This is a genomic window from Haloactinomyces albus (assembly GCF_031458135.1).
GTDB lineage: Bacteria > Actinomycetota > Actinomycetes > Mycobacteriales > Pseudonocardiaceae > Haloactinomyces > Haloactinomyces albus.
On record NZ_JAVDXW010000001.1, the window covers coordinates 686,605 to 801,947 of the forward strand.

Annotated in this window: 109 protein-coding genes and 2 riboswitches (2 of these 111 only partly in view); of the genes, 33 read left to right on the forward strand and 76 right to left on the reverse strand. The window is 67.4% G+C overall.

Annotation, left to right across the window (positions count from 1 at the left end; genetic code table 11):
* The 5 genes from JOF55_RS03180 to JOF55_RS03200 all read right to left on the reverse strand — a co-directional run.
* On the reverse strand, nt 1-37 hold the 5' end (the start) of the coding sequence (locus JOF55_RS03180; protein WP_310269282.1) for a glycosyltransferase family 2 protein. The gene continues 2,273 nt to the left of window position 1, outside the view; the window shows 37 of its 2,310 coding nt (coding positions 1-37); the start codon lies at nt 35-37; its stop codon lies off the left edge, out of view.
* Nucleotides 34-1,011 (reverse strand): NAD-dependent epimerase/dehydratase family protein, encoded by a 978-nt coding sequence (locus JOF55_RS03185; RefSeq protein ID WP_374727372.1) that lies wholly within the window; start codon nt 1,009-1,011, stop codon nt 34-36. Before JOF55_RS03185 ends, JOF55_RS03180 begins: the two co-directional genes overlap by 4 nt.
* A gap of 93 nt (nt 1,012-1,104) precedes the next feature.
* Nucleotides 1,105-1,542, reverse strand: coding sequence for an SRPBCC family protein (locus JOF55_RS03190; RefSeq protein WP_310269288.1), 438 nt, complete (start codon nt 1,540-1,542; stop codon nt 1,105-1,107).
* A gap of 57 nt (nt 1,543-1,599) precedes the next feature.
* Nucleotides 1,600-2,472 (reverse strand): phosphoenolpyruvate hydrolase family protein, encoded by an 873-nt coding sequence (locus JOF55_RS03195; protein ID WP_310269291.1) that lies wholly within the window; start codon nt 2,470-2,472, stop codon nt 1,600-1,602.
* The gene (locus JOF55_RS03200; RefSeq protein ID WP_310269293.1) at nt 2,469-3,698 is read right to left on the reverse strand and encodes a Tm-1-like ATP-binding domain-containing protein; all 1,230 of its coding nucleotides are present in this window, start codon (nt 3,696-3,698) and stop codon (nt 2,469-2,471) included. The genes JOF55_RS03195 and JOF55_RS03200 overlap by 4 nt, the downstream gene beginning before the upstream one ends.
* Before the next feature lie 245 nt (nt 3,699-3,943).
* On the opposite strand from JOF55_RS03200, the gene JOF55_RS03205 reads away from it, so the two are divergent.
* A complete protein-coding gene (locus tag JOF55_RS03205; RefSeq protein ID WP_310269296.1) occupies nt 3,944-4,660 on the forward strand; it encodes a class I SAM-dependent methyltransferase in 717 nt (238 codons plus the stop codon).
* Nucleotides 4,661-4,735: 75 nt separating this feature from the next.
* On the opposite strand, the gene JOF55_RS03210 is transcribed toward JOF55_RS03205, so the two are convergent.
* The 4 genes from JOF55_RS03210 to JOF55_RS03225 all read right to left on the reverse strand — a co-directional run bounded on the left by JOF55_RS03210 (nt 4,736) and on the right by JOF55_RS03225 (nt 8,747).
* Complete coding sequence (locus JOF55_RS03210; RefSeq protein ID WP_310269300.1) at nt 4,736-4,888, reverse strand: hypothetical protein; 153 nt, start codon at nt 4,886-4,888, stop codon at nt 4,736-4,738.
* A 171-nt stretch (nt 4,889-5,059) separates the two neighbouring features.
* On the reverse strand, nt 5,060-6,235 hold the full coding sequence (locus JOF55_RS03215; protein WP_374727373.1) for an acyl-CoA dehydrogenase family protein: 1,176 nt from the start codon (nt 6,233-6,235) through the stop codon (nt 5,060-5,062).
* Between the two features lie 43 nt (nt 6,236-6,278).
* Nucleotides 6,279-7,046 (reverse strand): 3-oxoacyl-ACP reductase FabG, encoded by a 768-nt coding sequence (gene fabG / locus JOF55_RS03220; RefSeq protein WP_310269305.1) that lies wholly within the window; start codon nt 7,044-7,046, stop codon nt 6,279-6,281.
* A 99-nt stretch (nt 7,047-7,145) separates the two neighbouring features.
* Nucleotides 7,146-8,747, reverse strand: coding sequence for a long-chain-fatty-acid--CoA ligase (locus JOF55_RS03225; protein WP_310269307.1), 1,602 nt, complete (start codon nt 8,745-8,747; stop codon nt 7,146-7,148).
* Nucleotides 8,748-8,918: 171 nt separating this feature from the next.
* On the opposite strand from JOF55_RS03225, the gene JOF55_RS03230 reads away from it, so the two are divergent.
* The 6 genes from JOF55_RS03230 (at nt 8,919) to JOF55_RS03255 (ending at nt 15,127) form a co-directional block, all read left to right on the forward strand.
* A complete protein-coding gene (locus tag JOF55_RS03230) occupies nt 8,919-9,572 on the forward strand; it encodes a TetR/AcrR family transcriptional regulator (protein WP_310269309.1) in 654 nt (217 codons plus the stop codon).
* 42 nt (nt 9,573-9,614) lie between these two features.
* A complete protein-coding gene (locus JOF55_RS03235; RefSeq protein ID WP_310278259.1) occupies nt 9,615-9,944 on the forward strand; it encodes a type II toxin-antitoxin system PemK/MazF family toxin in 330 nt (109 codons plus the stop codon).
* A 124-nt stretch (nt 9,945-10,068) separates the two neighbouring features.
* Nucleotides 10,069-10,182: riboswitch (glycine riboswitch) on the forward strand.
* A riboswitch (glycine riboswitch) is annotated at nt 10,183-10,280 on the forward strand.
* Between the two features lie 43 nt (nt 10,281-10,323).
* A complete protein-coding gene (gene gcvT / locus JOF55_RS03240) occupies nt 10,324-11,427 on the forward strand; it encodes a glycine cleavage system aminomethyltransferase GcvT (RefSeq protein ID WP_310269313.1) in 1,104 nt (367 codons plus the stop codon).
* A 47-nt stretch (nt 11,428-11,474) separates the two neighbouring features.
* Entirely contained in the window at nt 11,475-12,755 is a 1,281-nt protein-coding gene (gene glyA, locus JOF55_RS03245; RefSeq protein WP_310269316.1) for a serine hydroxymethyltransferase, read from the forward strand.
* Between the two features lie 157 nt (nt 12,756-12,912).
* Entirely contained in the window at nt 12,913-13,983 is a 1,071-nt protein-coding gene (gene bioB / locus JOF55_RS03250) for a biotin synthase BioB (RefSeq protein WP_310269318.1), read from the forward strand.
* Nucleotides 13,984-14,578: 595 nt separating this feature from the next.
* Nucleotides 14,579-15,127, forward strand: coding sequence for a hypothetical protein (locus tag JOF55_RS03255; RefSeq protein WP_310269320.1), 549 nt, complete (start codon nt 14,579-14,581; stop codon nt 15,125-15,127).
* A gap of 8 nt (nt 15,128-15,135) precedes the next feature.
* Here the strand turns inward: JOF55_RS03255 and JOF55_RS03260 are convergent, their stop codons facing one another.
* Nucleotides 15,136-15,813, reverse strand: coding sequence for a DedA family protein (locus JOF55_RS03260; protein WP_310269323.1), 678 nt, complete (start codon nt 15,811-15,813; stop codon nt 15,136-15,138).
* A gap of 91 nt (nt 15,814-15,904) precedes the next feature.
* Complete coding sequence (locus JOF55_RS03265) at nt 15,905-16,516, reverse strand: LysE family translocator (RefSeq protein ID WP_310269326.1); 612 nt, start codon at nt 16,514-16,516, stop codon at nt 15,905-15,907.
* Nucleotides 16,517-16,616: 100 nt separating this feature from the next.
* Here JOF55_RS03265 and JOF55_RS03270 point away from each other — a divergent pair, with 100 nt between their 5' ends.
* Nucleotides 16,617-17,120: an Lrp/AsnC family transcriptional regulator gene (locus JOF55_RS03270; protein WP_310269329.1), complete on the forward strand. Its 504-nt coding sequence runs from the start codon at nt 16,617-16,619 to the stop codon at nt 17,118-17,120.
* 100 nt (nt 17,121-17,220) lie between these two features.
* On the opposite strand, the gene tesB is transcribed toward JOF55_RS03270, so the two are convergent.
* Entirely contained in the window at nt 17,221-18,159 is a 939-nt protein-coding gene (tesB, locus tag JOF55_RS03275) for an acyl-CoA thioesterase II (RefSeq protein ID WP_310269332.1), read from the reverse strand.
* Between the two features lie 123 nt (nt 18,160-18,282).
* Entirely contained in the window at nt 18,283-19,704 is a 1,422-nt protein-coding gene (pyk, locus tag JOF55_RS03280) for a pyruvate kinase (RefSeq protein ID WP_310269333.1), read from the reverse strand.
* Nucleotides 19,705-19,779: 75 nt separating this feature from the next.
* Here pyk and JOF55_RS03285 point away from each other — a divergent pair, with 75 nt between their 5' ends.
* From JOF55_RS03285 to JOF55_RS03300, 4 genes are all read left to right on the forward strand, one after another.
* A complete protein-coding gene (locus tag JOF55_RS03285; protein ID WP_310269336.1) occupies nt 19,780-20,130 on the forward strand; it encodes a VanZ family protein in 351 nt (116 codons plus the stop codon).
* 110 nt (nt 20,131-20,240) lie between these two features.
* Nucleotides 20,241-20,672, forward strand: a complete 432-nt coding sequence (locus JOF55_RS03290) for an ester cyclase (RefSeq protein ID WP_310269339.1) — start codon at nt 20,241-20,243, stop codon at nt 20,670-20,672.
* A 66-nt stretch (nt 20,673-20,738) separates the two neighbouring features.
* Nucleotides 20,739-23,087, forward strand: a complete 2,349-nt coding sequence (locus JOF55_RS03295; protein WP_310269342.1) for an ATP-binding protein — start codon at nt 20,739-20,741, stop codon at nt 23,085-23,087.
* A 253-nt stretch (nt 23,088-23,340) separates the two neighbouring features.
* Nucleotides 23,341-25,635 carry a HelD family protein gene (locus JOF55_RS03300; RefSeq protein ID WP_310269345.1) on the forward strand — a complete coding sequence of 765 codons (2,295 nt, stop codon included), beginning with the start codon at nt 23,341-23,343 and terminating at the stop codon, nt 25,633-25,635.
* Nucleotides 25,636-25,695: 60 nt separating this feature from the next.
* Here JOF55_RS03300 and JOF55_RS03305 read toward each other — a convergent pair whose 3' ends face one another.
* Nucleotides 25,696-27,180 carry an NCS2 family permease gene (locus JOF55_RS03305; RefSeq protein ID WP_310269348.1) on the reverse strand — a complete coding sequence of 495 codons (1,485 nt, stop codon included), beginning with the start codon at nt 27,178-27,180 and terminating at the stop codon, nt 25,696-25,698.
* Between the two features lie 696 nt (nt 27,181-27,876).
* Here JOF55_RS03305 and JOF55_RS03310 point away from each other — a divergent pair.
* From JOF55_RS03310 to JOF55_RS03320, 3 genes are read left to right on the forward strand one after another with little or no spacing between them, the layout of a single operon-like run.
* Nucleotides 27,877-28,953 carry an ABC transporter substrate-binding protein gene (locus JOF55_RS03310; RefSeq protein ID WP_310269351.1) on the forward strand — a complete coding sequence of 359 codons (1,077 nt, stop codon included), beginning with the start codon at nt 27,877-27,879 and terminating at the stop codon, nt 28,951-28,953.
* 9 nt (nt 28,954-28,962) lie between these two features.
* Entirely contained in the window at nt 28,963-30,075 is a 1,113-nt protein-coding gene (locus JOF55_RS03315; protein WP_310269354.1) for a FecCD family ABC transporter permease, read from the forward strand.
* Nucleotides 30,076-30,106: 31 nt separating this feature from the next.
* Nucleotides 30,107-30,886, forward strand: a complete 780-nt coding sequence (locus tag JOF55_RS03320) for an ABC transporter ATP-binding protein (protein WP_310269357.1) — start codon at nt 30,107-30,109, stop codon at nt 30,884-30,886.
* 27 nt (nt 30,887-30,913) lie between these two features.
* Here the strand turns inward: JOF55_RS03320 and JOF55_RS24350 are convergent, their stop codons facing one another.
* From JOF55_RS24350 to JOF55_RS03355, 7 genes are all read right to left on the reverse strand, one after another.
* The gene (locus JOF55_RS24350; RefSeq protein ID WP_374727213.1) at nt 30,914-31,432 is read right to left on the reverse strand and encodes a PIN domain-containing protein; all 519 of its coding nucleotides are present in this window, start codon (nt 31,430-31,432) and stop codon (nt 30,914-30,916) included.
* The gene (gene lgt / locus JOF55_RS03330) at nt 31,338-32,393 is read right to left on the reverse strand and encodes a prolipoprotein diacylglyceryl transferase (protein ID WP_310269363.1); all 1,056 of its coding nucleotides are present in this window, start codon (nt 32,391-32,393) and stop codon (nt 31,338-31,340) included. The genes JOF55_RS24350 and lgt overlap by 95 nt, the downstream gene beginning before the upstream one ends.
* A gap of 61 nt (nt 32,394-32,454) precedes the next feature.
* Nucleotides 32,455-33,249: a tryptophan synthase subunit alpha gene (gene trpA / locus JOF55_RS03335; protein WP_310269366.1), complete on the reverse strand. Its 795-nt coding sequence runs from the start codon at nt 33,247-33,249 to the stop codon at nt 32,455-32,457.
* A complete protein-coding gene (gene trpB / locus JOF55_RS03340; protein ID WP_310269369.1) occupies nt 33,246-34,535 on the reverse strand; it encodes a tryptophan synthase subunit beta in 1,290 nt (429 codons plus the stop codon). Before trpB ends, trpA begins: the two co-directional genes overlap by 4 nt.
* A 10-nt stretch (nt 34,536-34,545) precedes the next feature.
* Nucleotides 34,546-35,358, reverse strand: coding sequence for an indole-3-glycerol phosphate synthase TrpC (trpC, locus tag JOF55_RS03345; protein ID WP_310269371.1), 813 nt, complete (start codon nt 35,356-35,358; stop codon nt 34,546-34,548).
* Nucleotides 35,359-35,612: 254 nt separating this feature from the next.
* Entirely contained in the window at nt 35,613-36,239 is a 627-nt protein-coding gene (locus JOF55_RS03350; RefSeq protein WP_310269373.1) for a Trp biosynthesis-associated membrane protein, read from the reverse strand.
* Entirely contained in the window at nt 36,236-37,873 is a 1,638-nt protein-coding gene (locus JOF55_RS03355) for an anthranilate synthase component I (RefSeq protein ID WP_310269376.1), read from the reverse strand. Before JOF55_RS03355 ends, JOF55_RS03350 begins: the two co-directional genes overlap by 4 nt.
* 95 nt (nt 37,874-37,968) lie before the next feature.
* Between JOF55_RS03355 and JOF55_RS03360 the strand changes: the two genes are divergently transcribed.
* On the forward strand, nt 37,969-38,622 hold the full coding sequence (locus JOF55_RS03360) for a TetR/AcrR family transcriptional regulator (protein ID WP_310269378.1): 654 nt from the start codon (nt 37,969-37,971) through the stop codon (nt 38,620-38,622).
* 44 nt (nt 38,623-38,666) lie between these two features.
* Here the strand turns inward: JOF55_RS03360 and hisI are convergent, their stop codons facing one another.
* Genes hisI through JOF55_RS03375 form a run of 3 tightly spaced genes read right to left on the reverse strand, consistent with a single transcriptional unit; the run spans nt 38,667 to nt 40,574 of the window.
* The gene (gene hisI / locus JOF55_RS03365; protein ID WP_310269381.1) at nt 38,667-39,053 is read right to left on the reverse strand and encodes a phosphoribosyl-AMP cyclohydrolase; all 387 of its coding nucleotides are present in this window, start codon (nt 39,051-39,053) and stop codon (nt 38,667-38,669) included.
* The gene (gene hisF / locus JOF55_RS03370; RefSeq protein ID WP_310269383.1) at nt 39,050-39,823 is read right to left on the reverse strand and encodes an imidazole glycerol phosphate synthase subunit HisF; all 774 of its coding nucleotides are present in this window, start codon (nt 39,821-39,823) and stop codon (nt 39,050-39,052) included. The genes hisI and hisF overlap by 4 nt, the downstream gene beginning before the upstream one ends.
* 34 nt (nt 39,824-39,857) lie before the next feature.
* Nucleotides 39,858-40,574, reverse strand: a complete 717-nt coding sequence (locus JOF55_RS03375; RefSeq protein WP_310269387.1) for a TetR/AcrR family transcriptional regulator — start codon at nt 40,572-40,574, stop codon at nt 39,858-39,860.
* A gap of 119 nt (nt 40,575-40,693) precedes the next feature.
* Between JOF55_RS03375 and JOF55_RS03380 the strand changes: the two genes are divergently transcribed.
* Nucleotides 40,694-41,581: an alpha/beta fold hydrolase gene (locus tag JOF55_RS03380; RefSeq protein ID WP_310269390.1), complete on the forward strand. Its 888-nt coding sequence runs from the start codon at nt 40,694-40,696 to the stop codon at nt 41,579-41,581.
* Nucleotides 41,582-41,586: 5 nt separating this feature from the next.
* On the opposite strand, the gene priA is transcribed toward JOF55_RS03380, so the two are convergent.
* The 6 genes from priA to JOF55_RS03410 form a co-directional block, all read right to left on the reverse strand.
* Nucleotides 41,587-42,318 (reverse strand): bifunctional 1-(5-phosphoribosyl)-5-((5-phosphoribosylamino)methylideneamino)imidazole-4-carboxamide isomerase/phosphoribosylanthranilate isomerase PriA, encoded by a 732-nt coding sequence (gene priA / locus JOF55_RS03385; protein ID WP_310269393.1) that lies wholly within the window; start codon nt 42,316-42,318, stop codon nt 41,587-41,589.
* Between the two features lie 25 nt (nt 42,319-42,343).
* Nucleotides 42,344-42,538: a hypothetical protein gene (locus tag JOF55_RS03390; protein ID WP_310269396.1), complete on the reverse strand. Its 195-nt coding sequence runs from the start codon at nt 42,536-42,538 to the stop codon at nt 42,344-42,346.
* 20 nt (nt 42,539-42,558) lie between these two features.
* Nucleotides 42,559-43,188 (reverse strand): imidazole glycerol phosphate synthase subunit HisH, encoded by a 630-nt coding sequence (gene hisH / locus JOF55_RS03395; protein ID WP_310278262.1) that lies wholly within the window; start codon nt 43,186-43,188, stop codon nt 42,559-42,561.
* A gap of 71 nt (nt 43,189-43,259) precedes the next feature.
* Nucleotides 43,260-43,655, reverse strand: a complete 396-nt coding sequence (locus tag JOF55_RS03400; RefSeq protein ID WP_310269399.1) for a PPOX class F420-dependent oxidoreductase — start codon at nt 43,653-43,655, stop codon at nt 43,260-43,262.
* 99 nt (nt 43,656-43,754) lie between these two features.
* Nucleotides 43,755-44,705, reverse strand: a complete 951-nt coding sequence (locus JOF55_RS03405; protein ID WP_310269403.1) for a transketolase family protein — start codon at nt 44,703-44,705, stop codon at nt 43,755-43,757.
* On the reverse strand, nt 44,702-45,415 hold the full coding sequence (locus tag JOF55_RS03410) for a thiamine pyrophosphate-binding protein (RefSeq protein ID WP_310269408.1): 714 nt from the start codon (nt 45,413-45,415) through the stop codon (nt 44,702-44,704). Before JOF55_RS03410 ends, JOF55_RS03405 begins: the two co-directional genes overlap by 4 nt.
* A gap of 53 nt (nt 45,416-45,468) precedes the next feature.
* Here JOF55_RS03410 and soxR point away from each other — a divergent pair, with 53 nt between their 5' ends.
* The 3 genes from soxR to fmdA all read left to right on the forward strand — a co-directional run bounded on the left by soxR (nt 45,469) and on the right by fmdA (nt 47,650).
* Complete coding sequence (gene soxR, locus JOF55_RS03415) at nt 45,469-45,930, forward strand: redox-sensitive transcriptional activator SoxR (protein WP_310269412.1); 462 nt, start codon at nt 45,469-45,471, stop codon at nt 45,928-45,930.
* 176 nt (nt 45,931-46,106) lie between these two features.
* The gene (locus JOF55_RS03420; protein ID WP_310269415.1) at nt 46,107-46,385 is read left to right on the forward strand and encodes an FmdB family zinc ribbon protein; all 279 of its coding nucleotides are present in this window, start codon (nt 46,107-46,109) and stop codon (nt 46,383-46,385) included.
* Between the two features lie 23 nt (nt 46,386-46,408).
* The gene (fmdA, locus tag JOF55_RS03425; RefSeq protein ID WP_310269418.1) at nt 46,409-47,650 is read left to right on the forward strand and encodes a formamidase; all 1,242 of its coding nucleotides are present in this window, start codon (nt 46,409-46,411) and stop codon (nt 47,648-47,650) included.
* Nucleotides 47,651-47,662: 12 nt separating this feature from the next.
* Here fmdA and JOF55_RS03430 read toward each other — a convergent pair whose 3' ends face one another.
* Together JOF55_RS03430 and JOF55_RS03435 are read right to left on the reverse strand one after the other, a co-directional pair.
* Nucleotides 47,663-48,340 carry a response regulator gene (locus JOF55_RS03430; RefSeq protein WP_310269422.1) on the reverse strand — a complete coding sequence of 226 codons (678 nt, stop codon included), beginning with the start codon at nt 48,338-48,340 and terminating at the stop codon, nt 47,663-47,665.
* Nucleotides 48,337-49,974: a sensor histidine kinase gene (locus JOF55_RS03435; RefSeq protein ID WP_310269425.1), complete on the reverse strand. Its 1,638-nt coding sequence runs from the start codon at nt 49,972-49,974 to the stop codon at nt 48,337-48,339. Before JOF55_RS03435 ends, JOF55_RS03430 begins: the two co-directional genes overlap by 4 nt.
* Before the next feature lie 225 nt (nt 49,975-50,199).
* Here JOF55_RS03435 and JOF55_RS03440 point away from each other — a divergent pair, with 225 nt between their 5' ends.
* Nucleotides 50,200-51,543, forward strand: coding sequence for a GntP family permease (locus JOF55_RS03440; protein ID WP_310269428.1), 1,344 nt, complete (start codon nt 50,200-50,202; stop codon nt 51,541-51,543).
* A 22-nt stretch (nt 51,544-51,565) separates the two neighbouring features.
* On the opposite strand, the gene JOF55_RS03445 is transcribed toward JOF55_RS03440, so the two are convergent.
* The gene (locus JOF55_RS03445) at nt 51,566-51,718 is read right to left on the reverse strand and encodes a CG2302 family histidine operon protein (RefSeq protein ID WP_310269431.1); all 153 of its coding nucleotides are present in this window, start codon (nt 51,716-51,718) and stop codon (nt 51,566-51,568) included.
* A gap of 305 nt (nt 51,719-52,023) precedes the next feature.
* Between JOF55_RS03445 and JOF55_RS03450 the strand changes: the two genes are divergently transcribed.
* Entirely contained in the window at nt 52,024-54,330 is a 2,307-nt protein-coding gene (locus JOF55_RS03450) for an MMPL family transporter (protein WP_310269434.1), read from the forward strand.
* 57 nt (nt 54,331-54,387) lie between these two features.
* Here JOF55_RS03450 and JOF55_RS03455 read toward each other — a convergent pair whose 3' ends face one another.
* The 8 genes from JOF55_RS03455 to hisD form a co-directional block, all read right to left on the reverse strand.
* Nucleotides 54,388-55,290 (reverse strand): DMT family transporter, encoded by a 903-nt coding sequence (locus tag JOF55_RS03455; RefSeq protein ID WP_310269439.1) that lies wholly within the window; start codon nt 55,288-55,290, stop codon nt 54,388-54,390.
* A gap of 73 nt (nt 55,291-55,363) precedes the next feature.
* Nucleotides 55,364-56,116 carry an MIP/aquaporin family protein gene (locus tag JOF55_RS03460; protein WP_310269444.1) on the reverse strand — a complete coding sequence of 251 codons (753 nt, stop codon included), beginning with the start codon at nt 56,114-56,116 and terminating at the stop codon, nt 55,364-55,366.
* Between the two features lie 33 nt (nt 56,117-56,149).
* The gene (locus tag JOF55_RS03465) at nt 56,150-57,244 is read right to left on the reverse strand and encodes a S1C family serine protease (protein WP_310269447.1); all 1,095 of its coding nucleotides are present in this window, start codon (nt 57,242-57,244) and stop codon (nt 56,150-56,152) included.
* A 135-nt stretch (nt 57,245-57,379) separates the two neighbouring features.
* Nucleotides 57,380-58,006, reverse strand: a complete 627-nt coding sequence (locus JOF55_RS03470; protein WP_310269449.1) for a hypothetical protein — start codon at nt 58,004-58,006, stop codon at nt 57,380-57,382.
* Between the two features lie 85 nt (nt 58,007-58,091).
* Nucleotides 58,092-59,033 (reverse strand): PLP-dependent cysteine synthase family protein, encoded by a 942-nt coding sequence (locus JOF55_RS03475; RefSeq protein WP_310269453.1) that lies wholly within the window; start codon nt 59,031-59,033, stop codon nt 58,092-58,094.
* 116 nt (nt 59,034-59,149) lie between these two features.
* Entirely contained in the window at nt 59,150-59,773 is a 624-nt protein-coding gene (gene hisB / locus JOF55_RS03480; protein WP_374727374.1) for an imidazoleglycerol-phosphate dehydratase HisB, read from the reverse strand.
* An 8-nt stretch (nt 59,774-59,781) separates the two neighbouring features.
* Nucleotides 59,782-60,900, reverse strand: coding sequence for a histidinol-phosphate transaminase (locus tag JOF55_RS03485; RefSeq protein ID WP_310269459.1), 1,119 nt, complete (start codon nt 60,898-60,900; stop codon nt 59,782-59,784).
* Nucleotides 60,901-61,011: 111 nt separating this feature from the next.
* The gene (gene hisD / locus JOF55_RS03490; protein ID WP_310269463.1) at nt 61,012-62,328 is read right to left on the reverse strand and encodes a histidinol dehydrogenase; all 1,317 of its coding nucleotides are present in this window, start codon (nt 62,326-62,328) and stop codon (nt 61,012-61,014) included.
* Between the two features lie 261 nt (nt 62,329-62,589).
* Here hisD and JOF55_RS03495 point away from each other — a divergent pair, with 261 nt between their 5' ends.
* On the forward strand, nt 62,590-65,007 hold the full coding sequence (locus tag JOF55_RS03495) for an ATP-binding cassette domain-containing protein (protein WP_310269465.1): 2,418 nt from the start codon (nt 62,590-62,592) through the stop codon (nt 65,005-65,007).
* Nucleotides 65,008-65,324: 317 nt separating this feature from the next.
* Nucleotides 65,325-66,614: a M14 family metallopeptidase gene (locus JOF55_RS03500; RefSeq protein ID WP_310269468.1), complete on the forward strand. Its 1,290-nt coding sequence runs from the start codon at nt 65,325-65,327 to the stop codon at nt 66,612-66,614.
* A 64-nt stretch (nt 66,615-66,678) separates the two neighbouring features.
* Here JOF55_RS03500 and JOF55_RS03505 read toward each other — a convergent pair whose 3' ends face one another.
* From JOF55_RS03505 to JOF55_RS03530, 6 genes are read right to left on the reverse strand one after another with little or no spacing between them, the layout of a single operon-like run.
* Complete coding sequence (locus tag JOF55_RS03505; RefSeq protein WP_310269471.1) at nt 66,679-66,831, reverse strand: hypothetical protein; 153 nt, start codon at nt 66,829-66,831, stop codon at nt 66,679-66,681.
* Nucleotides 66,832-66,850: 19 nt separating this feature from the next.
* Nucleotides 66,851-67,570 (reverse strand): ABC transporter ATP-binding protein, encoded by a 720-nt coding sequence (locus JOF55_RS03510; RefSeq protein ID WP_310269474.1) that lies wholly within the window; start codon nt 67,568-67,570, stop codon nt 66,851-66,853.
* Complete coding sequence (locus JOF55_RS03515; protein ID WP_310269477.1) at nt 67,564-68,583, reverse strand: ABC transporter ATP-binding protein; 1,020 nt, start codon at nt 68,581-68,583, stop codon at nt 67,564-67,566. The genes JOF55_RS03510 and JOF55_RS03515 overlap by 7 nt, the downstream gene beginning before the upstream one ends.
* 20 nt (nt 68,584-68,603) lie before the next feature.
* A complete protein-coding gene (locus JOF55_RS03520; protein WP_310269480.1) occupies nt 68,604-69,533 on the reverse strand; it encodes an ABC transporter permease in 930 nt (309 codons plus the stop codon).
* On the reverse strand, nt 69,526-70,539 hold the full coding sequence (locus JOF55_RS03525) for an ABC transporter permease (RefSeq protein WP_310269484.1): 1,014 nt from the start codon (nt 70,537-70,539) through the stop codon (nt 69,526-69,528). The genes JOF55_RS03520 and JOF55_RS03525 overlap by 8 nt, the downstream gene beginning before the upstream one ends.
* On the reverse strand, nt 70,536-72,098 hold the full coding sequence (locus tag JOF55_RS03530) for an ABC transporter substrate-binding protein (RefSeq protein ID WP_374727375.1): 1,563 nt from the start codon (nt 72,096-72,098) through the stop codon (nt 70,536-70,538). The genes JOF55_RS03525 and JOF55_RS03530 overlap by 4 nt, the downstream gene beginning before the upstream one ends.
* Nucleotides 72,099-72,284: 186 nt before the next feature.
* Here JOF55_RS03530 and JOF55_RS03535 point away from each other — a divergent pair, with 186 nt between their 5' ends.
* The gene (locus JOF55_RS03535) at nt 72,285-73,076 is read left to right on the forward strand and encodes a carbon-nitrogen hydrolase family protein (RefSeq protein WP_310269490.1); all 792 of its coding nucleotides are present in this window, start codon (nt 72,285-72,287) and stop codon (nt 73,074-73,076) included.
* A gap of 122 nt (nt 73,077-73,198) precedes the next feature.
* On the opposite strand, the gene nadC is transcribed toward JOF55_RS03535, so the two are convergent.
* Genes nadC through nadA form a run of 3 tightly spaced genes read right to left on the reverse strand, consistent with a single transcriptional unit; the run spans nt 73,199 to nt 76,793 of the window.
* Nucleotides 73,199-74,056 (reverse strand): carboxylating nicotinate-nucleotide diphosphorylase, encoded by an 858-nt coding sequence (nadC, locus tag JOF55_RS03540; RefSeq protein WP_374727376.1) that lies wholly within the window; start codon nt 74,054-74,056, stop codon nt 73,199-73,201.
* Nucleotides 74,057-74,082: 26 nt separating this feature from the next.
* Nucleotides 74,083-75,708, reverse strand: a complete 1,626-nt coding sequence (locus tag JOF55_RS03545; protein WP_310269496.1) for an L-aspartate oxidase — start codon at nt 75,706-75,708, stop codon at nt 74,083-74,085.
* On the reverse strand, nt 75,705-76,793 hold the full coding sequence (gene nadA, locus JOF55_RS03550; protein ID WP_310269499.1) for a quinolinate synthase NadA: 1,089 nt from the start codon (nt 76,791-76,793) through the stop codon (nt 75,705-75,707). The genes JOF55_RS03545 and nadA overlap by 4 nt, the downstream gene beginning before the upstream one ends.
* A gap of 154 nt (nt 76,794-76,947) precedes the next feature.
* Between nadA and JOF55_RS03555 the strand changes: the two genes are divergently transcribed.
* The 3 genes from JOF55_RS03555 to JOF55_RS03565 all read left to right on the forward strand — a co-directional run bounded on the left by JOF55_RS03555 (nt 76,948) and on the right by JOF55_RS03565 (nt 79,545).
* Nucleotides 76,948-77,655 (forward strand): NUDIX hydrolase, encoded by a 708-nt coding sequence (locus tag JOF55_RS03555; RefSeq protein WP_310269502.1) that lies wholly within the window; start codon nt 76,948-76,950, stop codon nt 77,653-77,655.
* A 45-nt stretch (nt 77,656-77,700) separates the two neighbouring features.
* A complete protein-coding gene (locus tag JOF55_RS03560; protein ID WP_310269504.1) occupies nt 77,701-78,378 on the forward strand; it encodes an LON peptidase substrate-binding domain-containing protein in 678 nt (225 codons plus the stop codon).
* Nucleotides 78,379-78,480: 102 nt separating this feature from the next.
* A complete protein-coding gene (locus JOF55_RS03565; RefSeq protein ID WP_310269507.1) occupies nt 78,481-79,545 on the forward strand; it encodes a DUF8017 domain-containing protein in 1,065 nt (354 codons plus the stop codon).
* A gap of 129 nt (nt 79,546-79,674) precedes the next feature.
* Here the strand turns inward: JOF55_RS03565 and JOF55_RS03570 are convergent, their stop codons facing one another.
* Nucleotides 79,675-80,292: a DUF2567 domain-containing protein gene (locus tag JOF55_RS03570; protein WP_310269510.1), complete on the reverse strand. Its 618-nt coding sequence runs from the start codon at nt 80,290-80,292 to the stop codon at nt 79,675-79,677.
* 208 nt (nt 80,293-80,500) lie between these two features.
* Between JOF55_RS03570 and JOF55_RS03575 the strand changes: the two genes are divergently transcribed.
* Nucleotides 80,501-82,507, forward strand: coding sequence for an arabinofuranosyltransferase (locus JOF55_RS03575; protein WP_310269512.1), 2,007 nt, complete (start codon nt 80,501-80,503; stop codon nt 82,505-82,507).
* A 60-nt stretch (nt 82,508-82,567) separates the two neighbouring features.
* Here the strand turns inward: JOF55_RS03575 and JOF55_RS03580 are convergent, their stop codons facing one another.
* Nucleotides 82,568-83,791 (reverse strand): cytochrome P450 family protein, encoded by a 1,224-nt coding sequence (locus tag JOF55_RS03580; protein WP_310269515.1) that lies wholly within the window; start codon nt 83,789-83,791, stop codon nt 82,568-82,570.
* Nucleotides 83,792-83,915: 124 nt separating this feature from the next.
* The gene (dnaE, locus tag JOF55_RS03585) at nt 83,916-87,515 is read right to left on the reverse strand and encodes a DNA polymerase III subunit alpha (protein ID WP_310269518.1); all 3,600 of its coding nucleotides are present in this window, start codon (nt 87,513-87,515) and stop codon (nt 83,916-83,918) included.
* 315 nt (nt 87,516-87,830) lie between these two features.
* On the opposite strand from dnaE, the gene JOF55_RS03590 reads away from it, so the two are divergent.
* Together JOF55_RS03590 and JOF55_RS03595 are read left to right on the forward strand one after the other, a co-directional pair.
* On the forward strand, nt 87,831-88,901 hold the full coding sequence (locus JOF55_RS03590; RefSeq protein WP_310269521.1) for an Lrp/AsnC family transcriptional regulator: 1,071 nt from the start codon (nt 87,831-87,833) through the stop codon (nt 88,899-88,901).
* 107 nt (nt 88,902-89,008) lie between these two features.
* Nucleotides 89,009-89,674, forward strand: a complete 666-nt coding sequence (locus JOF55_RS03595; protein WP_310269526.1) for a DedA family protein — start codon at nt 89,009-89,011, stop codon at nt 89,672-89,674.
* 70 nt (nt 89,675-89,744) lie between these two features.
* Here JOF55_RS03595 and JOF55_RS03600 read toward each other — a convergent pair whose 3' ends face one another.
* Nucleotides 89,745-90,677, reverse strand: a complete 933-nt coding sequence (locus tag JOF55_RS03600) for an RluA family pseudouridine synthase (RefSeq protein ID WP_310269529.1) — start codon at nt 90,675-90,677, stop codon at nt 89,745-89,747.
* On the reverse strand, nt 90,674-91,372 hold the full coding sequence (gene lspA, locus JOF55_RS03605) for a signal peptidase II (protein ID WP_374727214.1): 699 nt from the start codon (nt 91,370-91,372) through the stop codon (nt 90,674-90,676). The genes JOF55_RS03600 and lspA overlap by 4 nt, the downstream gene beginning before the upstream one ends.
* Nucleotides 91,373-91,549: 177 nt before the next feature.
* On the opposite strand from lspA, the gene gnd reads away from it, so the two are divergent.
* The gene (gene gnd, locus JOF55_RS03610) at nt 91,550-92,986 is read left to right on the forward strand and encodes an NADP-dependent phosphogluconate dehydrogenase (RefSeq protein ID WP_310269535.1); all 1,437 of its coding nucleotides are present in this window, start codon (nt 91,550-91,552) and stop codon (nt 92,984-92,986) included.
* Between the two features lie 70 nt (nt 92,987-93,056).
* Here gnd and ileS read toward each other — a convergent pair whose 3' ends face one another.
* From ileS to JOF55_RS24355, 14 genes are all read right to left on the reverse strand, one after another.
* A complete protein-coding gene (gene ileS, locus JOF55_RS03615) occupies nt 93,057-96,263 on the reverse strand; it encodes an isoleucine--tRNA ligase (RefSeq protein WP_310269538.1) in 3,207 nt (1,068 codons plus the stop codon).
* Between the two features lie 468 nt (nt 96,264-96,731).
* The gene (locus JOF55_RS03620; protein ID WP_310269540.1) at nt 96,732-97,331 is read right to left on the reverse strand and encodes a hypothetical protein; all 600 of its coding nucleotides are present in this window, start codon (nt 97,329-97,331) and stop codon (nt 96,732-96,734) included.
* A 153-nt stretch (nt 97,332-97,484) separates the two neighbouring features.
* Nucleotides 97,485-98,357: a DivIVA-like cell division protein Wag31 gene (wag31, locus tag JOF55_RS03625; RefSeq protein WP_310269543.1), complete on the reverse strand. Its 873-nt coding sequence runs from the start codon at nt 98,355-98,357 to the stop codon at nt 97,485-97,487.
* A gap of 47 nt (nt 98,358-98,404) precedes the next feature.
* On the reverse strand, nt 98,405-98,689 hold the full coding sequence (locus tag JOF55_RS03630) for a YggT family protein (RefSeq protein ID WP_310269546.1): 285 nt from the start codon (nt 98,687-98,689) through the stop codon (nt 98,405-98,407).
* 18 nt (nt 98,690-98,707) lie between these two features.
* Nucleotides 98,708-99,343, reverse strand: coding sequence for a cell division protein SepF (locus tag JOF55_RS03635; RefSeq protein ID WP_310269549.1), 636 nt, complete (start codon nt 99,341-99,343; stop codon nt 98,708-98,710).
* Between the two features lie 73 nt (nt 99,344-99,416).
* Entirely contained in the window at nt 99,417-100,172 is a 756-nt protein-coding gene (locus JOF55_RS03640) for a YggS family pyridoxal phosphate-dependent enzyme (protein ID WP_310269553.1), read from the reverse strand.
* Nucleotides 100,169-100,873: a peptidoglycan editing factor PgeF gene (gene pgeF, locus JOF55_RS03645; RefSeq protein ID WP_310269556.1), complete on the reverse strand. Its 705-nt coding sequence runs from the start codon at nt 100,871-100,873 to the stop codon at nt 100,169-100,171. Before pgeF ends, JOF55_RS03640 begins: the two co-directional genes overlap by 4 nt.
* Nucleotides 100,874-101,030: 157 nt before the next feature.
* Entirely contained in the window at nt 101,031-102,596 is a 1,566-nt protein-coding gene (gene ftsZ / locus JOF55_RS03650; protein WP_374727377.1) for a cell division protein FtsZ, read from the reverse strand.
* A 513-nt stretch (nt 102,597-103,109) separates the two neighbouring features.
* Nucleotides 103,110-103,931: an ESX secretion-associated protein EspG gene (locus JOF55_RS03655; protein WP_310278265.1), complete on the reverse strand. Its 822-nt coding sequence runs from the start codon at nt 103,929-103,931 to the stop codon at nt 103,110-103,112.
* Nucleotides 103,932-103,990: 59 nt separating this feature from the next.
* Entirely contained in the window at nt 103,991-105,439 is a 1,449-nt protein-coding gene (locus tag JOF55_RS03660) for a PPE domain-containing protein (protein ID WP_310269561.1), read from the reverse strand.
* A 12-nt stretch (nt 105,440-105,451) separates the two neighbouring features.
* Nucleotides 105,452-105,997 carry a DUF3558 family protein gene (locus JOF55_RS03665; protein ID WP_310269565.1) on the reverse strand — a complete coding sequence of 182 codons (546 nt, stop codon included), beginning with the start codon at nt 105,995-105,997 and terminating at the stop codon, nt 105,452-105,454.
* Nucleotides 105,994-106,404 carry a hypothetical protein gene (locus JOF55_RS03670; RefSeq protein ID WP_310269568.1) on the reverse strand — a complete coding sequence of 137 codons (411 nt, stop codon included), beginning with the start codon at nt 106,402-106,404 and terminating at the stop codon, nt 105,994-105,996. Before JOF55_RS03670 ends, JOF55_RS03665 begins: the two co-directional genes overlap by 4 nt.
* A 125-nt stretch (nt 106,405-106,529) precedes the next feature.
* Entirely contained in the window at nt 106,530-106,706 is a 177-nt protein-coding gene (locus JOF55_RS03675; protein ID WP_310278268.1) for a DUF397 domain-containing protein, read from the reverse strand.
* A gap of 89 nt (nt 106,707-106,795) precedes the next feature.
* Nucleotides 106,796-107,014, reverse strand: coding sequence for a Scr1 family TA system antitoxin-like transcriptional regulator (locus tag JOF55_RS24355; RefSeq protein ID WP_374727215.1), 219 nt, complete (start codon nt 107,012-107,014; stop codon nt 106,796-106,798).
* Between the two features lie 176 nt (nt 107,015-107,190).
* Here JOF55_RS24355 and JOF55_RS03685 point away from each other — a divergent pair, with 176 nt between their 5' ends.
* Nucleotides 107,191-107,589 (forward strand): hypothetical protein, encoded by a 399-nt coding sequence (locus JOF55_RS03685; RefSeq protein WP_310269574.1) that lies wholly within the window; start codon nt 107,191-107,193, stop codon nt 107,587-107,589.
* An 81-nt stretch (nt 107,590-107,670) separates the two neighbouring features.
* Here JOF55_RS03685 and JOF55_RS03690 read toward each other — a convergent pair whose 3' ends face one another.
* The 7 genes from JOF55_RS03690 to JOF55_RS03720 form a co-directional block, all read right to left on the reverse strand.
* Nucleotides 107,671-108,300 (reverse strand): cell division protein FtsQ/DivIB, encoded by a 630-nt coding sequence (locus tag JOF55_RS03690; RefSeq protein WP_310269578.1) that lies wholly within the window; start codon nt 108,298-108,300, stop codon nt 107,671-107,673.
* 227 nt (nt 108,301-108,527) lie between these two features.
* Nucleotides 108,528-109,949, reverse strand: coding sequence for a UDP-N-acetylmuramate--L-alanine ligase (murC, locus tag JOF55_RS03695; protein ID WP_374727378.1), 1,422 nt, complete (start codon nt 109,947-109,949; stop codon nt 108,528-108,530).
* Between the two features lie 110 nt (nt 109,950-110,059).
* Nucleotides 110,060-111,151 (reverse strand): undecaprenyldiphospho-muramoylpentapeptide beta-N-acetylglucosaminyltransferase, encoded by a 1,092-nt coding sequence (gene murG / locus JOF55_RS03700; protein WP_374727379.1) that lies wholly within the window; start codon nt 111,149-111,151, stop codon nt 110,060-110,062.
* A 92-nt stretch (nt 111,152-111,243) separates the two neighbouring features.
* Nucleotides 111,244-112,728 (reverse strand): putative lipid II flippase FtsW, encoded by a 1,485-nt coding sequence (gene ftsW / locus JOF55_RS03705; RefSeq protein WP_374727216.1) that lies wholly within the window; start codon nt 112,726-112,728, stop codon nt 111,244-111,246.
* Nucleotides 112,728-114,149: a UDP-N-acetylmuramoyl-L-alanine--D-glutamate ligase gene (gene murD, locus JOF55_RS03710; protein ID WP_310269589.1), complete on the reverse strand. Its 1,422-nt coding sequence runs from the start codon at nt 114,147-114,149 to the stop codon at nt 112,728-112,730. Before murD ends, ftsW begins: the two co-directional genes overlap by 1 nt.
* A 15-nt stretch (nt 114,150-114,164) precedes the next feature.
* On the reverse strand, nt 114,165-115,250 hold the full coding sequence (mraY, locus tag JOF55_RS03715) for a phospho-N-acetylmuramoyl-pentapeptide-transferase (protein ID WP_310269592.1): 1,086 nt from the start codon (nt 115,248-115,250) through the stop codon (nt 114,165-114,167).
* On the reverse strand, nt 115,247-115,343 hold the 3' end of the coding sequence (locus tag JOF55_RS03720) for a UDP-N-acetylmuramoyl-tripeptide--D-alanyl-D-alanine ligase (protein ID WP_310269595.1). 1,412 nt of this gene lie beyond the right edge of the window; 97 of the gene's 1,509 nt are visible here — the last part of the coding sequence; its start codon lies off the right edge, out of view; its stop codon occupies nt 115,247-115,249. Before JOF55_RS03720 ends, mraY begins: the two co-directional genes overlap by 4 nt.

Genomic DNA, 115,343 nt, shown 5'->3' on the forward strand with positions numbered 1-115,343 from the left:
AGTGATGGCGCAGCCCTCGTGTCAGCGTGGGGGTCATGTCGCTCCAGCGGGCGCAAGTGCCGCCGCCGCACGAAAGTCCTGCCATACCGTGTGCAAACCGTCGGTCAATTCCACCGTCGGGGTGTAGTCGAGTTCGGCGCGGGCCTTGTCGACATCGACGATCACCGCGGGCATCTCACCGTTCTTGGCGGGCACATGCGTGATCGGCAGGGGCTCTCCCGTCGCGGCACGGACCGCGTCGATCAGTTCCAGTACCGAGATCGAACGGCCGGACCCGATGATCACATTACCGCTGTGCTGCTTGTCGAAGGCGGCCACGATCGCCTGCACCACGTCGTCGACGTGGACGAAATCGCGGCTTTGTGCACCGTCGCCGTAGACCTCGACACCCTCACCGGACAACGCCGCCCGCATCAGCCGTGGGATGAAGCTGTCCTTGTGTCCCATGCCCGGGCCATAGATGTTGGTGAATCGCAGCGCGGACGTGGCCATCCCGTAAGCCCCCGCATAGCCGGACAGCAGCATCTCGCAGGCCGCCTTGGTCGATCCGTACGGCGTCAGCGGGCGCAACGGCAGCGCCTCGGAGATCGTGCCGTGGCCGATGTCGCCGACCACCGCATTGGTCGAAGCCAGGACGAACCGGCCCACACTCCGCCTGCGCGCCAGTTCCAACAGCCCCTGGGTGACCTCGACATTGGCCGTGTAGGTCTCGACGGGATTGTCGACCGAGCGCAGAACCGACGTGATCGCCGCCAGGTGAATGATGCCTGCGGTGTCCTCCGGGACGGCGGCATCGCGCACGGCGGGATCGACCAGATCGCCGGCGACGTGGGTCACCAGTCCCGCATGGTCGGGGTCGATTCGAGGGGGGCGGTGATCGACCACGGTCACCGGCGTTCCACGCTCGGCGAACGAGCGAACGACGGCACGGCCGACGAATCCGGAGCCGCCGGTGACGACAACACGATCAGTGCTCGACCGAACAGTGGAATGCTGGGCGACATCTGTCACGGACGGTGTATTGCTGGTTGGCACACGCGTGACTCTATCGACCGTGTTGTCTGGTCTGCGTCAAGACCACCCTTACCGGACCGCCATACCGCCTCATCCGTTCATCGAGCGGCTCAAACCCGTCAAACCGGTGGCGAACACACCGGCGGAGAAGGTCTTGTCCAAATCCGGCTCGTCGGCGCCCTCGGCGTCGTAGTGCGCATACCACTCCACGAAGGCCTGGTCGGTCTCGGTGATCGCGAAGACCCGGACCGTGGCGAGGTAGCCACGCACCGGAAAGGGGCCTTCGAGCATCTCGTAGGTATAGCTCTTGTCCAGGTCATCGAGCACGGTCAGTCGCTCGCGCACCGATCCACCGTCGCGCATCGTCAGGTAACGCACACAGCCGACCTCGGCGCTCGGCCTGTTGTCCTCGATCACGCTCGATGCGATCGCGGGGTGCCATCCCGGCAACCCGTTGAAGTCCCGCACGACCTGCCACACTCGCTCGGCCGTGGCCGCTACCACCGCACTCGCATACGACTTCGCCATGGTTCCTCCTCAGCGAAAGATGCCTTCCGTTCCTCTCGCAGGCGGTCGAGCAGGTCCTCAGCCGCTCCCCGGCCGGAGTTTCGTGAAAGCTCTGGTCTGCTCGGTCATGGCCTGTTCCGTGGGCAGGCGTTCCATGCTGCTCGCTCCGTAGAAACCGTGACAGCGCCGGGTTCGGGACAGCACGTGGGCCGCATCCTCGGGACTCGATATCGGACCACCGTGGCAGAGCACGATGATGTCGTCGCGGACGCGTGCCGCGGCCTGCGCCCACTCGTCGATCAGAGCAACACAGTCATCCAGGCTCTTGGCGGTATCCGCGCCGATCGCGCCGCCGGTGGTCAGCCCCATGTGGCAGACGATGATGTCGGCTCCGGCCTCGGTCATCGCGCGTGCGTTCTCGCTGGAGAACACGTACGGCGTGGTGAGCAGGTCCGCCTGTCGCGCGGCGGCGATCATCTCCACTTCGAGGTCGTAGCTCATGCCCGTCTCTTCCAGGTTGGCCCGGAAGGTCCCGTCGATGAGCCCGACGGTCGGAAAGTTCTGCACCCCGACAAACCCGAGGTCGCGGAGTTCGACGAGAAAGCGCTCGCGCATCATGAACGGGTCGGTACCGTTGACTCCGGCCAGGACCGGGGTGTGCTCCACCACGGGCAGTACTTCCCCGGCCATGTCGACGACGATGTCGTTGGCGTTGCCGTAAGCCAACAACCCCGCCAGCGAGCCACGCCCGGCCATCCGATACCGGCCCGAGTTGTAGAGGACGATCAGGTCGATACCACCGGCTTCCTCGCACTTGGCCGACAATCCGGTGCCCGCACCCCCGCCGACTATCGGCTCGCCACGGGCCACCTTGTCCTGGAGGCGCTCCACGAGTTCGGCTCTGTCCGGGGTTGCGTGGCCGCCACGCCCAAAACCGCCGTCGGTACTCATGGCCCCACCACCTCGTGGAAGGCCGCCAGTAGTTCCGCGACGAATTCGGGATCGTTGACGTTGTACCGTGACCGGCTGATCAGCCGGTTACCGTTCTGCTGCACCTCACGCTCCAATGTCTCGAACAGTGCCGCGTCGGCTTCGGGATCGTGAAACGGCTGCCCGGGGGCGTCCAGCAGGGACACGCCGCCTTCGGGAAGCAGGAACCGCACGGGCCCTGCACACGCGTTGAGTTTCGCCGCGAGGAACTCGCCGATACGCCTGCACTCCTCCGGGGTCGTACGCATCAGTGTGACCTGGGGGTTGTGCACGTACAGGTTCCGTTCGCGGTACCGGTCCGGCACGGTCTCCCGGCTTCCGAAGTTCACCATGTCCAAAGCACCGCACGAACCGACATAGGGAACCCCGCTCCAGGCGATCGCATCGAGTCGTTGCGGACCCGCGCTCATCACACCGCCTGCGATGAGATCGCATACCTCGGTGGTGGTGATGTCCAGGACGGCGGTAACGAGCCCATCGTCGACGAGCTTGTCCATCGCTCGGCCGCCGGTCCCGGTCGCGTGGAACACCAAGGGATCGTAGTCCGCCGCGAGCTGCTCGGCCACGGACGTCACACACGGTGTCGTCACGCCGAACATGGACAGCGTGACCGCGGGCTTGCTCTCGTCCTCCGGGACCGGGTGCGCCATTGCCCCCGCGAGCGCGTGTGCGGCATTGGCCAGCACGCGGCGAGAGATCCGGTTCAGTCCGGCGACATCGGTGACCGACGGGAACATCGCGATGTCGGCGGCGTCGACGTAGGTCGATACGTCACCGGAAGCCACCGTGGACACGAGGAACTTGGGGATTCCGACGGGCAGTGCCCGCATGGCGGGTGCGACCAGTGCCGTGCCGCCCGAACCGCCGAGTCCGAGGATGCCGTCCACGTCGGTACGGGAGGCCAGGAATCGTTCGAAAGCTTCGGTCATCGCGGTGACGGCCGAGCCACGCTCGCCGGTGAACACCGCCGCCACACCTTCCGGATGGTGGGTCGCTACCTCGGCGGCCGTGATGCTCGGGTCGGTGGACGTACCCGTGGTGGCGGGGCTGTCCGGGGCGTCGGGATTCTCCCCGGTACTGAGGTCCACGGCCACGACGGAGTGCCCGGTGGAACGGACGAGCTCCGCGACATGGCGCAGTTCCGTGCCCTTGGTGTCGAAGGTTCCGACGACGTACGCACTGCCCATCGCATCTCCACGGCCGGTTCCGCCATGATCGTCTCGTACCACCGGAGCCTACCGCCGATGTCGCGCACGCACATCCTTCGGCCACTACGGCATTCGGCGTATCACGTCGGTGCCCGTTCGGCCGTGGGCTGTGACCGTCACACTTCGGCAGGGCACCGAGCACGCCGAAAGAGCAAGTGGTGATAGCCTCCGAGTCATTTCCGAAAAAATCACTCTTTTCACGTCCATTCTCAGAGGAGAGACGAGTGGCGGACCAGGGCGCATTCGAGCGCGCGACCGGACGGGGTTTGGAGGACGACAGCGGCAAACCCCGCTACCTGCGCTACCAGCGCAATCTGATGCTTCCGCACTGCGGGAGCAGCGTGCTCGAAGTGGGTGCGGGCACGGGTGAGTTCGCCGCACACGTGACGGGGCTGCAACGGCATGTGCTCACCGATGTGGACCCGGATGCCGCGCAATACATGAAACAGCGCTTCGCCGACCGCCCCGAAGTCGAAGTGCGCACCCTGGACCTGGCCGAACAGCCGGAGCTCGAGCAGCCGGTCGAGACCGCCATGGCCATCAACGTGCTGGAGCACATCGACGACGACGCCACCGCATTGCGCTCGCTGTCCCGGCTCGTGGCTCCGGGCGGGACCATCGTGCTGTGGGTTCCCGGATACCAGCAGCTGTACGGGGAGTTCGACCGGCTCGTCGGGCACGTCCGCCGCTACACGCCGGAAACCATGCGTTCGGCCATCCGCCGCGCGGGCCTGACCGTGCGGGTGGCCAAACCGGTCAACTTCCTCGGTGCTCTCGCCTGGTGGGCAGCCGTTCGCAAGGGGGGCAGCAATGCTCCGAACAAGCGGCTGGTCCGGATCTACGACCGGTTCGTGGTGCCTGTGACCGAGGCGACCGAGAAGGTCGTTCCCGCACCGTTCGGCCAGTCGATCCTCGGCGTGGCGCAGGTACCCGCCGGCTGAGCAAGCCGCCGGAATCCGGAACGCCGGTGGGCCCCGAGCACGTCACCCGGGGCCCGCCGGTGGGCGAGGCGACTGTCAGTGCCCCTTGCCCTTGCCGGTGATCCTGTTCTTGACCCGGTCGATCTTTTCCTTGTTCTTCGGGTCCTGGGCGTACTTCTTGGCCTGCTCCATCGCGCGTTTGCCCTGCGGGCTCTTCGCGAAGTCGGAGACCTTCTTGAACAGGGACATGGCAGCTCCTTGGTTCTGCTCGGTGAGGGTCTGCCTGCTGAAACCGGCCGGCCGGGACCTGCCTACCGGAATCCGCCGGGGGAACCCGCTGGCCGGAATCCTCATGGTCGAGTCACTTCCAGCCTACCGACAACTCGGGAGCAATGGGCAAGGTCAGCACCTACCGGTCGCTCAACCGAGTACACCGCCGACGGAAGCATGGCCCTTGATCAGGTTCCGTGCGATGGTCCGTCGCTGGATCTCGTCGGTGCCTTCGAAGATGCGCAGCAGTCGCAGGTCGCGGTACCAGCGCTCGATGGGCAGTTCCCTGGTGTAGCCCATGCCGCCGTGGATCTGCATCACCCGGTCGACGATCTCGTTGGCCCGCACCCCGCCGTGAAGCTTGGCCATCGACTGTGCGTGCCGCGAGTCCATACCGGAGTCGACCTGCCAGGCAGCCTGCAGGACCAGCCACCGCAGTGCTTCGATCTCCACTGCGGAGTCCGCGATCATCCACTGGATCGCCTGACGGTCGGCGATGGGCTCACCGAAGGTCTCCCGCTCCTTGGAGTACTGCACCGCCATCTCGAGCAGGTGCTCGCAGCCCCCCAGTGCCCGCGCGGGCAGCAGGTAGCGCCCCCGGCCGATCCACTGCATCGCCAGCGCGAAGCCCTGGCCCACCTCGCCGAGCACGTTCTCCTCGGGCACCCGGACCCCGTCGAACACCAGGGAGGCGGGCATCCGGTCCCACTCGCCCATGATGTCGATCGGCTCCGACTTCCAACCCATGTCGCGGTCGGCCAGGAAGCAGGTGACGCCGCCATCGGCGCCCTTGTCCTTGTCGGTCACCGCGAACACCATCGCGAAGTCGGCATCGATGCCGCCGGTGATGAACGTCTTCTCACCGTCGATGACCCACTCGGAGCCCTCCTTGCGGGCCGTGGTCCGGATGTTCTTGGCATCCGATCCGGCGCCGGGCTCGGTGATCGCGAAGCACGACTTGCGCTGCCCTTCGATGGTCGGAAGCAGGTAGCGCTGCTTCTGCTCCTCGTTGGCGTGGTAGAGGATGTTGTCGGCGTAGCCGCCGAAGCTGAACGGCACGAAGGTGCGCCCGAGTTCCACCTCGATCAGCGCGGTCATGACCGCGGACAGATCCATCCCGCCGTACTCCTCGGGGGTCTGCACCCCCCAGAATCCGGCTTGGCGTGCCTTGTTGCGCAACTCGGCGAGCTCGTCCTTGCCGAGGCCACGCTCTCCCGCGCGTTCCCTGCGCAACACCTCGGGCTCCAGCGGCGTCAGCTCGCGCTGGACGAAGTTGCGCACCCAGTCGCGGATATCGCGCTCGGTGTCCGACAGCGAAAAGTCCACCATGGTGAAGAGTTCCTTACGGTTGTTGGGACGTCGAAGCAGGTCAGCCGAGCTTGCGTCCGCCGTCGACGTAGAAGGTCTGACCGGTGATGAACGAGGACTTCTCGCTGGTCAGGAATGCCACCGTGTTCGCGATATCGTCCGGCGTACCGACTCTCCGTACGGGCGTCACCTCGGCCGTCCGGGCCTGTAGGTCCTCGAAATCCATGCCGATCCGCTCGGCGGTGGCCGCCGTCATGTCGGAAACGATGAATCCGGGAGCGATGGCGTTGACGTTCACTCCGAACGGTCCCAGTTCGAGCGCCAGCGTCCTGGTGAATCCCTGGATGCCCGCCTTGGCGGTGGAGTAGTTCGCCTGTCCCTTGTTGCCGAGCGCGGAAACGCTGGACAGGTTGACGATCTTGCCCCAACGCTGCTGCACCATCTGCTTCTGCGCCGCCCGACTGCACAGGAAGGCGCCACGCAGGTGCACGCCCATCACCATGTCCCAGTCCTGTTCGGACATCTTGTGCAGGGTGTTGTCCCTGGTGACACCGGCGTTGTTGACCAGCACTCCGACCGGACCGAGCTCGGCGGCCACCCGTGCGAACGCCTGCTCGACCGAGTCGGCGTCGGTCACGTCGGCACCCACCGCGATCGCCGTGCCGCCCTCGGTGGTAATCCGCTCGACGGTGGAAGCGCAGGCCTCCTCGTCGAGGTCGACCACGGCCACCGCGGCACCGGACGAGGCCAGGCTCTCGGCGATCCCCGCACCGATTCCTCTGGCGGCACCGGTCACCACTGCCACCCGGCCGTTCGATTCCTCATGCACTGTCGTTGCCTCGCTTTCCTCTCCGGATCTTCCTCGGCCGCACTGTCGAAAAGCGACCGAACCCTCCGTGCTCGCATGCCCACCGGCATGTCGGGTGTCCTATTGCCATTGCTGCGCGCTGATGCGGACGCGCAGTTCCCGCTTGAGTACCTTGTGGCTCGGTCCCAGCGGCAACTCGTCCACGAACACCACCCGGCGCGGATACTTGTGCTGCGCGGTCCGCTCGGCAGCCCATCCGATGAGCGCATCGGCCAAGCCGTCGTCGGTCTCGTCGGCTCCGCCTTTCCCCGGCACCACGACGGCGCAGACCTCCTCTCCCCGATGGCTGTCCGGGATTCCGATGACGGCGGCCTGAGCGACGGAGGGATGGCGAACCAGCAACTCCTCCACCTCGCGCGGATAGATGTTGTAGCCGTTGCGGATGATCAGGTCCTTCTTGCGGTCCACGATCGACAGGAAACCTTCGGCGTCCTTTCGTCCGATGTCTCCGGTACGGAACCAGCCGTCGACCAGGGCAGCCGCGGTCGCCTCCGGAGCGCCGAGGTAACCGGCGAAGACGTTGTGGCCACGCACGACCACCTCGCCGTCCTCACCCGGACCGAGCAACTCGACACGGTCGTCGATGGCGGAATCGGCGATCTCGACCTCGATTCCCCACAGCGGATGCCCCACGGTCCCCGCACGCGCACCGTGCACCGGCTGGTTCACCGTCGCCGTCGGCGAGGTCTCGGACAATCCGTAGCCCTCCAGAATCTGCGTACCGAATCGCTCGTTGAAGCGTTCCAGCACGGCCACCGGCAGGGCCGCACCGCCGGAGATGCACAGCCGCAGGCTCGGCACTTCGAGATCGTCCGGCGCGGCTTCCAGCATCCGGATGTACATCGTGGGAACACCGTTGAACTGGGTGATCTCGTGCTTGCGGATCAATTCCAATGCCTCGACCGGATCGAACTCCGGTTGCAGCACCAGGGTCGCCGCGGCGCGAAACGTCGTGTTCAGCGACACCGTCTGCCCGAACACGTGAAACAGCGGCAGGCACCCCAGAATCCGGTCCTCGGCACGGGTGTCGTTGGCGTCGAACGCGTTCACCGTCGCGTTCATCACCATGTTGAGGTGGGTGAGAATGGCCCCCTTCGGCTGTCCCGTGGTACCGCTGGTGTAGAAGATCACCGCCGGGTCGTCGGCACTGCGGGCAGCAAAGCTCGACACCGGCTCGACCGACGTGGCGAGTTCCGTCAGGGACGGTTCCTCGCCCTCGGCGGTTTCCCCCACCGTGATCACCGGGACCTCGGCGCGATGTGCGCAGCCACGTCCCAGCTCAAGTCTGCTGGTGTGCGAGATCACCAGTTTCGCCGCGGAGTTGGTGACCAGATACGCCGCTTCCTCGGGCACCAGGAGCAGGGGGACCGGCACGACGACCGCTCCCAGGGTTTGCACGGCGTAGTAGGAACGCACGAAGTCGATGACGTTCGGGGCGACGATCGCGACGGTGTCCCCCGGGCCCACCCCGCGCTCGGCCAGAACCGCGGCGTATCTGCGCACCTGCTCCCAGAGAGCACGGTAGGTCACCTGGTGCTCCTGCTCGATCACCGCAATCCCGTCGGGATGACGACGGGCGGGTTCGGCGAGCACGGATGCCAGCGACAGTGTCGAGCGCTGCGGGGTGCTCTGCCCGTGGTGCTGCTCTCCTCGAGACATCATCGACCTCCGTGGCTGTGCACCGGGATCCTGGCAGGAGAGCAGGACGCCGGTAACTAACGACGTTAGTTTTGTGCGACCCTAAGGCTGCCACGGCGGCATTGACAAGACCGACCCACGGCGGCAACGAGTGCGGCTCCGGTCCGCCGGAGCCACCACGGGAGGAGGCCTGCGGTGCCGAGACCGAGCAGTCCCCTGCTGTCACCCGACCGGATTCACCGGAGCGCACTGGAGATCATCGACGCCCACGGGCTCGAGGCACTGTCCATGCGTCGCCTCGCCGAGCATCTCGGCGTGCGTGCCGCGTCGCTCTACAACCACGTGAGCACCAAGGAGGAACTGCTCCACGAGATCTCCAACGCCGTGATGGACCAGGTCGACATCTCCGGTTTCGATCACGACTGGGCCACCGGTCTGGTGACGTGGGCTCGTTCCTACCGCGCCGCCCTCGCCGCACATCCCAATCTGGTTCCGTTCATCGCCTACGGCCCGGCACGCCGCGAGGCCGCGCTGCGGCGCGCCGACGCCGTCCACGGCGGTCTCACGCGCGCAGGCTGGCCACAGCGCTACGCCACCATGATCGGAGCCTCCACCAAGTACCTCGTGGTCGGCGGGGCGATGGGGTCGTTTTCCCAGGGGTTCGTCGACGAGGCGGAGCTCTACGGGGAACGCTTCCCCAACCTCACGCAGGCCCACTTGCTGCGGCAGTACGCGTCCGAGATCGACAACGACAGCTTCGAGCTGGCACTGGCCGCCCTCGTCGAAGGCCTGCGGCAGCTCTACAGTGAGCTACCCGCATTCGGGGCAACGAGCGCACCGGATCAGTAACCGAATTCGGTTCGTCGATCAAACCGTCATCAGTTAGAATGACTGCATGTCCACCAGTTTCACTGTCCGTCTCGACGACGAGGCGGAACACAAGCTCGCGGACACGAGCAGCAGGGACATCGATACTCGGTAGTAGTGCAATCGGACGCACTGCTGACCTCGACACTCATCGCGGTACCGACTTCGGCGAGTGCGCAGCAGGCAGCGCATCGCCCCGAGATTCGCATCGGCAAGCAGCGAACCCGTGTACTCGTGGAGCAGGTCCAGGCGGTCGATCCGGAAAAGCGCTTCGGCCCACGAGTGGGACGCTTGTCCCCCCAGGAAGAAGACGAACTCGCGGAAGCGCTGCGACGCGCTCCGGGTCTCTTCTGAACCGGTGGGTACCGCTCCTACCGGTATCACCGCGACCCATTCGGGCATGGATCACTCCCGCGTGCGGTTGACTCCGCCAACCGGCCTACGTAGCGTCCAACAGAACAACGGAATACCGCGCCGATGACGCTGCGCGGGAGAGACTCCATGCCGGCCAACAGGCCGACCAGCAGGCACGGAGCGCCGAAGGAGCAATACTCCCCGTCAAACTCTCAGGCCCAGTCACCGCACGGCACCAGGCGATCACGGAGAAAAGCAGGGACGTTCGCGTCTCTCGCCCACGGTGCAAGCCGCCCCGCGCGGTGAAACTCTCAGGCCAATGACTCCGGGGAGACGCTTGGACCAGCGCTCACACCCCGATCCAGAGGAGTTTCACCCGATGCCGCCAATCCGCCGGACTCCCTTGCACGAGATCCACGAAGAGCTCGGAGCGAGCTTCACCGACTTCGCGGGCTGGAACATGCCGCTGCGCTACACCGGGGAGACCGCCGAGCACAACGCCGTCCGCAATGCTGCGGCCCTGTTCGACCTCACCCACATGGGCGAGATCCGCATCAGCGGCAGGCAGGCTGCCGAGGCGCTCGATTACGCGCTGCTCGCCAACGCGTCCGCGATCAAGGTGGGTCGTGCCCGCTACACGATGATCTGCAACGCCCAGGGCGGAGTGCTGGACGATCTCATCGTCTACCGCACCGCCGAGCACGAGTTCATGATCGTCGCCAACGCCGCGAACGCCGCAGTGGTCTCCACCGAGCTCGCCGAGCGCGTCCGCGGTTTCGATGCGATGCACAACGACGTCTCGGACTCGTACGCGCTCATCGCGGTGCAAGGACCGCAGGCTGCGGCCATCCTGGCCCCGTTGACCAGCATGGATCTGACCGAGGTGCGTTACTTCGCCGGCTACGAAGGCAAGGTCGCGGGCTGTGAGGTGCTTCTCGCGCGCACCGGCTACACCGGCGAGGACGGCTTCGAACTGTTCACCGCCCCCGAGGACGCTCCGACCGTATGGCGGGCGCTGAGCGACTCCGGCGCCGAGTACGACCTCAAACCCGCCGGACTGGCCTGCCGCGACACGCTGCGGCTGGAAGCCGGGATGCCGCTGTACGGCAACGAGCTGTCCGCGGAGTTGACCCCCTTCCACGCGAACCTGGGCCGGGTCGTGCGGCTGGACAAGTCGGTCGACTTCGTCGGGAAGGAAGCGCTGGCCCCCGTGGCCGAGAAGCCGACGGAGCGCACTCTGGTCGGCCTGCGCAGCGAGGGGCGTCGCGCTCCCCGGCACGACTATCGTGTACTGGATGCCGACGGCACCGAAGTCGGCGTCGTGACCAGCGGTGCACCCTCCCCCACCCTCGGACATCCGATCGCGATGGCCTACGTCGATCGGTCGGTCAGCGAGCCGGGGACCGCACTGCAGGTCGACATCCGCGGTAAAGCCGCCGACGTCGAGGTCGTCGAGCTGCCCTTCTACAACCGCAATCGCTGAGGCGACGCGAGTACGCGTCAAGAGATCCCGAGGAAAGGCACATCATCATGTCGACACACGATCTGTTCAACAGCCGTCTTGCCGAGGTGGATCCGGAGGTGGCTGATGCGGTGGGGGCCGAGTTGCATCGGCAGCAGTCCACGTTGGAGATGATCGCGTCGGAGAACTTCGCGCCGCAGTCGGTGATCGAGGCTCAGGGCACGGTGCTGACGAACAAGTATGCCGAGGGCTATCCGGGCAAGCGCTACTACGGCGGCTGTGAGCACGTCGACGTGATCGAGCGGTTGGCGCTGGATCGCATCAAGCAGGTCTTCGGGGCGGCCTATGCCAACGTGCAGCCGCACTCGGGCGCGCAGGCCAACGCGGCGGCGATGTTCGCGCTGCTCAAGCCGGGAGACACCATCATGGGCCTGGACCTGGCCCACGGTGGGCATCTCACCCACGGGATGCGGATCAACTTCTCCGGCAAGCTCTACAACGTCGTGCCGTACCAGGTCCGCGACGACAACCACCTCGTCGACATGGACGAGGTCGCCCGCCTGGCCCGGGAGAACCGGCCGCAGATGATCGTGGCCGGCTGGTCGGCCTATCCGCGCCAGCTGGACTTCGCCCGGTTCCGGGCCATCGCCGACGAGGTCGGGGCGTATTTGATGGTCGATATGGCCCACTTCGCCGGGCTGGTGGCCGCCGGGCTGCACCCCAACCCGATCGAGCACGCCCACGTGGTCACCACCACCACGCACAAGACCCTCGGGGGCCCGCGCGGCGGGGTGATCCTCTCCGGTGACGAGGCCCTGGGCAAGAAGTTCAACTCGGCGGTGTTTCCGGGTCAGCAGGGCGGGCCGCTGGAACACGTCATCGCCGGTAAGGCCACCGCGTTCAAAATCGCCGCCTCGGCGGAGTTCGCCGACCGGCAGCGCCGCACCCTGGAGGGCGCCCGGATCCTGGCCCAGCGGCTGCAGACGCCCGAGATGACCAATGCCGGGGTGCAGCTGGTCTCCGGGGGCACCGATGTGCATCTGGTGCTGGTCGATCTGCGCCACTCGCAGCTGGACGGGCAGCAGGCCGAGGACCGGCTGCACGAGGTCGGCATCACCGTCAACCGCAACGCGGTGCCCAACGACCCGCGCCCGCCGATGGTGACCTCGGGGTTGCGCATCGGCACGCCCGCGTTGGCCACCCGCGGCTTCGGCGCCGAGGAATTCACCGAAGTCGCCGACATCATCGCCGAAGCCCTGCAACCCAACTTCGACGAAACCACCAGCACCCGCCTGCGCTCCCGCGTGGAAACCCTGGCCACCAAACACCCCCTCTACCCCAACCTCTGACATCGGTGAAGTGAGTGAACGGAACTTTCGTCCCGTCCATGCGGGCGAAAGTTCCGTTCACTCTTATCGCTGTCGAGCAGTACGACAAAATGGCGGCGGGGATTCTGTAGATCGTTGATCTTGTTCTCCGCCTGCCCGCTAGACCAGGCTGATCCACATGGCGAACCTGCTGGAAGAACTGGTCACCAAGGCATTGGACGGACGGGCACCGACCCGGGACGAGGCACTGGCGCTGCTGGACGAAGATCCCCACAGTCCCGATGTCCTCGACGTGGTCGCGGCAGGCAGCCGGGTGCGCCGCCACTTCTTCGGCCGCCGGGTCAAGCTCAACACGATCATCAACATGAAAAGCGGCCTGTGCCCGGAAGACTGCGGGTACTGCTCGCAGCGACTGGGGGCGAGCTCGGACATCCTGAAGTACTCGTGGATCAAGCCGGAAGAGGCCGCCGAAACCGCCGACAGGGCCGCCGAGGCAGGGGCGAAGCGGATCTGTCTGGTGGCCAGCGGCCGCGGGCCGGGTCAGCGCGACATCGGACGCATCGCCGAAACCATCGCTGCGATCAAGCAGAAGCAACCCGGAGTGGAAATCTGCGCCTGTCTCGGACTGCTCTCCGAAGGACAGGGTGAACAGCTCGCCGAGGCCGGGACATACGCCTACAACCACAATCTCAACACCAACGAGGCCCGCTACGCCGACATCTGTTCCACGCACACCTTCACCGACCGCGTCGACACGGTGCGGCAGGCAACCGGTGCGGGCCTGTCACCCTGTTCGGGCGCCCTGTTCGGGATGGGTGAGTCCGACGAGGACATCGTCGACCTCGCTTTCGAGTTGCGTGCGCTGGATCCGGACTCGGTCCCGATCAACTTCCTCATCCCGTTCGAGGGCACGCCGCTGAGCGAGCGGTGGGATCTCACGCCGCAGCGGTGCTTGCGGATCGTGGCGCTGTTTCGCTTCTGCTTCCCCGATGTCGAAGTGCGCCTGGCCGGAGGGCGGGAGATCCACCTGCGCGGCATGCAGCCGATGGCGCTGCACCTGGCAAACTCGATCTTCCTCGGCGACTACCTCACCAGCGAGGGTGAGGACGGCGAGCAGGACCGGCGGATGATCGCCGATGCCGGTTTCACCATCGAGGGCGCCGACGAGCGGACACTGCCCGAGTCCCGCCGCGATCTGGTCACCATCCGGCGACGCGGTACGGGTACGGAACTCCCCGCCAACGCCTGAGCACGCGGGCGGGTGCGTGGGCGTTGGGAGTGAACGGAATGTTCGTCCCGTCCACGCGGGCGAAAGTTCCGTTCACTCCGAAGGATCGAGGGAATCAGCGCAGCGAGCGCAGGAACTCCGACCAGCTGCGGGGCGGGAAAGATCAGCGCGCGGCACTCGCGGTTCTTGGTGTCGCGCACTCCACGGCCGGGCCGCTGAAGGCGACCTCGACACAGGCCGCCGTGTCACTACTGCGGCTGCTCTCGCGCCAGCTCGCGGCAACCCGGCCCGACGCTGCCACCAGCCCTTCTCATCGGCACGCTCGAGCAGGACGAGCGACTCCTGACGCTTGCTCGAGGAGACCTTGTGGAGTCCCAGCTCTGCTGCATGGGCTGAACATGAGTGCGGAGATCGAGCGTGGGCGTGCGGAATTCGAGCGTCGATTCATGACCGAAGCACCCGTGGAAAAATCCTGGCAGGTTCCGGCGCACGCCGACAAAGGCACCGTCACCATCTCGCTGCGCGTGCCGGAGGTGACCGTCACCGACTCGGCCAGGCAGGCACATCGTGGTCTCGCCGGAGCAGGCCGATCGGGAGCGTGCGAGATGATCCATGCATGCAACCGGCCACGGCGTTCGTCATCGACAGAAGTCCGATACAAGAGCGGCAATCCCGGCGGGGAACGATCACGCTCTGCACCACGCAAGGCGTCAATGCGCTGCTTTTCGCCACGCTCGCGAGCTACACGCTCGCGACGTCGGACGGGTCCTTCAGCAACTGGATCGCAGGACTGCAGTTCATCGTCGTCGTGTGCGCGGCCACGGCGATCGCTACTCAACTCTGGACACGCAGCGTCCTCCGCACCATGCGAGGGCTCCGACTCGTCATGACACCGCAGGGCGTCACCTACACCTCCGCGGCGGGAACGTTCTCCGCACCCTGGTCCGCCGTGAAGAAGGTCAAGGTCGGCGGCCGTCCGAACGGCTTCGGAGCCTTCACGCCGCGTCTGACCGTGCATGTTCCCAACTGGGGTGGGCCGGTCGGCAGGTTCATCATGTTCGATCGCCTGACGATCCATCTGACGGGCACCGGCATCGACGCGAACCAGGTCGCCCACGCCATCCACGTGCTCAGCAACGGAACCCGCCGAGTAACCGGCTCCTGAGCCCCGCTCTACGCCGCGCGCTCGATGTCGCCGTCGGTCTCGGCGGCATCGAGCACCAACTGCCGATCCGCCGCGCGCTTCTCCCGCAGGTGCCGCCGGAGCCAGATCGCGGCTCCGATGAGGACCAGGACGGCCGTCAGGAGCCATCCCACTCTGCCGAGCATGTCCTCGACGTATTTCGCCGAGGCACCGGCGAGCCAGCCGACCCCCACGTGCAGGGTCGACCAGAGCGTGGCGCCGAGCAGCGAGGCAGGCAGGAAGCGCGAATAGCCGAGGCCGCTGGCCCCTGCGGCGGCGGGCGTGAGAGTGCGTACGACAGGCAGGAAGCGGGCGACGAGGACCGCACCGATCCCGTATCGACGCAGCAGCAGGCAGGCTCGATCCCAGTGCGTGTGCCCCACCTTCCGAATCATCGCGCTCTCCCGCATCCGCCACCCGTAGCGGCGGCCGAACCAGAAGCCGATCGTGTCACCGACAGCGGCGGCAGCGGCCACGCACAGCGACAACCCGAGGAAGAAGCCGATGTCGGTCACCGAGGCCGAAGCGATCAGCAAGCCGCTTTCTCCGGGCACCAGGAACCCCAGGCCAACCGTGCACTCCCCCAGCACCAGCGCACCGACCACCAGAATCAGAAGCGGCCGTGGCAGGCTCGCGATCGCCGCCAGTATTTCGCTGATCACGGACACTCGAAAACCCCCACCGGCTGACACTCTCGACTCGGAAAGAACGCTCGCTACCTTACCGATCGAGTGAACCCCGATGGTGGGAAAACCCATATCAGGACAATGCGATCGAACCGGCCATCGTCAGCAGTGCACCACCGCAGCACCGCTCGAACACGCGGCGCCTGCGGGGCGCTGCCAGGAATGCCGACAACCACCGCACCGAGGGCACGACAAGCAGCCACCACGCACCGAAGGAGCCGACCGCCACCGCACTGAGCAGCAGTGCCTGCGTCACCGGGTTTGCGGACGGGTCCATCGCCTGCGGCAGCAACGTCAAAAACGTCAGCAGAACCTTGGGGTTGAGCACATCGGTGAGCAGGCCGCGCAGAAATACCGACCCCGCCGAGTGCGGAGTCTCGGCGTCCTGCTGCCCGGTGCCCGTGGAACCCGCTCGGCGCAGTATCTGCACCCCCATGAACACGAGGTAGCCCACGCCGACCACCTTGACCACGGTCAATGCTGTCGGCACCGTCATGAGCAACGCCGACAGCCCCAGTGTCGCCGCCGTGGCATGCAGCAGCAGCCCGCACGTCACGCCCGCGGCGGCGAGCCAACCCCAGCGGGCACTGCTCGCGGCATTGCGGGTCACAACGACGAAGTCCGGACCCGGCACCAGAACGATCACCATCAGAGCGAGCAGAAACGGCCCCCACGCGATGTGCATGACGACATCCTCCGTGATTCGGCATATCGGGTTCGTTGATCGCCGATATCATCCTTCGGATATTCGTCTTCGTTCCAGTTCGAGCATAGAATGTTCGACTATGGCCGACTATGCAGAACTTGATTCGGTTGACTGGCGGATCCTGGAGGAGCTGCAGAACGATGCGACGTTGGCGAACCGGACACTGGCCGAACGAGTGGGACTCGCCGCGTCGAGTTGCCTGCAGCGAGTGCGGCGGTTGCGGGAACACGGCGTCATCACGGGGTCACACATCGATGTCGACCCGGCCGCTACGGGACTCACCCTGGAAGCCGTCGTGTCGGTCAACGTCCGACCCCACACTCGTGCCGTGGTCGACTCGTTCCGCGAGTTCGTCATGGCCGAACCGGAGACACGTTCGCTGTTGCACGTAAGCGGTCAGGCGGACTTCCTCCTGCACGTGGCGGTCTCCGACAGCGCGCACCTGCAGAGCTTTCTGGTGGACAAGCTGTCCGCACGCACCGAGGTCCGGCACTTCACGAGTTCGATCGTGCTCGAACAGGTGCACACCCGAGCGCTGACACCCCCGCAGCACCTGCGCCCCACCCGGCGCCGGGGCCAATAAGGGCTGCCTGGTTGATCAGTGCGGTGGCGCGGGTGGGTTTGGTCAATTTCTCGAGAAATTGACCAAACCCACCCAGCGGCAAGGTCAGCCGAACACCGCCTCAGTCCAGGACGCGGAGCAGTCCCTCCTGGACAACGGTGGCGACGAGGCTGCCGTCGCGGCTGAAGAACCGCCCGGTGGCCAGTCCGCGCGCCCCCGAAGCGCTCGGTGAGGAACAGTCGTAGAGAAACCAGTCATCGGCCCGGAACGGGCGATGGAACCACATCGCGTGATCCAGGCTCGCGCCGTTCACATTGTCCAGACCCCAGTACAGGCCGTGGCGCGCCAGCACCGCATCCAGCAGCGTGAGATCGGAGGCATAGGCCAACAGGCACACGTGCAGCAGGTCGTCATCGGGCAGCGTGCCATCCGCGCGCATCCAGACCTGATTGTGCGCATCCTGCGGACCGCTGTACCGGCGCACCCACGGCGGTTCGGTGACATACCGGATATCGATCGGTTGCGACACGCTGACGACCGAACCGAACTGTTCGCGCAGTTCGCCGAGCCGTTCGTTGTAGGTCGGCAACGATTCGGGAGCGGCGACCTCGGGCATTGCCTCGGCGTGGTCCATCCCGCCCTCGTCGATCTGGAACGACGCCGACAACGTGAAGATGGTTTTGCCGTGCTGCACGGCAACGACCCTGCGAGTCGTGAACGACCGGCCGTCACGGGTGCGATCCACCTCGTAGACGATGGGAACGCTCGGGTCGCCGGGCCGGAGGAAGTAGGCGTGCAGCGAGTGCACCCGGCGGTCGGTGGGCACGGTGCGGCCTGCAGCCACCAGCGCCTGGCCCGCGACCTGACCTCCGAACACCCGCACCGGCGACTCGGCGGGGCTGACACCCCGGAAGATGTTCTCCTCGATCGGCTCCAGATCGAGCAGCGCCACCAGGCGGTCGAGCACGGGTTGCCCGTGCGGCACTCCGTGCTCGTCCACCGGGGCGGAACTGTCGGTACCGGCCGGATCGGCGGCCGCGGCTCGTGCCGCTTCGGTCACTGCTGACTCCTCGTGTCTTTCACCATGGCCCCTCGCAAGGGACCATTCGAGAGGGGACCACTCGCGGGAGGACACTCCCGGTAGTGACCGTATGCGCCGGAACCCGACCGGCACCACACAAGCTCAGACGTGATCTTCCTCGCCCAGTCGATGCACACGGATCAGGTTGGTCGACCCGACGGTCCCCGGGGGTGAACCGGCGACGATCACGACCATGTCCCCACTTTGCGAACGCCCGATCGACAGCATCGCATGATCCACCTGGCGAACCATCTGATCGGTGGTATCCACACTAGATACCAGGAAGGTCTCCGTCCCCCAAGTGAGAGCAAGCTGACTCCGCACCGACTCCTCGGGGGTGAATGCCAGCAAGGGCAGCCGCGTGTGCAGGCGCGCCAGGCGGCGCACCGTATCACCGGACTGGGTGAACGCCACCAGGGCCTTGGCGTTCAGCCGCTCGCCGATGTCGCGAGCTGCGTAGGAGATCACACCACGCTTGGTTCGCGGCACATGGCTGAGTTCCTGCGGAGCCGCCGCCCCGGACTCGACCGCTTCGACGATGCGCGACATGGTCTGCACGGTGTTGATCGGGTACCGCCCGATACTGGTCTCCCCGGAAAGCATCACCGCATCGGTGCCATCGAGCACCGCATTGGCCACATCGGAGGTCTCGGCCCTGGTCGGACTCGAGTTGCTGATCATCGAGTCGAGCATCTGGGTGGCGACGATGACCGGCTTGGCATTTTCCCGTGCGATCCGAATCGCCCTCTTCTGGACCAACGGAACGTGCTCCAGCGGTAGTTCGACCCCCAGGTCGCCACGAGCGACCATGATGCCGTCGAAGGCCAGCACGATGGCCTCCAGATTGTCCACCGCTTCGGGCTTTTCCAGCTTGGCGATGACCGGAAGACGCTTACCGACCCGGTCCATGACCTGATGCACGAGGTCGATGTCGGCAGGGGTACGCACGAACGACAACGCGATGAAGTCCACACCCAACTGCAGTGCGAACTCCAGGTCCTGCACGTCCTTGTCCGACAACGCGGGAACGGACAGGTCCATCCCCGGCATGGACAATCCCTTGTGATCGGAGACCGGTCCGCCTTCGGTCACCTCGCACACCACGTCATTGCCCTCGATGGCGGTGACGATCATGACCACCTTGCCGTCATCGACCAGCAGTCGATCACCGACCTTGGCATCGGCGACAAGGCCGGCATAGGTGGTGGACACTCGGTCATGGTCGCCCTCGACATCATCGACCGTGATGCGCACGACATCCCCGGTATGCCACTCCACCGGCCCGGAAGCGAACGTACTGAGCCGGATCTTCGGTCCCTGTAGATCGGCAAGGATGCCGATGGCGCGGCCGGACTCCTTGGCAGCCGCTCGGACCATGTCGTAAACCTGCTGGTGATCGGCGTGGCTACCGTGACTGAAGTTCATCCGGGCCACGTTCATTCCACCGTTGACGAGCTCGGCCACCTTCTCCGGCGTGTCGGTGGCAGGGCCCATAGTACAAACGATCTTGGCTCGTCGACTCACGGTGTATCAGCCTAGTCGCTCACCCCACCCACGCAGTACTCAGCCGTCCACACGGCGGACGTTCGGAGAACATTGTTGCTGGATCCTTACAGAGCTCACCTGACACGCCTTCCGTTCGCCCTCACGATCACGGCGAGCGCCGTGATCCTTTTCACGCCTGCTTCCGGCGTCCCCACGGCACCACCCGGCACGGACAAGATCGTGCATCTCGTGCTGTTCGCGACCTTGGCGATCACCGGCCACCTGGCACGGGTCCGCTGCACGGCACTACTGATCGGGCTTTCGTGCTACGCGGCTGCCTCGGAACTGCTGCAGGCGGTGCTGCCGCTGGGACGCACCGGTGATCTCGCCGATGCGGCGGTGGATCTGGTCGGAATCGGGGTGGGCGTGCTGATCACCGCCGGACTGCGGAGATATCGGCGATAATCCGGCCGGGAGCCGCATCGTCAGTCGCCGCAGCGGTCCGTCCCATACGCCCCCGATCCATGCGATCCGCCCGCCGCGACGGTGGCACGAACACGAAAGGAGGAGTGCTCATGCCCGACGACGAGCTACGCACGCTCTACCGCAAGTGGCTCCCGGACCTGTGGAACGCCGAGCCGGACTCGATGAGCGGGCTGGCCGCGGACATCTTCGCTCCGGATGCCGTGGCGCACTGGCGCGAGGGTGACGATCATCACGGACCCGCCGAAATAGCGGCGCAGGTCCGCCAGGGCGTACTCCTGTTCGACGACGTCGTCGTCACCCTGGACCACGGCCCCATCGTCGACGGTGAGCTCGTGGCGGCCCAGTGGACCTTCCGGGGCCGGGTCAAGCCCGGATGGGAAGACGTGCCCGCCGCCCCGGGAACTCCCGTCCGGTACCGCGGTATGGATCTCCTGCGGGCCTCCGGGGGACGGTTCGTCGAATACTGGCCCTTCGGCGACAACCTGAACCTCATGACACAACTCGGCGCGCTCGGCACCTGACCCGAAAACATCGTTTCAGTGATCGCGAAACCGCAGGTCACCCCGAATACGGTTTAGCATCGTGTCGTGGAATCCACCGCGCGAACCCGTGCCCGGGAGACCGGGGGCAACCTTCCGGTCGATGTCACGAGTTTCGTCGGCAGGCGCCGCGAGATCACGCTGACCAAGCGGCTGCTCGCGGAGTCACGCGTGGTCACCCTCACCGGTCCCGGCGGGATCGGCAAGAGCAGACTCGCGCTGCGCGTGGCGACCAGCATGCGCCGCGTCTTCCGCGACAAGTCGTGGCGCGTGGAGCTGGGCGAACTCACGGATGCCGCGTTGCTCGCCGACACGATCAGCGAACAGTTGTCTCTCGGCAACACCACGTCCGGCAACGACGTGCACACCCTGATCGAATATCTCCGGCACCGGGAGATGCTGCTGGTGCTGGACAACTGTGAGCACCTCGTGGAGGCGTGCGCCCTGCTCGTCGATGCCCTGGTGCAAGCGTGCCCGGGGGTGCGCGTCCTGGCCACCAGCAGGCAGTCGCTCGGTGTCGCCGGGGAAAGCACCATGGTCGTACCTCCGCTCCAGGTGCCCGACCCCGAGCATCTCCCCCCGGCGGAGGCGTACGAGCAGTACGCCTCCGTCCGGCTGTTCGTGGAACGCGCCAAGGCCGTTCTCCCGGAATTCGAGCCGAGCGCGGACAACGGCGCAGTGCTGATGCGGCTGTGCCATCACCTGGATGGTAATCCGCTGGCGATCGAACTGGCTGTCGTACGCCTGCGGTCGCTGACCCTGCATCAGCTCGAGGAGCGCCTCACCGAACGGTACGAGCTCCTGACCGAGGGGCGCCGAGGAGCACCGGCACGACAGCAGAGCCTGCGTGCGTTGATCGACTGGAGCTGGGACCTGTGCTCCGAACAGGATCGGCGAGCCTGGGCCTATGTCTCCGTCTTCTCCGGAAGTTTCGACCTGGACGCCGCCGAACACGTGATCGACGACTCCGTGGGACACGCGGGAGCAGTCGGCATCGTGCATTCCCTGGTGGACAAGTCGGTCCTGATGTACGAGCAGGAAGACGGTGAGGGCCGTTACCGGCTGCCGCACGCCCTGCGCGAGTACGGGCAGGAGAAACTCGATGCGGCCGGGGAGCGGGAGAGCATCGAGTGCAGGCATCGAGACTGGTACGGGGCTCTGGTCGAACGCTTCGCCACCGAATGGATCGGACCCGATCAGGTCGCGTGGGTGAACCGACTCAGGAAGGAACAGGCGAACCTGCGAGCGGCCCTGCACTCGGCGCTGGCCGATGCCGACCCACATCAAGCGACCGTGGCATTGCGGATGGCAACTCGGCTGGGCCAGTACTGGGGTATCCGCAGCCTGCACGGGGAGGCCCGCCACTGGCTCGACCAGGCGCTGGTGGTGGCTGCGGCCTCCCCGTTGGAGCGTGCCGCGGCACTGCGCGCCAACGGCTGGTTCACGCTGCTACAGGGGGACATCATCACGGCCACCCCCCTGCTGAACGAGGCGACCTCGTTGACGGAACGGGAAGACGACGAGATCGAGCACGCCTACGTGACGCACACTCGGGGCATGGCAGCGCTGTTCCAGGGGCACCTGGCCACGGCCGACGACCTGATCGAAACCGCGCTGGCGAGTTTCCGGCACCATGCTGCCCCGCACGGCGAACTGTTCGCGCTGTTCGGACTGGGGCTGGTTCGGGGACTCGACGGCCGTTCGGAGGCAGGTCTTGCGTTGCTCGGTGAGTGTCTCGACACCACCACACGACTCGGCGAGGTGTTCTGGCGTTCCTACGCGCTCTGGGCGGTTTCCCACATCGAGTTCTCCCGCGATGCGCTCGGGCACGCCGAGACGGCAGCCAAGGATGCGCTGCGGCTCCAGCGTCGGATGGACAACAGACTCGCCACCACCTTCAGTGTCGACACGCTCGCCTGGATCGCCCACCGGCAGGAGCGCAACAAGCGGGCAGCCGAACTCTTCGGAGCCGCGGCAAGCATGTGGGAAGTCACCAGAACCGCTCCCGCCTTCTACGCTCCCTTCGCCACCGACCACGGCAGGCACGAGTCCCGCACCCGCGCAGCCCTCGGCGAGGAGGAGTACCGCAAGCACTTCGACCGTGGCTACCAGCTCACCACCGGTGCCGCGATCGACTACGCACTCGAGGTCAAGCAGCACACTCGCGCGGCTCCTCGGGAGAACGTGCATCCGATGCCGCTGACCCGCCGCGAGCGGGAGATCGCCGACCTGGTCGCCCAGGGCCGTACCAACAAGGAGATCGCCGAGAAGCTCGTGATCGCACAGCGCACCGTCGAGGGACACGTCCAGCACATCCTGACCAAGCTCGACTTCACCTCGCGCGCCCAGATCGCCGGATGGATAGCCGGACGGAAACCGCCCGACTCGTCGCACTGAGAGCCTGCTCGGTGAACCGGCTTTTCCCACTCGAATGAGCGCCCACCCGACCCGGCCCGGCTCGGTGCTCGAGCACGTGTGGATACGTCCCCGCGGGAAAACGGTATAGTGGTGGGTCGGGCTCACTGCGGGAACCGCCCGCCAGGCGGCTTTCACCAGGTGAAAACCCGGCAGGTGAAAGCACTGCATCGGCGCCGGATTCCCACACCCGCGCAGCCCTTCCCGTACGCGTGTAACAGCACGAGGTGGAGCATTGTCCAACTCCCGAGGTGATCGGGAATCCGACCGCACCGATGGCATCGCCGCCGAGCAGCAGTACGTGTCGATGCTGTACGACAAGCTCGACGAGCTGCGCCGGTACACGAGCGAGCGGCTCGCCGAGACGCTGGCCCAGACCGGCGGCACTCCTCAGGCGCGCACCGAGCGCGACATCTCCACCAAGATGCACACCGAGAAGCTCACCCAGCTCAGTGCGGTGGAGAACGGTCTGTGCTTCGGCAGGCTGGATCTCGACAGCCAGGAGCGGTTCCACATCGGCAGGCTCGGATTGTTCGACGAGGACAACGAGTACGAGCCGTTGCTGATGGACTGGCGCGCCCCGGCCGCCCGACCGTTCTACCTGGCCACAGCCGCGTCCCGCGACGGCGTTGTGCGCCGCAGGCACATCCGCACCCGGCGGCGCACCGTGACCGGTTTCGAAGACGAGATCCTCGATCTCGACTCCGCCGAGCAGGGCAGCCATCTCGGGCTCGCCGGTGAGGCCACGCTGCTGGCCGCGCTCGATGCGCGCCGCACCGGTCAGATGACCGACATCGTGGCAACCATCCAGGCCGAGCAGGACCGCATCATCCGCAGCGGGATGAACGGCGTGCTCGTGGTGCAGGGCGGACCGGGCACCGGCAAGACCGCAGTCGCACTGCATCGGGCCGCCTACCTCCTCTACACCTATCGCCAGCAGCTCACCAAACGCGGGGTCCTCGTGGTGGGCCCCAATGCGACCTTCCTGCGCTACATCGGTCAGGTGCTGCCCTCGCTCGGTGAGACCGGGGTACTGCTGTCGACCGTCGGCGAGCTCTATCCCGGGGTTACCGCCACCGGCACCGAGTCCGCCGAGGCAGCCGAGATCAAGGGGCGGTCGAGCATGGTCAAGGTGCTCACCGCCGCGGTGCGGGATCGTCAGCAGGTGCCCAAGGACTACATCGAGGTCACCTTCGATCGCGAAGCACTGCGAGTGGATCGCCGCACGTGCACCCAGGCACGTACGAAGGCGCGCCGGTCTCGCAAGCCGCACAACGAGGCACGGAAGGTCTTCCTCCGCGAGGTGTTTTCGGCGCTGGCTCTGCAGGTCGCCGACCGGCTGGGTCGTGACCTGCTCGATCAGCGCGACATCGACGACATCGAGTCCGAACTGCGCCAGGACCCGGGCGTCTGCAAGGTACTGGACGGCCTGTGGCCGGAACTGACCGCGCCACAACTGCTCGACGAGCTGTTGTCCTCGTCGACACGCCTGAACACGGCGGCGCGCAAGCAGCTCGACGCCGACGAGCGGGCGGCGCTGCTTCGGGAACCGGGCGCCGAGTGGACCCCTTCCGATGCACCGCTGCTCGACGAACTCGCCGAACTTCTGGGCGAGGACGATGCGCAGACACGCGAAGCGCAGGCGCAGCAGGAACGCGAAGAGCTCGCCTACGCGCAGGGCGTGCTGCACATCATGGAACAGGACGACGAGATCATCGACCCGGAACGACTCCGGGTCTCGGACGTGCTCGATGCCGAACTCCTGGCGGAGCGGCACCGTACGCACAGCGATCTGACCGCCGCCGAGCGAGCCGCCGGGGACCGCACCTGGACGTTCGGCCACGTCATCGTCGACGAGGCCCAGGAACTCTCGGCGATGGCCTGGCGCGTGCTGATGCGGCGCTGCCCGAGCCGGTCGATGACGCTGGTCGGGGACGTCGCCCAGACGGGGGCGCCCGGTGGGGCGCAGTCGTGGCACGAGATCCTGCACCCCTATGTCGCCGATCGCTGGCGGCTCGAGCAACTGACCATCAACTACCGCACTCCGGCCGAGATCATGTCGGTCGCCGCTCCCGTACTCTCCGAAATGGACACCGACCTCGAGGTGCCCACCTCCGTGCGCACGTCCGGTGTCCAGCCGTGGAAACGCCATGTATCCGGCGATGAACTGGGCGAGCGGCTGCCCGCGCTGGTGGCCGGGGAGCTGGAGGCCGTCGAGGACGGCCGGCTGGCGGTGCTGCTGCCCCCCGAGCGGCTCGAGGCGATCGGCGCGCTCATCGCGGAGGCGGTGCCGGGTGCGGTCATCGGCACACAACCCGAGGGACTCGATTCGCCGGTGGTGTTGCTCACCGTCGAGCAGGTCAAGGGGCTGGAGTTCGACTCGGTGCTCGTGGTCGACCCGGACGGTGTTCTCACCGAGTCCGAGCGCGGTCTCAACGACCTCTACGTCGCTCTCACCCGTGCCACGCAGCGCCTCGGTGTCGTGCACACCGGTGAGCTCCCGGATGTGCTGGGCGAGCTGGAAGATTGAACGGAACTTTCGTCCCGTCTCCGGGAGAGAAAGTTCCGTTCACCCGCTTCCGCTCGGCTCTCAGCCGATACCGAACAGTGCCTCCAGCGGCCCGATCGCGAAGTACACCACGAACAGTGCCGAAACCACCCACATGAGCGGATGGATCTCGCGCGCACGCCCCTGGCAGGCACGGATCACCACGTAGCTGACGAAACCCGCACCGATCCCGTTGGTGATCGAGTAGGTGAACGGCATGAGCACCATGGTCAGAAAAGCCGGGATCGCGAGACCGAAGTCACCGAAGTTGATTCTCCGGATCTGGGTCAGCATCAGGAACCCGACCACCACCAGTGCCGGACTCGCCGCCTCGAACGGCACCATCGACACCAGCGGTGTGAAAAACATCGCCACCAGGAAGAGAGCACCGGTCACGACACTGGCCAGGCCGGTCCGCGCGCCCTCACCGACACCGGCGGCCGATTCGACATAGGTGGTGTTCGACGAGGTCGAGGCGACACCGCCTGCGATGGCGGCCAGCGAGTCGACGAAGAAGACCCTGCCGATTCCGGGGAGTTTCCCCTGCTTGTCCAGCAGCCCGGCTTCCTCGCCGACGCCGACGACCGTGCCCATCGTGTCGAAGAAGTCGGCGAGCATCAGCGTGAAGACGAACAGCACCGCCGCGACGGCGCCAACCTCCTGGAACGAGCCGAACAAGGAGAAGTTGCCCACCAGGGACAGATCCGGCAGTCCGATGAGGTCACCGGATATCTGCGGTACAACCAGACTCCAGCCGCCCGGATTCGTAGCGCCTGCTTGTCCGAGCCCGCCGATCGCCTCGACGATCAGGGCCAGCACGGTCGTCGAGGCGATCCCGATCAGGATGGCCCCCTTCACGTTGCGGGTCACCAGCACCGCCAGCAGGAGCACCCCCACGGCGAACACGAGTGACGGCCACCCGAAGAGCTGCCCCGTGCTGCCGAGCTGGACCGGCACGGTCGTTCCGGCAGCATCCGGAACCCGCTGCACGAAACCGGCATCGACGAATCCGACGAGCGCGATGAACAGGCCGAGTCCCACACCTATCGCCGTTTTCAACTGACCGGGAACGGCGTTGAACACCGCGGTGCGGAAGCCCGTGAGCACCACGATCAGGATGATGATGCCCTCGAGCACGATCAGTCCCATGGCATCGGCCCAGGTCATTTCGGTGACCACGGTCGTGGCGACGAAAGCGTTCAACCCCAGGCCGGTGGCGAGCGCGAACGGGTACTTGCCGATGAGCCCCATCAGGATCGTCATGACACCCGCGACCAGAGCCGTCGCAGCCGCGACCTCCGGTATCCCCAGCTTCGTACCGGTGACATCCGCAGCCGTGCCGACGATCAGCGGGTTGAGCACCACGATGTAGGCCATCGTGAAGAAAGTGACCAATCCACCGCGAAGCTCCCGGGTCAGCGTGGATCCGCGCGCGGTGATCTCGAAATATCGATCCAGTTTCCCCGTGGGTTGCTGACTCGCGTGCTGTGTACTGCCTGGATCGGTTCCGGCTGCATGCGCGTTCATGCACTGCTCCGTGGAGCTCGAAGGATGAAGGTCGGGCCGCTCCTACCGGATGGAACACATGGAAGCGGGCACAGGCCTGTGCCCGCAGTGCGGTAGCGATGCCCACACATCCCGGACCGGTAAGAAGCAATCGCGGTACCGCGCTTTCGCGTATCCGCGTTCGCGACGCGCATCGTATTCGCCGGGAGTTCACCGATTCAACTCCCGGCGGGTATCCGGACCGAAAATCGGCGATGATGCTGCCCACACGGTGGCACTCACTTCGGTTTTCCATAAGAGGCTCCGGAAGCAGGAACTGTCGGGCTCGCGGCGCCCCACTGCCGGAGCCTCCAAGCGGACAGCACCACGGCAGGTCACCACGATCCTCGGTTGCGGGCCAAGCGCGAGGGCCATCGGATCACCTTGCCGACATCGCGAGCGCGGACACTCCCGGCAAGAAAGGCAACATTCCCACCATCGCGGTACGACGCCGTTTCAACACGTACCGGAATCAACACGGGTTCTCCGCCCGCGGAAACGAAAGCACTCGTGGGCGGGAATTCCGAGACTTGCCCGGCGACTGATATCTTTCCAGCTCAGGACACCCCGGGCCGAGCACGTCGGCGCTTGGCGGTGTCCGAGGACGCCCGCGAAAGCGAAATCCGGTGCGAATCCGGTGCTGTGCCGCAACTGTGATGCCCCGCCGGGTCGGTGGTGGTGAGCCAGGTCGCCTTGCGCGCGGCGTCGATGACCGCCACTTCCGGTGCAGGAGTGCGGCGTCGGTCAGCGCGCGGGCAGCGGCGACAGGCGCCCCTCGCACCGGCCGACATCGAGGACATGATGACCGGCATGATCGGGTTCCGCCGCCTCGCGGCGCTACTGCTCTCCGTCCTGGCTCTACTCATCGGCACCACTGCCTGCGCCACCCGGCCACAGTCCGGCGAGCCCCCAACGCCGGTGAACGATCCGGCCTCGGCGTTTCCCGCTCGGGTCACCATTCCCGGCCAGGAACCCGTGACACTGCCGGAGCAGCCGAAGCGAATCGTGTCGCTGAGCCCCACCGTCACCGAGACGCTGTACGCGATCGGAGCGGGTAAGCAGGTGGTCGCGGTGGACAAGTACTCCAACTACCCCGAGCGAGCTCCGCAGACCCGGATGTCCGGGTTGAACGTCAGTGCCGACACGATCGCCGGGTACAGGCCCGATCTCGTGGTGGCGCCGGACAGCTCGGCCGAGTTGGCCAAGGGGTTGCGGGCCATCGACATTTCCGTCCTGCTCGTCCCCGCTGCGTCGGGCCTCGACGCCGCCTACCGCCAGATCGAGCTGCTCGGCCGCGCCACCGGCCACCACGAGCAGGCGAAGGAACTGACCGGCCGGATGCGTTCGGAGATCAAGGAGATCGTGGCCAACACCCCCGAGCCGCAATCTTCGCTGTCCTACTACCACGAGGTGAGCCCCAACTTCTACACGGCGACCTCACGCAGTTTCGTCGGTGATGTGTACGGACTCTTCGGCCTGACCAATATCGCCGACTCGGCGGGTGGCACATTCCCGCAGCTGTCCGAGGAGCACATCATCCAGGCCAATCCGGACCTGATCTTTCTGGCAGACGTCAAGGGCGGCCAGGTCACCGCGAAGTCGGTGGCGGCACGGCCCGGTTGGGACTCCCTCACCGCGGTGCGTGAAGAGCACGTCTTCGAACTCAACGACGACATCGCCAGCCGATGGGGACCCCGCGTGGTCGAGTTCGTCCGGGTCATCAGTGACGCCGTCACCCGCGTCCAGAAGAACTGATTCGATCGCATGCGTGGTTCGGCCCCGGCAGCAACCTCGTCCCGCTCGTCCCGTTCGGGACAGTCCCCGCCGGATCGGGCCGGTGCTGTTTCCGGTCCGACACTGCGGCGTACGAAGCTGCGTACCGCTCACCTGCTCATCGGTTTCGCGGCGCTGCTGCTGATCAGCCTCGTGTCGGTGCTGCTGGGTGCCGCCGACCTGGGATGGCAACGAGTGCTCGCCGAGTTCGGCGCACAGCTGACCGGTGGTGCCTCGCCGCTGTCCGAGCGGGAAGCTGCGATTCTGTGGCAGCTCCGGGTGCCCCGGGTCGTGCTGGGCGCTTTGGTCGGTGCCGCACTGGCGATCTCCGGGGCGGCGTTCCAAGGCGTCTTCCGTAACCCACTGGCCGATCCGTACCTGCTCGGAGCTGCGTCCGGCGCGGGCCTCGCGGTGACGCTCGTGGTGATGACCATGCCGCAGGCGAATCTGGGAGCGTCCACGACAACCCAACTGGCGGCATTCATCGGTGCGCTCGGCGGTGTCGGGTTGACGTGGCTGGTCGGCCGCTCGGCCGGTTCCGACACGGCGACACTGGTCCTCGCCGGTGTCGCGGTCGGTTCTTTCCTCACCGCCGGGCAGACATTCGCACAGCAACTGCGGCTCGAATCGCTGCAGCAGGTCTACATGTGGATCCTCGGCCGGTTGACGACCACGGGCTGGCGGGAAGTTCTGATCGTACTGCCCTACCTCGTGGTGGCCACGATCGTGCTGTGGTCGTGCGCCCGGCTGCTGGATCTGCTGGGTACCGGTGACGAGGAAGCCGCCGCACTCGGGGTGCGACCGGGACGGGTACGGATACTGGTGTTGCTCGCGGCATCTCTGGCCACCGCCGCTGCCGTCTCGGTCGCCGGGCTCATCGGTTTCGTCGGGCTCGTGGTGCCGCATCTGGTTCGCCTGGGTGTGGGCGGCAGTTTCCGGATCATCGTCCCGCTGTCCCTGCTGTTCGGGGCGTCCTTCCTCGTCGGCGCCGACATGCTCGCTCGGACCGTGATGGCACCGGCCGAACTCCCGATCGGCGTGATCACCGCATTCACCGGAGCGCCGTTTTTCGCCGTGCTCCTTCGCGCCCAACGACGGGCCTGACAACAGCGGCGCACCCGACACGGAGAGGCATATGAGCACCCTGGAACTCGACGAGCTCTCAGCCGGGTACCGGCGGCGCACCGTCGTGTCCGGAGTCTCGACCCGAGTGGATTCCGGCAGTTGGCTGGGCATCATCGGGCCGAACGGCTCCGGCAAGTCCACCCTGCTCAAGGCCATGCTGGGGCTGGTACGCCATGAAGGCCGGGTCCTGGTCGACGGTCGTGCGGTCACCGGACTGCGCCACCGCGACCGCGCCCGCATGATCGGCTACGCACCGCAGATCCCGCAACTGCCGGTCGGTCTCACGGTCACCGACTACGTGCTGCTGGGACGCACCCCGCATCTGGGCCCGCTCGGGCGGGAGGGGAGCGCCGATCTCGATGTGATCGGCCAAGTGCTGGAGCGACTCGACCTCTCGGATCTCGCGGGACGGGCACTGAGCACGCTGTCCGGCGGAGAGCGCCAGCGCACCGTCCTCGCGCGGGCGATCGCACAACGTGCGGGAGTGCTGCTGCTCGACGAGCCGACGACGGGTCTGGATGTCGGCCACGCGCAGGCGCTGCTGGATCTGGTCGACGAGTTGCGGGCAGAGCTGGGGACCACGGTGGTCTCCACCCTGCATGACCTGACCCTGGCCGGCCAGTACGCCGACCGGCTCGTGCTGCTCGAAAACGGTCGGGTGGCGGCCGAAGGAAGTCCGGCCGACGTGCTGACCGCACCGCTACTCGCCGAGCGCTACGCCGCACGTGTGTCGATCCTGCACGCTCCGGATGGCTCCCCCGTCGTCGCCCCGGTGCGGGGCCGGGGCTGAAGTTTTCGGGAGAACTTCAACCCGCTCTCAGTCCACGGAGCCACGTTCGACGATCCACTCGGTTGCTTGGCCGGTGACCTGAGCAATCGATTCGAAATCCTGGTCATAGTGCACGAGGATCAATGCATGGCGCTCAGCCGCTGCCGCGATCACCAGGTCGGGCACCTTTCGCCCCTTGAGGCCCTGTGCTGCCAATGCACGCTGCACACCTCGGGCACGCACAAAATCGGCCTGTTCGATCTCGACCTGCCGCACCACTCCGATCGCCCACTGCAGATGATCCCATTCAGCTGCATTACGAGCTGAAAAGCCAAGTTCGAGATCGCTCTTCGCGCAGCGCGCAAGGAGACGACCGTGCAGGAGGTCGCTGACGACCTTGCGAACGGACTCCTTATCCAGCCTTGTCGCGGCAGCCCCACGGTCGGCGGGTCCGGAGCGGAAGAAGGCTGGATCAGCCCTTCTCTCGGGACTCGGTATCCGGCCGGGAACCCCGCTGGGAGTCCGAGTCCGGATGCTCCCGTTCTTCGGTGTCCTCGTCCGGCGCACTGTCGGCTCCGGAACGCAATGCCCCGTCCTCCTGCGTCGCTGCGGTTGCGGCCGACTCGTCCTCGTCATCGGGCTGGGAGTTCCCGCGCAACACGGCGGGATCCTCCCGCTTGCCCCGCACGAGAACGAGGTAGAGCACCGCGAGCAGGAAGAGGAGAACCGAGGTGTAGACGTTGATGCGCACGCCGAAAATCTCCGTGGCCGGATCCGTGCGCACCATCTCGATCCACACCCGGCCCGCGGTGTAGCCGGCAACGTAGAGCGCGAACAGCCGCCCGTGCCCCATGCGGAACCTGCGGTCGGCCCATACCAGCAGCACCGCGATCAGCAGGTTCCACAGCAACTCGTAGAGAAACGTCGGATGCACGACCGCGATGGGGGTGTGATCCACCGCGACCCCGGTGACCGGGGCAGGGGCGCCGGTCGCGGGATTCACCCGCGCATATATCTCCAGCCCCCACGGCAGGTTGGTCGGACCACCGTAGAGTTCCTGGTTGAACCAATTTCCGAGTCGGCCGATCGCCTGAGCCGTGATGAGGCCGGGGGCGATGGCATCGGCGAAAGCCGGAAGCGGGACACCGTGCCTGCGGCATCCGATCCAGGCACCGAGCGCGCCCAGCGCGACCGCACCCCAGATGCCCAGGCCACCTTCCCAGACCTTGAAAATGTCCAGTGGATTCTCGCCCGGTCCGAAATAGCGGTACCAGTCGGTGGCCACGTGATACAGCCGCCCGCCGACGAGGCCGAAGGGCACGGCGAACACGGCGATGTCGGTGACGGTGCCCTGGTGACCACCGCGAGCACGCCACCGGCGCTCACCCCAGAAGATCGCCACCACGATCCCGGCGATGATGCACAGCGCGTACGCGCGGATCGGAACCGGCCCGAGGAACCAGACTCCACGGTCGGGACTGGGAATGTTGGCCAGGAACGTCGTCGAGGCGGACACCGGGGCAGTCACGACCTCCACGGTATCTGGCGTCCCGGACGCTCCGAGCGCCGCCTCGGGACACACGAGGTGCTCAGCGTGCGCGGACGCCACGTCCGAGGTCGGCAGCCAACTCGGCCACGCCTTCCGGGCCTTGCTGCTCGGCGCGCGTGACGAACGCGGATCCGACGATGACTCCATCGGCGAAAGAGGCGACCTCGGCAGCCTGCTCGGCCGAGCGCACTCCCAGCCCCACACCGATCGGCAGGTCGGTGTGGGCCCGGGTGCGCTCCACCAACCCGGACGCCGCCGCGCCGACGGAGTCACGCGCACCGGTCACACCCATCACCGAGGTGGCATAGACGAAGCCGGAACTCGCCTTGGCGGTCAGGGCGAGACGTTGCTCGGTGGAGGAAGGTGCGACCAGGAAAATCCGGTCGAGATCGTGTTCCTGGGCAGCGGCCAACCACTCCTCGGCCTCATCCGGAATGAGATCCGGCGTGATCACACCGAGTCCGCCTGCGGCACGCAGATCCCGCGCGAACGCCTCCACCCCGTAGCGGTGCACGGGATTCCAGTAGGTCATGACCACCGCGTGGCCACCGGCCTCGGCGACCGAGGACACCACGTCGAACAGGTCCCGGACGCGAAAACCGTTGCGCAGCGCCTCGCCACTGGCTGCCTGGATCGTGGGACCGTCCATGACCGGGTCCGAATACGGGAGACCCACCTCGACGATGTCACAGCCGGGTCCCTCGTCGGTCCCGCGGACCATCGCGGCGAACAACTCCCGTGAGCGCTGCACGGTCGGGTACCCCGCAGGCAGGTAACCGATCAGGGCGGCGCGGTCGGCCGCGGAGCAGTCCCCGAACACCTCGTGCAGACTCACCGGGACTCCTCCTGTGCCGTGTCGGCCTCGGGAACCAAACCGAAGTAGTTCGCCGCGGTATCCATGTCCTTGTCCCCGCGGCCCGACAGATTGACCACGATGAGCCCGTCCGGCCCCAGTTCGCGGCCCAACCGCAGGGCCCCGGCCAGAGCGTGGGCGGATTCGATGGCCGGGATGATGCCCTCGGTGCGCGACAGGAGCCTGAACGCCTGCATCGCCTCGTCGTCGGTGACCGCCTGGTATTCGGCGCGGCCGGAATCCTTGAGCCAGGAGTGCTCCGGCCCGACCCCCGGATAGTCCAGCCCGGCCGAGATCGAGTACGCCTCGGTGATCTGACCGTCCTCGTCCTGCAGCAGGTACGACCGCGCACCGTGCAGGGTTCCCGGTGATCCCTGCGTCAGGGTCGCGCAGTGCTCACCGCTGTCGACCCCGTGCCCCTCGGCCTCGAAACCGACGAGCCGGACGGGGTCGTCGAGGAAGCCGTGGAAGATGCCGATGGCGTTGGAACCACCGCCGACACAGGCCGCCACGGCATCGGGCAGCCGCCCGGCGAGTGCCAGTGTCTGCTCCCGAGCCTCCTCGCCGATCACCTTGTGCAGATTGCGCACCAGGACCGGAAACGGGTGTCCGCCTGCCGCCGTGCCGAGCAGGTAATGCGTGTCGTCGACATGGGTGACCCAGTCGCGCAGGGCTTCGTTGATGGCGTCCTTCAGCGTCGCCGATCCGGTGTTCACCGGCCGGACCTCGGCGCCCAGCAGGCGCATCCGTGCCACGTTGAGGGCCTGCCGTTTGGTGTCGACCTCGCCCATGTAGATGACACAGTCCAGATCGAGCAGCGCGCAGGCCGTCGCGGTGGCCACGCCGTGCTGCCCGGCGCCGGTCTCGGCGATCACCCGACTTTTGCCCATGCGCTTGACCAGCAGCGCCTGACCGAGCACATTGTTGATCTTGTGCGAGCCGGTGTGGTTGAGGTCCTCGCGCTTGAGCAGAATCCGCGCGCCACCGGCATGCTCGGCGAACCGCTTCGCCTCCGTCAGCAGGGATGGGCGACCCGCGTAATCCCGCAGCAGGCGCCCCAGCTCCTCGACGAATTCCGGATCGAGTTGTGCCTTCTCGTACTCGGCTGCGAGCTCGTCCTGCGCGGCGATCAGCGCTTCCGGCATGAACCGTCCGCCGTAGGGGCCGAAGTGACCGCGCTCATCGGGATCGTGCCCCTCGGGAACGGCCTTGCCGGGCCGGTGCGCTCGCGCGTCCTCGAAGCCACTGACATCGCGCACGGGTGCCATCACACGTCTCCTATCCACGGCTCGACCGTGGGCATGCCGGATGGGAACCGGCCGTCACCAACTGGGTCAGCGCAGAACGCGGATTATCGCTGGTGACAAGCCCTTCACCGACGAGTACGGCATCGGCTCCCGAACCCGCGTAGGCCATCAGGTCGCTCGGGCCGCGCACGCCGGACTCGGCGACCTTGAGCACGTCCGCGGGCAGTCCGGGAGCGATCCGGCCGAATACCTCTCGGTCCACTTCCAGGGTATGCAGGTTGCGCGCGTTGATGCCAATGATCTTGCCACCTGCCTCCAACGCCCGGTCGGCCTCCTCGGCGGTGTGCACTTCCACCAACGCCATCATGCCGAGGGACTCGACCCGGTCGAGCAGAGCTTCCAGGGCATTCTGCTCGAGCGCGGCCACGATCAACAGCACCATGTCCGCACCGTGGGCACGCGCTTCGTGCACCTGGTACGGGCTGACGATGAAGTCCTTGCGCAGCAGCGGAGTGCTCACCCTGGCTCGAACGCGGTCGAAGTCGGCCAGCGAACCGCCGAACCGGCGTTGCTCGGTGAGTACGCTGATCACCCGGGCACCCGCCTCGGCATAGTCGGCAGCCAGGTCTGCGGGCTCGCCGATTCCCGCCAGCTCGCCCTTCGACGGGCTGCGCCGCTTGACCTCGGCGATCACCCCGACGCCGGGCTCGTGCAGAGCGGCCCAGACATCCCGGGGCGGCGGCGCGGACGCGGACCGCTGCTTGATCTCCTCGAACGGGACCGCGGTCTCCCGGGCTGCCATGTCCTCACGGACGTTTTCGATGATGGTGTCCAGCACGCTCACGCGAGCACCTCGCCTCGGGCCGCTCGGGCACTCGTTCGCGCGCCGTTGTATGCGCAGATGCATTCCTTGCGCTCGATCACGACACTCCCCTTCCCCGCCGTGCCGGTCGCGTCATCGATGCTAAACCCGTGTGATGCGCTGCCCGGCCAAGGGGTCGGAAGAATGTCCCAGCACAGTAAGGACCTTCGTCCCTGGCGCACACCTCGGGGATATGGTGGTGAATCGTTTTCGAAGCCCATCGGGCCGGGTTTTCCTCAGGAATGGTGATCGTGTCCCCCTGCCGGGTCGGTAGGGTCGTCTCCCTCGTCGAGCGCGTCCCACCATTGCCGGTCCGGATCCCGGGATTCCTGCTTGGCCGTCGCCGGCGTGGAGTACTTGGCCCCCATGGCAGGCATCCGACCGGCACGCAGCACCACCAGCAGGCCGACGGCGAGCAGCAACAGCGCGCCGAGTGACATGAGCATCGGCCCGAGCGGATTCATCGCCGATCGAGCGAGTGGCTCACTGCCCGGTGGAGCCTGTGGAATGTCGTCGATCGGCACGGATCCGATGAGCCAGTCGGTCACCCGCCATGCCAGCAGCCCCCCTTCCAGCGCCACGAGGAGCCCGATGAGGCGCCGCATCCATCCGCCGGTGGCGAGCACGGCCGCGATGGCGGCAAGTGTGGCCAGGGCCAGCGGCACGAGTTCCGGCCGCACCATCCCGCCGGGAATCCCGGCAGCCTGGTCCCCGGAGAAGGGCGTGCGATACCGCTGCTGAAACCAGACCAGGGAACTGGCGGCCCACAGCAGCCCGGAGGCCGCCAGCATGAGCACGATGCTCCACACCAGACTCCGGCGACTCCGGTGTGGCACCGAACCGGGTTCCTGCTCGGTGGTCACGCTACTCCGCCACCCTTCACGGGTTGCGTATGCGCACGACTCGAATCGGTCGGCGCCCCCTCAGGCTGAGCCTCCTTCTCCTGCTGCCCACTCGGCTGCTGCCCACTCGGCTGCTGCAAGGTCTGCGCGGTGGCCACCGCATTGAGCACCGCCCTGGCCTTGTTCAGGCATTCCCGATCCTCGGCGACCGGGTCGGAATCGGCGACGATGCCTCCTCCCGCCTGGACATAGGCCATACCGTCACGGACCAGCGCCGTGCGGATCGCGATGGCGGTGTCGGCATCGCCCGCGAAGTCGAGGTAGCCCACCACACCCCCGTACTGCGCGCGCCGGGTGGGCTCGAGTTCCTCGATCAGTTCCAGCGCCCGCGGCTTCGGTGCTCCGGACAGCGTTCCCGCGGGAAAGCACGCCGCGACGGCGTCGAACGCGGTGTAGCCCTCCGCCAGCCGCCCGGACACCGTGGACACGATGTGCATGACATGGCTGTAGCGCTCGACCCGGAAGAACTCCACCGGCCGCACCGAGCCCGCACGGCAGACCCGCCCCAGGTCGTTGCGTCCGAGATCGACGAGCATCAGGTGCTCGGCGCGCTCCTTGTCGTCGCTGATGAGTTCCTTCTCCAGCAGCGCATCCTCGTCCTCGTCGGCACCGCGCCAGCGTGTCCCCGCGATGGGATGCGTGGTGGCCTGCCCGTCGCGGACGGTGACCAGCGACTCCGGGCTGGAGCCGACGATATCGAAGTCGGGTCCACCGTCGGGGTCCTGCAGCCGGAGCAAGTACATGTAAGGACTGGGATTCGTGGTGCGCAGCACCCGGTACACGTCGAGCGAGTCGGCACCGGTCGGCATCTCGAACCGCTGGGAGACCACGACCTGGAAGGCCTCGCCCGCATGAATGGCCTCCTTGGCTCGCTCCACGGCCTCGTGGTGCTCCTCGGGCGCACGCTTGCGGGTGAACTGCGCCTCCGGCCGGGAGAACGCCGCCACGGTGGGTTCCGCGGGCGTACAGAGCTGCTCGGTCATCTCGTCGAGGCGGCGCACCGCGTCGTCGTAGGCGAGATCGACGCGCTCGGGGCTGTCGTCCCAGTTGACGGCATTGGCGATCAGCGTGATGGTGCCCTCGTGGTGGTCCAGTGCGGCCAGATCGGTGGCCAGCAGCATCACCGTCTCGGGAATCCGCAGGTCGTCCTCGGTCAACTCGGGCAACCGCTCCAACCGGCGCACGGCGTCGTAGCCGAGGTAGCCGACCATCCCCCCGGTCAGCGGTGGAAGCCCCGGCAGCGGATCCGTGTGCAGGAGCCGGACGGTCTCCCGGAGTGCTTCCAGCGGATCGCCGCCTTCGGGCAGGCCGACCGGCGGAGTGCCCATCCAGTGCGCCTCGCCGTCCCGCACGGTCAGTGCCGCCGCACTCCGCGCACCGATGAACGACCAGCGTGACCACGAACGGCCGTTCTCGGCGGATTCGAACAGGAAGGTCCCCGTACGATCTCCCGCAAGTTTGCGGTATACACCGAGCGGGGTCTCGTCGTCCGCGAGCAACCGCCGTACGACCGGAATCACCCGGCGTCCGACCGCGAGTTCCCGGAACTCGGCACGAGAGGGGCTGATGCTGCCGATGTCACCGTCGCCGACCATGCCCGCCATTGTGCCGGGCGCTCCCGCGCTGCTGCTCGCCACCTCGGGTGCGCCCGGTTTTGCCCTTCGCGGGCCGGGACGGCGAGGATGACCGAGTGAGCAGTGACACCGGCCGGGAGGACCACCCGCGCGCATCCCGTCGCCGAGGGCGACGGCCCGGTGGTACCGACACTCGTGCGGCGCTGTTGGAAGCGGCCCGCGAGGTCTTCATCGAACAGGGTTACAACGGCGCCACGGTACGCATGATCGCCACCCGGGCAGGTGTCGATCCGGCCATGGTCAACCACTGGTTCGGCGGCAAGGAAGGCCTGTTCACCGCCTCGGTGTCCATCCCGATCAATCCGGCCGAGCTGATCCCCCAGTTCCTGGAGGCCGGGCCGGAAGGAGCCGCGGACCGCATGGTGCGCTCGTTCCTGACGGTGTGGGATACCACCGGAGGCGGGGATTTCATGGCGCTGGTGCGCAGTATCGCCACGCACGAGACGGCGGTGCGGATGCTCCGCGAGTTCGTGGCGACCGTGCTCTTCGGGAGGCTGACCCGGACGCTGGGGGTCGATCGGCCCGAACTCCGGGCGGCGCTGTGCGGCACGCAGATCGTCGGCCTGGGCATGATGCGCTATGTCGTCGAACTGGAACCGCTGGCCTCGGCCGACCACGACACCGTCGTCGCCGCCGTGGCACCCAATCTGCAGCGCTACCTCACCGGCGATCTCGGGGAGAGCCTCGCCACCGAGACCGAGCGAGGATAACGCACCGCTCGAATGGGGAGATTTCCACGACAATCGTCCCACGATCAGCCGTGCGTGTGGCCCGCTTCCGGCGTCAGCAGCACATCGGCGTCGAAGCAGGTGGCCTCGCCGGTGTGGCAGGCCTCACCGGTCTGGTCGACCACGAGCAGCACGGTGTCCCCGTCGCAGTCCAGACGCACTTCGTGCACGTACTGGACGTGCCCGGAGGTCTCACCCTTGACCCAGCGCTGTGCGCGGCTGCGCGAGTAGTAAGTGCCCCGGCGGGTCGTCAACGTCCGGTGCAGCGCCGCATCGTCCATCCACGCCATCATCAGCACCTCACCGGTACCGCGCTGCTGGGCGATGGCGGCGACGAGCCCGTCCGCATTGCGCTTGAGCCGGGAGGCGATCGCCGGGTCCAGTTCGGTGGCCGCCGCGTCCTGGTCGCTCATCGGACCGTGATCCCTTCCGCCCGCATCGCTTCCTTGACCTCACCGATCCGCAGCTGTCCGAAGTGGAACACACTGGCGGCCAGGACCGCATCGGCACCGGCGTGCACGGCGGGCGCGAAGTGCTCGACCGCCCCCGCGCCACCACTGGCGATCAGCGGAACCTTCACCGCGGATCGGGCCGCGCGAATCATCTCCAGGTCGAATCCGGCCTTCGTACCGTCGGCGTCCATCGAGTTCAGCAGGATCTCGCCGACGCCGAGCTCCTCGCCTCGCTGGGCCCACTCCACGGCACAGATTCCCGTACCCCGACGACCGCCGTGCGTGGTCACCTCGAACCCCGAGGGCGTCGGTGCCCCGCCTTCCGGCACCCGGCGGGCATCCACCGACAGCACGACGCACTGCGCACCGAACCGCTGGGAGGACTCGCGGAGCAGTTCGGGGCGGGCGATCGCGGCCGTGTTCAGACTGACCTTGTCCGCACCCGCGCGCAGGAGCCGGTCGATGTCGGCGGGACTGCGGACACCGCCGCCGACGGTCAGCGGAATGAACACCTGCTCCGCGGTACGGCGGACCACGTCGTAGGTGGTCTCCCGCTCGGACGAGGAGGCCGTGACGTCGAGGAACGTCAGTTCGTCGGCTCCCTCGGCATCATAGGCCTCGGCCAACTCGACAGGATTTCCCGCGTCGACGAGGTCGGTGAAGTTCACACCCTTGACAACCCGCCCCTGGTCGACGTCCAGACAGGGGATCACACGCACCGCAACGGCCATACTCTCAGGATACGGAGCCGCCGGGGTGACCTCCTCAGCCGCCTGCCTCGACGAGCCCGTGAAGCAACCTGCCGATCGACCGTTCGAACTGCTCATCGGGATCCGCGGTTTTTCCGGACGCGGACACGGCCCGTGCGAACACCGGGTACTCGCCACTTTCGACGACGCTGCGCAGGTAGGGCTCAAGGTAGGCACGGTGCTGCTCGGCGGTTCCACTCCTCCGCCGACGCTCCTGCTCGTCGGCCAGCTCGGAGGCGACATAGGACGCGATGAACCCGTTGATCAACGCGTAGATCTCCAGCATCGCCGCCGGGTCGACGCCGGCGGCGTCGAGAGCGGTCAGGAACGATTCCAGGACCCGCAGGACGTTCGGACCGTACCCGCGGCGTTCGAGGACCAGGCGTGGTGTCCACGGGTGGCGGTGCATGATCAGACGACCCTGGCGCACAAGATCGTGCAGGTCTTCCTTCCAGTCGCTGGAAGGGGCGCGCGGCAGGACATACTCCCCACAGATCTCGTCGAACATGAGCTCGACCAGATCGTCCTTGCTCGACAGGTACCGGTACAGGGACATGGTCCCGAGTCCGACCGCGGAGGCGACCCTGCGGATGGACACCGACTCCAGTCCGTCGCTGTCGGCGATCTCGACGGCCGCGGCCACGATCTCGCTCCGGCTCCGTGTCGGCTGGGGGCCGCGTCCCGGGCGCTGTGGGCGGGCCCAGATCAGTTCGGGTGCGTCGTCGTCTGGCACGTGCTCCATTCTCGTCCCGCGCACCAGCCACCTCGAGGGTGGTGGACATCAGTTGCGTACACCGTACTTGGATGAGTACGTTCTTGGCGAGTACAGCGTACGCACAAAGGAGGAGCACGATGACCGTCCAATGGGCACGCAACGGGGACGTCGATCTCGCTTACGAGACCTTCGGATCGCCCGGCGGGGAACCACTGCTGCTGATCACGGGCCAGGGGGCGCAGATGGTGGCGTGGACCGACGAATTCTGCGGTCTCTTCGCCGAACGGGGCTTCCACGTCGTGCGGTTCGACAACCGCGACTCCGGCCTGTCGACACATTTCACCTCAGCGAGAAAGGAGCACCCGCTCAAGAAACTCCTCGGCAGAGGGACACGGCCGTACACGGGGGCCGACCTCAGCGACGACGCCGTCGCGGTCGTGGACGCGATCGGCTGGAGTTCCGCCCATGTCGTCGGGGGCTCGATGGGCGGAACCATCGGGCAGGCGACAGCCCTGCGGCACCCCGGCCGCGTTCGCACGCTGACGTCGATCGGAGCACCACGCGGTGACCGGCTGCGCAACGTCGCGGCCTACGCGAACTTCCGCACACTCGCCCGGCTCTCCCGGCTGCGCCCTCCACGCACGGACGAGGAGGCGATCGAGCAGAAGGTCGAGATCTTCCGCATCCTCGGTTCCCCCGGCTACCCGTTCGACGAGGGGCGAGCAAGGTGGATCGCAGCCGAATGCCAGGCTCGTCGTCCGGTGGATCCGACTCTGTACCAGCGGCAGTCCGGAGCCGGGTGGCCGGGCGGCAGCCTCCACGACATCCGCGTTCCTACGCTGGTGATTCACGGCGAGGCGGACCCCATGATCCGACCGCGGGCGGGACGTGCGATCGCGAACGCCATCCCCGGCGCCAGGTTCGTCAGCTACCCCGGCATGGGCCACGACGTGCTCGTCGGGGAACTCTGGCCATCGTTCATCGACGAGATCTCGGCACTGACCGCCACGACCGCGAGGCAGTGAGGCAGTCAGCGCACGGCGGCGAGGGCTTCCTCGAGGGTGAAGTTGCCCGCGTAGAGGGCCTTGCCCACGATCGAGCCCTCCACGCCGAGCGGTGCCAGCTTCGCCAACTCGACGAGGTCGTCCACGGTGGACACACCGCCGGAGGCGATCACGGCAGCGTCGGTATGGGAGCAGACCTCGCTCAGCAGAGCCGTATTCGGCCCCTGCAAGGTGCCGTCCTTGCTGACGTCGGTGACCACGTAGCGGCGGCACCCGGCACTGTCCAGCCGCTGCAGGACTTCCCAGAGGTCCCCGCCGTCACGGGTCCAGCCCCGCGCGGCCAGGCGGTGGCCCTGCTCGGTGATCCGCACGTCCAGGCCGACAGCGACACGCTCGCCGTGCTCGCGCACGACGCTGTCGGCCCACTCGGGATCCTCCAGCGCAGCGGTACCGAGATTCACCCGCGTACAGCCCGTGTCCAGGGCGGCTTTCAGGGAGGCGTCGTCGCGGATGCCGCCGGAGAGTTCGACCTGCACATCGAGCTGCTGCACCACACTCGCCAGCAACTGCCGGTTCGAACCACGGCCGAAGGCCGCATCGAGATCGACGAGATGGATCCACTCCGCGCCCGCGCGCTGCCACGCCAGCGCGGCCTCCAGCGGGTCACCGTACGAGGTCTCGGTTCCGGCCTCGCCTTGTACGAGCCGGACTGCCTGGCCTTCGGCCACGTCCACAGCGGGGAGCAGAGTAAATGTCACGCATCAACCCTACGACGAGGCGCTTTCAGCGACGGCCCCGCCCGGTGCCCGAGCCCGATCGCACGGCGACGAGCACGGGAATGCCCACCACGAGCAGCGCGAGAAACAGCACGATCCACACGGGCACCCCTGCCGACAGCAGGTAGGTGGACGAGAAACCGACGACCATGCCCAGGCACAGCACGAGAGCGATCACCCGGGCGGCACCACCCGGGCGCATGAGTCCGTAACGCCGAGCGCTCACAGCGCGGCCAGCCAGTTCCGCAGCAACCGTGTGCCCGCCTCGCCCGATTTCTCCGGGTGGAACTGGGTCGCCGACAGGGCTCCGTTCTCCACCGCGGCCACGAACGGCTCACCATGCTCGGTCCAGGTCACCTGCGGCGGCGGAAGCGTCTCCGGTGGTTCCATCTCCCACGTGCGCACGGCGAAGGAGTGCACGAAGTAGAAGCGCGTGTCCGCGGCCATGCCCGCGAACAGCGTGGTGTCCTCCGGTGGCGCGACCTCGTTCCATCCCATGTGCGGCAGCACATCGGCGTGCAGCCGTTCGACGGTCCCGGGCCACTGTCCGACTCCCTCGGCCTTGACCTCGTGTTCCACCCCACGCTCGAACAGGATCTGCATGCCCACACAGATTCCGAGCACCGGTCGGTCACCGGCCAAGCGGCGATCGATGACCTTCTCACCCCCGACGGCGAGCAGACCGTCCATGCAGGCCGAGAATGCGCCGACGCCCGGAACGACCAGGCCATCGGCCTCCAGTGCGGCCCGATGGTCCGAGGTCACCTCGACATCAGCGCCCGCGCGTTCCAGCGCGCGCTCGGCGGAACGCAGGTTTCCCGACCCGTAATCCAGTACGACGACTCGTGCCACGGTCTCCAGACTACCGGCCTCGCCGAGCAACGCGGCATCAGCAGCCGCCTGCACGGGTTTTCCAAACAGCCTCAAGCCACGTTGCGTGCGGTCATCCGGCCGGCCTCATTGATCCCCCACGACAGGATGCGCCGTGGATGAATCCGGATGACATCGCCGCTCATGCCTCCCGCCGCGGCGTCGGCACCGAGCACGGTCTCGGCGTGTCCGCGGATCTCGAGGCCGCGCACCGTCCACGGATTCCGGGAAGCAAGGTCGTCGACGATGAACGTGACACGCGGGTCCGTCTGCACGTTGCGCCATTTCCGGCTGTCGGCATTGGCGTATCCGACGACGTCGAGAGTGCCGTGCGGACCGAGGTGCACGCCGACCGCCTTGGCCTGCGGTGCCCCGGTCGGCCCCAGAGTGCACAGCCTGCCCAGGGGCTGACTCTTCAAGTATTCGATCTCGTCCTCGGTGAAAGTCATGATGGTTCCTCATTCCGCAACGATGGGTCTTCGAGGGCTGCCGGCGGCATGGCCGCCGCAGAAAGTGGTCGCGGGGAGTAGCCGGTGGGTTCCCGTGCCTCAGGCGCTCCGGGCGCCCAGAAACCGCCGCACGCTCGCGGCGATCTCGGTCGGTCCCAGTCCGTGCGCGGCCTCGTGCTGCTCGGCGGTGCCGTAAGCACGCAGCTCCGCGTCGCGGGACACCCCCAAGGCGTGCACGCGATGCGGCAGGGCGGACAGCGCGTCCTCGACGAGGTGGCTGGAGGTTCCACGCAGATACGGCTCGACCAGCACGACGTCCGGGCTCGCCGACAGCGCAGCGGCACGCAAGCCCGCAGCATCGAACGGCCGGACCGTCGCCGCGTACAGGACGGTCACGTCCAGCATCGCCGTCGCGGCGAGCACAGGACGCAGCATCGGCCCGACGGCGAGGACGACGCCCTCGCGTCCGTGCCGGATCGTTCGGAACTCCGGCCCCTCGGCGAGCGCTTCGGCATTGCCCCGTTCGGACAGTCTGATGTAGACGAGGCCGTCGGCGGCGAAGGCCGTCCGCAGCATCGCCGGGACCTCGGCCGGATGCCCGGGGACGTGGACGGTCCAGTCCGGCAAGGTATCCAGCAGCGCGACATCCCCGGGAGCCATGTGCGTTCGCCCGGCCGCCGGGTAGTCGTAGGAGGCACCGGTACTGACCAGTACCGCACCGGCACTCTGGTGGTTGAGGTCGAGTTTGATCTGTTCGAAGGGTCGTTCTACCAGGAACGGCGTGATCGTGTGCACCACCGGACGCATTCCCGTCAGCGACAGCCCTCCGGCCACGCCGATCAGCGCCTGTTCGCGAATACCGACGTTGATCACTCGCTCCGGATATCGCTCGGCGACCTCGGTGAACCGGTCGGCGGAGATCTCGGCGAGCACCACGGCGAGTCTCGGATCGCCGTCGAGTTCTCCGGCCACCGTATCCACGAACGTCTCGCGCATGCTCTTCGTCGGGACCATGGCGGTCGGGCGCGGTATTCTCGCGAGCGGGGTCATACGTCGGCTCCTCGTTCTGCCACCCGCGCGACCACAGCGAGTGGCTGGTCGGCGCGGGTATCGGTCAGTGCCTCGCGCAGGAGGTCGTGATCATGGCCATCGACGGTGTGCTGGGCCCATCCCTCACGCGCGAATCGTTCGCCGATGCCACCCGGCCAGCCGTGGGTCGACGACATGTTGTCGACGACGACGGTGGTCAGCCGGTCCAGTCCCAACCTCCCTGCCAGCGCGATCGCCTCGTGATTGCTTCCTTCTTCCAATTCGGCGTCGCCGATGAGAACCACGACACGGGAGCGCGTGTATCCCTGTGCACGCAGACCGAGGGCGGTGCCCACAGCAAGCGGCAAACCGTGGCCGAGCGAGCCGCTGCCGATCTCCACCCCCGGCACCAGAACCCGGTCCGGGTGAAACCCCAGCGGGGAGTCGAATCCTCCCCAGCCGTCCAGCAGGTCGGTGTCGAAGAAACCCTTCGCGGCGAGCACGGCGTAGTGGGCCATCGGACCGTGTCCCTTGGACAGCAGGAAGCGATCCCGCTTCGGATCGCCCGTGTTCTGCGGGGTCACCGACAGCACCCGGTCGTAGAGCACCCACAGCACGTCCAGTGTGGAGTGCGCGGCGAACGAGTGCTTCTCGTCGCCGGACAGGCGGTTCAGCAGTGCGGGCAGGTCGGCGTGGCCCGGTCCCGTATCCGATCTCGTGGACATCGTCATGGCAATAGCCTCGTACTTCGAGTTAACTCGAAGTCAAGATGTAGGCTGTACGCGTGTCGAAACTGCCGAAGCTACTGACCATCGGCGAAGTCGCCCACCGCAGTGGCGTCGCCCAGACCGCGCTGCGGTTCTACGAGGACCGCGGCCTGATCTCGTCCACCCGGACCGGTGGAAACCAGCGTCGTTACGATCGCGCCGTCCTGCGCCGATTGGCCTTCATTCGCGCCGCCCAGCGGGTCGGACTCAGTCTGGAGCAGGTCGGCGAGGCACTGGCGACACTGCCGCAGGACCATGCGCCCACCAAGGCCGACTGGTCCCGGCTGTCCCGACGCTGGCGCGATGAACTCGACACGCGCATCGACGGACTGCAGCGCCTGCGCGACCGGCTCACCGGCTGCATCGGCTGCGGTTGCCTGTCCCTGCGCACCTGCACGTTGCAGAACACCGACGATCAGATGGCCGAGCACGGCCCCGGCGCTCCCCGGCTGCGCCCACACAGCGACGGCGGCCTGTAAGGGCAGCGGCGGAGTTCACTCGCGGCGTTACCGCGGCCGGGCGAGTTCGCGCCCGCACACTGCCGTCTGCGGACACCACCCGATTTCGTGATTTCGCGGTCGCGACGTGTGGCCATCCGTGCGGCGGGGAAGTCACCGGACATCGCCGCCACAGCTTTTCTCGGAGGTCGCCGCGGATGCCCACGTATCTCTACCGGTGCCGGGACTGCGGCCCCTTCGACGTCACCCGGCCGCTCGGCACCGCGAGGACCAGCGAAACGTGTCCGGAGTGTGCACACTCGGCCCGACGGGCGTTCACCGCACCCCGGCTGGCACACGCGGCAGGGCCACTCACCCGTGCCCACGAGCAGACCCTGCGCAGCGCCGACGAGCCCGACATCGTGGCAGCACCTCCCCCGGCGACCCCGGCTCGTACCACTCGCGATCCGCGCCACGCCCGCCTGCCCCGCCCCTGACCGCACCGAAGGGAAGCATTCCCATGCCCGAGGTCCTGTTCAGCGTCGACCAGTCCAAGAGCTTCACCGAGCAGAACGTGCTCGGACACAACCGCTGGCATCCCGACGTTCCCGCCGCGGCGACGGTGCGTCCGGACTCGGAATTCCGCATCGAGTGCCGGGAGTGGTTCGACGGCACGATTCACAACGACGACTCGGCCAACGATGTGCGTGACGCGGATCTGTCGCTGGTGCACCAGCTGTCCGGACCGATCACGATCGAGGGCGCCGAACCCGGTGACCTGCTCGTCGTCGACGTGCTCGACCTCGGTCCGGTCCCGCAGGAGACCGGTCCGGTAGCTGGACAGGGCTGGGGCTATACGGGAATCTTCGCCCGCGACAACGGCGGCGGTTTCCTCACCGACCACTTCCCCGACGCGTACAAGGCGGTCTGGGACTTCCACGGCCACACCGCGACCTCACGCCACCTGCCGGGCGTGGGTTTCACCGGCATCGCCCATCCTGGGCTGATGGGCACCGCACCATCGGCGGACATGCTGGCCTCGTGGAACGGGCGGGAAGGCGCGCTGCGCGACACCGACCCGGCGCGCGTGCCGCCGTTGGCGCTGCCGCCGGAACCACACCACGCCCGCCTGGGCGGACTGGGCGGCGAGGAGTTCGATCGTGTCGCAGGCGAAGCCGCCCGCACCGCTCCACCCCGGGAAAACGGCGGGAACCAGGACATCAAGAACCTCTCCCGCGGCTCCCGGGTGTTCTACCCGGTGTTCGTGCCCGGGGCGAAGTTCTCGGTCGGCGATCTGCACTTCAGCCAAGGCGACGGGGAGATCACCTTCTGCGGCGCGATCGAGATGGGCGGATTCATCGACCTGCACGTCGATGTGATCAAGGGTGGGATGGAGACTTTCGGCGTCTCCGCGCCGGTGTTCATGCCCGGCAGGATCGAGCCGCGCTACACCGAGTTTCTCACCTTCGCCGGCCTGTCGGTCACCGAGTCCGGTGAACAGCGCTATCTCGACACGACCCTGGCCTACCGCCGCGCGTGTCTGCACGCGATCGAGTACCTGACCAAGTTCGGCTACACACCCGAGCAGGCATACTTGATCCTCGGTGCCGCGCCGATCGAGGGGCGGCTGTCCGGCGTGGTCGACATCCCGAACGCCTGCGCCACCCTCTACCTGCCGACGGCGATCTTCGACGACGACATCCGTCCCACGGCGGGTACTCCGCAACGGGTGGACCGCGGCCAGTGCGCGGTGAGCAGCTGACCGCCCGGTGGCTCACGTCTCGGCATGCCAGAGGTAGGTCATTTCCGGGCGGCCGACACCACCGTACTGGGGCCTGCGCAGGACCATCCCGCTGTCCACGAGGTACTCGAGGTAGCGGCGTGCGGTCACTCTCGACACACCGCTGGCCCGACCGATCGCCTCCGCCGAGGCGCCCGGGTTCGCGCGCACCGCCGAGACCACGGCGGCGAGGGTTTCCTCGCCCATCCCCTTGGGCAGTGAGCTGCGGTTCCCCTCCCGCAACGCGGAGAAGGCACGGTCGATCTCCCCCTGGCCGCTGGCTTCCCGATCGTGGCCGAGAGTCGAACGAAACCGCGCGTAGTGCTCCAGCTTGTCCCGCATCGCCGCGAACGTGAACGGCTTGAGCAGGTACTGCACCACCCCACTGGCCACCGAATCACGGACGACCTTGAGATCGCGCGCCGAGGTCACCGCGATCACATCCGTACCACTGCCGATCATCCGCAACGCGCGGCTGACCTGGAGACCATCCATGTCCGGCAGCCGCAGGTCCAGCAACACCAGGTCGACGGCGGTCTCCTCCAGGAAGCGCAGGGCAGCCTGCCCGGTCCGCACCCGACCTGCCACGTCGAATCCGGGGACGCGTTGCACATACGACTCGTGGGCTTCTCCCGCGACCGGATCGTCCTCCACCACCAGCACCGAAATCACGAGCGTACCTCCGCCGAGGGAGCTGCCACAGGAGCGGGACTCAACGGCAGGTGCACGGTAAAGACGGCACCGTCGTGGTCGGCCACCTCGACTCGACCGCCGTACCGGCGGAAACTTTGCCCCACCAGCGCCAGTCCGAGGCCGCGTCCGTTCTGCCGGGTCGAGAAATTCCGTTCGAAGACCTTCTCCGCCGACTCGGGATCGAGCCCGGTTCCGTTGTCGGCGACCCGAACAAGCAGGTCATCGTGGTCCGTGCGGGCGGTGACCGTCACGGTCGGTCGCTGCCCGCCCGTGCCTTCCAGAACCGCCTCGATCGCATTGTCCAACAGGTTGCCCAGAATCGTGACGAGGTCGCGGCGCTCGATGTGCTCGATCGCCGCTTCGTCGACTTCCGTGTCCTCGGTGAGTACGACGTCGACGCCGCGCTCGTGTGCCTCCGCGCTCTTGCCGAGCAGAACGGCCGCGAGTACGGGTTCGGTCACCGCGCCCATGACACGGTCGGTGAGCTGCTGGGCAAGTTCGAGCTCGGCGGTGGCGAACTCCACGGCCTGCTCGGTACGCCCGAGCTCGATCAGCGATACCACCGTGTGCAGCCGTTTCGCTGACTCGTGTGCCTGCGAGCGCAGCGATTCCGAGAACCCCCGCATGGAGTCGAGCTCCCGGTTCAACGCTTGCAGCTCCGTATGATCACGCAACGTGACCACCCTGCCGAGATCGCGGTTTCCGCTACGAACGAGCGAGACGTTGACCAGCAGCACCCGATCGGCAGTCAGATGCAGCTCATCGTGCGCGGAATAGCCACTCCGAAGCGTATCGACCAGGGATTCGGGCAAACCGATGTCGTCCATCGCCGTCCCCTCGGCCGCGGACGGGTCCAGGGACAGCAGTGTGGCCGCGCCGTCATTGCACAACGTCACCGATCCGGACGGCGAGAGCAACAGGATTCCTTCCCACACTCCGTGCAGGACCGCGTCGTGGTACTCGTACATCCTGCTCAGCTCCGCCGGGCGAAGGCCGTGGGTATGCCTGCGTAGCCGGGTGCTGACCCAGTAGGTCCCCAATCCTCCGAGCAGCAGGGCCATCGCTGCGACCAGAATCAAGCCGATCAACTGCTCGCGAAACTCCCGAGCGAGCACCCGGACCTTGATTCCGACACTGACCAGGGCACGCACCTCGCCTGCCTTGCCGAACACCGGCGCTACGGCACGTACCGAAGGACCGAGCGTGCCGGTGTAGGTCTCGGTGAACGTCCGCCCCCGCACGGCCGGGCCGATGTGTCCCCAGAACCGTTCCCCGATCCGGCGTGGTTCGGGATGGGTGTAGCGGATGCCACGGGGGTCCATGATCGTGATGAAGTCGACGCCGGTGTCGGCCTGCACCTCCTGCGACCAGGGCTGCAGGATCGTGCTCGGGTCGGGCAGGCGCAGCGCGCGCCGCAACTGCGGGGTCGCCGCCAACGTCTCGGCCACCGCGATCACCTCCTGCCGTGCGGCCTGCTGGTTCCGCCGCTGTGCGTCGTACCAGGCCAACCCCGCTCCGGCCAGGACAACGGTGACCACAATCACGACCTGCAGCGCGAACAGTTGCCGCGCCAGGCTCCAACCGCCGCCCCGGCTGAACCAGTTCCGAGTCACAGTCCTCCTCACGAACGAACACGGTCTCCGAGGTCACCAGGACATGAACGTAATGAACACAAGCGTGACGGCACCACCGGCAACCCCCGATAGTCCCTGCGACATGCGGCGTGACCTGAAGCACGAACAGCCGGGATCGCGGAAACCGGCCCGGCTGCACCGCCTCAGGAAGAGCCACACCGCCGCCCTGTGCGCAGAAGTGCCGATGAGGGCAAGGAGGCCCGGTTGAGTGACTTTTTGATCTTGCTGCATACGGCTGTTGCCATTGTGGCAACAGTACTGTTGATCCTGGTCGTGCGTATCGAACCACTCATCGCCCTGCTGGCGGGGTCGATCTACCTCGGTCTCGCCACGGGGCTCGGTTTCCAGGGCACGACGGAAGCCATTGCGAGTGGCTTCGGCGACATCATGAGCAGTATCGGCCTCCTGATCGTCTTCGGCGTCCTGCTGGGCTCGCTGCTGTCGGCCACCGGTGCACTTCGGAAACTGACCGAAGCGCTCTTACGCGTCTTCGGCGCCGAACGCTCCCCTTATGTGTTCAGCACCGCCATGAGCAGTGTTTTTCCGGCCATCTACACGGATGTGCTGCTCGTGCTCACGGCTCCTCTCGGGCGTTCCATCGCACCGCGTATCCGGCGGGACGGAACCGCCGCGATGGGGGCCGCGTTGATTCTGGGGTCGGAGCTGGGGCTGGTGCTGGTCGTTCCCGGTGCGGGAGCCCTGGCAGTCGCGGGACTGCTGAACGTGCCGCTGGGCCAAATGCTGCTTTTCGGACTGCTGGTGACCGTGCCCACCGCCTTGGTCACGACCTTCCTGTACAAGCAGGCCCTCAAGGCAGGACTGTGGAGCGCGGACAAGGACGAACTGGCAGCGGCGGAGACCTCCACGGACGATTCCGATGCCGCCGTGAAACAGCCCGCCAAACTTCCCTCCCTCGGCGTCTCCCTTCTCCCTCTCGTGGTTGCGATCGTGCTGATCGCCATCGGAGGAATCGCCAAGGTCGCAGGCGTGACATCCGGTCCTCTCGCCTTCTTCGGGAACCCGCTCATCGCCCTGTTCATCGGTGTGGTCGGTGCCTATCTGCTGGCGTGGCGCAGCCTGTCCCGGGAGCAGGCGGGCAACGCACTGGGGAGCGGCCTGCGTGAGTGCGGCGGGATCCTGATCATCACGGGTGTCGGCGGCTCGCTGGGTGCGGTCATCACCGAGACCGGTCTGGAGGACATTCTCGCCGGATACTTCTCCTCGAACGCCCTGTCACCGCTGATCCTGACATGGATCATCGCGGCGGTGCTGCACGTGTGCATCGGCTCGACCTCGGTGGCTGCCATCACGGCGGGGAGCATCCTGGCACCGGTGGTCGGCAGTATCGACACCGCTCCCCTGTTGATCGCGCTCGCCGCGGGCTCCGGGGCGCTGTTCGCCGTCCACGTGAACAGCAATTTCTTCTGGATGTTCCAGCGGCTGCTGAATCTGTCCACCCGGGGCACGCTCAAGACGTGCACCCTGGTGACCATGCTGGCTTCGGTCGTATCCCTGGGCTTGGTGCTGGCGCTGAGCCTGGTCGTCTGACCGCTGGTTCCAGCCCGGAACATCACCACAGCCACAGCAGGCCACCTGCCGCTGCGAGCACGGCCAGGACGGCCAGGAGCAGGGCGAAGAGTTTGGCGGTTTTCCAGATCGCGTAGACACCACCGACGAGGAAGCCCGCCACCGCGAGCAGGATGATCGGAAGGTATTCCTGCACTGCATGCTCTCCGTAGGGTCGTGAGTGGTACCGGTCGGAACCGGCATTCTCACCCACGATCCCTGATCGCCGATGCGCTCCCCCCGCCCCTTCCCTGCCCGGTGCGTGTCCGGTTGGCCTTGGTGGGGGTTGAAGTCTTGGGGAAAACTTCAACCCCCACCGGCCTCACGACCGCCGCGAGCTCCGGTCGCCGGTGCTCCGGTGACGTGGCAAAGTGGGATCGCGGTGGTGCCCGTGGTGCGACGGTGCCGAGGGCGTGTACTCGCCGGGGCCTACCGGCATTCGTAGAGCGGCCGGGGGTGGGCGTGTCGTCGAGGCCGAACCGCCGCGGGGTACTCACCGAGGCCTATGCGAGCCTCGTGGTGCGGGGGCGCTGGCTACTGCTGGCGCTCGTGGGCGCGATGGTCTGGGCCGCGCTGAGCTTCCTGCCCGCCCTGGCCAGCACCGGCCATGGGCTCTCCGCGGTGATCGGGGCGAATCGGTCGGCTCTGGCCACGCAGGCCCAGGTGATACGGCGATTCGGGCTTCCGCTGCTGGCCCACACCGCCGTCGTGCAGCGCGACCCGCAGGGCCTGGATCCCCGAGTGCTGGCCCGGGCCGTGCAACGCGCACGAACCGTCAACGAGAGCACCCTGCACGGCAATTCCTCCGGTACGTTGCTGTTCGCCGCGCCGGTGCCCAACTCGCCGAAGGTGTTTCCGGGCCCCAACGAGCGGATCACCACGCTGGTGACCTACCTCTTCGTCGACCCCACGGCCACTCCCACCGTGCAGTACCGCGCGGCGCAGGACTACGCCGCGCGGATCGACCATCCCGACGACCCTCTGCTCGGAGTCTCGGGAACGATTCCGCTGCGGTTGGAGCAGGTCCGGCTCATCCAGCGCAACCTGCTGTGGGTGGAGATCGCCACCGTATCGGTGATCGCCCTCATCGTGGGGGTGAACTTCCGGTCCGTGGTGGCCCCACTGATCACCCTGCTGACGGCGGGGATCGCCTACTTCCTCGCGGTGCGGATGGTTGCCTTCGGTGCGATGCTGCTCAACAGCACCGTGCCTGCGATCCTGGAGCCGATCCTGGTGGCGCTGGTGCTCGGGGTGACCACCGACTACTCGATCTTTTTCCTGTCCGGCCTCCGACGACGGCTACGCCAGGGCCACGGCAGCCGTGCCGCCACCAGGGGCACGATCGTGGAGTACCTACCGATCGTTCTCGTGGCCGGGTTGACCGTCACCGCGGGCGTGCTCGTGCTGCTCGTCGCGCAGACCGGGCTGTTCCGGGCCTTCGGCCCCGGACTGGCGGTCACGGTGGCGACCACACTGGTGGTATCGGTGCTGCTGGTGCCCGCGCTGCTGGCCGTGCTGGGTCGATGGGTGTTCTGGCCGAGTCGGTTGTCCCGTGGCACCTCGCCGGAGGAGGAACCGTCCCGGCCACCGAGTGCTCCCGGCGGAGGGTGGTGGATACGGCTGCTGACTCGACGTGGTCCGGCCGCGGTGGTGGCCGTGGTCGTGGTCGGGATGCTGGTGCCTGCCACCCTGCCGCTACAACGGCTTCGCGAGTCGGTGCTGCCCATGTCCTCGATACCCGCGGACAACTCGGTACGGGAGGCCTGGCGGGGCGCGGCTGCGGGGTTCGCTCCCGGTATCCTCTCACCCACCGAGGTGATCGTGACCGGGTCCGGTGTGGCCGACCGGACCGACGAGTTGGCCCGGCTGCGCCGCGAGCTGGCCGCTCGACCGGGGGTGGCCGCGGTGTTCGGACCGACCGGGGAGTTGCCCGAGCGGCCGGAGGTGGCCGCGGTGCCCGGACCGATCGATCCGGGGCTGCCGGAGCCACTGCGCGAACGGACCGGGCTGTTCCTTGCTCCCGGCGGCGATGCCGCCCGCTTCCTCGTCATCTTCGACGCCGACCCGCTCGGCGCACTGGCCATCAACCATCTCGACACGCTGAAGCGGCGCATGCCGGGCCTGCTGGCCGCTGCCGGTTTGAGCCGGACGAGTGTGTCCTACACCGGAGACACCGCCCTCGCGCTGGAGCTGGTGAACTCGGCCAGGGGCGACTACATCCGGGTGGCCCTGGCCATCGCTCTGGTCGACCTGCTGCTGCTCGTGCTGTTCCTGCGTGCCCTCGTGGCACCGCTGTACCTGTTGGCCGCAAGTTTCCTGGCCCTGGCCGCGTCGCTGGGTCTGACCGTCCTGCTTTTCCAGCAGTTCCTCGGGCAGACCGGTCTGATCTTCTTCATCCCGTTCGCGGTCGGGGTGCTGCTGGTCTCGTTGGGCGCTGACTACCTCATCTTCCTCGTCGGTGATGTCCGGGACGCCGCAGGCACCCGGTCGCTGTCCGAGGCGCTGGCCGTCGCGGTACCGCGCTCGACCCGCGCGATCAGTGCCGCGGGCATCACCCTGGCGGCAAGCTTCGGCGTCGTGGCTCTGGTGCCGGTGGTCTCCTTCCGGGAATTGGCCTTTGCCATGGCTGTCGGCGTACTGATCGACTCCTTCGTGGTGCGTCCCCTGCTGGTCCCGGCGCTGATCACCCTGGTCGGCCGGATCGGGGGATGGCCCGGCGGGCGGCTGCGAGCGCATCCTGCGCATCAGCGGGACGAGGAAAGCAAGTAACGGTTCCGAGCTTGTCGCCCCGGATTTGCAGGCCCGGCAGTCGTTCTCCGGACAGGGCTACGATTCCTGCTCGTCCGCTTCGGCTGCCTGCTGCCGTTGCTCGACTTGCTGCACCCGGCGCACCAGCGGGGAAGTATCGACCACGATGATCCCGATCAGCAGCAGTGCCAGGCCCGCCGCCGCTCCGGCAAGGTGCCAGGCTCCGGTATTGATCGACTCGCCGAAGACGACCACACCGATGGCGATGGAGATGATCGGATTCGCGGTGTCCATGACCGGCATGCTCGCCGCGAGCGGACCGGCCTGGTAGGCGCTTTGTACGAGCATGAGCCCGGCGATGCTGGTCACCGCCATCGCGTAGGGCTGCCATGCGGTGAACGCGGTGACGATGCCCTGCTTGAACAGGGCGACGGTGGCGGCGAGCAGTGCGGACTGGGTCGCCAGCAGTGCGACGGCGGCCAAGGCGAACATCGAGGCCCGCGGCGGTCCGGACAGTCGGCGCCCGATCAGCAACGACACTGCCATCAGCAGCACGATGGCGCCGAGCATCGCGGCCCACGACGACAGCGGCGGAAGCACATCGCCCTGGCTGGGCGAGGCGGCGATGATGCCCAGTATCAGGCCGCCGCCCACGGCGATGATCCCGCTCCATTCCCGCGGCCCCATCCGCAACCGGTGCCTACGCACCGAGACCGGGACGGCGAACAGCAGCTCGGACACGACCAGCGGCTGTACCAGCGTCAGGGGACCGAAGGCCAGCGCGATCGCCTTGAACAGGAACGAGCCTGCGGTGGCGGCGATACCGCCGAGCCACACCTTGTCCCGAGCCAGATCCAGCAGCAGCCGCGGCGACAGGGATTCGCCCTCGGGTGCGGTGCTGGCCTCCCGCTGCTGCAGCACCCCGCCGGCCGCGAAACACGCGCCGGCCGCCAGCGCGGCGATGACACTGACGATCAGCATGGGTCACCCCTTGAGCATCGCCCCCGCCGGACGTGTTCCTGTGCTCTGTCGGTCATGGGCGGGTCCGTCCTTGTCAGCCTGCGTGTTCCACTGTTTCCTTGCTGCCCCTGCCCAGTACGAACGTCCACAGTGCGGCACCGACGATGGCGCCTGCGGTCGGACCGACGATGTAGATCCACCAGTACGGGAATTGCAGGGCGACGATGTCCGGTCCCAGGGTGCGTGCGGGATTCAACGAGCCACCGGATATCGGCAGGGACAGGAAAACGGCCGCGCCGACCCACAGTCCGATCGCCAACCCGGCCGTGCTGGCACCACCGGGAGCGCGTTCGAACACTGCGGTGGCCATCACCACCAGCATCAGCACCAGCGTGATGACGAACTCGGCCAGCAGCGCGGTCGTGAACGCGACCTGTGGCCCCGGACTGGTGGATCCCAGGATCAGCTGCGGGGAGACCTGACCGGCGAACAGAAACCGGTTCACCAATGCGGCCAGGATCGCCCCGGCCAACTGAGCCGCCAGGTACACCGGAACCTGCCGCCACGGGAAGCGCCGCACCACGGCCAGCGCCACGGTGACCGCCGGATTGATGTGCGCGCCGGAAACCGCTGCGACCGTGTACACCGCGGCGACGATGCCCATGGCGAATGCCAGGCTGATCGCGATGTCGTCGAGCACGGTGAATCCCTCGTGCGGAGAGAGCTCGTGTACCGCCAGCACGGTCGCGGTGCCGGAGAAGGTGAGCATGAACGTGCCGACGAGTTCGGCGCAGAACGCGGCTGTGGTCGCCGTAGTTGTCGATGGTGAGTCGGGCGCTGCGGCCATGTCCCCTCCCTGATGATCCCGTCTCGGGATTCGTCACCGTTGTGTCAGGGTGATTCGCAATTGCCTTTCCTGCCCGTTGCGGACGATCGTGACCGGCACCGTGTCGCCGGGATCGTGCCTGCGGAGCACCGAGTAGACGGTGTTGACCGTATCGATCCGCCGACCGGCGAGGCGGACGATGACGTCACCGGGTCGAATGCCCGCTTCGGCGGCGCCACTGCCCTCGACGACGCGCTGCACGAGCACGCCCCGTGCCCGCTGGAGTCCCAGCTGATCGGCCAGAGCGGGAGTGACCTCGACCACGGCGACACCGAGGACAGCGTGCTCCGCGCTGCCCGTACGCAGGATCTGTTCGACCACGTCGACAACCGTCGCCGACGGGATGGCGAAGCCGATCGAGACCGCACCGGTCTGCCCGGGGGGCAGGTAGAGTTCGTTGATCCCCACGACCTTCGCGTTCCCGCTTACCAGCGCACCACCCGAGCTGCCGGGCGAGATCGCCGCGTCGGTCTGGATGAGATTGATCAGTGGTCGCTGGGTCTGCGCTGCCGGGAAACTGCGGTTGAGCCCGGAGATGATGCCCGCGGTCGAGGACTCCCGGAAACCGAGCGGGCTGCCGATGGCCACGGCGAGCTCGCCGACCTCGGGCAACTCCGTCCGGAATTCCGCCGCATTCAGGCCCGTCCGGTTCACTCTGATCACGGCGAGATCGGTCGGATAGTCGGCTCCGACCACTCGGCCCTGTGCCTGCTTACCCGTGGCGAACACGATGGTGACCCGATCGAATACGGGAGCCTGCTGCTGCTGACTGCGGGCCACGACGTGCCGGTTGGTGACGATGACACCCCCCGAGCGATAGACCACGCCGCTGCCGACCCCTTTCGGAGTCCGCACGGTGACGATCGAGGGCCGCACCCTGTCGACGATCTCGGGAATGCGGCCGAACACCGGACCGTCGAGCGAGGAGCCGGGAGCGGGGCTCGACGTGCCGGTGCCGGGTGCCTGCGTGCCGGAATCCGGCGGCGGGGCATTCGTACAACCCGCCAGTGTCAGCGCGGTGATCAGTAGAAACGCGAGCACCGGACGTGGCGGGCGTCGCCGCGAGACCGGGGCATGTTGAACGCCCATCGCAGAAACTATCCCGCCGGTGCGGGAACCGAGCAACCGCGGAGCCGCACCGACCACGCTCGTGGTACATCCGGTACATCCTGGGCCGACAACCGGCGACGGTTGCCTGCTGCCGGTTTTCCGCACCGAGGCCGCTCACTCCTGGTGGCGTGGCCAGTCGGACGGCACCGACACCCCGAGCCGCCGCAGCTCGGCAGCGGCCAGCCGATGATGGATACCCTGCTCGAGGTCCCGCCACGGGGTGGGGGTGATTCGCCGCAGCCGACTGTAGGGCAGGCGGAAGACAGCGGTGCGGGCGAGGTGCTCGATCAGCAGGGGATCGGCCTGCGTACCCAGCGACCGAGCGAGCGAGCGCGTCTCACGCAGCCGGATCAGCCGCAGCGGCAGGTACACCACAACCAGCGGCGCGACACCCATCAGCACCAGCGCGAGACCGATCACCACCGACAGCACCCGAGCGGTCGAACCCGCCTGAGCAGCGCCCACCCGCAGACTCACCGCGGTGTCCCGGATGGTCTGTGCGAGCGATCCCGCCTCCGTACCGATCAGCGGTACGCGCTCGAACAGGGCGATACCGCGACCCGCGGCCTGGATCGCACTGCTCGTCTGCCGGAGAGTGTGACTCAAGCCCGACAGCTGCCACAATTCGATTCCGGCGACGATCCCCAGGGCGAGAAATACCAGGGTCCACACAGCCACCAGCGCATCGAGTCGACGCAGCTCGCGGCGATCCGGTAGCAGGGCCAGTTCCGCGATCACCACTCCGGACCTCCGTCCGTTCCGAAAGTCCCAGCTCACCGTCGGACCGCATCGGCGGCCCGCCCACCATCCGCACCGGAGTGAGCCATCAGACGTAGTGCTCGGTGAGGTACTTCTCCCCCTCGTCGCAGAAGAAGGTCACCACGTCGGCCAGCTCCGGGTGGCGTTCGCGCAGGCGTTTGGCGGCCAGCAGATGTGCCCCGGAGGACGGGCCGACGAACAGACCGTAATCAGTGACCAGCCTGCGCATTTCGGCGAGTGCGTCCGCACTGTGCACGGCGATCAGCTCGTCGACGATGTCACGGTGGCGGGCGAAGACGCCGGGCACGAACCCGTCGGCAATTCCCTCGATGTGGTGCTTGGCGATGTCGCCGCAGCGCAGTGTGCAGGATTCGTCCGGTTCCATCGCCGCGATGTGGCAGGCGGGGTTGACCTGTCGGAACGCCTGTCCCACCCCGACGATCGTGCCACCGGTGCCGACACCGCTGACCACGGCGTCGGGCACCACGCCGGGCGGTAGCTGATTCAGCACTTCCGGCCCCAGCCAGGTCCGGTTCTCCTCGACGTTCCAGTCGCTGTCGAATTGCTGCGGCGCGAAGAAGCCCGGTCGGCGGCCGAGTTCGACCGCTTTGTCCAAGGCTTCGTTGACGTGGAAGTCGCCGACGGTGAGTACCTCGGCGCCGAAGGCCCGGGAGATTGCCGCGCGTTCCGTGCTCACGTTCGCGGGCATCACCACCAGCATCCGATATCCCTTGGCCGCGGCGACCATGCTCATCGCGTTGCCGGTGTTGCCGCTGCTGGCCTCGACGATGGTGTCCCCGGCATGCAGCGCCCCCTCGTGCTCGGCACGCTCGAGCATGTACTTCGCGATTCGAGCCTTGATCGACCCGGAGGGATTGAGATACTCGAGCTTGACCCAGATGCCTTCCAGGAGCATCAGCGGCGTATCGCCGATCGCATCGAGTATCGATCCCTGATCGCGGCGCTCAGTGCCGCCGGTGCCGGTGGTGACAGGCAACGTCCTGGTCATCGGTCCTACTCCTTTCCGCCGACGTGACGGGAGGACTCCCCTATGACCCAATTGTTGCGCATAACCCACCATGTTGCTTAATGAGAGACATTGTGGGTGTGATGGGCCGCCCGGCCCTACAAAGCACCCTTGGTGGAGGGAACGACCCCGGCGAAACGCGGATCGGGCTCGGTGGCCGCGCGCAGCGCCCGGGCGATCGCCTTGTACTGGGCCTCGGTGATGTGGTGCGGATCGCGACCGTGCACGACCCGAACGTGCAGGTTGATCTGCGCGTGGAAGGCCAGCGACTCGAACACGTGGCGATTGAGCACGAACGGATAGTTGTTGCCGATCGTGAACGTGTTGTACTGCTCCGGCTCCCCGGTGAGCACACAGTACGAGCGCCCCGAGACGTCCACGGCCGCGTGCGCGAGTGTCTCGTCCATCGGGATCCAGGCGTCCCCGAACCGGCGGATGCCCTTCTTGTCGCCCAACGCCTGCCGGAATGCCTGGCCGAGCACGATCGCGGTGTCCTCGACGGTGTGGTGGGCGTCGATGTGAACATCCCCGCTCGCCCGCACCGTCAGGTCGAAGCCCGCGTGCGTGCCCAGCGAGTGCAGCATGTGGTCGTAGAACGGCACGGTCGTATCGACCTCGACCTGTCCGGTGCCGTCGAGATCGAGCTCGACCAGCACCGAGGACTCCTTGGTAATCCGCTCGATCCGACCGGTGCGGGCTCCCGCCCCCTGTCCGGAATCCACCGTCTCGCTCACTGGGAGATCTCCTCGCTCACCGTTTTGCTCGCCGCCAGGAAGGCATCGTTTTCCTCCGGGGTCCCGATGGTCACGCGCAGGTGCCCCGGAATGCCGACATCGCGGATGAGTACATCGGAATCCAGGTACCGCTCCCATGCGCGGTGGGCATCGGCGAACGGTCCGAACAGGACGAAGTTGGCATCGCTGGGCACCGGGGCGAAACCCAGCTCCCGCAGACTCCGCATGACGCGCTCGCGCTCGTCGACCAGTGCCTGGACCGACTCGAGGGTGCCCCTGGCATGCCGCAGCGCCGCACGTGCTGCGGCCTGAGTGACCATCGACAGGTGGTACGGCAACCGCACCAGCAGCAACGCCTCGATCACGGCAGGCGCCGCCGCAAGGTAGCCCAGTCGTCCCCCGGCGAACGCAAAGGCCTTGCTCATGGTGCGGCTGACGATCAGTTTGTCCGGATACTGCTCGATCAGGCCGACCGCGCTGGGCCGTGCGGAAAACTCCACGTATGCCTCGTCCACCACGACGATGCCGGGCGCGGCGTCGAGTACCGCTCGCAAGTCCTCCAGCGTGGCCGACTGGCCGGTCGGGTTATTGGGGCTGGTCACCAGCACGACATCCGGCCGCCGCTCGGCCACCACGCGAGCTGCCTCGGCACCGTCGAGACCGAAGTCGGCGCGGCGCGGCGCGGGCGACCATTCGGTGCGCGTGCCCGCCGCCAGAATCGGATGCATCGAGTACGACGGCTCGAACCCGAGTGCGCTGCGCCCCGGACCCCCGAAAGCCTGCAGGATCTGCTGCAGCACCTCGTTGGATCCATTGGCCGCCCACACGTTCGCCGCCGACACCGTGACACCGGTCGCACCGGTGAGGTAGGCAGCGAGATCCTCGCGAAGGTTCACGGCGTCCCGATCCGGGTAACGGTTCAGCGACGTGGCGAGCTCCTCCACGGAGGCGGTCACGTCGGCGACCAGACCCTCCGGTGGGGGAAATGGGTTCTCGTTGGTGTTCAGGCGGACCGATACGTCCAACTGGGGCGCACCATAGGGGCTGCGACCGCGCAGATCCTCCCGCAACGGCAGGTCGCTCAGCGCCGTGCCTGCACCGATCACATCGTTCATGGGCGTGCTACCTCGTCCTCCACCGCCGGGCGGTGTGGTTGCAAAACTGCTTCGCGTACGGATTTTCGCCTCGGTGCTCGGCCCGAGCGGAATGCCGCTTCTCTCGTTGTTCTACACCGGGAAGCGGGTGGTCAGTGCCTGCCCGTGCGCGGGCAGGTCCTCGGCGTCGGCGAGCGCGATCACCTGATCGGAGACCTCGCGCAGGGCCTGCTCGGTGTAGTCGACCACATGGATGCCCCGGAGGAAACTCTGCACGCTCAACCCGGAGGAATGCCGCGCACACCCACCGGTGGGCAGCACGTGATTGGAGCCCGCGCAGTAGTCACCCAGTGACACCGGGCTGAACGCCCCCACGAAGATCGCGCCCGCATTGCGTACGCGCGCAGCCACCTCCGATGCCTGCTGCGTCTGAATTTCCAGATGCTCGGCGGCATAGGCATCGACCACCCGGACCCCGTCATCGACGGTGGACACCAGCACGCAACCGGACTGCGCGCCGGTCAGCGCGGTCCGGATCCGCTCGATGTGCTTGGTCTGCGCAACCTGGCGCTCCAGTTCGACATCGACGGCACCTGCGAGTTCCTCGGAGGTCGTGACCAGCACGCTCGCCGCGAGCGTGTCGTGCTCGGCCTGGCTGATCAGGTCGGCGGCCACGTGGGCCGGGTCGGCACTCGCATCGGCCAGCACCGCGATCTCGGTCGGACCGGCCTCCGAGTCGATGCCGATCACACTGCGCAGGTGGCGTTTGGCGGCGGTCACGTAGAGGTTGCCCGGCCCGGTGACCATGTCCACCGGCAGCAAGTCACCACCCTCGGTGTCGGTCCCTCCGTAGGCCAGCAGCGCCACGGCCTGCGCACCGCCGACGGCCCACACCTCGTCGACACCGAGCAGCTGCGCAGCGGCGAGGATGGTCGGGTGCGGGCGCCCGCCGAATTCCTGCTGCGGCGGGGAGCAGACCACGAGGGACTCGACCCCGGCGGCCTGGGCGGGGACGACGTTCATCACGACACTCGACGGGTAGACGGCGAGCCCGCCCGGCGCGTACAGCCCGACCCTGGCCACCGGCACCCACCGCTCGGTCACGGTGCCACCGGGCGCGACCTCCGTCGTCACGTCGCTGCGGCGCTGATCCGCGTGCACCCTGCGGGCGCGTGCGATGGACTCCTCCAGCGCGGTGCGCACCGACGGATCGAGCTCGTCGAGTGCGCGCCGCAGCTCGATGTCCGGGACCCGCACCTGCTCCGGCCGCACCGAGTCGAACCGCTCGGTGTACTCCCGGACGGCCTCCGCGCCCCGGTCCCGTACGGCCTCGACCACCGGACGGACCTGATGCATCACCTGCTCCACATCGGTTCCGGCACGCGGCAGCGTGGCGCGCAGTTCACCGGGCGAGGGGACACGACCGCGCAGGTCAGTACGGGTGAGCATGGGCGTCCTTCCGTGCTGGCTTTCGCTTCCAGGATAGTCGCCGCCCACACCGGGCCGCCGGGGGTCGGTGGCTGTTGATGGTTGTGTGTCGATTTTCCGCGGTACGCCATCAGAGACCCGCCCCTGGGCCTATGATTTCAGGCATAGATCTTCGGGAGACTCTCGACTCGTTCGTCGAGATCGGGCCGGGCTACCTCAGCTTTGCCCGCCCACCTCGGCCGACACCGCCGATCAGGTTGGACAGCGGACCATGGAGACACGATGAGCACGGCCACGAGGACGAGCACGCAGCCATCTGCACTGCACGTTGCCGACAGCCACGATGTGATCCGCGTGCACGGCGCGCGCGAGAACAACCTCACCGACGTCAGCGTCGAGATCCCGAAGCGTCGGCTGACGGTGTTCACCGGCGTCTCCGGCTCGGGCAAGTCGTCGCTGGTGTTCGGCACGATCGCGGCGGAGTCGCAGCGAATGATCAACGAGACCTACAGCGCCTTCGTACAGGGCTTCATGCCGACGCTGGCGCGGCCCGAGGTCGACGTACTGGACGGGCTGACGACCGCGATCATCGTCGACCAGGAGCGGATGGGCGCCGACGCCCGTTCCACGGTCGGTACCGCCACCGACACAGGTACGATGCTGCGCATCCTGTTCAGTCGGCTCGGGCAGCCGCACATCGGCTCGCCGCAGGCCTTTTCCTTCAACGTCGCCTCGATCAGCGGAGCGGGTGCGGTCACGCTCGAGCGCGGCGGGAAGACCGTGAAGGAGCGGCGCAGCTTCGACATCACCGGCGGCATGTGTCCACGCTGCGAGGGCATGGGCAGCGTGACCGACTTCGATCCGTCGCAGCTGTACGACGACTCCAAGTCGCTCGCCGAGGGCGCGCTCACCATCCCCGGCTACAGCATGGACGGCTGGTACGGCCGCATCTTCCGCGGCTGCGGCTTCCTCGACCCGGACAAGCCGATCCGCGACTACACCGAGACCGAGCTCGACGACCTGCTCCACAAGGAACCGACCAGGATCAAGGTCGATAACGTCAACGTGACGTACGAGGGTCTGATCCCCAAGATCCGGAAGTCGTTCCTGTCCAAGGACCGGGAGGCGATGCAGCCGCACATCCGGGCGTTCGTGGACCGGGCGATCACCTTCACCGCGTGCCCCGAGTGCGGCGGTACCCGGCTGTCCGAAGCGGCACGGTCGTCGAAGATCAACGGGGTCAACATCGCCGAGGCCTGCGCGATGCAGATCAGCGACCTCGCCGAATGGGTCCGCGGCGTCGACGAGCCGTCGGTGGCACCGCTGCTGGCGGCGCTGGGGCAGACCCTCGACTCGTTCGTCGAGATCGGGCTGGGCTACCTCAGCCTCGACCGGCCCTCGGGCACGCTCTCCGGCGGCGAGGCGCAGCGCACCAAGATGATCCGCCACCTCGGTTCGTCGCTGACCGACGTGACCTACGTCTTCGACGAGCCCACCATCGGCCTGCACCCCCATGACATCCAGCGGATGAACAACCTGCTGCTGCGGCTGCGGGACAAGGGCAACACGGTGCTGGTCGTGGAGCACAAGCCGGAGACGATCGCGATCGCCGACCACGTCGTCGACCTCGGCCCCGGCGCCGGTACGGCGGGCGGCACCGTCTGCTTCGAGGGCACCGCCGAGGGGCTGCGGGCAGGCGGCACCATCACCGGCCGCCATCTCGACGACCGGGCCGCCCTCAAGGAGACGGTGCGGACGCCCACCGGCACGCTGGAGATCCGCGGTGCGACGGCGCACAACCTGGCCGACGTCGACGTCGACGTCCCGCTCGGCGTGCTGTGCGTGGTCACCGGCGTGGCCGGCTCCGGCAAGAGCTCGCTCATCCAGGGCTCGCTGTGTCAACAGTCGGGGGCCACCGACGCCGGTGTGGTCTCGGTGGACCAGGCGGCGATCCGCGGGTCACGACGCAGCAACCCGGCGACCTACACCGGACTGCTCGACCCGATCCGCAAGGCGTTCGCGAAGGCCAACGGCGTCAAACCGGGGCTGTTCAGCGCCAATTCCGCCGGCGCCTGCCCCGGCTGCAACGGCGCCGGTGTCATCTACACCGACCTGGCGATGATGGCAGGCGTCGCCACCACCTGCGAGGAGTGCGAGGGGAAGCGGTTCCAGGAATCGGTATTGAAATATCGACTCGGCGGCAAGGACACCGGCAAGGACATCAGCGAGGTGCTCGCGATGTCGGTGACCGAGGCCGAGGAGTTCTTCGGCTCCGGCGAAGCGCGTACACCGGCCGCGCACGCCATCCTCGACCGGCTCGCCGACGTCGGGCTCGGCTACCTCCGCCTCGGCCAGCCGCTGACCACGCTGTCCGGCGGCGAGCGCCAGCGGCTCAAGCTGGCCACGCACCTGGGCGAGAAAGGCGGCGTCCACGTGCTCGACGAGCCGACCACCGGCCTGCACCTCGCCGACATCGAGCAGCTGCTCGGCCTGCTCGACCGACTCGTCGACTCCGGCAAGTCGGTCATCGTCATCGAGCACCACCAAGCGGTCATGGCACACGCCGACCGAATCATCGACCTCGGCCCCGGCGCAGGCCACGACGGCGGCCGGATCGTCTTCGAGGGCACACCCGCCGACCTCGTCGCCGCCCGCTCCACCCTCACCGGCGAGCACCTCGCGGCCTACGTCGGCACCTGAGGTGCAGCCCCCGCGAACACCGCAGAAAGCCTCAGAGCCCGTCTTGGAACTTGGTCAGGTGGTCCCTGCTCAGGCTGATCATCCGAGCGAAAGAGCCAGATCAAAGACAGGCACTCAGTCGTACGACCGGGGATCGGCTACCGGAACAGTTCCACACACCTCCTGGACGGTTGGTGGCGGTGTTGCGGCGCACCGTCCGGGAAAACGGCAAATTCCACCCCCGGTACGGAAGGCACCGATCACACGAAAGTCGGTTGCCGATCACGCCGAAGTCGATGATCATCCATCGGTCACACCAGTGATCGATCGGAGACGTGATGTTCACCTCACGGCGCAGAATCGCGGCGATCACGGCCGCCGCGGGGCTCCTGCTCACACCGGCGGTCCAGTCCACCGTCTCGGCAGCCGAAGCTCCGGTCCCATCCGGGCCGGTCATGACTCAGGGAAACCAGAGCGAACAGGGCAAAGCGGTCTACGCGGTGCCGAACACCGACAACCACTCGCGCACCGACATCATCCGCAGCGGCGCTCTGATCCTGTCGGTGCACAGCGGCACCGCCACCGTCGAGGCGACCCCGCAGCAGGCCGAACGACTGCGCAGGGCCGGTTTCGAGCTACGCGACAAGCGGAACGTGGCCGACATGCTCCCGCGGGTGGGCAAAAACGGGTTCGCTTCGGGCTTCCCGCCGCAGGACCGCGATTACCACACCTACACCGAGACGGTCGCCGAACTCGACAAGGCAGCCGCCGAGCACGCCGATCTCGCCCGGAAGTCCAGCGTGGGCAGTTCCGCCGAGGGCAGGGACATCCCCGTCCTCAAGATCAGCGACAACGTCACCGAGGACGAGAACGAGCCCGAGGTTCTGTTCACCTGCAACCAGCACGCCCGGGAGCACCTCACCACCGAGATGTGCCTGCACATCGTGCAGCGCTACACCGACGGGTACTCCACCGACCCCGCGATCGCGGAGATGGTCGACACCCGCGAGATCTGGGTCGTGCCCATGGTGAATCCGGACGGCTCCGTCTACGACGTCGCGGGCTTCGGCTACCGGGGATGGCGGCGCAACCGCGAGTCCACGCCCACCGACCTCAACCGCAACTGGGGTTACCAGTGGGGCTGCTGCGGTGGCTCCAGCGGTGACCCGAACGCATCGACCTACCGTGGTCCCGCGCCCTTCTCGGCTCCGGAGACCTCGGCGATCCGGGACTTCACCGACTCCCGCGTCATCGGCGGCGAGCAGCAGATCGAAGCACACATCGACTTCCACACCTTCTCGGAGCTGGTGCTCTGGCCGTACGGCTACACCGAGAACAACACCGCACCGGGCATGACGCAGCAGCAGTACGACCGGTTCGCCCGCATCGGCCGGGCAATGGCCGCGTCGAACGGCTACACACCACAGCAGTCCAGTGATCTCTACGTCACCGACGGCAGCATCAACGACTGGATGTGGGCCGAGCACGGCATCCTGTCGTTCACGTTCGAGATGTACCCGGGCAGCGGCGGCATCGAGGGCTTCTATCCTCCGGACGAGGTCATCGATCGCGAGACCGCACGCAACGACGAGGCCGTGTCCATCCTGCTCCGGGAAGCAGGCGCCTGAAGGATCGTTTCGGTCGGGGTGGGGCAATTTCATGAATCCCATGAAATTGCCCCACCCCGCTCGCTCAGCCGAGCAGGAACACGATCACTCCGACCAGGATGCCGACCACGACCACGATCGCGGCGGTCAGCAAAAACCACCGCACATGGGGACTTTCTTCCCGGATCTCCGATCGAGCCCGCTCACGCCACTGCACAAAGGTGGTGTTTTCGCTCATGAGGATTCTCCATTGCCGATCATGCGTGCCCGATCACCTCGGTCGGGGCGTGACCGGGCACGGACGGACGCGGGTCAGCGTCCCATACGTGCTCCTGACACAAACGAATGACACGGCTTGCCCACCGTTCGAGAAGCATCTCGTCGTGGCTGATCGCAAGGACACCCGTGTCTCCGTCGCGGACCTGCTCGTCGACAACCCGTACGAGCGCGGCGGTCGTGGAGGCGTCCAGCATCGCGGTCATCTCGTCGCAGATGAGGTAGCGAGGCCGCACGACCAGAGCTCTACCCAGGCAGGCACGCTGCAACTGGCCATCGCTGACCTCGTGCGGCCGGCGATGCAACAGCTCGTCGCTCACCCCGATCCGCTCGGCCAACTCGGCGACACGATCGGTGGCCTCGCCGGAGCGGCCGAGGGCATACAGTGGCTCGGCGATGATCTGCCACAGCGTGAAGCGCGGATCGACCGCCTGACGTGGCTGCTGGAACACGAGACCGATCTTCGTGCGCTGCTCGCGTGGAGCAGCATGCCGGAATCCGGTGACGGCGACACCGTCCACGCTCACCCGTCCGGCCCACGGCTGCTGCAGCAGGCTCAGCACCCGAGCCAGTGTCGATTTCCCGCACCCGCTGGGGCCGGCAAGTCCCACGACACCTCCCGGCGGCACTTCCACATCCACGCCGTCGAGTACCGGGGCGTTCTTGCGGTACCCGGCCACCAGGCCGCTACCGCTCAGCATGGCGCGTGCGCGGCGATCCAGCGGTCGCCGTGGTGGACCGGTTCCGGATCACCCGTGCAGGCGGCGAAGCCCGGCACATCCGGGCAGCGTTGGCAGAACACGCAACCCCACTTCCGTTCGAGTCGTTCCAGATCGGTCAAGGCGGGCGGATGGCCGGGGATCGGCTCGAACCCACCTTCCGGCAGGGCTTTCAGCAATCCGGCGGTGTAGGGGTGCCACGGATCGTCGAAGATGTCCGCGGCCGGCCCGGTCTCCACGATCCGGCTCGCGTACATCACCGCCACATCGGTGGCCACCCGCCGGGCCGCTGCCAGATCGTGGGTGATCAGCAACACCGTCCTGCCCTGAGCAGCGGCGTCACCGAGCAGGTCCATGGTCCGGTCGACCAGGGGGCGATCCAGCCCGGTGGTGGGCTCGTCGGCGAGGAGCAGCGGCGGATCACCGGCGAGGGCGAGCGCCATCGCGACACGCTGTGCCATGCCGCCGGAGAGTTCGTGCGGGTACCGATCGAGCTGCTCGGGCCGCAGCCCGACCCATTCCGCCAGCTCGTCGCTCGTTCCTGCGTCGGTACTCGACCGCAGCGCCCGGATCGTCTCGGCGAGTTGAGCGCGCGCGGTGCGTACCGGCGTCATGTGCGTGCCCGCCGATTGCGGCACCAGGCCGACGAGTCGCCCGCGTACTCGCCGGGCGAGAACGGACTCGGGGGCCGAAAGCAGCTCCACCGAGTCCTCCGCTCCCACGGTTCGATCCCGATGCAGCAGTGCGCGCCCACGCACCTGTGCATTGGCGGGCAGCAGGCCGAGCAGTGCCGAGGCCAGTACGGACTTACCGCATCCGGACTCGCCCACCAGGGCCAGGATCCGCCCGGGCCGCAGAGTCAGCGAGGCGTCGGTGACGGCACGCACCTCGGCCCTTCCTCGTCGACGCCCCAGCAGGAAACGCACCGAGAGGCGATCCAACTCCAGCAGCGGTTCCGTGCGCGGGGAGCTTGCCGTCGACACGGTTTCGCTCACGGTTGCGTTCACGGTCTCACTCACAGCGCCAACTCCGATCGTCGTCGGGGTACGACTCTGTCGCGCCAGCTCGCGGCGATGCCCGAGACAGCCAGTGTCGTGGCCACCAGCAGCAGTGACGGAAACAGGATGATCCACCACGCACCGAGCAGGACGGCCGCGCGTCCGTCGCCGAGAATGGTGCCGATGCTGGCCATGTGCGGAGGCAGCCCGAGACCGAGGAAGCTCAACGTCGTCTCGTGGAACACCGCGTGCGGGATGAGCAGCACCGCCGACAGCGCCGCCTGCGGCACGATCGCAGGGAGCAGGTGTCGGCGCAGTACACGCCATCTGCTCGCACCACCGGAGATCGCCGCGTCGATGTACGGACGCTGCCGCAGCGAGAGCACCTCGGAGCGCACGATGCGGGCGACGGTGGCCCAGTGCGTCAGGGCGATCGAGAGCATCACGGCAAGCAGACTGCCCCGGTACAGCGCCACGATGACGATGCCCAGCAGCAGGTGCGGCACGGCGTTGATGGTGTCGACCGCACGCATCAGCAGCCGGTCGCCCCACCCGCCCAACGCGCCTGCGACCGCCCCCACGGCGGAACCGAGCACCGTGGACACGAGCGCGCTGACCGCGGCCACCAGCAGGGAAACCCGCAGTCCGGCCAGGGAGCGCACGAGCAGGTCCCGCCCGGCCGTGTCGGTGCCGAACGGGTGGGCCGGGCTCGGCGGCAACCGGATCGCCGCGTAGCGCACCAGGCCCTCGCCGTCGAACAGCGCGGGCACGATCAGTGCCGCCAGCGCCAGTACCGTCAGCGTGCCGAGCGATCCCCACAGGCGCGCTCGCGCGCGCACGTCGGCCGCACGACCGCGCGGGGTCCCGGCCCGACTGCGTGCGGCATCACGCCATTGCTCGGAAGCCCGACTCGGTGTGGTCGGTACGGTCTCGCCCCGGTCAACCATCGGCACTCACCCTCGGGTCGAGGAGCACGGCGGCGACATCGGCCAACAACGAGCCCAGCAACACGGCGACAGTGGCCATCAGCGTCAGCACCGCCAGCAACGGGTAGTCCACCGACTTGGCAGCCGTGACCACGGCAGCGGCCAGCCCCGGCCAGGAGAAGATCTCCTCCACAAGGACGGTACCGGTGACCAGTTCCGGAATGCGCGCGCCGATCAGCGTCACGAACGGCAGCAACGCCGTCGGCAACGCGTGCCGCAGCACGACGACCCGCTCACTCAGTCCCCGCGATCTCGCCCCGGTGACGTGGTCTTCGGCCAGCGAACTCAACATCGACTGCCGCACGTGCAGGACCAGCCACGGGGACTGCGACACACCGAGGACCAACGCGGGCAGGGCCAGATGCTCGGCGACCTGACCGAAGCTCAGCGCGCTGCCCGCGTCGGTGAGCCCGGCCACCGGCAGCCACCCCAACCCCAGGGAGAACACCGCAATCGACAACAGTGCCAGGACGAACGGAGGAACCCCCTCCAGCGCGTGTCCGATGGCGGTGATGAACCGGTCGAACCAGCCGCCCTGCCGCCAGGCGGCGACCGTGCCCGCGGCCAACGCGATCACCACCGCGAGGGCCAGCCCCGTCACCGCCAGCAGCAGTGTCCACGGCAACCGCTCGGCCACCACCTGCGCGACGGGTTGCCGCATGGACCGGGATACCCCCAGATCGCCGGAGAGCACTCCGAACAGCCAGTCCCGGAACTGCACCAGCACCGGATCGTCCAGACCGAGTTGCTCGCGGACACGCGCCACGTCCTCGGCGGAAGCGTTGAAGATCTGCACGCCGTAGTACTGGTGGATCGGGTCGAACGGCGAAGCCGCCGCGAGCAGGAACACGCCGAACGAGACGATTCCCAGGACGGGAACGGCGAAAGCGAGCCTGCGCCCGACCAGACGCCCCACCGCCGATGCGCGCGAGGGGGTGCGGGCGACCGTCTTCGCTGCCACGCTCACCGCGCCGGTTTCCAGTCCTCGACGTTCCACCACGGTCCCCAGGTGGTGCCGTGCGTGTGCGGTTCCACGACCGGCTCGTAGCCGGTCCAGACGCCGGTGCGCAGCACATAGCTGTGGTCGATGAAGGCCAGGTAGACCAGCCCCGGATCGGCCACGAAGGCCTTCTGGGCCTGTTTGTAGAACCGGGCGCGCTCGGCGGGATCGAGGGCCCGCCGTCCGCCGTCGAGTGCCTCGTCCACCCGCGCGTTGCGGTATCGGGCCGGATTGTTGTACGTACCGGTGCCGATCACCGAGGAGTGCAGGCCGGAATACATCTGCAGGTCGGGATCCAGCGGATTGCCACTCCCGAGCACGATGGCGTCGGTGCCGATGCGCTCCGCTGCCGCCGTGCGGTCCACTCCGGCTATCCGTACCTCCACACCGACGGCCGCCGCGTCCGAGGCGAAGGCGCGAGCGAGCTGCTTGCGCAGGCTGTCGTCGGCGAAGTACATGAGCGTGAACCGTGCTCGCTGACCACCGCGTCGGCGAACCCCGTCGGAGCCGGGGCGCCATCCCGCATCGTCCAGGATCCGCTCGGCCCGTTGCCGGTCGAAATCGAATCGCGCGGTGGGCTCGTGGAACCGCTCCATCGACGGCGGCATCGGCGTATAGGCGGGTTTGCCGTGGCCACCCAGCAACGCCTGGAGCATGCCCTCGCGGTTGGCCGCATGGTTCAGCGCCATCCTGATCGCGGGATCTCCGGTGACCGGATGCTCGCTGGGCAGGGTGATGCTGCGGTAGTCGGCGGTCCGGTGATGCACGGTGCGGTATCCGTTCCCACCGAGGCGGTCGGCCAGCAGCGGCGGCAGCACGGTGCCGTCGAACTCGCCCGCCTGCACCCGTTGAGCACGGGTGTTGTCGTCGGTGGCGAAGACCACCGTGATCCTGCCGATACGGGGCTTTCCGTCCCAGTGGTCCGGGTTGCCTTCCCAGACCATCCGCTCACCCTGGCGCCACTCGACGAGCCGATACGGGCCGGTGCCGACCGGTGCGGTATTGAGCTCGGAGTCCGTCAGGGGAGCGGGTTCGGCCAGCTTTTCCTTCGGCACGATGCCGAGCACCATCCTGGCGGGCCACGGCGCGTAGGGGATGTTGAGGTCGAAGCGCACGGTGTGCGCGTCAACGGCCGTGACGTCGGCGAGCATGGCGTAGTCGGAGCTGACCGTGGAAGCGTACGCCGGATCGATGGCCGCCCGGTAGGTGGCCACCACGTCTTCGGCATCGAAGGGAGTCCCGTCGTGGAAAGTGACTCCGCGCCGGAGTTTGACCGTCCAGCTCCGTGCATCCGGTGTGGACTGCGGTGGCTCGGCGGCCAGCGCGGGCAGCAGTGATCCGTTGCCGTCGAAGGACATCAGCCCGTCGTAGAACTTCGCCGCCCCCGCGTGGGCATAACCCAGCAGCGGGTTGAGGCTGTCCGGTTCGTAGCCGTCGGCGAGCAGCATCGATCCGGGATCGTTGCCGCGGTCCCGGGTCGGCGTCGAGCAACCGGCCAGCGCCAGCGTGGCCAGGGACGTGGTCATCAGCGTACGACGATTGATCACGGACCGAGCTTAAACACTGATGCAATTTACTGGCAACAACCATTCGACTGTGAGATTTTCCCGACTCCGGTGTTGCTCGCCCGCGTGTACGGTCTCGGGCAGGATGGCGGCGTGGCCGGAGAGCCGTGGATCAGGCAGCGGCTCCGGCCGGAATGGAGGTTTCGCGTGCGGATCGCGCTGTGTCAGATCGTGTCGACCCCGGACCCGGAGGCGAATCTGGAGCTGGTCGCAGGCGGTGTGCGCCGGGCTGCCGAAGCCGGTGCCGAACTCGCGGTGTTTCCGGAAGCCACGATGGCCTGCTTCGGCGTGCCGCTCGGCCCGCTCGCCCAGCCACTGGACGGTCCCTGGGCAGGCGAAGTGCGGCGATTGGCCGCGGATGCGGGGATCACCGTCATCGCGGGCATGTTCACCCCCACCTCCGACGGGCGCGTCACGAACACGATGCTGGTCACCGGACCGGCACTCGACACGCACTATGACAAGATCCACCTTTACGACGCCTTCGGATTCACCGAATCCCGGACCGTCGCCGCGGGCGAGCAGCCGCTGACCGCCGAGCTGGGTGGCACCACGATCGGCGTCACCACCTGCTATGACATCCGCTTTCCCGGGTTGTACACGACCCTGGCCGAGCAGGGCGCCTCGATCATCGTCATTCCGGCCTCGTGGGGCGCGGGCGAGGGCAAGCGCGAGCAGTGGGAACTGCTGGTGCGGGCTCGCGCGCTGGACTCGACATCCTGGATCGTGGCCTGTGGCCAGGCCGACCCGCGCAGCGTGGACCGGGAGCCGAGCAGCAAGGCGCCGACCGGCATCGGTTACAGCACCGTGGCCACCCCGCTCGGTGTGCTCCACGAGCAGTTGGCCGACTCACCCGACGTTCTCGTCGTCGACCTCGACCCGGCGGAAGCCGAGCAGGCCCGCCGCACCCTGCCCGTCCTGGCCAACCGACGGTTCTGAAGCGACCCCACTGCTTGCATGTCGCGTCGGTTCTCGACAAAATTGCGCGCCCTGTCCCCTGGGGAGGGAGTTAAAGTCCAAGAGGAAAACTTCAATCCCCACCGAGGTCAACCGGACAGGTGCTACATGTCCAAACCGATATCGAGGCCGGGTGCGGAATGGGTCAGGCCGCCGACGGCGAGATAGTGCACTCCGGTTTCGGCGTAGGCGCGCGCCACCTCGAGGGACAGTCCGCCCGATGCCTCGAGCTCGGTTCGCGGCGAGGTCTCGGTCGTGCGCCGAACAGCCGCCGCACACCCTTCCGGGGTGAAGTTGTCCAGCAGTACCGATTCCGCGCCCTCGGCGAGCACTTCCGCCAGTTCGTCCAGGGTGGACACTTCGACTTCCAGTGGCAGGTCCGGAGCATGCTTCCGGCAGGCACGTAGTGCCGCTGCCACCGAACCGGCAGCGACCACGTGGTTGTCCTTGATGAGCACCGCGTCGCCGAGTCCCAGGCGGTGGTTGACCCCACCGCCGCAGCGCACCGCGTACTTCTGCAGCAGGCGCAGTCCCGGCAACGTCTTGCGGCTGTCCCGGATTCGGCATCCGGTACCGTCCACTGCCGTCACCCACGCAGCGGTCGCCGTGGCGATACCGGACAGGTGGCACAGCAGGTTCAGCGCCGTGCGCTCGGCGGTGAGCAACCCGCGCACGGGCGCACGCAGGCGCAGCACCTCCGTATCGGGCTCCACTCCGTCACCGTCGGCCCGCACGGAGACGATCTCGTAGCCGTCGACACCGAGCACCTCGTCCAGCACGAGCAGCACCAGCGGCAACCCGGCGAGAACGCCCGCATGGCGGGTGTTGAAAGCGGCATCGGCGACGGAGTCGGCGGGCACGGTCGCCTCCGTGGTGGCATCCGCGCCGTACCGCAGGTCCTCGGCGAGCGCGGCACGCACCAGCGCCTGCGTTTCGGCCGGATCCAGATCCGCCGCGACCAGGTTGCTCACCGTGGCCTCGGACAGTGTCACGCTGCTCTCCCCCACTCCTCGGCGTCGGTGCGGATCAGCCACCCGGACACGTCCAGGCGCAGCACGATACTGCGTTGCCAGTGCGCATCGTCGGTGTCCGGGAAATCGGGACGGCGGTGACATCCCCGCGATTCGGTACGGATATCCGCCGCAGCCAGTACTGCCTGTGCCGTCAACGTCAGCGCCGAATCCTCCACGGCCTGGCGAGTCTCAAGCGGACGAACCACGCTCGCGCGGTCCAGTTCCGCCGAGGCGGTCGCCATGCCCGCGGCCGTGCGTCCGATGCCCGCGTACCGGCTCATCGTGCGCTGCAGCAGGTCACGATCGGTGACCGCGGCAGCGGGAACGACGGCTGCCCCCGCACCGGCCGCTGAACGCGGGAGGGTGCCACTGCGCAGGTCTCGCGCCACGGCCTCCGCCGCTCGCGCACCGACGACCAGCCCCTCCAGCAAGCTGTTCGAGGCGAGCCGGTTGGCACCGTGCAAACCGGTGCAGGCCGTCTCACCCGCCGCATACAGCCCGGAAACCGTCGTCCGACCTTCTACAGTGGACACCACGCCACCGCAGGAGTAGTGCGCCGCGGTCGTCACCGGGATCGGTTCCCGGACCGGATCCACTCCGGCGGCACGGCACGCCGCATACACGGTCGGGAATCGATCCGCGAAGCCGGCGCCGAGTACGGTGGCATCCAGGTAGACACAGTCGCCACCCGTTCCGGTGGCCCCGGTCTCGGTGAGCTGCCGGTTGATGGCAGCCGAGACGACGTCCCTGGGCGCGAGATCCTCCAGCGGATGCTGCCCGGCCATCACACGCCGCCCCTCGGCGTCGATCAGCACGGCACCCTCGCCGCGCACCGCCTCGGTGATCAGCGGGCGTCTTCCTCGCGCGCCATCCGGCGTGTACAGCGCTGTGGGATGGAACTGGACGAACTCCAGATCGGCGACCGACGCCCCCGCCCGCAGTGCCAGTGCGACACCGTCGGCCGTGGCCACCTCGGGGTTGGTGGTCGCACCGTAGAGCTGTCCGAGCCCACCGGTGGCCAGCAGCACGGCCGGGGCGTGCACCACACCGGGCCGCCCGTCCGCGTCGAGCACCAGCGCACCGGCCAGGGCACCGCTGTCGCCGTGCACCAGCTCCACCACGCAGTGCTGCTCCAGCACCGGCACGCCACCGTCGGCAGCGGCGGTCCCGAGCGCGCGCTGCACCTCGGATCCGGTCGCATCCCCGCCCGCGTGGATCACCCGGAAGGCACTGTGGCCACCCTCCCTGGTGCGGGCGAGCACGCCGTCGGTTGCAGTGTCGAAGCGCGCCCCGGCAGCGCGCAGGCGGCTGACGGCGTCGGCACCGTCGCCGAGGATCGCGCGCACGGCCGCTCGCGAGCACAGTCCCGCGCCCGCCTCGAGCGTGTCCCGCACATGCCGGTGCACACTGTCGCCCTCGTCGTGCTCGTCCGGGCGCACCACGGCGACACCGCCCTGTGCCCAGCCGGTGCTGCCCGCAGGCGCCACGTCCTTGGTCACGACCAGAACCCGCAGTCCCCGTTCGCGCGCCCGGAGCGCGGCCGTGAGCCCGGCGACTCCGGTGCCGACGACGACCAGGTCCGCCGCGGCCTCCCAGCTCATTCGCCGCCCCCCGGCCTGCCGATGGTCACCATCCGCTCGACCGCTCCGCGCCCGCGTTCGGCGACCTCGGCGGGCACGTCGACCTCGTCGGCACCCTCACGCAGGCAGCGCAGCAGCGCTGCCGGAGTGATCATCTTCATGTACCGGCAGGAAGCGCGGTCGTTGACCGCTTGGAAGTCGATCTCCGGGGCGGCATTGCGAAGTTGGTGCAGCATGCCGACCTCGGTGGCCACCAGCACGGAATGCGGACCGTTCTGCTGCGCTGCGCTTTCCCGTGCCGCGTCGAGCATCCCGCCGGTGGACAGGATCTTGACCCGATCCTCCGGCAGGTTGCCATCCCCGGCCAGGTACAGCGCCGATGTCGCACATCCGCATTCCGGGTGGATGAACAGATCCGCCTCGGGGTTCGCCGCGGCCCTGTCGGCCAGTTCGGGGCCGTTGATCCCGGCGTGCACATGGCACTCTCCGGCCCAGATGTGCAGGTTCTCGCGGCCGGTCTCACGCTTGACATGCGCACCGAGAAATTGGTCCGGGCAAAACAGCACGTCCTGCTCGGCCGGGATCGAGCGCACCACGTCCACCGCGTTGGAAGAGGTGCAGCAGATGTCCGTTTCCGCTTTGACCTCGGCGGTCGTGTTCACATAGGACACGACCGTGGGCGCGGGCCTGCCCGCCTCGGTGAAGGTAGCCTTCCACTCGCGCAGCTGCTCGGCGGTGATGGAATCGGCCAGCGAGCACCCGGCACGCTCGTCGGGGATGAGCACGGTCTTGTCCGGACTGAGGATCTTGGCGGTTTCGGCCATGAAGTGCACGCCGCAGAACACGATCGTGCTCGCCGCACTGCTCGCGGCGATCCGGCTCAACGCCAGCGAGTCGCCGGTGTGGTCGGCGACATCCTGGATTTCGGGAAGCTGATAGTTGTGTGCGAGCAGTACGGCGTCGCGCTCCTCGGCCAGACGCCGGATCTCCCTGCTCCACTCGGCATCCGCCTGGACCCCGACATAGCCCGCTTCGGTCCGCTCCACGGTGCCGATACCCGCCCCTGCGGACAGGTTCTCCGTGGTAGCGGCAGCTCTGGCGGCCATCTCGTCCTCCTCACCGAAAGTCGCCGACCGGGTGCCGGCGAGTTCCGATTCACTCCCGCCTGCCGCGACCGGGTCGCTTCCTCCGGGAGGGTTCACCTCGTGGTTGTCGTTCTCCGGTTTTTCGTTCGCCGGTTTTCGCCTTAGAATCGAAAACGTGGTTCATCCTAACACGCAGCCCGGCACCGACCACGGCGACGCCGGTCACGAAGTCCTCGCGGGCGTACTGCAGATCCGCAACGAGCGGCTTCAGGTGCTGCTGTGGCAGCGAGCGCAGGGGCCGCACCGGTATCGCTGGGCACTGCCCGGAGGAAGACTCGCCGCCACCGAGGATGTCGAGGCATCGATCCGGCGCCAACTCGCCGAGAAGGTCGATGTCCAGGAACTGACCCACGTCGAACAGCTCTCCGTGTTCAGCGCTCCCGAGCGCGTTCCCGGCCGCCGGATCGTGGCCACCGCGTTCCTCGGCCTCGTTCCCTCCAACACCGACCCCGAAATTCCGGCGGACACCCAGTGGCAGCCGGTCGGGCACTTACCGGCGACAGCTTTCGACCACGAGTCGATCGTGCTCGCCGCCCGGGATCGCCTGCGCGCCAAGCTGTCCTACACCAACATCGGTTTCGCCCTGGCTCCTGCCGAGTTCACCCTCTCCGAACTTCGCGGTATCTACTCCGCGGCCCTGGACTACCGAGTGGCCGCTACCAACCTGCAACGGGTGCTCTCCCGGCGTGGCGCCCTCCAGGCCACCGGCCGGACGGTGTCCGCGGGCCCCAGCGGAGGCAGGCCGCCAGCGCTGTTCCGGTTCACCTCCCGTGATCTGCAGATCACCGACCCGTTCGCGGTACTGCGGCCACCGCTGCATTGATCGACCCGTTGGCCAGGACACGGCAACCGCACGTAACTTGGACGCGTGATTGAGACGATCCCGTTGTTCCCGCTGGGTACGGTCCTGCTTCCCGGCAGCGCACTGTCGCTGCACATCTTCGAGGCGCGGTACCGCCAGCTCGTGGTCGATCTCGCCAAAGAAGTGGTACCCGACCACCGGTTCGGCGTGATCGGCATCAAGCAGGGCTGGGAGGTCGGCCCGGACAACGTCGAGTCGATGCACGACATCGGCTGCTCGGTGGTGCTGGATGACATACACCAGCTCCCCGAAGGACGCTACGACATCTCCGGGACGGGAGAGCACCGCTTCCGGTTGCTGCAAATCGACACCGAAGCCGCCCCGTATCTGATGGCCCGCGTCGAATGGCTCGCCGACACCGAGCCCGAACAGGACTCCGAACGTCTCCGGGATCGGCTCGCCGCGTCCGCCCGCGCGGCACACGAGCGCTACCACAGCACCGGCCTGCGCAGCGAAGGACACGAGGCTCCGCCGGATGTCGGGGCCGACGAGCTGGCCTACGTCCTGGCCGAGGACTGCGTGCTCAGCAGCGAGGACCGGCAGAACCTGCTCGCCGAAACCGACCCTGTGGCCCGGTTGCGAATGGTGCGCAAGCTCCTTCTCCGCGAAGCCGAGCTCCTGCGGGAACTGCGGGCGGTCCCGGCTCCGCTGGCCGAGTTCGCCCAGCACGCCAGCGAGAACTAGCGCGTATCCGATTCCTTGGTGGGTTGAAGTTTTCCCCGAAACTCCAACCCTCTCCCCACGACCGAGACCGTGATCGCAGCGTCACTGGTTACGATCATGGTCATGTCGTCACCCGGAGGGCCCGGCAACTGGGGTCAGTACCACCACGGATCCGAGCAGTACTACGACCCGATCACCGGGCAGCCCATCAACCCGAACACCCCGGCGGGCTACACCGGGTACCCCACGGGGCAGAAGCACCCCGAGGAACAGCCCCACCCTCCGGGTTCGTCCGGCACGCAGTACCAGGGTTTCGGGGTGTTCGAACAGACCCGTCCACAGCAGCCCCGCCCCAGCATCGTCACCGGCTACCCACAGCCCGAGCCCGCACACAAAAACCGCGCCCCGCTGATCGCGGGGATCGTCGCCGCGGCGGTCATGGTGGTCGCCATCGTCGTCACCACCACCATCGTCGTAGCAGGCGATGGCGATGGCTCCGGGAATATGGCGGCCCCGGCAACCTCCACCACCACGACCCGCGAAGCCCTCCCACCCACGGCACCGACACCGTCGGCGCCGCTCTCGGCCACCGCCCCCGCTTCCAAGACCGAGAACGTGCGCAAACCGGTGGCCCCGGTGGTGGACGGCTGGCAGGGCATGGCCCTGCTCGAATTCGGGATCGCCTACGACATCCCACCGGGCTGGGAGCCGGAAACCGGCTCGCTCAGTGGCTTCGAGGACGGCTCCGAGAAGGTGACGATGAGTGGCTACTCCTCCTACAAGCGGGACTTCTGTCCCGAGGAGGATCTATCGTTCCGGGCTCGCGTGGGGTTGACCGGTTCGGACAGCCCGGACCCCGCCACAGCAGCCAACAATGCCTTCCGGAAGTGGGCCCGGATGGGCTGGGGTACCGCGGCGGGAGAGCTTCCCCGGCTCACGAGGAACCCCGCCAAGTCGGTCACTCTCGACGGCGGCCGGGTCGACGCGACGATCTTCTCCGGGACCATCATTCCCGCCGAGCCCGGACCGTGTAGCCCGCCCAGCGTGTTCGTCAGCATCCTGGCCATCGGCGGTAACGACGGCAGCGATGCCGCACTGATGATCGGTATCGCCGATCAGGGCGTGCCCGGTGCCGTCCCGCCCGCCGATATCAACCGCAGCCTCACGTCCGTGCGCTGGCTGGACTGAGACAACCGAGCCACACTGATTCCCGGAGTTCCGAGAGCTCGTTCACCTCCACGGCAAGCTTGTACGCCGTGGAGGTGATGTATTCCCGCGGTCGGTACACATCGCCGTTGGGCAGCGGGCTCACCACTGTCAGCTTCTGCGGCCGAGGTCGTCGAGGCTGTTCCAGGAGGCGGCCAGACCGTAGACCAAGGCCACCGCCAGCGGTTGACACACCACCGCCGTGAGGTTGCTCAGCTTCGGTGCCACCACGACAACATCTCCGGCCTGCGGATTCTCGGGCATCGGGTAGGCACCGGCCGCGAGCACCACGCCCAGCCGCATACCCAGCCACGCCGCGAGCAACGACCCGAGCACCGCCCCGATGAGCGCCAATGGCCCTCGCCGCCCACGCAACATCCACAGCGCGGCACCGGTCAACACTCCGGTCGCCGAACTCAGCAGCAGAAAGATCGCCAAGGCGTCGAAACGGTGATAGCTCTCCACCAGAACCGGCACCAACTCGCCGCCGCCGGCCACCACGCTCTCCTGGGGTGGAGCCAGCAGCGACCACAGCCCGCCCAGCGGCACGCCGAGCAGGGACACCAGCAACAACACGCCGAGCGCGGGCAACAGAGCGGCCTTGACCACCACCCGGGAAGTCTGGACCCGCGGCGGCCGAACCGCAGGGGAGTCATCCTGCGGCTCTGCGGGTGGTACTCGCATCGGCATCGCACGCGTACCCTGCGCCTCGACCGGTCCTTGCGGCACCCGTGGCCTCCTCACACACTCGGCTGGCTTCCGCACGAGTACCCTAGCGCTCCCGGCATCGGCCACGGCGGCCATCGGCGAGTGTGTACGCCCACACTCGCCGAGCAGCGCAGACGGCGGCGATCCTCTCGTCGTACGAGGCGCCCCGATCCGCGTGGACTATGCTGCGCCGACCGGAGTTGTTTCCCATCGCCGAAGGACGAGCACAGTGGCGGGAATCTTGCCCCTCCCCACACTGACCGGACCGGACAGGACCGATGAGCCGGACCACGAGTCACCCACCAGACTGTCGCTGCGCCATACGGTGATCGAACTGCTGCTGGGCTCCGTCTTCGCAGCCGTGCTCGGGCTGGCTCTGCAGTCCGCGATCACACGGATCGGTATCGGCGAGCCCAGTTACGCCCCCGAAGCCCTCGCGGCGGTCGGCAGCGCACTCGTTCTCACGCTGCTGTTCCTCCTGGCGGCCTTCGAACAGCCCCACCACCGAGTGCCACGAACGCTGCGCCTGGTGGGAACCTGGATGGCGCTGACGGCGTTCAGCACACTGGCTCTGGCACTGCCCTTGCAGTCCACCCGCTTCTACTTCGGCGGCTCCGAAGCCGACAACGCCTTCCGGATGCAATACATGACCCGGATGGCTTCCTCGCCGGCGCTGGCCGACATGAACTACGCCGACATCGCGCCGTACTACCCCAGTGGCTGGTTCTGGCTCGGTGGGCGCTTCGCCGACCTGATCGGCTGGGAAGGCTGGGCCGCCTACAAACCGTATGCGTTGGCCTGGATTGCGGTGACCGGCGTGGTCGCCTTCACGCTGTGGAGTGTGGTCCTGCGGCGCAGGATCGCCGTACTGGTGGCGCTGGCCACCAGCCTGGCGGGCATGTTGCACGGCATCATGGAACCCTACGCATGGCCGTCGGCGGCGTGGTTGCCTCCCGTTGCCGTACTCGCCTGGCGCGCGTTGCGCCGTGAGCAAGCCGCGCCTCGGACGCTGCTCGGTATCGGCTGTTTCGTCGGGTTCGCCTCGATCACGTACACCCTGCACTTCGGCTTCAGCGTCCTGCTGATCGTCACCATGGCGGTGCTCATCGGGATCCTCCGGGTTCGCGAGGGCAGTTCCGTCGGCTCGACCATCAAACGGCTGCTCCTGCGACTGCTGCCGATCGGCGTGCTCAGTGGTGCGATCTCACTGATCGTATGGCTGCCGTTTCTTCTTTCGGGCGGCCTGTTCCACCGCAGTGCCGCCCAGCACTACCTGCCCGAGAACAGTGCTTTCCTCCCCCTGCCGATGACCGAGGCGAACGCGTTCGGCGTGCTGTGCTTGGCAGGTCTCGTCTGGCTGTTGCTGCGTTGCCGCAGCAACCACATCGCTGCCGCACTGCTCACGGTGGTGGTGTCCGTCTACTGCTGGTTCGCCCTGTCCACGCTCGCCCTCATCGCCGAGACGACCCTGCTGGCATTCCGGCTCAACGTGATCCTCGATGTGGTTCTGGCCACGAGCGGGGTGCTCGGCCTGTGGGGACTGATCGGCTACCTACGACGCACCCTCGACACCCGCCATGCCTTCCGGATCACCGGCGTGGCATGCACACTCGGACTTCTCGGAGCCATCACGATCACCCAGTCGGCGATCGGCGACTCACTGAAGACCCCCCTCACGAACGCCTACGAGGACTACTACCCCACAGGCACCAATGCGAAGGGCCGACAGGACCCCAGCGCGCCGAACGCCCATCTGGACGAACTCATCACCACGATCGGGACTCTGACCGGACGCAAGCCACAGGAAAACATCCTGCTCACCACGAATTACACGGTGCTGTCCTTCAAGCCGTACTGGAGCTTCCAGCAGGAGACACCGCACTATGCCAACCCACTGGCCCATTACCGGCAGCGAGCAGCCACGATCCGGAAGTGGGCCGAAGCCGACAGCTCCCGGGAACTGCTACGGCGGCTCGACCGCAGCGAATTTCCACCGCCGAACGTGTTCGTCCTCCGGCACGAGAGGAAGCAGGAGAGCCGGGACACGACGTCGGGAAGCGAGTCCTCGAAACCGCCTCTCGGCGAGGACACACTCGCTCTGACGCTGAACGCCGACGCGTTCCCGCAGCAGCCGAACGTGCGCAACTACACCGTGTACTTCGACGCGGAGGTGTTCGACTCCCCTGCCTTCGTACAGCGCGAGGTCGGCCCCTACACCGTCATCGCCCTGCGGTGACGGTGTAGGGGCCGGGTGGCCGGTACATTTCTCGCGAAATGTACCGGCCACCCGGCCGGCTCACCCCAGCCGCACCGGCAGGGTCTCCAGCCCCCGCATCAGAGTGCTGAAGCGCCACTGGACGTCGTCGGCGGCGACAGCCGAGGACAGGTTCGGGAACCGCTCGATCAATCGGCGCATGGCGATCTGCCCCTCCAGCCGGGCCAGCGGCGCACCGACGCAGAAGTGGATACCGTGCCCGAAAGCCAGGTGTCCGGTGGTGGAACGGTCCGGGTCGAACTCCTGCGCTCGGGGATACTTGTCCTCGTCCCGGTTGGCCGAACTCAGCGATACGAGGACGAGTTCACCCTCCGGAATCTCCACGTCCCCCAGCCTCACGGTTTCGGCGGTGAAGCGCAGTGTGGCCAGGTTGACCGGCCCGTCGTAGCGCAGGGTTTCCTCGATCACGGCGGGCACCTGCTCGAGGTCGGCCCGCACCGCCGCGAACTGCTCGGGGTTGCGCAGCAGCGCGAGCACGCCGTTGCCGATCAGGTTCACCGTCGTCTCGTGCCCGGCGACCAGGAGGACGAACACCATACTGATCAGCTCTTGCTCACTGAGCCGGTCGGCGTCCTCGCTTGCCTCGATCAGACCCGTGATCAGGTCCTCCGCCGGTTGCCTGCGTTTCTGCTCGATCAGTTCGATGAGGTAGGCGGCCATTGCTCCCGCTGCCTGCTGGGCCGCATCGGGGTCGCTGCCCACCAGCGTGTTCGACCACGTACGGAACTCGTCTCTGCGATCTTCGGGGATTCCCAGCAGCTCACAGATGACCCGGATCGGCAGTGGGAACGCGAACGCATCGAGCAGATCCACCTCGGAACGATCGGCCATGTCGTCGAGCAGCTCCGCGGTGATCTCCTCGATCCGAGGTCGCAATGCCTCCACCCGGCGAGGGGTGAACGCCTTCATCACCAACTTGCGCAGGCGGGTGTGGTCCGGCGGATCCATATTGAGCATGTGTGCCTGAATCGAGTCGGCGAACTCCGGCCGTGACTGGCCCGGCTGGACTTGGCTGTCCAGCAAGCCCCGCATCCGCTGGAAATCCTTGCTGAACCTGGGATCCGCCAGTGCCATCTTGGCCTCGGCGTAGCGGGTCACCACCCATACCGGCATTCCGGCCACGGTGACGACCCGCTGCGCGGGAGCGTCGGCGCGCATTTGCGCATACCGCACGTGCGGATCCTGCACGAAATCGTTGTCGAGGACGGGGACTTCGGCGTGCGAGTGATGCTCGGTGATGGACATGCCGGCCTTTCGGGATCGCCAAACAAGCTGCCATCTCCAGTGAACACCGTTTATCGCCAACTGTCATCCCGACGCTGAAAGAACCCTCGTCCGAGCAACAACACCGGCGATCACCTCGCGAGGGTCACACTGCGTCGAAGCAGCCCGCGCCGAGCAGCCCCTTCAGTTCTCCTTGCAGGCCGTTGTCGGTGGAGACGAAGTAGTCGCTGGACAACGCCAGGCGGGTGATGCCCCGGGGACCCTGCACCTTGACGTGCACGGGCACGGTCCCGGAATGCGCCTGCAGGGTGCGCTTGAGCTCGGTCACCAAGGGCCGGTCCACCTTGCTGACCGGAACCTTGATGACGAACGCCGGGCTGGCCCCGGGATCGGTCTCCGCCGTGGAGATGTCCACCGGCACCGCATCCGAGGCGAACACGCTGATCGCCCCCTCCCGCTCGTTGATGCGGCCCTTGACGGCGATCGCGGTGTCCTCGACCAGGCAGTCGGAGAACATCTCGTAGGACTTCGGGAAGAACAGCACCTCGACACTGGCATCGAGGTCCTCCAGACTCACGATCGCCCACGGGTGGCCGTTCTTGTTGATCCGCCGCTGGATACCGGAGATCATGCCCGCGATCTTGACCTGCGGATCCTTGCCGTCCTTACCGCCACCGTCGGAACGGTCCCCACCGACCAGTTCCGCGATCCCGGTGTCCTGGTACGGCGCCAGCAGCCGCTCGGCACCGTCCAGCGGGTGCGCCGAGACGTAGAGGCCCAGCATCTCGCGTTCGTAGGACAGCAGCTGCTTACGCGGCCATTCCTGCGAGGTGAACGTCAGGTGCGCCAACGGCGAGGCTTCCGCGCTGCTCTGTTCGGACGGGTCCGATCCGAACAGGTCGAACTGACCGAGCGCCTCCTGCCGCTTGAGTCCGATGACCGCGTCCACCGCCGCCTCGTGGTGCTGGGTCAGCGCCATCCGGGTATGCCCGAGCGAGTCGAAGGCACCGGCCTTGATCAGCGACTCGATGACCCGCTTGTTGCAGGCGGTCGTCTCGGACTTGTCCAGAAAGTCCGTGAACGAGGCGTATCGACCCTTCTCCTCGCGCACCTTGCAGATCGAGGACACCACGTTCGAACCGACATTGCGCACGGCAGTCAAACCGAAGCGGACGTCGGAACCGACCGGGGTGAAGGTGTCCCGCGAGTCGTTGACATCCGGAGACAGGACCCGGATGCCCATCCGGCGGCATTCGCTGAGGTAGACCGCCATCTTGTCCTTGTTGTCGCCGTTGGCGGTCAGCAGTGCGGCCATGTACTCGGCCGGGTAGTTCGCCTTGAGATAGGCGGTCCAGTAGGCCACCAGCGCGTAACCGGCGGCGTGGGACTTGTTGAACGCGTACCCGGCGAAGGGCAGCACCGTGGTCCACAGCGCGTTGATGGCCTCCTCGGTGTAGCCGTTGTTGACCATCCCCCGGTGGAACCTCTCGAACTCCTCGTCGAGAACTTCCTTCTTCTTCTTGCCCATCGCACGGCGCAGCATGTCGGCCTGCCCCATGCTGTAGTCGGCCACCTTCTGCGCGATGGCCATGATCTGCTCCTGGTAGACGATCAGGCCGTAGGTCTCGGCGAGGATGTCGCGCAGCGGCTCCTCCAGCTCCGGATGGATCGGCTCGACGGGCTTGCGGCCGTTCTTGCGGTCGGCGTAGTCGAGGTGCGCGTTGACCTCCATCGGACCCGGCCGGTAGAGGGCATTGGCGGCCACGATGTCGGTGAACTCGGTCGGCCGCAGGCGTTTGAGCAGCTCGCGCATGCCGCCACCCTCGAGCTGGAACACGCCCAGGCTCTCCCCGCGCGCCAGCAGTGAGTAGGTGTTGGGGTCGTCCAGCGCGAGGGTGGACAGGTCGATCTCGAGGTCGTGGTTGGTGCGGACCGACTGCAGGGCGTCACCGAGAATCGTCAGGTTCGACAATCCCAGGAAATCCATCTTGAGCAGACCGATGGCCTCACAGCTCGGGTAATCCCAACCGGTGATCACCGAACCGTCGTCACGCATCCACAGCGGCACCGTCCCCATCAGCGGTTGGGAGGACAGGATGACCGCACACGCATGCACGCCCGCGTTGCGGATCAGGCCTTCCAATCCCCGGGCGGTGTCGAAGATCTGCGAGACGGACTGGTCGGACTCGATGAGGCCACGCACCTCGGCGGCCTCTGCGTAGCGCTCGTGCTCGGGGTCGGTGATGCCGGACAGCGGAATGTCCTTGGCCGCGACCGGTGCGGGCAGAGCCTTGGAGATCTTGTCGGCGATGGCGAAACCGGGCTGGCCGTGGTGCACGCGCGCGGCGTCCTTGATCGCGGCCTTGGTCTTGATCTTGCCGAAGGTGATGACCTGAGCGACCTTGTCCTTGCCGTACTTGTCGATGGCGTATTGCAGCACCTCGTCGCGGCGGCGGTCGTCGAAGTCGAGGTCGATGTCCGGCGGCGAGTCGCGCTCGGGATTGAGGAAGCGCTCGAAGATCAACCCGTGCGCGATCGGGTCGAGGTTGGTGATGTGCAGGACGTAGGCCAGCAGCGATCCCGCCGCCGAGCCACGACCGGGGCCGACGTGAATGCCCTGCGACTTCGCCCACCGGGTGACGTCGCCGACGACGAGGAAGTACGCGCAGTAGCCCTTGGTGTCCAGCACGTCGATCTCGAGCTTGATCCGCTCCTGGTACTCCTCGGTGACGCCGTCCGGGAAGCGACTGGGCAGGTAGTGCTCAACCTCCTCTTCCAGCGCGTCACGCTCGGTCTTGCCGTGCTCGACCGTCACACGCGGCATCCGGTCCTGAAACGACCACACGTCCTCGTAGGGCTCGATCATGTCGGCCACCAGCAGCGTGTTGTCGGCCGCACCGGGGACCTCGGCATCCCAGTAGTCGCGCATCTCCTGGGCGGACTTGAGGTAATAGCCACTGCCGTTGAGCTGGAAGCGGTCCTCGTCGTTGAGGGTCTTACCGGACTGCACGCACAGCAGCGCGTCGTGGGACTCGGCCTGATCGGCGGTGACGTAGTGGCTGTCGTTGGTGGCCAGCGGCTTGAGGCCGAGTTCCTTGCCGATCTTGAGCAGGTCCTCGCGGACGAACTGCTCGATCCGCAGACCGTGGTCCATCAGCTCCAGGAAGAAGTTCTCCTGCCCGAAGATGTCACGGTAGTCCGACGCGGCCTGCAACGCCTCGCGGTACTGCCGCAGACGCAGCCGGGTCTGCACCTCACCGGAAGGACACCCGGTGGTGGCGATGATGCCCTCGGCGTACTCGGAGATCAGCTCCCGGTCCAGCCTCGGTTTGCGGTAAGTACCTTCGAAGCTGGCACGGCTGGACAGGGTGAACAGATTGCGCAGACCGGTGCCGTTACGAGCCAGCATCGTCATGTGGGTGTAGGCGCCCGCACCCGAGACGTCACCGCCCTCGCCGTACTCGTCGGTGGTGCGCTGCTTCGACTCCCCCCAGAACACCGGCTTCTTGTGGTAGCGGCTGTACGGCGCGACATATGCCTCGATGCCGATGATCGGTTTGATGCCCGTCTTCTTAGCCTGCTGGTAGAACTCGTCGGCACCGAACATGTTGCCGTGGTCGGTCATGCCCACGGCGGGCATCTCGAGTCGCTGGGCCTCGGTGAACAGGGCACCGACCTTCGCCGCACCGTCCAACATCGAGTACTCGGTGTGCACGTGCAGGTGAACGAAGGAATCAGCAGGCACGATTGAGGTCTCCCTTCCGAGAGCGGGGCAGCGCTCGCATTCACGATGTGGCAGCCGACGCGGATCGACACATGCTCTCGGGAGTGCATACCGGACAACGTGAGTTCCGGCAGCGCGGTTCCGGCAACGTGGATTCCGGCGGCGGCTTGAGCCAGACTAACCCCGAGGACCGACCCACGCGGAGAGACCTCCCCGAGCGTGTCGCGCGTGCCGGATGCGGTAGCGGATCCGGGCTCACACGCCGACACACGGACCGGTCCGCGGAGACCGCCCGCCCGGCATCGTGCCCCCGCTCGGCAGGTAGCGTGGCCGGACGTGACCGCACCTGACCCCGTGGACATACGTCTGCTGACCTTCATCGCCGAGACGGGCCGCGCAGCAGTGCACGAGATCGCAGGTCACCTCGGCATGGACGTCCGCGACGTCGCCGCGCGATTCGCGGCACTGTCCACCAGCGGGCTCCCCCTTCTTGTCGGGGTGGAGTGTGATCCCCAGGGCATTCGCCACGCCTTGGCCACCGCCGGTGCATGGGGGCATCAATCCAGCGGCCCGTACCCGGTGGGCCCCGGGGGTTCCCGCCCCGCCGACCCGCAGTCCGGTGGCTTCAGCGGTGGACATCCCGTCCACAGCGGGCCGAGCGGTCCCCATCCCAGCGGCCCCTACCCGAGCGGTCCCTACCCCAGTCAGAGCGGCCCGCATCCGGGCAAACAGCCCGCCGCCCAACAACCCGCCGCTCCGCAGTCCCCGCCCCAACCGCTCGGCCCCGGTGGCTTTCCACCCGGTAGCGGTCCGGTCCCGCAGCAGGCTCCCGGACCGAATCCTGCTCCCCCGCAAGCGGGGCCGCACCAAGCGGGGAGCACCTGGGGGCCACCCGGTTCGGCCTCATGGGTCCGCGGGAACAGTCAGGCGGCCGCAGGTGCCCCGGCGGCCCAGCAGACACCATCTCCTCCGCCGCCTCCACCTCGCAGCGGTACCGTCGGCAGCACGCTCGAGATCGAGGGACTCGAGGGTGAGCGGATCGGCATCAAACTGGTGGAGGTGGTCGATCCCGCCGACTTCCTGTTCAGCGCCGCCGGTCATGAGCTGCAGGAAGGGCAACGGGCCGTGGTCGTGCACACCGAACTGACCAATGGCGGGGTGATGCCGTTCACCTCGCTGCCGGACCTGTATCTGGTATTGGTGGCAGAGGACGGTTCGGCGATCGCCAAGGCTCCGATGTCGTTGTCGTCCCGTCCACCCCACCAAATCGGGGTTTCCCCCGGTGAGACGGCAGGCGGGCACACCGTCTACGTATTGTCGGAAAGCACCACGCTCTCCGCAGTACGGTGGATGCTGCGGCCCGGCGACGGACCACGCACCCTCACCTGGGACATCACCGACCTCTAGGGGTTTTCCCGACTGTCGTGCGGTGATGTCGAGGGCGCGCACCGAGGATCCGCCCGCCCGCGTCGCCTGACGTCGGGGCGCAACGTATCGGAGACCGACCCTGGGATGTGATCACGATCGATGTCGTCGGCCTGCTGAACGGCGCCATGGGATCGCCGTGGCTCTATCTCGCGGTCTTCGTGTTCGTGGCCATCGACGGGTTCTTTCCCACCATCCCCGGCGAAACACTGGTCGTCACCTCCGGGGTGTTCGCCGCGTCCGGCAACCCGAACCTGCCGGCGGTCATCGCAGTGGGTGCCCTGGGGGGCTTCGTGGGAGACCACGTGTCGTACGCGATCGGCTATACCGCCGGTGGCCGGCTGATCGACCGGATGCGGCCCGGATCCCGCAAACGTAAGCCCTTCGACTGGGCAAGCAGGGCGCTGCACGAACGCGGCGGCGGCGTGCTGGTCATCTGCCGGTTCATTCCCGGATGCCGTACGGCCGCCACCCTGACGACAGGATCGGTCCGCTTCCCACGCGCCTCGTTCGCCCTGTTCACCGGCATCGGAGTCACGTGCTGGGCCACCTACTTCACCCTGGTCGGCTACGTCGGCGGAATCACTTTCCAGCGCCAACCGCTCCTGGGCGTGCTGCTCGGCATCGGCATGGCGATGGTGGTCGCCGGAGTGATCGAAGGTGTCCGCCACCTCCGCAGTAGACGCTTATCGGCGGACCTGTCGGAAAATCCGGACTCCTCGGAGGAAACCTCCACCACGGCCGTGCGGGACTGAGTTCCGACGGATTTCCCCGTGCGGCGGACCGACTTGGTAGAGGCTCCGGCAGTTCCTACTGCCGGAGCCTCTAGTGGTCCTGTTCGCGCAGCAGGTCCAGTGCGTGCTGCAGATCGGGCGGATAGTCGCTGTCGAAAGTGACCCGGCGTCCGTGGCCGGGGTGTTCGAATCCGAGCGAGTACGCGTGCAGCCACTGCCTGGTGATGCCGAGCTTGCGGGCCAGCGCCGGATCGCCACCGTAGGTGAGGTCACCGACGCAGGGATGCTTCATGGCCGAGAAGTGCACCCGAATCTGGTGGGTACGCCCCGTTTCCAGCTTGACGTCGACCAGGGAGGCCGCGCGGAAGGCCTCGACCATCTCGTAGTGCGTGACGCTTTCCCTGCCGCCGGTGACCACGGCGAACTTGTAGTCGTGGCGCGGATGCCGGTCGATCGGCGCGTCGATCGTGCCCTTGCTCGGGTCCGGATGGCCCTGCACCAACGCGTGGTAGTGCTTGTCCACCGTCCGTTCCTTGAAGGCGCCTTTGAGTGCCGAGTAGGCGTACTCGCTCTTGGCCACGACCATGACACCGGTCGTTCCCGCATCGAGACGGTGCACGACTCCCTGGCGTTCCGCCGCGCCGGAAGTGGCGACCCGGATTCCGGCTGCCGCCAGACCGCCGAGCACGGTCGGCCCCTCCCAGCCGGGACTGGGGTGCACGGCGACACCGATCGGTTTGTTCACCACGACGAGGTCCTCGTCCTCGTGCACGACCGTCATCCCCTCGACCGGCTCAGGGGTCACCTCGGCCGGTTTCTCGGCCGAAGGCAGGTCCACTTCCAGCCAGGCCCCGGCCAGCAACCGGTCGGATTTTCCGGCCGGCGCCCCATCGACGCGCACGTCGCCGGATTCGGCCAGCGAGACGACAGCGCTGCGGGACATCCCGAGCAACTTGGCCAACCCCGCATCGACGCGCATTCCGTCCAGTCCGTCGGGCACGGGCAGCGTCCGCGATTCGCTCACTGCTTGTCCTCATCCGCGTCGTTATCCGCGTCGCTGTGGCCATCGTTCTTGCCGCTCTGCTCGGCAGGCCGCTGCTTGCTCCTGCGGTGGTGCACCGTGCCGTCGTAGTCGTATCCCAGCAGCGACAGCAGCACGACCAGAATGCCGCCGCACACGATCCCCGAGTCCGCGAGGTTGAAAACCGGCCACACGCTGCCGTCCGGGGCGAACACCGACAGGAAGTCGATGACGTGGCCCCGCAGTGGCGCGGGTTCCCGGAAGATTCGGTCGACCAGGTTGCCGGACGCCCCGCCGAGCACCAGGCCGATTCCGACCGCCCAACCGGTCGAGCGCATCTTCGGCGCCAGCCAGATGATGACACCGACAACCACGATCGCCAGCAGGGCCAGCAGCCAGGTCAAGCCGGTGGCCAGGCTGAACGCGGCACCAGGATTACGGAAAAGCACCAGGTATAAAGCACCACCCAGCAGCTTGACCGGCGGCTCACCTTCCAGATGCGCCACCGCCAGGCTCTTGGTGACGATGTCGAGTGCCAGCAGGACGCCGGCGATGCCGAACAGCAGGCCCAGCACGCGTCGGCGGTGGGGTCCGGGGCGGGATGGCGATTCCTGCGTCTCCTCCGGCGCGGAGCCATGCTCGGACATGGCGCGCTCGGGCTGCTCGGGTTCGGACTGTTCGGTGCTCACAGCGGCCATTGTCCCCGAACCCGCACACGCCGTTCGCATCGGCCACACTGGGTGCAGCGGCACGGTCACACAGCAGGAATCCGGGACAAACCGATTCGGCGTCGGCCCGCACGGCCAAGCGCGACATGCTGCCGCACCGATAACCTGGCCAGGTATCCGCTTGCCGACCCGAAACGAGGGGACGTAATGACCGATCAGGCACACATCGGTGTGACCGGTCTCGCCGTGATGGGACGCAATCTCGCCCGTAACTTCGCCCGGCGCGGGTACACGGTCGCGCTGCACAACCGCAGACGCGAACGAACCGACGACCTCATCGAGCAGTTCGGCAGCGAGGGCACCTTCGTGCCGACCTACTCGCACCGGGAGCTCGTCGATGCACTCGAACGTCCGCGCCGCCTGGTCGTGATGGTCAAGGCAGGACAGCCCACCGATGACGTCCTCGACGAACTGGCCCCACTGCTCGACTCCGGCGACATCCTGGTCGACGCGGGCAACGCCAACTTCGAGGACACGCGGCGCCGGGAAGCGGCCCTGGCCGAGCGCGGCCTGCACTTCGTCGGCTCGGGTGTCTCCGGCGGTGAGGAAGGTGCCCTGCACGGTCCCAGCATCATGCCCGGAGGTTCGGAAACCGCGTACAGCGAACTGGCGCCGCTGCTGGGTGACATCGCCGCGAACGTCGACGGCACCCCGTGCGTGACCCACGTCGGCCCGGACGGAGCAGGCCACTTCGTCAAGATGGTGCACAACGGCATCGAGTATTCCGACATGCAACTGATCGCCGAGGCCTACGATCTGCTCCGGCACGGCCTCGGCCGGGAGCCCGGTGCCATCGCCGAGACCTTCCTGCACTGGAACACCGGGCGGCTGGACTCCTACCTCATCGAGATCACCGCGGAAGTCCTGGGACACACCGACTCACGAACCGGCAAGCCGTTCGTCGATGTCGTACTCGATCAGGCGGAGCAGAAAGGTACCGGCAGGTGGACGGTGCAGTCCGCCCTGGAGCTGGGTACCCCGGTCAGCGGGATCGCCGAGGCGGTATTCGCGCGTTCGCTGTCCGGCCACGCCGAATTGCGCGAGGCCGCCCAGGGGTTGCCGGGTCCGAGCGGCTCCGGCGTTCCCGAGGACGAGGCCGACCGGTTCGTCGCCGACGTCGAGCAGGCGCTGTACGCATCGAAAATCGTCGCCTACGCCCAGGGCTTCAATCAGATCCAGGCGGGCAGCGCCGAATACGGCTGGAACATCGATCTCGGCGCGGTCGCCGCCATCTGGCGCGGTGGTTGCATCATCCGAGCCGAATTCCTGGACCGGATCCGTGCCGCCTACGAGGCGAACCCGACACTGCCGACCTTGCTCACCGACACCGGCTTCCAGCAGGCTCTGGACGAGGCGCAGGACTCGTGGCGCCGTGTCGTGGCCACCGCCACGAGTCTGGGCATCCCGGTCCCCGGTTTCTCGACCGCTCTGGCCTATTACGACGCGTTGCGCGCTTCCCGGCTTCCCGCAGCGCTGGTGCAGGGTCAGCGAGATTTCTTCGGCGCGCACACCTACCGGCGCACCGACAGCGAAGGGGTGTTCCACACCGAGTGGGCTGCCGACCGCACCGAACACGAAGCCTGAGGCGGGAGTGAACGGAACTTTCCCCCGCATCGACGGGACGAAAGCTCCGTTCACTCACTTCGTAGCCGGCTCAGACCTTCGCCACCGAGACCGCGATGTCGGTGCCGTCGCCGACACTGCCCGCGAAGGCGGAATCGGGCCGTTGCGCCATGGACAGCTCCACGGCGTCGGCCAGTGTCTCCCCGGCGAGGAATTCGCGGTGCGCGCTGACCGCGTCGAGCACGTCCTGCGGCGCGTACAGCGTGGTGGTGATCCGGTCCGAGACCTCCAGACCGGCCTCGCGCCTGGCCTGCTGCACCACTCGGACCACATCGCGGGCCACGCCTTCGGCGGCCAACTCCTCGGTGACCTCGGTATCCAGCACCACCATGCCGCCACCACCGGGTAGGGCCGCGGCGGCACCGGGATCGGTAGAGACCAGCCGCTCGGTGAACTCGCCTTCGTGCAACTCGATTCCCGCGGCGAGAACGTTGCCACCCGGGGTACGGCTCCACTCACCCGACTTGACCGACTTGATGACCTTCTGCACGTCACCACCGAGCCGGGGACCTGCCGCACGAGCATTGACCGAGACCTCGAAGTGGCCGTGTGCGGCCACATCCGTGGTGAGCTCCACGTCCCGGACGTTGACCTCGTTGCGGATCAGGTCGGTGAACGGTTGCAGCGACTCCGCCTCCGGTGCGGCCACCACCAGCTTCGCCAGCGGCAATCGCACACGCAGCTTGTTGGACTTGCGCAGTGCCAGCGCGGACGAGCAGACCTGACGTACCTGGTCCATGGCCTGCACCAGAGCCGCATCGGCGGGCAGCTCGTCGACCAGCGGCCAGTCCGCCAGGTGCACCGAACGGCCGCCCGTCAAGCCGCGCCACACGGCCTCGGCAGTCAGCGGCAGCAGCGGGGCCACCACGCGACTGGTCACTTCCAGAACGGTGTGCAGCGTGTCGATCGCATCCCGGTCACCGGACCAGAAGCGATCCCGCGACCGCCGCACGTACCAGTTGGTGAGCACCTCCAGGAATTCGCGCACCGCCGCGCACGCACCCGCGAGGTCGAAGTGATCCATCGCATCCTGCACGTCGCTGACCAGCTCATGGGTCTTGGCCAGGATGTACCGGTCGAGCACGTGCTGACTGTCCGCACGGGAACGACCCTCCAGCCCCTCGGCATTGGCGTACAGCGCGAGGAAGTACCACGAGTTCCACAGCGGCAGTACCGCCTGGCGCACCGCGTCCCGGATGCCCTTCTCGGTCACCACCAGGTCGCCACCGCGCAGGATCGGGCTGGACATCAAAAACCAGCGCATTGCATCCGATCCGTCACGGTCGAAGACCTCGTTGACGTCCGGGTAGTTGCCCTTGGACTTCGACATCTTCAGCCCGTCGTGACCGAGCACGATGCCGTGCGCGACGACGTGGGAGAAGGCCGGACGGTCGAACAGCGCCGTGGCCAGCACATGCAGCGTGTAGAACCAGCCGCGGGTCTGGCCGTTGTACTCGACGATGAAGTCGCCCGGATAGTGATGCTCGAACCACTCGGCGTTGGCGAACGGGTAGTGCACCTGCGCGAAAGGCATCGACCCGGACTCGAACCAGCAGTCCAGCACCTCGGGAACCCGCCGCATCGTGGCAGCCCCCGTCGGGTCGTCCGGGTTGGGCCGGGTCAACTCGTCGATGTTCGGCCGGTGCAGATCGCTCGGGCGCACTCCGAAGTCGGCCGCCAGCTCGTCCAGGGAGCCGTAGACGTCCACCCGGGGATGGGTCGGGTCGTCGGAGACCCACACCGGGATCGGCGATCCCCAGTAGCGGTTGCGCGAGATATTCCAGTCGCGGGCGTTTTCCAGCCACTTGCCGAACTGGCCGTCCCGGATGTGGGCGGGCACCCAGTCGATCCGCTGGTTGAGCTCGACCATGCGATCACGGAACTGGCTGACCGCCACGAACCAGGAGGACACCGCGCGCTGGATCAGTGCGTTGTCGCAACGCCAGCAGTGCGGGTACGGGTGGTCGTAGGTTTCGTGCCGCAGCAGCAGGCCCGCACCCTTCAGGTCGCGGATGATCTGCTTGTTCGCCTCGAACACCTGCATGCCCGCATAGGGTGGCACCTCGTCGGTGAACTGGCCGTGGGAGTCCACCGGGACCACGGGCTCGATGTCGGCCGCGTCGGTGACGACCTTGTCGTCCTCACCGAAAGCGGGGGCGATGTGCACGAGCCCCGTACCGTCGTCGGTGGTGACGTAGTCCGCGGCGAGGATTTGATGGGCATTGGCGCGGCCGGTGAAGAAGTCGAACGGCGGCGTGTACCGGCTGCCGAGCAGCTCGGTTCCCGGGAACCGTGCGACGACCCGGTCGGTGATGTCCTCGCCCAGCTCCCGCGCATAGGCACCGAGCCGCGCTTCGGCCACGACATAGCGCTCACCGTCGTGCTCCGATTCCACGAGCACGTAATCCACATCCGGATGCACGGCGGCCGCGAGGTTGGACGGCAGGGTCCACGGCGTCGTCGTCCACACCAGGGCCAGCGCACCGTCGAAAGGTTTGCCCGGTGCCTGCAGCCGCAGGCCCACGGTCACAGCAGGATCCTGCCGCTGACGGTAGACGTCGTCCATGCGTGTCTCGGTGTTGGACAGTGGCGTTTCGCAGCGCCAGCAGTACCAGACCACCCGAAAACCCTCGTAGACCAACCCCTTGTCCCAGAGGGTCTTGAACGCCCACATGACGCTTTCCATGTAATCCAGGTCGAGCGTCTTGTAGTCGTTGTCGAAGTCCACCCAGCGTGCCTGGCGGGTAACGTACTCCTGCCACTCGTCGGTGTAGCGCAGCACCGAGGACCGGCACGCCTCGTTGAACTCGGCGATGCCCATCGACTCGATCTCGGACTTCGCCGAGATCCCGAGTTGCTTTTCCGCCTCGACCTCGGCGGGCAGACCGTGGCAGTCCCACCCGAAACGACGCTCCACCCGATGCCCACGCATGGTCTGGTAGCGCGGCACCGCGTCCTTGACGTAACCGGTCAGCAGGTGTCCGTAGTGCGGCAGGCCATTGGCGAACGGGGGCCCGTCGTAGAAGACGAACTCGTTCGAGCCGTGCGGCCCCGGTTCCCGCGCCTCGACACTGGCCTGAAACGTCCTGTCCCTGGCCCAGAAGTCGAGAACCTCGCGTTCGATGCCGGGAAACGACGGCTGTGCGGCGACTCCGCCGCCCGCGGGGTTCTCCGGGTTCTCCGCCGCGGAATCATCGTTCGTGGTCGCGCCACTGAAGGGAACCTTCGGGTAAGCCATCGCGGATGCGCTCCTCGTGGGTGTGTCGTCTGCTACGCCGCACGAACATCGACGATCAACGCTCGATGCCCACACGGGGACGCCACGCTCGCGCTCGACCGTCAAACGATCGATCGCCCACGTCTCGCGGTACCACCCCGTTTGCCGCACGAGGACCGGAGCCCGGGGCGATACACCTCGAGCCGGCACCTGTCGTACAGCCGCTCGTTACGGGCTGTGACGGGCCCACCCGTCCGGTTCTACTGAGGCGAGAACAGCTCGCCCGTTCTTCCGGAGGCTCCCCGGTGATAGCCGGATCAACACCGTGCTGACACCAGAATAACCCGTCTCCGCCACTGCTTTTCCCGCCGGGGTGAGCCGCCGAACCTCGAAGGGCGGCTTCTACCACCCAGCCTGCCCGGCACGAACCTGCCCAGGGTGATTTTTGCAGTTTCGCGCGAAACTGCAAAAATCACCCTGACGTGGGGATCATCCGGGAGTGCGCCGGTGCGCCGCCAGTGTCGCGTCGGGTTCGCAGTATCCACAGGGGGTGAAGCCGAGCTCGCGCGCTTCGCGGACGGGAAGCGGAATCGTGTCGTACCGACTCGCCCAGCCACAATCCTCGAGGTGATAGCGCGGCCGTTCGTCGATCACGGCCACCGGCGTTTCCAACTCCGAGACCACGAGCACATCGGCCGCGTCGGTGTCCTCCTCCGCGGGCTCACCGCCCACGTCGATTCCCACCGCACTGTCTCTTGCCGCAACGTCGCCCACCTGAGCCGATTCCGGCGTATCGGCGGTTTCCCGCCACTCGTCGACGCCAGGCCGCTGCGTTTCCCTCTCCGGCACCTCCGCCGGTCCGGGCTCTCCGCCCGTCCCGGTGGCCGCGCTCCCCAGCGCATCGCGGGAGTGACGCCCACGGCGCCCGGGATGACGGACACGGCCACGGGCGCTCGCCACGACCAGCACCACGGCAGCGAGGGTACTGAGCACCACCGAGCCCCACGCCCACTGTGGATGCCCGGTGACCACCGCACCGACAAGGACGCCACCGGCCGCGACCACCAACAGCAGGACCACGAACAACACGTCTGCTCACGCCTTCCCGGTCACGCCTTCCAGCCGGTCGTCCGAGGTGCCATCCGGGCGATATCGCCACCCGCATACATCACGAGAGCCGGTGAACGGCGTGCAGGGCGGGGAGAACACAGTCACCACCGCCCTGCCGCAACATCGGCGATGTCAGCCTGCTTCCGCGGCCCGTGCCCCGAAGCTGTACCCACTGCCGCTTTGCTGCCCGGAGGATCGGCTGCCGTTCCCGTTCTCACTGGGTGCGGCCGAACCCCGATCCTGCAACTCGCGCAGTTGCGATTCGAGATAGGTCTGCAGGCGTGTGCGGTATTCCCGCTCGAAGGTACGCAGTGTCTCGATCTTCTTTTCGAGCGCGTTCTTCTCCTGTGTGATGTTTCCCATCACCTCGGCATGCTTGCGCTGAGCGTCACGCTCCAGCCCCGCGGCCTTCTCCTTGGCCTGCCGCTCCAAGGTCTCGGCCCTGGTCCGCGCGTCATTGAGCATCGTCTCGGCCCGGGTGCGGGCATCGTTGACCATGCTGTCGGACTTGGTGCGGGCATCGGAGAGCAGCTGCTCGGACTTGGTGCGGGCTTCCGAGAGCATCCCGTCGGACTCGGACTTGGCCTCCCCGGTCAGCCGGTCGGCCATCTCCTGCGCGAGACCGAGCACCTTGGCTGCCTGCACATGCTGGTCGCCGCCGGGAGAGGTCTGCTCAGCCGAGGTCGGAGGAGGCACCGGCGCGAGCCTGCGCGGCTCCTCGGTCGAAGCCTCGGCAGCCGGCGCGGGGGCCGGGGTCGACGTCGTGGCGGACGAGGTCGAAGGTGCCTGGCTGCGGGCATCATCGAGGTCGACCTGCGCGGACTGCAGCTGCGACTCCAGCTGCTCCACCTGGTTCCTCAGGTCGCCGTTTTCCTCCACCAGTCGGGCAAGCTCGGCCTCGACCAGGTCGAGGAACGCGTCCACCTCGTCCTCGTTGTAGCCCCGCTTGCCAATCGGGGGTTTGCTGAACGCCACGTTATGAACGTCGGCGGGGGTCAAGCCCACAAGATCACCTCACGCACTCCTCGGCTGCGAGTCGTCCGGGTTCCCCGCTACCCGGGCCGAACCAGTCCCATCAAGATGTACAGGACCAGCAGCAGCACCATAATCGATAGGTCTAGCCCGACGCCGCCAATCCGGACGGTCGGGATCACCCGCCGCAATAAGCGAACGGGTGGGTCGGTCACTGTGTAGATGCTCTCCAACGCGATTGCAACCCCACCACCGGGTCTCCAGTCGCGGGCGAACGCGCGGACAAGCTCCACCACGATACGCGCTATGAGTAGCAACCAGAAGAAGAACAGCAGGTAATACAAGACGATCCGGACCGCTTCCACGACTCAACTCTGCACCACTCACCCGTAGTTGAAAAAGGCGCCCTCCGCGAGGCGACGTTTGTCCTCGGCAGCGACGTCGACATTGGGCGGTGAGAGCAAGAACACGCGGTTGGTCACCTTCTCGATCGAACCCCGCATGGCAAAGGCCAGACCTGCGGCGAAGTCAACCAGTCGCTTGGCATCGGCCTCGTTCATCTCGGTCAGGTTCATGATCACCGGTGTGCCTTCGCGGTACTGCTCCCCGATGGTCCGTGCCTCGCTGTAGCTACGAGGATGCAAGGTTGTGATCTTGCTCAAGTTGTAGTGGCTTCCGGTGTCACTCACCGCGCGCAACCGCGATGCCTGCTCCCGATGCGGGTCCACAGCCAGCGAGCCTCGGACCGGTGTTTCCGACGACCACTGGCGACGGGAACGTCCCTGACCGCCGTCCCCCTGGTTACCGATCGAATCATCACCGTGCTGGCTCTGATGGGATCCCTGCTGACCACCACGAACCCCGTCCCCGAAACGGCGTCTGCCACCGATCCGGTCCGGCGCCGCGTCGTAGTCCTCGACGTCCGCACCGTATCCGTCGTATTCGGAGTCGTCGTACCCGTCGACTTCCTCGGCCGGGACCATGCCGAAATAGGCTTTCAGCTTGTGCAGCGCGCTCATCGGCAAGCCCCTTCCTTCGCGACTCCTTCGCGCCAGGTACCAGCGACGGCCGACTCTCGACCCCCGTTGACGGCTACGGTGAGACTAACCGGCGCCCACCCAGCAATCCTGTTCCGACACGCACGCGGGTCGAACCGTGTGCTACGGCACTCTCCAGATCGCCACTCATTCCCGCCGAGATGTGTTCAGCTTCGGGAAAGTCGTGGCGCACTCGCTCGGCAATTCGAGAAAGAGTGGCGAATGCCACATCAGGATCACCCTCCAGGGGGGCGACAGCCATCACGCCACGGAGTCGAATCTCATACATTCGATTGATCATTTCGGCAAGTCGTGGCACCTCTTCGGGTGCGCACCCACCCCTGCCGGTGCGCTCGTCCAGGTTCACCTGCACGAGTGCGTCGAGCGGATCCTGTCGCTCTCCCACCTCCAAAGCCTGCCCCGCTGCCCGTTGCAGCGCTTCGGCGAGCCGCGGACTGTCCACGGACTCGACCACGTCGGCCCAGCGAACCACCGACCTCGCCTTGTTTCGCTGCAACTGCCCGATCATGTGCCAGCGTACGCCCGCGCGCGGACGGAGCGTGTCGAATTCGGCCACTTTCGTCCGTGCTTCCTGCTCACGGTTCTCGGCGAGCGCGGTGACTCCCAGATCGGCCAACAGGGCCGCATCGCCTGCCGGGAAGGTCTTGGTCACGGCCAGCAGCTCGACTTCCTCGGCCTGTCGCCCGGCAGCACGGCAGGCCGCGTCGATACGTTGCCGGACCTCCCGCAATGATTCCGCGATCTCGGCACGCCGCTGCCCGTTCGTGTCCGTATCGGATGGGCTCGTCACTGCTGTTCCTCCGGTTCGGCCCAGATCACCGCCGCGAGCCGACCGGTACGCGGCCCGTCCCGCCGATGGCTGAACAGCTCGGGCGACTCCACCGTGCATCGTGGATCAACCCCGATCCGCGATACTCCGGCGGCGGCGAGCTGTTCCCAGAGCCCTGCGCGAACGTCGAGTCCGCTGGTGCCGCTGCGGGTCTTGCAGGCGCTTCCCGGAAGGTGCCGCTCGACATCGGCCTGCATCTCGGGCGGCACCTCATAGCACTCCCCGCACGCAGCCGGGCCGAGCAGTGCCTCGATCCGCTCGATCCGCGCTCCGGCTTCCTGCATGGTTTTCAACGCGTTCACGAGGACACCGATTCGTGCACCGACACGTCCGGCATGCACGGCGGAAACCACGCCGCTGTCCGGGTCGCCGAGAAGCACGGGGACGCAGTCGGCCACGAGTGCGGCCAAGGGGAGACTCGGCACTGTCGTCACGAGCGCGTCGGTCGCTTCGACCGGAGTCGTGGTCGGGCCGTCGACGAGAGTGGCCGTTCGACCGTGGATCTGCTCCATCCACACCAGGCGGTCCGGACCGAAGCCGATCCCCTCGGCCAGCTTGCGCTGGTTCGCTGCCAGCGCGGCCGGATCGTCTCCGACCGTGCCGCCCAGATTGAACGAGTCGAACGGTGGCCGGGAGTGGCCACCCTCCCGTGTGGTGATCACGCGACGAATCCGCACTACAAGCCCTCCCGCAGGCACCCGAGAAACGCATCGCCGAAAACCGCGCCACCTTCTCGGCGACGGCGGCCTTCGCCTCCCCGTGATTCTCCCCCATGCCCGGCGGACCACCGACTCACCGGCCCGGGCGGTGCTCAACGCCTCAGCGCCGCATGAAGGGTGGGATATCGACCTCGTCGTCGTTGTCGTCACCGGAGTCCGGCGTATTCCGATTCGGCAGCGAACCACCGAAACCGCTCCCGGTAGGGCCCGGGTAACCACTGCCCGTACGACCGGACATGGGGGGAGCACCCTGCTGGTCACCCGACGCGGCACCGCCGGACGGCTGCTGCGGGCGCTGGGGCCCGCGTGGATCCACACCTTCCTGTCCCTGCTGGGAATCCTCGGTGTACTCGGTGGTCGCGGACTGCGGTCGCATCCGCTGGGCCATCGGACCCTGACTCGGCGGAACCGAGGATGCCGCCCCGGGGGAGGCCTGCCCCTGGGAAGTGGGGACCTGCTCGGCCGCTGCCTGATCCTGGGTCTGCTGTGGCCGGTGCTGCGCCGTACCCGTCTCCGCCTGCGCGGTCACGGCAGCCTGCGACGGTGCCTGCTCCCGTGCCGAGCTCGGCTGCTGGGTGGGCGACTGCCCGGCCTGCTCGGAGTTCGCCGGAGACTCGTCGTACTCGAAGCGGCTGTCCAGAACCTGCCCGTCGGCGATCTGGGTATCCTCGTCGTCCCGCGCCCCCACCTTCGTGGGATCCAGTTTCTTGTGCGTGGGTGCTCCGGCATCGAACCCGGCCGCGATGACGGTGACTCGTACCTCGTCACCGAGTGAGTCGTCGATCACGGTACCGAAGATGATGTTGGCCTCGGGATGCGCGGATTCCTGAACCAGCGACGCCGACTCGTTGATCTCGAACAGGCCGAGATCGGAACCACCCGCGATGGCCAGCAACACCCCGTGCGCGCCTTCCATCGAGGCCTCCAGCAACGGCGAGTTGATCGCCTTCTGGGCGGCCTGCACGGCCCTGCCCTCCCCGCAGGCGGAGCCGATGCCCATCAAGGCACTGCCCGCCCCGGACATGACGCTCTTGACGTCGGCGAAGTCGAGGTTGATCAGGCCGGGTGTGGTGATCAGATCCGTGATGCCCTGAACACCCGAGAGCAGGACCTCGTCGGCCGAGCGGAACGCGTCCATCAGGCTCACGCCGATGTCGCCGAGCTGCAGCAACCGGTCGTTGGGGATCACGATGAGCGTGTCGCACTCGTCGCGCAGATCCTTGATGCCCTGTTCGGCCTGGTTCGCTCGACGCTTGCCCTCGAAGGAGAAGGGGCGGGTGACCACGCCGATGGTCAATGCGCCCAGTTTTCGAGCGACCGAGGCGATCACCGGGGCACCACCGGTACCCGTACCACCGCCCTCACCGGCGGTGACGAACACCATGTCGGCGCCCTTGAGGACCTCTTCGATCTCGTCCTTGTGGTCGTCGGCGGCCTGGTAACCGACGTCGGGAGCAGCGCCCGCGCCGAGTCCCCGGGTCAGCTCACGACCGATGTCGAGCTTGACGTCGGCATCCGACATCAGCAGGGCCTGCGCATCGGTGTTCACCGCGATGAACTCGACACCCTTGAGCCCGACCTCGATCATGCGATTCACGGCGTTGACCCCGCCGCCACCGATGCCGACGACTTTGATCACCGCGAGATAGTTGTGCGGGGGCGTCATCGTCATCCGCCTTCCTGGTCGTGGCTCTGTGCTCGCTGGTGCTGGACCGCCGGTACGGCTTCCGTTCGGCGAACACCGGTCGACGACCGGCATGCCCCCCGGAAGCGGTTACAGGACCGAAACAGTCTCGACTCCGCATCCGAAACGGACGGTAGGCACGCACGCAGCCCGTAGTCCAGCAGCCACGCCGGTTGCCACCCCGGCGTGTCGCGCGGCCGCACTGGATTCCGCCTCGATCGCTGTTCTCCTCGTTCCGGACGGACCGTGCACCGCATCGCGCCGTGCGGCACTCCGGTGACACTCCGGCGGCACGGCACAAGCACGAGCTCGCTCCTCCCCTGTCCGATGCTCACGTGCGATGCTCACGTACCTGACGTGATCACCATCAACACCGTACCGCGCCGGCCATACTCGTGATCGGACCACTCGCCGATCTCCTCGCACGCAAAGTTTCCGAGGTGGACGGAACTTTCGCTCGCATGGCAGGGACGAACGTTTTCGTTCGCTGCTCGATCACCGAACGGAGGCGACGAGTTCCTCGATCGTGTTGCCGATCCGGCGCGCGTCGGCGGGGGTCGCGCTGTACATCCACTCACCGGTGTCGCCACGTGCATGGTGGTCGAGGTAGCGCCCGTCCGGCTCGGCGTTGTCGAACCACTTCACGACCCGGGATCGCCTGATGCGTCCGCCGCGGTCGCGCATGTTCGCGGCGAACTGGCCGACCCGCACGTGCTGTGCCTCGCCGATGGCCCGGTACAACGCCAGCTGCCGATCCCCGCTGCTGCTCCGCGTGGCCGGCGAGGTCTGCGCGGGCCGCAGGAATCCCCCCTGCTCGGATGCCTGCTCCCGCCCTTCGTCGCGGAACGAACTCGCCGGAACCGTGGCCGCCCCGCGATTGCCGGGCGGCGCGGGCGGCAGCGTCGGCAGGAGTGCTTGCGAGAGCGTGACTTTCTCGTGAACCTCGACGGTCAGCATGCCGCCGAAGCGCTCCGACTCACCGGGCGCTTGCACACCCAGCACCACACGGTTGCCCTCGGTGACCACCGCGACCGTGCGCCACATGGCTTGGTCGCCTGCTTCGGGGAACCACAGCGAGTCCACCCACAGATAGGGCGTGCTGAGTACCGTCAGCGCCTCGGCGAGTGGAGGCGCGATCTCGTCACCGACGAGGATTCCCGCCGCCTGCATGGTCGCCGCCTCGCGGCGCGCGAGTTCACCGACCTGCTGCGTGGTGTGGCCGAAATGTTCGACCTCCAGAGGCAGTGCCGGATCGTCCAGTTCCAGGTAACTGTGGACGAGATACAGATGCAGCGGATGCAGCTGCCAGCGGCCCACGACGGCCAACGGAGATACCCCTCCCTTGTCTCGGTGTGCTCCTGTGTCGGGATCGGCGGCTATTCGCCGAGGACCGGGGGCGCGGTCCTCGGCATGTCGTTGAACCAGACGTCGTCCCACTCCTCGAGCCAGCCGGGACGCTCGTGCTCCTCGTCCTCGCCACCCTGGTTCCGCCCGCCTCCCATGGCGCCCATCGGCATCCGACCGGCACCGCGGCCGGAGGAGCTGGCGCTCGAACTGCTCGGAGCAGGAGCGGCACCCTTGCCGCCGCCGACGGCACCGCTTCCGGCGCGTCCGCCCGGACTCATTCCGCCACCGGCCCGGCCCGTACCACCGGCCGGGGCATAGCCACCGGTGACAGCGCCGCCCCCGGCAGCGCCCCCGGCAACCCGGCCCGCACCGGCCCCGCCCGGGGTTCCGGACCCCGCAGCGCCGGGCGCACCATCTCCTGGGGTCGTCGGCTCGGGAGCCCACGCCGACCCGGACCCGGCCGGATCCTCCGGACCACCGGGTGCTCCCGGATACCCCGGCGATCCCGGTCCACCGCCCGACCCCGGATATCCCGGCGTGCCCGGCGAGGAGGAGCCACCCGGATACCCCGCCGGGCTCACCCCTCCCGAGCCTGCACCGAAACCACCACCAGAGCCGGAGCCGGCACCGGAGCCGCCGGGACCCGCCGTCGGCGGAACCGGCGGCACATCGGCCGGGGGCGGCTGCTGCGGCGGTGCCTCCTTGCCGTCCATCTGCTGGTAGGCCGGGACGGTTCTGTCCACTTCGGCGTACGTGCCGGTGAACACGCGCTCCATCGTCTCCTGCGCGTTGCGCTCGGCCTCCTGCCGCGCCCGCATCTGGTTGGTGGCGTCCATCGTGGCACCGGCCGGGCCGCCCAGGACCGAGGCGACGAAGCTCTGGCTGAGGTCGTGATCGTCCGGCTGGGGGACCGCGGCCTTGACCTGCCCCGCCGCCGAACCGGCCTGCTTGATTTTGTTGCCGGTCAGATGGAACACCTCACCGCTGGTGCGCATCCACTCGGCCTGGGGTGTGACCGAGCGGTTGGCCGCCTCGGCGGCTTGACCTTCCCAGCCACCCTGTATGGCGGCCGGAACTTCCTTGGCGAGCTCGTCACCGATGGTGCCGAGTTCCTTGCCGATGTTCTCCCAGCCCGTCCCGATCGCGTTCGCATCGCTCTCACTGAGCGAGCGCTGATTGGTGTCGTAAATGTGCCGGTGACTCAGCGACTTCCAGTTCTCGTGCTGCGAGATCGAGGGCGGATCGTAGCCGTTTCCCGACTGCAAGGACCGATTTTCCGCGGCGAGTTCCCGGCGTTGCTGCTGCCCTTCCTTTTGCGCGGCGGCAGCCTGCTCCTGGGCCGCGTTCTCGGCCATCGAATCGCCACCGAAGGAAGTGACCACGACGTCACGGACGTCCCCGACGCCCTCCTGAACCGCCGAACCAATGGCCTCGTCCACGCCCCCCAGAGCGTTATCCGCCCACTGTAAAAATCCCATGGCTTCCCCTGATCACGCCGGTTCCGGCATCTCCGGCTCGATCCGCTTCGCGATCTCCGTCGATTTCGCGCACTCGTCCAAGTCGTCAGGTAGCTCACTCTCGGAAACAGACACCTCGATCAAGCCCTTACCCGCGTTGAACATAGTAGAACAGATACGTGCCTGAGTCGCCCCTTTAGTGATCGCCTGCGCTCCGCTGCGTCCATTGACCTCGATGCGCTTGAACATAGCCCAACTGGGCTTCTTCGCAGCCGATTCGACAGTTTGTCGCATGTTCTTGTAGACAGTCGCGGTAATCGGATCGCCCCTGCTGTAGTCGCAACCTGGTTCCCACGGCAATGTTGTATTAGGAGATCCAGGCCCTTCCAGACCGAAATCCTTCAGATCCTGAGGCGCCAGCATCTTGCAGGGGTCCACTTTTTGCAGACTTTGCGAGGCGGACGGAGCGCTCGTTTCAGTGGATGGCCCCTCAACCGCGCCCCCGGCACTGCAGCCGCTCGCGCCCACCAGCGCCACACCGGCGGCCAGCACCATCAAAGATCGCGACCACACGCTCACTGCACACCCCTCTGCAAGCCCTGGGAGATCTGATCGTCGGTAGCACGATAATCCTTGACCGCCTGCCGATAGAGATCCGCCTTCCGCCGCAGCTCATCAGCACACTGGCTGAGCAGGTCCGCCGCACCCGTCTGCCCGTTGCTGGCCTTCAGGCCGAACTTGCGCGCCAACTGCACCCCCGAGGCATAGTCACCCAGCCCCGAAACCTGCTGAAGTTGGTTTGCTTGCCTTGCGAGCTCTTCGACCTTGAACGCCTTGTCCTCGTAGACCTTGGCTCCGGCCTCGGCCGCATCCGAGTCCATCTTGAGATGGCCCGCCGAGATCTGTTCCTGCAACCAAGCATTCTCGGCGGCGATACTGCCCATGGCCGAACTGGCCTGCATGAAGCCGGATTCCGGACTGGTCACCACGCGCCCCCGCACTCGACTGACGATCCCGCACCGACCGGCCACCGCCAGTCAGCAAGATCACCCTACCGAGAAGCCACACGCCCCGTCCGGGAAAACAACACACCCGTGATGTGACCCCCGTCTCACCCACTCAGCCGTCGCACGAACGCCGACCATCGCCACCGATCGAACACCAACACCGCACCCTGCGGGTCCTTCGAATCCCGCGCCGCAACCCCACCAGCCACGAACGCCACCTCCACACAGTCGGCGCCATTGTCGCTGTAGCTGGATTTGCGCCAGTCCGCGTACTCCCACATCTTCACGATGGCCTTCCGGCCATACCCCGAGACGATCCTTGATTGCCTCGACCGACTCCGTCGGCGACAGCGCTACCGACAGTAGCCGCTCACTGGATCGGATGACCGCTCAAGCCCGCGTGCGGACCGATCGCCGTGGGCAGCACCCTCAGGTCGATGTTGTCACAAGCTTCCAGTTCGAGAAGGTGTTCAAGCTGTGCCCGCATGGTGTCCACAGTTCCCACTGGACGATCCAGCACTGCTTCCTCGATAACCGCCGTCAATTGCAGTGGGTCCGCACAGTCGAGCCGCTGCTGCTGCCACGCCATCCACCTTCTCTGGGCGTGAGTCTCAGCGTGAACGGAACTTTCGCTCGCACAGAAGAGACGAGAGTTCCGCTCACTTCTCGCCGGCATCGGATCGGTGGTTCGAAGACGGCGGTCTCGGGTAGTCCGGACTCGACACTGGCCCCGCCAACGAGCTCCGCGCCGACCGAGGAGGACCGGTGACATCTTTCGACACGACTGCCACAGTGGACCGTGTCCGCACAGTCGCGGCCAGTTGCGTCCTGACGGTCGCAGTCATTCATGCTGCCCTTGTCCAGCCTCACCTGCGTGAACTGTTCTATCTGGGAGTTCTGTTCGCCATCGGCACGGCCGGACTCCTCGTCGCCTTCGCCGGTCTGCTACAGAGCCGTACCAGCGTGCTGAGTTGGTGGCTGGCCGGACTCGTCCTCCTCGGGATGTTCGGGGGATATCTCGCCAGTCGCACGACCGGTCTGCCGATGGGCCACACAGAGGAGTGGAACGCCTTCGGGATCGCCTCCGTCGTGGTGGAGTTCGTCTACTTCCTCGCGTTCGGTGCCATGATGTGGCTGCGTCCCGCACACGGCCCACTGCCCTAGCCACCGGCACCGGCAGCAATGGGTGAGCGGAACTTTCGCTCGCACAGAAGGGACGAGAGTTCCGCTCACTCCTGACCGCTCTCAGGAAACGGTGGGCAGTGCGGGACTGGTGACGTCGTAGACCTCGCCGGGGCGAGTCAGCAGCGGCGGCAGGATCGCCGCCTTGCGCTGCGAGAGCCGGGTACTGCCCCACTCCACCTTGCGTCCCTCGGTCAGCAGCAGCACCACATTGTCCGGCGTTTCGGCGACCACGGTCGTGACCTGGTCACGAACCGGTTCGGACAGCGACATGAGCACGGTCATCGCCGCCTGCGTGGCGGGATCGTCGGGTGCCACGCGCCCGACCCGCAGTTCCGGCATTCCCCCCGGTGGCCGGGGCACGGTCTCGAAGGCAACCCCCTCGGCGTCCACGAGCCGGATCCCGGCATCGGTCGCCGCGAAAACCACGGGAACGCGCTCGGAGATCCGCAGCGTGACGGTGGAGGGCCAGGACAGCTCCACACGCACCGACTCGATCTTGGAAATGCGCTGCAGCCGATTTCGGATCGCCGCCTCGTCGAGGCGCGCCATCGGCGTCCCCATCCGGATACTCGCGGTGTCGGCGACCTTGTCCTCACTCAACGTCGCGGCACCGACGACCTCGACCGAGCGCACTCCCAGCAGCGGCGTGAAGAACACGACGACGGCCAGCACGGTGGCACCGGTCAACACCAGGGGTAGAGCCCAGCGCCGTATCCGCCGAGAAGCACGTGCCCTGGGCCTCCTCGACGCACCGCCACGTACCGCACCACCGCGTACCGCGCTCCCCCTGCCCGTGCGGGCAGTGTTGGCACGGCCACCGCTGGGACGGTCACCGGAGCGGTCACTTCCCGGACGGCTCCGTGAGCGCCGCGGCGCGGACCGTTGCCGATCCGCGCCACCACGCCGCTGCGACTCGCTCACGCCTGTCCCGCCGAGTCGGAACCACCGGCCACACGGTCGACCTCGTTCAGGATCTCCGGGCCGAGCATCGTCACATCACCGGCTCCCATGGTCACGACCAGATCCCCGGGTCGTGCCAAACCCGCCACCAACGGAGCCGCAGCGGTGATCGAGGGCTCGTAGTGCACGCGTCCTTCCGGCAACGGCACCGACTCGGCAATCAGCGCACCGTTGACACCCGGCTCCGGGTCCTCCCGCGCGCCGTAGACATCGAGCAGGACCACCTCATCGGCCAAGCCGAGCGCGGTGGCGAACTCTCCGGCGAATGCCGCAGTACGGGAGTACAGGTGCGGCTGGAACACCACGATCAGGCGACCATCACCCACGACCGGCCGTGCGGCACGCAACTGTGCCTCCACTTCGGTCGGATGGTGCGCGTAGTCGTCGTAGACACGTACGCCATCCGCGCGGCCCTTGAACTCGAAACGGCGCCGCACGCCACCGAAAGCAGCCAGGCCCTCCAGCATCTCCTCCAGTGAAGCCCCCAGTTCGAGCCCGGCCAGCAGCGCCGCGACGGCATTGTCCGCCATGTGCTCCCCGGGTACCGACACGAACACATCGACATGCCCACCCGGACCAGCACCGGCCGACTCACCACCGGCAGGGCCGCCCCCGGCCATCAGTTCCACGGTGCCGACCCCGGCTCCGTGTTCGGCCCGGTAGCCGACGATCCGGGCATCTCCCGAACCGGTCACCGACTTTCCGTATCGGCGCACCCGGATACCCACCGACTCGGCGCGGTCGGCCAATACCGCCGCACCCGGGTCGTCGGCACCCGCGATCAGCACCCCGTCCGGTTCGATCCGGTGCAGAAATTCCTCGAACACGCCGGTGTAGGCGGCAGGAGTGCCGTGATGATCGAGGTGGTCGGGCTCGACATTGGTCACCACCGCCACCGAAGGTGCGAACACCAGGAACGAGCCGTCACTTTCATCGGCCTCGGCCACGAACAGGCCGCCCTCACCATGGTGGGCATTGGCTCCCGACTCGTTGAGGTCACCGCCGATGGCGAACGACGGATCGAGCCGACAGTGCTGGAGCGCGACCGTCAGCATCGACGTGGTCGTCGTCTTGCCGTGGGTACCGGTGACGCACGCGACCCGGTGATCGGCCATCAGCGCTGCCAGGGCCTCCGCACGGCGCAGCACGGCCACACCGCGGCGCTGCGCCTCGACGAGCTCCGGGTTGTCCTGCCTGATCGCCGTGGAAACCACCACGGCGGTCGGGTCGCCGTCGAACTGGTCGAGGTTGCTTTCCTCGTGCCCGAAGGCCACCTTGGCTCCCTGCGCACGCAGGGCGAGCACGGTAGGCGAGTCCCGGGCATCCGATCCCGAGACCTCGTGACCCCGCGCGAGCAGGATCCGCGCGATACCACTCATTCCCGCGCCACCGATCCCCACGAGATGGACCCGGGACAGCAGCGTGCCGGAACCCGCGCCCTCCTGCGTCGACGGGGCGGAGTCGAAGGATCCACTCACGGAGTCGGTTCTCACTGCGCGGCCACCTCCAGTGCTATCTGTGCCAGGACACGGTCCGCCTCGCGATGCCCGGTACCCAGTGTCGCGCGACTCATCTCGTGCAACCGGCGCGGGTCGCTCACCAGTGGCAGTACCTCGTCGACGACCCGTTGCGGAGTCATCTCCGCGTCGGCTACCAGTCTCGCACCTCCCGCGGTGACCACCGGCTGCGCGTTGAGTGCCTGCTCACCGTTGCCGTGGGCGAGCGGGACGAACACGGCGGGTAACCCGACGGCCGACACCTCGGCGACGGTCATCGCACCCGAGCGGCACACCACCAGGTCGGCGGCCGCGTAGGCCAGGTCCATCCGCTCCAGGTACGGCACCGTCACGTAGCGCGGCGCACCGGGGACCGCCTGCACGGCCACGGTGTTCTTGGGGCCGTGCGCGTGCAGCACCCCGACACCGGCGCGCCCCAATGCTTCCGCCGCGCCCGAGAAGGCCGTGTTCAGTGTTTGAGCACCCTGCGACCCCCCGAACACCAGAATCGTGGGGGCCTGCGGATGCAGACCGAAGTGGGCCCGCGCCCGGGCACGCAGCGCCGCGCGGTCCAGCGAGGTGATCGACTCCCGCAGTGGGATGCCGATCGCCTGCGCACCGGCAAGGCCGGTGTCGGGCACCGCCGAGAGCACCCGCTTGGCCAGTCGCGCACCGACCTTGTTGGCCAGGCCGGCACTGGCATTGGCCTCGTGCACGACGATCGGGACCCGCCCCCGCGCGGCCAGGTAGGCCGACAGCGACACGTATCCACCGAAACCGACCACCACATCGGCCTCGGCACGCTCCAGGACCGCACGGGTGCGCCGGACCGACTCCCGCACCTTCGACGGCATCCGCAGCAGTTCCGCACTGGCTTTGCGCGGCATCGGCACCGGCGGAACCAGCTCCAGCGGATAGCCGCGCGCGGGCACGATCTCGTTCTCCAGGCCACGCTCGGTGCCGAGGGCGAGCACCCGAGCGTCCGGCCGCAGTCTGCGTACGGCGTCGGCGAGGGCCATCGCAGGTTCGATGTGGCCTGCGGTGCCGCCGCCTGCGACCACCACCGAAGGCGCCCGCTGCGCCAGGGGCCGGCCGCCGGGGTGTGCTGCCTGCCCGAAACCGGGAGCTCCGAAGGTGCCCGGGGGCGGTTGTTGCCCGCTCAACTATGTCCTCCTCGTCATTGTGTCCGAAACGCCTGTCTCCGGGATGGCTGCTTCCGGGAAGTTCCGCGTGCACCACGGGTATCACCGCTGCGGCGGCTGCTCTGGCGGCCGGCTTGTGCCGCGTTGTTCTGGGCCGGCCCCGAGCGGGGGCTCTTGCTTCGGGACGGGCCACTGCCCGGGCGTGTGGTGGGCCCCGAGGTTTTCGCCGGACGTTTCCTGACCGGTGGGCGGTACGGGGCGGGTGTGGGCAGCCGCAGCAACCTGCCGATCCGTCCGGGCCCGAGCGAGCGCAGCGCGGCGATCGCCTCCGGTTCGTGACGGGCGAAATTCGCCAGCAGCCCGAACACCACCATCGTGGTCACCACCGAACTGCCTCCCGAGGAGATCAACGGCAGTGGTAGGCCGGTCACCGGCAACAGTCCCACGACGTAGCCGATGTTGATCGCAGCCTGGGCGACCAACCAGGTCGTCAACGTGGCGGCCACCAGCCGGATCCACGGATCGGTGTTACGGGCGGCGATGCGCATCCCCACATACGCCGTGGTGCCGTACAGCATCAGCACCATCGCGCAGCCGATGAATCCCAGTTCCTCCCCGATCACGGCGAAGATGAAGTCGTTGTGCGCGTTGGGCAGGTACTCCCACTTCGACCAGCCCTGGCCGAGGCCCTTGCCGAACAATCCCCCGTCGGCCAGGGCGTACAGGGCCTGCAGGGCGTGGTAGCCGTTGCCGAGCGGGTCGGCCCCCGGGTTGAGGAAGGACACCAGCCGGGCCATGCGGTAACCGGCGGCGACCGCCAGGAGCACACCTCCGGTCACCGCCCCCAGCGCCATGACCGCGAACAGCCGCAGCGGCGCCCCGGCGAACCACAGCAGCGCCAGCAGCACGATGCCCAGTATCGCCGTCGAGCCCAGATCCGGCTGCAGCATCACCAGGGTGAACATCAGCAACGCCGCCGGAAGCACCGGCACCAGCAGGTGGCGGTACTGGCCCAGCAGCGCCCGCTTGGTCACCAGCACGTGCGCGCCCCACAGCGCCAGAGCCACCTTTGCGGGCTCCACCGGCTGGAACGACACGCCCGCCACCACGAACCAGCTCTGCGCACCGTTGGCGTAGAACCCCAGCGGGGTCAGCACGAGCGCCAGCAGCAGCAGGCACAGCGCCAGCAGCACGTGGCTGAACCGACGCAGCAGCCACACCGGCGTCCGCAGGGCCGCGTAGAACACGGTGGCGCCGATCGCGCAGTACATGAGCTGGTGCACGAACACGCTGTAGGACGAGCCCGCTTGGTTGAACGAGTCGACACTCGATGCCGACAGCACCATCACCAGGCCGAACACCGTCAGCAGCCCGAACACGGCCAGCAGCAGATGGAAGGAGGCCAACGGCCGGGTCAACCATGCGGTCAGCGCCGTGCCCAGGTTCCGCAGGCCCACAGGCCTGTTCGTCCGTGTGCTCCTGCTCGCGGTTTCGGTGCCGGTTCCGGTGGCCACCGCCATCACCCACCCTGCCCGCCCGCGGCCTCGGCAACCTGGTCACGGACGACCACGGTGCGGACCGCATCGGCGAATGCTCGGCCCCGGTGCGCGTAGTCGGTGAACATGTCCATCGACGCGGCGGCAGGCGCGAGCACAACGGCCGTACCCGGCCGTGCGAATTCGGCTGCGAGACCAACAGCACTCACCATGGCCGCTTCTCCTGTTGCCCCGGCCTCCCCCGGATCGACCTCACGCACGGGCACCTCCGGCGCGTGCCGGGCCAGCGCCGCCGCGAACCGGTCCCGGTCCTGCCCGATCAGTACCGCCGCGTCCAGCCGGTCGACCTGGGCGGACACGAGAGCGTCGACATCGGCTCCCTTGAGTAGCCCACCTGCGATCCACACCACGCGCGGATGAGCTCCCAGCGCCGCCGCGGCCGCGTGCGGATTGGTCGCCTTGGAGTCATCGACATAGACGACTCCTGCCGACTCGGCCACCACCACGGAGCGGTGTGCACCGGGTTCGAAGGCGTGCAACCCACGGGCCACGGCTTCGGCCCGCACACCCAGCGCACGGGCGAGTGCCGTGGCGGCGAGCGCGTTGGTCACATTGTGCGGGCCCGGCGGGTGCACATCGGCGAGCGAAGCCAGCACGGCCCCGTCATCGGTGCCGTCGGAGCAGTCGGTGCGGTCCAACAAGCGGCCGTCGGCGATGCCGATCTGCCCGGATTCCGGTGGCGCGGTGGTGCAGGCGATCCGGTGGTCCCCTCGGGCGTTGGCGAGATGTGTCGACCAGGCGTCGTCGGCGTTGAACACGACCACGGCAGCGCGGTCGTAGATCCTGCCTTTGGCCGCACCGTAGGCGGCCAGCGATCCGTGCCAGTCGAGATGGTCGTCGGCGAGATTGAGCACCACGGCGGCATGGGGGGCCAGCGTGTTCGACCAGTGCAGTTGAAAACTCGACAGCTCGACCGCCAGCACCCGGTGCCCGGCCCGCACGGCATCGATGGCGGGCAGGCCGACATTGCCGCATGCCACCGCGTCCAAGCCTGCCGATCGTAGGATCGACTCGAGCATCCCGACCGTGGTCGTTTTGCCGTTGGTGCCGGTCACCGCGAGCCAGGTGGCCGGTTCGGGGCTGTCCCGGTCGAAACGCCAGGCCAGTTCGATCTCACCGATCACCTCGATACCGTCCTGCGCGGCCGCAGCCAGCAGCGGTGCATCGGGGCGCCAGCCCGGGCTCGTCACCACCAGGTCCGTCCCGTGCGGTGGCTCCGTCAGTCCGGCGACCAGCTCGGCTCCCCGCGACCGCAACGGCTCCAGGGTGGCCAGCCGATCCGCGGAGGCATCGGTGACCGTGACCACAGCACCCTCGGCAAGCAATGCCTCGGCCGCCGAACGGCCGGACACACCGGCTCCGGCCACCAGAACCCGTCGACGCATGTCTCCTCCGAGTGCCTACAGACCGTTGCCGCCCGCCAGCGACAACCAGTCGGCATAGAACAGGCCGATTCCGAACAGGCAGCTGATCCCGGCCAGGATCCAGAACCGGATGATCACCGTGGTCTCCGCCCATCCGGCGAGCTCGAAGTGGTGGTGAAACGGTGCCATCCGGAACAGCCGACGCCGCGAGGTGCGGAACACCGCGATCTGCAGCACCACCGACAACGCCTCGACCACGAACAGACCGCCCACGACGATCATCAGCAACTCGGTGCGGGTGGTCATCGACAGGCCCGCGAGCAACCCTCCGATGGCCAGGGAACCGGTGTCGCCCATGAAAATCTTCGCGGGAGCCGCGTTCCACCACAAAAAGCCCACGCACGCCGCCATCGCCGATGCGGCGACCACCGCCACATCGAGTGGGTCACGCACCTGGTAACAGGCGGGGCCGATGTTCTGCTCCAGACCACAGGAGTAGCGGAACTGCCAGAACGAGATCAGCACGTAGCTGGCCAGGACCATGGCGGCCGTACCGCCCGCGAGACCGTCCATGCCGTCGGTGAAGTTCACCGCGTTCGACCAGCCGCTGATCGCGATGTAGGCGAAGATGATGAACCCGATCGTGCCGAACGAGACCACGGTGATGTCGCGGATGAACGACAGTTGTTCGGAGGCCGGAGTGATGCCGTTTTGGTCGGGGAACCGCAGCGCCAGGATCGCGAAGATCACCGAGGCGAGCAGTTGGCCGACCAGCTTCGCCGTCTTGTTCAGCCCGAGATTGCGCCGTCTGCGGATCTTGATGAAGTCGTCGAGGAACCCGACGATGCCGAGCACCGTGGTCAGGCCGAGCACGAGCAACCCGGTCACGGTCGGCCAACCGTCGGACACCGTGAGGTGGGTGACCAGGTAGCCGGCCCACATGGCGACGAGGATCGCCATCCCGCCCATCGTGGGTGTGCCGCGCTTGGCCGAGTGCGACTTCTGTACCTCTTCCCGAATTTCCTGGCCGAAGCCCTGCTTGGAAAAGATCCGGATCAGATACGGCGTGAACAGGATGGAGACCACCAGCGCCACCGCAGCGGCGACCAGAATGCTCTTCACGCAGGACCACCATCCTGACCGGCAGCCCCCGACGGGCTCAGCAGAGCCTCGGCGACGCGCCACAGCGCTGCCACCTTCGACGCCTTGGTCAGC

What these genes read in the sequence shown, in the direction of transcription:
- hisI (WP_310269381.1), bottom strand. Translation starts at nt 39,053, where the DNA reads ATGAGCGACCAGGACGCGGCGGCCACCGAACTGGACCCGGCGATCGCC.
- JOF55_RS03265 (WP_310269326.1), bottom strand. Translation starts at nt 16,516, where the DNA reads ATGCACATCGCGTGGGGGCCGTTTCTGCTCGCTCTGATGGTGATCGTT.
- JOF55_RS03475 (WP_310269453.1), bottom strand. Translation starts at nt 59,033, where the DNA reads ATGACCAGGACGTTGCCTGTCACCACCGGCACCGGCGGCACTGAGCGC.
- JOF55_RS03255 (WP_310269320.1), top strand. Translation starts at nt 14,579, where the DNA reads ATGCAACCGGCCACGGCGTTCGTCATCGACAGAAGTCCGATACAAGAG.
- JOF55_RS03225 (WP_310269307.1), bottom strand. Translation starts at nt 8,747, where the DNA reads ATGATGTCTCGAGGAGAGCAGCACCACGGGCAGAGCACCCCGCAGCGC.
- murD (WP_310269589.1), bottom strand. Translation starts at nt 114,149, where the DNA reads ATGCGTCGACGGGTTCTGGTGGCCGGAGCCGGTGTGTCCGGCCGTTCG.
- JOF55_RS03675 (WP_310278268.1), bottom strand. Translation starts at nt 106,706, where the DNA reads ATGTGGGAGTACGCGGACTGGCGCAAATCCAGCTACAGCGACAATGGC.
- JOF55_RS03270 (WP_310269329.1), top strand. Translation starts at nt 16,617, where the DNA reads ATGGCCGACTATGCAGAACTTGATTCGGTTGACTGGCGGATCCTGGAG.
- JOF55_RS03545 (WP_310269496.1), bottom strand. Translation starts at nt 75,708, where the DNA reads ATGAGCTGGGAGGCCGCGGCGGACCTGGTCGTCGTCGGCACCGGAGTC.
- lspA (WP_374727214.1), bottom strand. Translation starts at nt 91,372, where the DNA reads ATGGCCGCTGTGAGCACCGAACAGTCCGAACCCGAGCAGCCCGAGCGC.
- JOF55_RS03210 (WP_310269300.1), bottom strand. Translation starts at nt 4,888, where the DNA reads ATGTCCCTGTTCAAGAAGGTCTCCGACTTCGCGAAGAGCCCGCAGGGC.
- JOF55_RS03195 (WP_310269291.1), bottom strand. Translation starts at nt 2,472, where the DNA reads ATGAGTACCGACGGCGGTTTTGGGCGTGGCGGCCACGCAACCCCGGAC.
- JOF55_RS24355 (WP_374727215.1), bottom strand. Translation starts at nt 107,014, where the DNA reads ATGGCGTGGCAGCAGCAGCGGCTCGACTGTGCGGACCCACTGCAATTG.
- JOF55_RS03565 (WP_310269507.1), top strand. Translation starts at nt 78,481, where the DNA reads ATGTCGTCACCCGGAGGGCCCGGCAACTGGGGTCAGTACCACCACGGA.
- JOF55_RS03320 (WP_310269357.1), top strand. Translation starts at nt 30,107, where the DNA reads ATGAGCACCCTGGAACTCGACGAGCTCTCAGCCGGGTACCGGCGGCGC.
- JOF55_RS03465 (WP_310269447.1), bottom strand. Translation starts at nt 57,244, where the DNA reads ATGGGCGTTCAACATGCCCCGGTCTCGCGGCGACGCCCGCCACGTCCG.
- JOF55_RS03530 (WP_374727375.1), bottom strand. Translation starts at nt 72,098, where the DNA reads ATGACCACGTCCCTGGCCACGCTGGCGCTGGCCGGTTGCTCGACGCCG.
- glyA (WP_310269316.1), top strand. Translation starts at nt 11,475, where the DNA reads ATGTCGACACACGATCTGTTCAACAGCCGTCTTGCCGAGGTGGATCCG.
- JOF55_RS03580 (WP_310269515.1), bottom strand. Translation starts at nt 83,791, where the DNA reads ATGTCCATCACCGAGCATCACTCGCACGCCGAAGTCCCCGTCCTCGAC.
- bioB (WP_310269318.1), top strand. Translation starts at nt 12,913, where the DNA reads ATGGCGAACCTGCTGGAAGAACTGGTCACCAAGGCATTGGACGGACGG.
- JOF55_RS03520 (WP_310269480.1), bottom strand. Translation starts at nt 69,533, where the DNA reads ATGGTTGACCGGGGCGAGACCGTACCGACCACACCGAGTCGGGCTTCC.
- JOF55_RS03200 (WP_310269293.1), bottom strand. Translation starts at nt 3,698, where the DNA reads ATGGGCAGTGCGTACGTCGTCGGAACCTTCGACACCAAGGGCACGGAA.
- ileS (WP_310269538.1), bottom strand. Translation starts at nt 96,263, where the DNA reads ATGGCTTACCCGAAGGTTCCCTTCAGTGGCGCGACCACGAACGATGAT.
- JOF55_RS03485 (WP_310269459.1), bottom strand. Translation starts at nt 60,900, where the DNA reads ATGAACGATGTGATCGGTGCAGGCACGGCGCTGAGCGACCTGCCGTTG.
- JOF55_RS03355 (WP_310269376.1), bottom strand. Translation starts at nt 37,873, where the DNA reads ATGGTCGGCGACGGTGACATCGGCAGCATCAGCCCCTCTCGTGCCGAG.
- ftsW (WP_374727216.1), bottom strand. Translation starts at nt 112,728, where the DNA reads ATGGCGGTGGCCACCGGAACCGGCACCGAAACCGCGAGCAGGAGCACA.
- JOF55_RS03495 (WP_310269465.1), top strand. Translation starts at nt 62,590, where the DNA reads ATGAGCACGGCCACGAGGACGAGCACGCAGCCATCTGCACTGCACGTT.
- JOF55_RS03455 (WP_310269439.1), bottom strand. Translation starts at nt 55,290, where the DNA reads ATGCTGATCGTCAGTGTCATCGCCGCGCTGGCGGCCGGCGCGTGTTTC.
- JOF55_RS03405 (WP_310269403.1), bottom strand. Translation starts at nt 44,705, where the DNA reads ATGACCCCGCTCGCGAGAATACCGCGCCCGACCGCCATGGTCCCGACG.
- hisD (WP_310269463.1), bottom strand. Translation starts at nt 62,328, where the DNA reads ATGCTCACCCGTACTGACCTGCGCGGTCGTGTCCCCTCGCCCGGTGAA.
- JOF55_RS03500 (WP_310269468.1), top strand. Translation starts at nt 65,325, where the DNA reads ATGTTCACCTCACGGCGCAGAATCGCGGCGATCACGGCCGCCGCGGGG.
- JOF55_RS03505 (WP_310269471.1), bottom strand. Translation starts at nt 66,831, where the DNA reads ATGAGCGAAAACACCACCTTTGTGCAGTGGCGTGAGCGGGCTCGATCG.
- JOF55_RS03315 (WP_310269354.1), top strand. Translation starts at nt 28,963, where the DNA reads ATGCGTGGTTCGGCCCCGGCAGCAACCTCGTCCCGCTCGTCCCGTTCG.
- fmdA (WP_310269418.1), top strand. Translation starts at nt 46,409, where the DNA reads ATGCCCGAGGTCCTGTTCAGCGTCGACCAGTCCAAGAGCTTCACCGAG.
- JOF55_RS03510 (WP_310269474.1), bottom strand. Translation starts at nt 67,570, where the DNA reads ATGCTGAGCGGTAGCGGCCTGGTGGCCGGGTACCGCAAGAACGCCCCG.
- gnd (WP_310269535.1), top strand. Translation starts at nt 91,550, where the DNA reads ATGACCGATCAGGCACACATCGGTGTGACCGGTCTCGCCGTGATGGGA.
- nadA (WP_310269499.1), bottom strand. Translation starts at nt 76,793, where the DNA reads ATGGCCGCCAGAGCTGCCGCTACCACGGAGAACCTGTCCGCAGGGGCG.
- trpB (WP_310269369.1), bottom strand. Translation starts at nt 34,535, where the DNA reads ATGGCACCCGTGCGCGATGTCAGTGGCTTCGAGGACGCGCGAGCGCAC.
- JOF55_RS03305 (WP_310269348.1), bottom strand. Translation starts at nt 27,180, where the DNA reads ATGAACGCGCATGCAGCCGGAACCGATCCAGGCAGTACACAGCACGCG.
- JOF55_RS03400 (WP_310269399.1), bottom strand. Translation starts at nt 43,655, where the DNA reads ATGACTTTCACCGAGGACGAGATCGAATACTTGAAGAGTCAGCCCCTG.
- hisF (WP_310269383.1), bottom strand. Translation starts at nt 39,823, where the DNA reads ATGGCCGTTGCGGTGCGTGTGATCCCCTGTCTGGACGTCGACCAGGGG.
- JOF55_RS03660 (WP_310269561.1), bottom strand. Translation starts at nt 105,439, where the DNA reads ATGGGATTTTTACAGTGGGCGGATAACGCTCTGGGGGGCGTGGACGAG.
- ftsZ (WP_374727377.1), bottom strand. Translation starts at nt 102,596, where the DNA reads ATGACGCCCCCGCACAACTATCTCGCGGTGATCAAAGTCGTCGGCATC.
- JOF55_RS03420 (WP_310269415.1), top strand. Translation starts at nt 46,107, where the DNA reads ATGCCCACGTATCTCTACCGGTGCCGGGACTGCGGCCCCTTCGACGTC.
- JOF55_RS03390 (WP_310269396.1), bottom strand. Translation starts at nt 42,538, where the DNA reads ATGCGCCCGGGTGGTGCCGCCCGGGTGATCGCTCTCGTGCTGTGCCTG.
- JOF55_RS03410 (WP_310269408.1), bottom strand. Translation starts at nt 45,415, where the DNA reads ATGACGATGTCCACGAGATCGGATACGGGACCGGGCCACGCCGACCTG.
- JOF55_RS03380 (WP_310269390.1), top strand. Translation starts at nt 40,694, where the DNA reads ATGACCGTCCAATGGGCACGCAACGGGGACGTCGATCTCGCTTACGAG.
- JOF55_RS03290 (WP_310269339.1), top strand. Translation starts at nt 20,241, where the DNA reads ATGCCCGACGACGAGCTACGCACGCTCTACCGCAAGTGGCTCCCGGAC.
- JOF55_RS03635 (WP_310269549.1), bottom strand. Translation starts at nt 99,343, where the DNA reads ATGAGCGCGCTGCACAAGCTGAAAGCCTATTTCGGCATGGTCCCGGCC.
- murC (WP_374727378.1), bottom strand. Translation starts at nt 109,949, where the DNA reads ATGAGTGGTATCGCGCGGATCCTGCTCGCGCGGGGTCACGAGGTCTCG.
- gcvT (WP_310269313.1), top strand. Translation starts at nt 10,324, where the DNA reads ATGCCGCCAATCCGCCGGACTCCCTTGCACGAGATCCACGAAGAGCTC.
- JOF55_RS03190 (WP_310269288.1), bottom strand. Translation starts at nt 1,542, where the DNA reads ATGGCGAAGTCGTATGCGAGTGCGGTGGTAGCGGCCACGGCCGAGCGA.
- JOF55_RS03460 (WP_310269444.1), bottom strand. Translation starts at nt 56,116, where the DNA reads ATGGCCGCAGCGCCCGACTCACCATCGACAACTACGGCGACCACAGCC.